Here is a 115343-nt window from a genome sequence, read left to right on the forward strand (position 1 = left end):
TATTCTAAGTAACTGTCGAGTTAAGGAATTCATAGCTAGCCTCAGTAATATGATGCCAGCATCTATAAGTGGATTTAGTGCTATGTCTAGTGTTATAAGTATGCCACTTAGTATAATAGGAGCGGAAAATAATACAAATAATAAAGCACTCGCTCGTACTGTTGTACCAATAACGGTAAATATTCATCTTGTTTGCGATTGTTTCGCTATACCGATTTTAGCTTATGCTATACTAAAAAGTTATGGATTAGCTGAACCTACTTTATTTAATTATCTTATTTTTGCTTTTTATTTTGTATTGGCAAAATTTTCAGTAGCCGCTATACTAGGTGGAGGAATTATTGTAATGCTTCCTATACTTGAACAATATCTAGGTTTTAATACTAATATGATGTCTCTGATTACAGCTCTTTATATCTTGTCTGATCCTGTAATCACTTGTGCTAATGTTTGAGGAAATGGTGCTTTTGTTAAACTGCTAGATAATATATATAGTGTAACTCAGAAAGCTTAGATTAGGTTTCTCAAAATATTCTAAGTTCTTGCGTGTGGAAAATTAAATTATTTGTATTTTTAGATATTTTTAAGCGGAAATTAATAAGAACGCAAGAACCTAATATCTCTTTTTCTTTTGAAGTAATTGTTGCATTATCTATATTTGATGAAATACATATTTGTATCCCTAGAATTGTTATTTTTTGTGAAGAATTAGTTAATTTTTGAACTGGAGCTCAAATATTAATTAGATAATTGATTTAAAAGAGAAAAAGCATATAATCTTTGTGTAGGAAATTATATATTGAGCAATAAATTATGATGTGGTTATTAATTGCGATTGGTTTAACCGTTTCGGTTCTTATTATAGGGGTAGTGTCGATGGCTATCGGTGGAAAGTGTGATAAGAAATTTAGTTCAAAGTTAATGACTTTAAGAGTTTTTTTTCAGGCAGTTGCTATATTTTTATTGATTATAATATATTTTTATAAAGTTAATTTATAAATTATAAATGCCTGAAAATAACTACTTAATTTATTTCTCCCATCTCTTCACGTATTTCTTCCCATTTGTCTAGAATTTCTTCTAATGTAACTTCTTCGACTTTTTTTTCTTCATCTTCAAAGTCCTTTAAATCTCTAATCAGTTTCTCTAGCTTTAATAATGAAATTTTTTTTTCATTATAGTGATCGCTACAATGTTCTTCGAGTTGTTCGGCAATTTCTTCAATATCACCCCAATGCATTGATATTCCTCCTTAATTTTATGCAAGCCTTATTTATTAACATGTTATCTGATATTTGCTATTATTTTCACTAAATATTATTAATTCGACAAATTATTGCAAATAGGTGAGATTATTATGCAACTATTGCCGGAATTAGGCAGGTTTGCTTTCTTTACATTTTGGTGGCTTTATGGTATATTAAAATAAAATATTAAGATTTAATTATGTCAATATTACCGATAGTAACGGCACCTGATGAAAGATTAAAGCAGAAATCTCAGCCGGTTTTAGAGTTTACAGATCAAACACGAAAATTTATGGATGATATGGTTAAAACTATGTACCATGAGGACGGGGGAGGGCTTGCTGCCGTGCAGGTGGGAGTATTAAAACGTATTATGGTAATTGATATAAAGGATCATGATCCGATAGAAAGACCAAAGGATTTTTATCCGCTTTTTATAGTGAATCCTGAAATAATAGAAAAATCAGAAGAGCTAATTACGGCTAATGAAGGTTGTATCTCAGTACCGGAGCAACGTATTGAGGTGGCAAGACCGGAATCTATAAAGATTCGGTATTTAGACTATCATGGTAAATCACAAGAGCTTAAAGCAAATGATTGGCTTGCAAGAGTTATACAGCATGAGTATGATCATTTAGAAGGTAAGCTTATGATTGATTATTTAAGTAATTTAAAACGCGATGTAGTACTTCGTAAACTCAAGAAACTTAAAAATAATATAGTGTGAAAGTAATCTTTATGGGAACGCCTGAATTTGCAGTTCCCGCCCTTAAAAAACTTATAACTCATCACGAAGTTAAAGCTGTTTTTACACAGCAACCTAAAGCTAAGGGTAGAGGACTTAACTTAGCTAAATCTCCAATACACCAATTAGCATTTGAGCATCAAATTCCTGTTTATACTCCTTCTACACTTCGTAATGATGAAACAATAAATCTAATTAATAAGATTAATGCGGATATTATAGTTGTTATTGCATATGGTTTTATTGTGCCGAAAGCTATATTAGAGGCTAAAAAATACGGCTGTCTTAATATCCATCCATCCGATTTGCCTCGTCACAGAGGAGCGGCTCCTCTGCAGCGTACTATTATAGAGGGTGATCGGAAAAGTGGTGTATGTATTATGCGTATGGATGCAGGGCTTGATACGGGTGATATATTGATGAAAGAAGATTTTGATTTAGAAGAAAGGACAACATTGGAGGAATTGCATAATAAATGTGCTAATTTAGGAGCTGAATTACTAATAAAAACACTTGCAAATATTGATAATATAGTACCGATAAAACAGTCAAGTGATGGCGTTACGTATGCTCATAAATTAACTAAAGAAGAAGGAAAAATTAATTGGCATGAATCCGCATATAAAATAGATTGTAAAATAAGAGGGATGAATCCCTGGCCCGGAGCATATTTTAGTTATAATGATAAAATAATTAAAATCCTTGAAGCAGAATATTTAAATGCGGAGCATCACTTTACTTCCGGCACCGTTATTAGTGATAAGCTGGAAATAGCTTGTGGAAGCGGTATATTACGAGTGAAAAAACTTCAGCAAGAGAGTAAAAAAGCTTTGAATATAGAAGAATTTTTACGTGGTACAAATATTTTAAAAGATACAATATTAAAATAATTAGGGACCACAAATCTAAACAAAAAGCCAACAAAGCCTACTTTAAAAAGAGGTTAAAATAACTTTAAGCCCTCTCATGAGAAATAAAATTAAAATTATTTGAAATTAGTGTTTGACAAGCTTTAAAAATGTAGATATAAAATCATCACGCAAGGTTTGAAACTTAAAACTTTGTAGCTGTTTGAAAAGTTGATAAAGCTAAAAAACTAAATACACCGCGATAATAAAAATTTATATCGTGAGTTGATACTGAAAATAATTGCGAAATTAATTCTGTATGCATCGTGTAATCTCAAGTTAAAAGCGTTAAGTAAATATAATAAGAGCATTTGGTGGATGCCTTGGCACTAGAAGGCGATGAAGGACGTAATACGCTGCGATAAGCTTCGGGGAGTTGCGAATAAACTTTGATCCGAAGATTTCCGAATGGGGAAACCTACCTAATTTATTAGGTATTGTATAGTGAATATATAGCTATATGAGGCAAACCCAGCGAACTGAAATATCTAAGTAGCTGGAGGAAAGGACATCAACCGAGACTCCGTTAGTAGTGACGAGCGAACGCGGACCAGGCCAGTGACTTCAAAAAAATAACTAAAACAACATGGAAAGGTTGACCATAGAAGGTGATAGTCCCGTATAGGTAAAAAGTTTGAAGTCCTTGAGTAAGGCGGGACACGTGAAATCCTGTTTGAACATAGGGGGACCACCCTCTAAGCCTAAGTACTCTCTAGTGACCGATAGTGAACAAGTACCGTGAGGGAAAGGTGAAAAGTACCCCGACAAGGGGAGTGAAATAGTACCTGAAACCAAATGCTTACAAGCAGTCGGAGCAAGCGTATTTATATGTCTTGTGACGGCGTACCTTTTGTATAATGGGTCAGCGACTTAGTTTATCTAGCAAGCTTAAGCCGTTAGGTGTAGGCGTAGCGAAAGCAAGTCTGAATAGGGCGTTTAGTTAGATGAATTAGACCCGAAACCGGGTGATCTAGCCATGGCCAGGTTGAAAGCGGAGTAAAATCCGCTGAAGGACCGAACCCACTACTGTTGAAAAAGTAGGGGATGAGCTGTGGTTAGGGGTGAAAGGCCAATCAAACTCGGATATAGCTGGTTCTCCGCGAAATCTATTTAGGTAGAGCGTTATAGCGATTACCGTCGAAGGTAGAGCACTGAATGAGCTAGGGGGTCCCACAGACTTACCAAACTCAATCAAACTCCGAATGTCGACGAGTACAGCATAGCAGACAGACTATGGGTGCTAAGGTCCATAGTCGAGAGGGAAAAAGCCCAGACCGCCATCTAAGGTCCCTAAATCATGACTAAGTGTTAAAGGATGTGAGAAGACCAAAACAACTAGGATGTTGGCTTAGAAGCAGCCATCATTTAAAGAAAGCGTAATAGCTCACTAGTCTAAATAAGTTTTCTTGCGCCAACAATGTAACGGGGCTCAAGTCATGTACCGAAGATGCGGATTTGCACTAAGTGCAAGTTGGTAGCGGAGCGTTCCGTAAGCCTGTGAAGGTAAACCGTAAGGCTTGCTGGAGGTATCGGAAGTGAGAATGCTGACATAAGTAGCGATAAAGAATGTGAGAAACATTCTCGCCGAAAGTCCAAGGGTTCTTGCGTAAAGTTAATCTGCGCAAGGTTAGTCGGCCCCTAAGATGAGGCTGAAAGGCGTAATCGATGGGAATCAGGTTAATATTCCTGAACCTGAAGGATGTGACGAAAATAGTAAATTGTACAGTCTTATTGGATTGATTGTGCAGTGAATATTTTCCAGGAAACAACACCTTCATTATAGACCGTACCCGAAACCGACACAGGTGGACAGGTAGAGTATACCAAGGCGCTTGAGAGAACGATGCTGAAGGAACTAGGCAAATTGCATCTGTAACTTCGGAAGAAAGATGACCTGTATATGGGCAACCATGTGCAGGTGGCACAAGCTAGGGGGTAGCGACTGTTTATTAAAAACACAGGGCTCTGCAAAGTCAATAGACGACGTATAGGGTCTGACGCCTGCCCAGTGCTGGAAGATTAAAAGGAGGGGTGCAAGCTCTGAATTGAAGTCCCAGTGAACGGCGGCCGTAACTATGACGGTCCTAAGGTAGCGAAATTCCTTGTCGGGTAAGTTCCGACCCGCACGAATGGCGTAACGATTTCCCCACTGTCTCCAGTATCGACTCAGCGAAATTGAATTCTCCGTGAAGATGCGGAGTTCCCGCGGTCAGACGGAAAGACCCCGTGAACCTTTACTATAGCTTTGCACTGGTGTTAGGAATCAGATGTGCAGGATAGGTGGGAGACTACGAAGCGAAGGCGTCAGCCTTTGTGGAGTCACCCTTGAGATACCACCCTTTTGGTTCTTGACATCTAACCGAGATCCTTGAATCAGGATCCGAGACAATGCATGGTGGGTAGTTTGACTGGGGCGGTCGCCTCCCAAAGAGTAACGGAGGCGCGCGATGGTTAGCTCAGGTTGGTCGGAAATCAACTTTTAGAGTGCAATGGCATAAGCTAGCCTGACTGCGAGTCTGACAAGACGAGCAGAGACGAAAGTCGGCCATAGTGATCCGGTGGTCCCGAGTGGAAGGGCCATCGCTCAACGAATAAAAGGTACTCCGGGGATAACAGGCTGATGATTTCCAAGCGTCCATAGCGACGAAATCGTTTGGCACCTCGATGTCGGCTCATCACATCCTGGGGCTGGAGAAGGTCCCAAGGGTTCGGCTGTTCGCCGATTAAAGTGGTACGTGAGCTGGGTTTAGAACGTCGTGAGACAGTTCGGTCCCTATCTGCCGTGGGTGTAGGAAGTTTGAGAGGATCTGCCTTTAGTACGAGAGGACCGAGGTGGACGTACCCCTGGTGGACCAGTTGTCGTGCCAACGGCACAGCTGGGTAGCTAAGTACGGAAGGGATAACCGCTGAATGCATCTAAGCAGGAAACCCACCTCAAAACTAGACTTCCCCATTAGAGCCGTGGAAGACCACCACGTTGATAGGTCAGGTGTGGAAGCACAGTAATGTGTGTAGCTAACTGATACTAATAGCTCGATTGATTTACTTTGCTGTGAGATTACATATGCATATAGTGTTAATTCTATAAAAATGTAGTGTCAACTCACAAAGTTATCAGGTTAAATTAGCTTTATCAATGAATAAGATGTTGTTGTATGACCAATGTCATACCGTGGCTTGACCACAGTATCCAGGAAACAACTTGTAATAGATATTAGTTATATATTTTTTTGGATTCCGTGAATAAATCACGAGATAATGTCTAGTGACTTCCATTAAGTTGATACTTGTGTGGAAAAGCAGAAATCTAGAAAAGGTCATGCAGCAACATTAACAGCAAACTATAATACAAATCTATCTTTTTAAAAGTTTGTATTGCTAGCTTGGTGGTTATAGCATGAGTGCAACACACGATCCCATCCCGAACTCGAACGTGAAACCTCATAGCGCTAATGGTACTATGTCATAAGGCATGGGAGAGTAAGTCGCTGCCAAGCTTGCAATGCAAATTTTTAATTATCTTCTTTTCTCTTTATGAGATATTTTATATTCATAATTCTCTTCCTCTTCTATATTAGTAATGCTTATGCATTAAAGAATTAAACATCAACTTATTTCCATAGAATCGCTAAAATCTAACATAGAAATTAAAAAGTTATTTAAAGAAAAAATACTGAACAATTTATTTTAGAGTTACCAAATGGCACAGTAATTAATAAAGGTGGAATTTTAACTCAAGAAGGTTATATTCTACAAGATACTCAAACAAGCTCAGGTGATCAACATCGTTTATTAAATAAGAAACGAGATATTAATACAGAAAATCCTTTATATTTTAATGGAAAATTAGCAGTAGTTTCATCTTCTGGTTCTGAAAATTGGTATCATTGGCTGCTACAAATTTTGCCTAGATTAATTATATTAAAAGAATCGGATCTTGAATATGACCGTATCTATATTAATAATTTAAAATATTCATGGCAAATTAAGTCATTAGAAATAGTATTAAATTATTTAAATATACCGGAAGATAAGCTTTTTGTAGTAAATAGCGATTGTATAATTCAAGCTACTAGACTAATTGTTCCATCTGTACCGTTTATTCCGGTAAAAGGTATAATTTTGCCTTTATGGTTAAAAAGAGATTTAAGAAATTTTTTTATTAAAGATAATAGTAAAGCATACGATAAAATATATATTTCTCGTAAATACACTTCTACCCGAAAAATAGTTAATGAAGAAGAATTAATAGAAAAAATTGAGAAACTTGGTTTTATGGCAATATATCTAGAGCTATCCTCCCCGTATAAACAGGCCCAGCTTTTTAATAAAGCAAAAATAATAGTTGGACCGCATGGATCAGGATTTGCTAACCTTATTTTTTCGACTCCAAAATGTAAACTAGTAGAGATTGATCATGGTACAACTCCTCCTAGAAGTTTTTATAAAAGAATGGCAAATTATATGTCATGTGATTATTATCCTTTTTACGTAGATCAGACAACAGAAGAGTATTTAGAAGACGATATAAAAACCAATATTGATGAATTTATTAAATTTCTTAGGCCTATCTGTAAATAAATTTTAATTAGTAATTAAAGAGCTTTTTTAGCGAAAATTGATAAGATTTTTGAAAGAATATATTCATATTTCAAGCTCTTAAGGAAGTTAATTCTTAAAGTCATTCTCTAGCAAATAAGATTCGCTATTCATTTCATTTAGTCTTGAAATAGTTCGTTTGAATTCTGCGGCTCGTGCTGAACCTTGATATATTTTACTCGGCTTATCTTCTAGGCTCATAAATAAAAGTATTTTATAGAAATAGGCATTATCGATAAAATTGATAAATCTAACGGCTGTATTTGTATCATCAGATGGAATGATTTGAACGTTCTTAACTATAATAACGTTGAAATTTTGACAAATATTAACATAATCGATATAGCTTAAGTTTCTTGCAAATAATTCGTTATAATCTGTGACTAATATTCTTTTATGCACTTTTTGAAACGATATTTCTCTACCTAGAACCTGTATATTTTGAGAAATAAGATTATTATCACTAATATCTGTAATAATTTTTTCAAGTTTGTTTTGGTTTTCTAAAGTTAAGGGATAAATTATCCTTGCCCCTTTAACTCCTAAAGCCTTATCAAACCTGTAATCATGGTGATTATCTAGACATTTGACATAAAAGCTATTGTTGATTACTTTTATAAAAGGCACAAAAGATTCTCGCTGTAACCCATCTTTATAAAGATTATTAGGTATTGTATTAGAGGTGATAAAAATAAAAATATTCTGCTTTATTAATTCATTAAATAATCTACCGATTATCATTGCATCGGTGATGTCTTTAATTTCAAACTCGTCTATTCCAAGTACTCTAGTTTTTTTAGCATAATCTTTGGCAATTTTAGGGATGATATCTTTTTGATTTTCTGTCTGTAATTTATGCATAGATTTATGTACTTCCTGCATAAAGTTCTGATAATGTATTATCATTTTAGGTGTGGTTAATTCTTCAAAAAAAGAATTCATCAGCACAGTTTTACCGCTGCCCACCGGACCGTATAAATAAATTCCGCTTTTTAAATTGTTTTGATTAAAGAATTTGAATAAACTGTTAGGCTTATTAAGTTCTGCTACAAGCTGTTTTAATTCTTCTAGTAAAGCAGCTTGTTTTGCATCTAATGTTAATGAAGTAGGGGATTTGCTCATCCAAAATATTTTTTATCTAATTTGTTATAGGTTTTTTCTAAAATCGGTAGGTATGTTTTAATATTTTCAAAAACTTGTTTTGCATCCTCATATTTATAAACATGAGAAGTATTATTGCGGTCATCAAGCATTCCAAGCCACATTTTTTCATCATCGATAAGACTAAACTGAAAAGCTTTACTTAGGACATCTTTTGGAGTATTACTTTCAATCTTTTCCTGTTTAAGTATTTTTTTTAAGGTTTTCCAAAATAATTCAATAACAAATTCAAATCTTTTTACAGAGGCATCTAACACATAATCATTTTTATCTACCTTAGAGCGCTCTATAACTTCATGTAAACGTTGTATAGCTTGCCCTAGTGCTAGGAAAGAGCCTTTCCAAAATATTTCTTCCATTAGTGTGAACCTTTTTTATAAAGAATTTTTTTAAAATTAATGATATTTTGTTTAAATTTATCATCATCGTTTAATGTATCGAATCGTACACAATCTATTTTTAAAAGTGTATCTGCATCATCTATTATTTCTAAAACTTGCCGCCAATCATCTTTACTTGCATTGGGGCAAAGAATGGCGATATCAATATCTGCTCTCTCATGATTATCGCCTCGCCCGCGTGAACCAAAAAGCCAAATCTCTTCGATAAAAGGTAATTTAGTAAGATTTGTTAAAAAAGAATATTCTGTGATACTATTCATATCTTCCTATACAAAACTGTTGCATCGCCATAGCTGAAAAAACGCATTTGTTCTTTTATAGCATATTTATATAATTCGTGCATCTCTTTAAATCCGGCAAAAGCACATATAAGCATAAATAAAGTAGATTTCGGAAAATGGAAATTAGTAAGCAGTATATCGGCTGTTTGGAATTTAAAGCCGGGAGTTATAAAAATATCGGTTTCAAAATCACCTGCTTTTATAATGCCGTTATTGCAAGAACTCTCAAGGGTTCTAAGCGTTGTAGTGCCGACTGCGATAATGCGTCTTCCCTCTTGCTTTGCTTTGTTGATGATTTCAGCAGTTTCAGGAGTAATAGAGCAATATTCGGTGTGCATTTTATGCTCATGAATATTTTCGGTTTTTACAGGTAAAAAAGTTCCGGCTCCTACATGTAAGGTTAAAAATGTAATTTGTACGCCTTTTGCTTCAAGCTTACCAAGTATATCCTTTGTAAAGTGCAACCCTGCCGTCGGTGTAGCAACCGAGCCTTCTATTTGACTATATATTGTTTGATAGCGTAGAGAGTCTAGCTTATCGTCATTGCGAGGCGTCCTTTTGGACGCCGTGGCAATCTCAGGATTTTGTGATGAGATTGCTTCTTCAGAACTCTGTTCTTCCTCGCAATGACGTTTAGAACGCCTAATATAAACCGGTAGCGGCATTTCACCGTATTTGTCCAAAAATTCAAATACCGAGATATTATCAAGCTCAAATTTCACCTTAATCTCACCCATCGCAAGTTTTTCGGTAATAATTACCTTATGATTATCAAAATAAAACTCATCGCCTATATTAAGTTTTCGAGCAGGCTTCGCAAAAGCCGACCAACTGTCATTCGATAATTTTTGATTCAAATTTATTGTAATATTTTTCCCTAAATGTAACTTAGCTTTAATAACTTTGCTGTTATTAAATACTAATAAATCCCCTTCTTTTAAGTAATCTATTATGTTGTAGAATTTAGTTTTAATAGGTTTTGTCCCGGCAATTAGTAAATCCGAGTGGTCACGTTCACTAGCCGGATATTGTGCGATAAGTTGGCTTGGTAAATCAAAGTCAAAATCAGATAATTTCATTGTTTAAATATTAGTAAATAAAAAAGCGATTATAACAGCATATTACAATATTTAATATAAGATTCTAGTTTATTGACTAATTATTAATAAATTAATATCTATTGACTAATTGTTTTTTCTGTATGATACAAAAACATTATTAATTGAATTAACAAAGGGGAAAATTATGAAGGAACAAGCAGAACAAATAGAAATAACCGATGATGTAATTAAGAATAAGTTTGATGAGATATTGTAGAAGTCAAGATTTAATCTCACAGACATTATAAAAATTATATCTGAATGTCTGATAAGTTATGACTGTCAGATGAGTATTCAAGATATAAGATTTCGTTATTCTTTTCAACAGCTAACTTTTTACTATCCATAAAAGTCTGCATAGGTGTTTTTCCATAGCAATATTTACCGGAATGCGGTCTTTCATTATTATAATATTCTAGCCAAATATCAAGATCTAGTTGTAGATCATCAAGATCAGTATAGATCTTTTTACGCATAGCAGTATCAAAGAATTCTTGTTTCATAGTTTTATTAAAACGTTCACACATACCATTTGTTTGAGGAGAATATGCTTTAGTAGTAGTATGCTCAATACCCTCAATGCTTAAGAACAATTCAAAAGCATGATGTTCTATATTACCTTTATACTCACCACCTCTATCAGTTAAAATACGAAGTACTGGTATTTGCTGACTCTCATACCATGGTAACACTCTATCATTAAGCATGTCAGCAGCGGTAAGTGCTGTTTTATCAGTATATAGTTTAGCCTCTGCAACCCGAGTGTAACTATCAATAAACACTTGAGAATATACCTTGCCTATGCCTTTAAAATTACCTACATAATATGTGTCTTGGCATCCTAGATAACCTGGATGCTGTGTATCAATCTCACCATGAGCTTCTTTCTCGCTACGCCGTTTCTCTAATACTTGTAACTGAGCTTCGGTAAGAACAATACCATCCTGAGCCATTTTGGCTTCTAATGCTTTAAGTCTTTTATTGATATTATTTAAATCATTACGTAGCCAAATAGATCTAACTCCTCCAGGTGATACAAGAATACCAGTCTTTTTAAGCTCATTTGATACTCGCAGCTGACCATAAGCGGGGTATTCTATTGCCATATCTAATACTGCTCTCTCTACGGCAGGATCAACTCTATTCGCTATAATTGGCTTCTTCCGACTAATCTCATATAATGCTTCTTCTCCTCCTGTTTCATATAACTCTTTAAACCTATAATAACTGTCTCTACTGTAACCCATAGCTTTATATGCTGACGATATACTACCAAGACTCCTAGCTAATTCTAGTAATCCTATTTTTGGCTTTATTATTTTTTGATTTAGATTCATCTCTAATCCTCCATTTAATATTATCTTAATTTTACTAAATGTAAGATTAAATCTCAACTATTACACATCAGATGAAAGAAAATCTGAAATATCTAAAGAACTACACCAAGAACTGCATGAAACGCTTGAAGAATCGCTAGATAGCTGACTCGAAGTAGATGAAATGCCATCTGAATCATTACTTGAGGTATCAGGAGGATTGATTTCTAGTTCAATGGTTTTAAATGCATCTTTATTAAATACACGAGTCTCATCCATTTTACTATATACACCACTTTTAGGAGCGAGCTTTAATCTTCCATAGCGACTCAGATCTGAAATAGTAATATGCTTATTTTTAGGCACATATAATATATTGTGATTATTGTAACATGTATCAATGAAGTCATTGTTATTCATTATGGAGCTATCCGTAATTTTATTGCAAAAAAGGGCATTATAAGTAAAACTATAGAAATAGCAAGACCACTGTAGATATTTTATATAATCTCAAGTCTTATAGTAAATATCCAATCAAGAAAAAACATATGACAGCAAACGTATTATTAGTATCAAAGGATCGAGAAAGAATTAGTCCGCTAGAGGCAAGATTATATGGTCATGCCTCCATATTGCAGTTATGCCTATTAAAAAGCTATACGTTCAATAAGAGTACCAATAACCTTATCATGAATATCCAATGACCTGGAAAAGCAGATTGTCTTACGTGCAAGCCTCTTGCATCTCGTTCTAAGGTTCAAGTTACTTCGTTCTATCCGTTGAGTGTATTTTTTACTGATAATATGCTTTTTAGGGTCTAATAACCTAGCATAACTCCCCCATCCATCTGTATAGTAAAAAGTCACCTTGAAATTCTCTAGTTTTTTCAGTAATGATTCTAATGTGCTATCACATCTTGTACCAAACGTATAAGCAACTACTTTTAACGAAATCTTATCCAAGGCATACCAAAGCCATCGTTGTCTGGATTTATTCTGTACATAAGACCATTGTTCATCTATCTCAGGAGCAATAATTACTTCTGTTGTACTGATAGAATGATTTATTGTTTTTTAATACTAGATTTTTTTAAAACACGGATAACTGTATTGATACCCACTTTTAATACTCTTACTGTATCTCTAACTCCAGAGCCGTTGATTGACATTTCTACTATTTGCTCCTTAACTCCAGGCTTAGATGCATTATTAATATACTCCAATTGAAAATATCGATTACACCGCTTGCATTGATATCTCTGTTGTTTTGAAATTGAATATCCTGACTTTATTACTTCTTCTGTGTTGTTACAATATCTACACTTAACATCTATTTTTGCCATAACTCCTTAACTATAATTCTCTCTTATTACTGTTTGAGGATTATAGACTATTTACTCTAAACTGCAATACGGAGGCACGACCTAGCAAATAATCCTGGAGATTTTACAGCTAAAGCAATTCAGCAAGGTGATTACGATTTAGTTAATACTTTGTTAACAGCTTTCAGTATTGCTCCAAATGAAGTAGTTTATATATTGAATGATAGCGGGTGTCTTTTATATTTTGTGTGCAAGAATAATCAGAAAGAGATAGCTGAGCTTTTAATTAAAAAAGGAGCGGATGTAAACTTTAGTGATAATATTATAGCCCGCCTTTATATAGTGCTATAGAAGCCGAGCGTCCCGATATGGTAGCATTTCTACTTGAAAATGGGGTCGATCCTAATTACATGGGAAACCAAATTCTCTCTTGTTTAGAAAAAGCTACTTTCAGAAACCAAGATATAGCTATGGTAACCAAGTTGCTTGCTTATGGTGCTAATATGGAATTTAAAAGCAGTGCAAAGACCATATTTGAAAAATTAACATGTTTAGGTAGCAGTTCTGAGGGTCAGGATAAGCAAAGTCAAATAGATATGATTAAAGTATTTTTACAATACGGAGCTAATCCGGATAGGCTCGATTCTGACTGTCAAATGTTCTATGACATGGAAATAATGTATAAACCTCTGAGAGCACTTTTAACGCTTGAATCGGCATTTCGTCGGAATGATTACACGGCAATTAAGGATATTGACAAGAAAGATTTAGCTGTATTTATTCAATGGAAATCAGAAATATGGCCGGTTATAAAACGCGGTTCTAAGGATAAGCTTGATTATATTAATAAGCTACAGGAACTAGATAAATTTTCAAAACAAGTGAGTTTAGATTCGGATGATTCTATAGAACAACCGCTAATAAAATTAAGAGCAAAGATAGATAAATTGGCACCGTCTTTGAAGTTTGCCTGCCTTGTAAAAATTGCAGATATTATGAAAGGTGACGTTGAAGGTCAGATAACATTTGATGATGAGTTAACGTATAATACTACACTGGATTTACTGAAAAAAAGCGGGTTTCAAGTTGACGTAACAGGGGAAACAGGGGAACTACTGACTTAGTTTAAAGGTTTTGTTGTTGTATGGATCAATTTTTCGTCATTGCGAGGAGCGAAGCGACGTTGCAATCTAGGAAAATAATTAAAAAAATCTGATTTACAGAATTTTTTACTGGATTGCTTCGTCGAAACTTTCAGTTTCTTCTCGCAATGACGGCTGGGGTATCCACGCAACAATACCTTCTCGCAATGACGGTAAGCAACCTATCCTCACACTATCAGCCCCTTCACTTGGGAGTTCCATAATTTTTGATATAGCTTACTATTTTTTAGTAATTCTGCGTGGCTGCCGTCATCGATTATACTACCTTTTTCAAAAACTAAAATTCTATCCATATTGAGTAAAGTAGATAATCTGTGGGCAATGACTATCACGGTTTTATTTTGCATTAAATAATCCATTGACTCTTGAATCAGGCTTTCCGTCTCGCTATCTAAGCTACTTGTTGCTTCATCGAGAATTAAAATAGGAGCATTTTTTAAGATGGCTCTTGCTATAATAATTCTTTGACGCTGACCGCCTGATAAATTATTTCCTCGCTCTCCACACATAGTATCGTAACCGTCCGGTAGATTATCGATAACATCATGAATATGTGCAGATTTTGCCGCTTCTATAACCTCCTCAAGAGTAGCTTCTTTTTTTCCATATCTGATATTATCTAAAATAGTACGATGAAAAAGTACCGGTTCTTGAGGTATAAGGCTAATGGCTTTTCTTAAAGAATCTTGAGTTACGTTTTTAATATTTTGATTATCGATTAAAATCATTCCTTCTTCTATATCATGTAATCTAGTGAGTAAACTAATAAAAGTGGTTTTCCCTGAACCGGAAAAACCAACTAGCCCCACTTTTTGCTTACTTGGAATTAATACCGATTTATTATAAAATAGATTATTATTATGGTGATAATTAAAGGTAACATTTCTAAATTCAATAATCCCTTCTTTGATATCTAAAGGAGTAGCGTTTTCAATATCCGTTATAATATGCGGTGCCATTAGGGATAAGCCTTGATTAAATGCCCCGATCTGCTCGAACATATCACCTATTTCTTGCGTTAAATCCCAAATATCGTCTGCTACATTTATACATAATGTTAGCACTAATACGCAATCACCTATGCTTATAGATAATTCGCTACGAAGCTTAGATAAATAATAAATCATTATAAAAATCATTATTGAACAAGAAGTTCCAAGAGCATAACGCAATTTGAACATGAAGATTTGCATAGTCTGCTCATCTGCTACGGCATTTTCTACTCTTGTTTCTAGATGTTGACGTTCAAATTTATGAGCCGTAAACATTCTAACCGCATTAATGTTGCTAATTGCATCTACGATACTACCGGCAACAAAAGATTGGCTTCTAGCATAATTTAATGAGTATTTATTGATTTTATCCGAGAAAAGAACACTCAGCCCTAAAAAAACTGTAATCCATAAAATAAATATCGTAGCAAAAACGTAATGTACGGAATATAAAGCAATTAATGCAAATACGATAATAGCTAGTTTACGAAGAATTTTTTCACCGAATATAGAAATAATCATCTCAAACGATCTTGCGGTTTCGGTAATACGATTGCTAATATGTCCGGCTAAATTATCCTGAAAGAATTTATGGCTATGATATTGAGTATAATTATAAAGTTCATTTAGTATTTTTCCTTTTATTACGGGCATAGTCTTTAGATACAAATAATCATATGAACGATATGCTATATTAATACTCTCCCACCAAAGAGCATAAAATACTGCCCAGTAAATCATGGAAGATAAAAGGTTATTTGCGTTCTCATCACTGAAAGATTCGATTAGATCAATGATTTTCTGAAGTAATATACTATCAATTGTCGGAATCATACCGAGTAAAATACAGATTACAGTCAATAAAGTAATTTTAACTTTATCGAATTTTAAAAAATAAATACCTAAGCTAAATGTTGATTTAGATAAAGTAGGGTATTTTATCACGATAATGTACCTCAATTTTAAAACAATATATTAATTCGTGTTATTTCAGAGCATATTTTAATTTAATTATTTTGCAAAAATATACCTAAAAATATTAAATCTATGGAAAAATAATAAACAAGCCTTGCTTCTTACCTTAAATAATGCTACAAAATTCAGAAAATAACTTCAAAATCATTAGAAATGCAAGAAAAAGAATTATCTAATCATTTTTTAGAAGCACAAGAAAAGTCTAAGGAAGACGATTCTCCGTTCTTTGATGTAAAATATATTTGTCAAGCAAGTTTATTAATTACGGATTCTATCCGAAAAGGGCATGATGTAACTCAATTGTCCAATGGTGATATTAATGTTACAGAAGTAAGAATAGTAAATGTTCATTATAATTGGAACTCCGAAAAAGGAAAATTTGTTAAAACTAATCAGATAGAATTTAATAATAGCAAAGGCCGCTGATTAAATCAAATACTGTATACTCGTTTAATTTGAAAAATTGGCTGCGTCGTCCTATAAGTACTGTGGCGCTCACGTATTTAAGTATACGCTCCGCTCCTCGTCTTATGGACTCTTGCTCTTTTCCAAATTAAACTTCGTCTACTTAATTCATTATACTTGGAGTATATTGTTATTGTCAAAAAGCATATTATCTTAAAACAGCAGCTTAAATATGGAATTTGATCAATTATTATTATCGAGGATTCAGTTTGCTTTTACCATAAGTTTTCATATAATATTTCCTGCTTTTACTATAGGGCTTGCAAGCTTTTTAGCGGTAATTGAAGGGTTATGGTTAAAAACAAAAAAGCCGGTTTATCAAGAAATATATAAATTTTGGGTGAAGATTTTTGCCGTTACTTTCGGTATGGGAGTAGTTTCGGGCGTTGTAATGTCTTATCAATTCGGTACTAATTGGTCTAATTTTTCAGATAAGGTTGGAAATGTCCTTGGTCCGCTTCTCGGTTTTGAAGTATTTACTGCCTTTTTCCTCGAATCTTCTTTTTTAGGTATAATGTTATTCGGCTTTAATAAAGTCAGTAAAAAAGTACATTTTATTTCTACGTTAATAGTTGCTGCTGGTACTGTAATCTCAGCTTTTTGGATACTTGCAGCTGGTAGCTGGATGCATACGCCTGCTGGTTTTGAACTGCGAGGCGATGGGTTCTTTTTCCCTTTAAATTGGCTAGAAATTATCTTTAACCCTTCTTTCCCATATCGTTTTTTCCATATGATTACGGCGGCTTATTTAACTACTTCTTTTGTTATCGGTGGTGTAGCTAGCTTTTATTTACTAAATAATCGTTATAAAGAGCACGCTAAAATTATGCTTTTTATGGCGGTGTTAATGGCGTTAATCGTTGCTCCTATTCAAATATTTATCGGCGATTTGCATGGTTTAAATACTCTTAAATATCAGCCGGTTAAAGTTTCGGCTATGGAAGGTATTTGGAATACGGAAAAAGGAGCGGCTTTTAATCTTATCGGCTTTCCTGATGGGGAAGAAGAAAAAACAAAATATGCTGTGGAAATACCTTATGCTAGTAGTTTAATTTTAACGCATAGCTTAGACGGTGAAGTGAAAGGGTTAAAAGAATGGACAAAAGAAGAGCGTCCGCCGGTGCTAGTCGTATTTTTCAGCTTCCGTATTATGATAGGAATCGGTTTCTTAATGGTATTTACAGGTATTGCGGGGTTATATCTTTACTTGAAGAAAAGATTATATGCTACGAAATGGTTTCAATATTGGTATATATTAATGTCACCTTCAGGTTTTATTGCAGTACTTGCTGGTTGGTTCGTAACCGAGGTAGGTAGACAACCTTATATAGTATATAATATTTTAAAAACCGCAGATACGGTATCACCGGTACTCGGCAAATATGTATTTATCTCTCTAATTGCTTTTGTAGTAGTATATGTGATCATTTTCGGAGCGGGTATATATTATATAATGCATTTAATAAAGAAAGGTATAGAAGCGATAGATAATAAAGAAACGTACGGAGAGATTGGATTAAGTAATCGGTTGTGATTTATGTCATTCCCATGTGGACCTGTAAAACCAACTGTGTCACCCCGTGGCTTGACCACGGGACCCATAAAAACAACAAAAAATACTAATAATTTTAGTATTTTAACTGGATCCCGTGGTCAAGCCACAGGATGACAGAGGTGAAATTGATCCACGCAACAATGTCATGCGGGGATGGCATAAAATATTTAAACACATAAAGATAATATATGTTAAACTTTGCACCTTATATAGATTTACCGCTTGTTTGGGGTGGTCTTATAGCTACCGCTATTTGTTTATATGTTTTATTGGACGGTTTTGATTTAGGAGTAGGAATCTTATTTCCGTTTGCACCTACTGATGATTGCCGTCATAAAATGATCAATTCTATTGCTCCTTTTTGGGACGGTAACGAAACTTGGTTAGTACTTGGCGGCGGCGGTTTATTTGCAGCTTTCCCGCTGGCATATTCGCTATTAATGCCGGCTTTATATATTCCTATTACATTGATGTTACTTGGCTTAATCTTTCGAGGCGTAGCTTTTGAATTCCGTTTTAAGGCTCATGTAGGTCATCGTTATATTTGGGATTACGCCTTTCATTTTGGCTCTATGCTTGCTGTTTTTTGTCAAGGTTTAATGCTTGGTACGTTTGTCCAAGGAATAGAGATAGAAGGACGAGAATTTGCAGGAGGGAGCTTTGATTTTCTTACTCCCTTCTCCGTTATGACGGGGATAGCATTAATATTCGGGTATGCACTCTTGGGTGCTACTTGGCTTATTCTGAAAACAGAAAAGAAAACACAAGATTGGGCTTATAAATCTGCTTTATATATTTTATTTTACGTTGCACTTTTTATGGGACTTGTGAGCTTATGGGTTCCTTTCTTAAATAACCACATAAATCATCGTTGGTTTAGTGTACCTAATATTTACTATTTATCGATTGTACCTATTGTAACTGCTTTAATATTTATTAAGTTAATTAAAGCCGTTAAGCAAAAAAAAGAAGTAAAGCCGTTTATTTATACGATCTTGTTATTTTTATTAGGATATTTAGGGCTTGCAATAAGTATATGGCCATATATCGTTCCTTATAAAGTTACGCTCGAAACCGCAGCAGCAGCACCGGAGTCACAGTCTTTACTGTTAATAGGGGCTGGGATATTCCTGCCTGTCATACTTGGATATACTTTCTATTGTTATTATATATTCCGTGGCAAATCATCTCATCATCCGATATATTAAAAAAATAACCTCTTGTCTAAAAGGGTGGCAATGGTTCATTATTCTATGGCTCAGCGGATTATTATCCACGCTACTTTTAACTTATATAGTTAAGCTGGTGTTTAGGGCGATAGGGTAAAATTATTGTTAGTACAGTGCAGTAATGTCGTTCCTAGCTAAAATAGGTCTTGTTGCATGGTTTGAGAAAAGTGTTCGATGTCATTCCTGTGAAAGCAGGAATCCATAATAAAGCGAGATAGAATGAACTTTTAATTTTAAAAAATTGCTGTATTTATATTTTTTTGGATTCCTGCTTTTGTAGGAATGACATCGGATATATGCAATGACATTTAAAGTATAGATATATGGAAAAAATCTCAGCATTTATTATTACCAAAAATGAAGCGGCAAGAATAGCACGAGCTATAAATAGCGTAAAAAATATTGTTGATGAAGTTATAGTAGTCGATAGCGAAAGCACAGATGATACGGTAGCAATCGCTGAACAATTAGGAGCAAAGGTAATAGTAAAACCGTGGCTTGGCTATGTAGGGCAGAAATCTTTTGCCGAAAGCCTTTGCGTAAATGATTGGATTCTTAATATTGATGCCGATGAGGAGTTGTCTAAAGAGTTACAAGACGAAATAGAGTATATTTTTGCCTCTCATAATCAAGATCGTTATTTGGCTTATCAAATAAAGCTGTTAATAATGCATCGTAATGACCAAAAGCCACGAATGTTTGCTCCGTTTAATAAATGTACTCGGTTGTATAATAAAAAATTTGCAAGCTTTGCAAATACATTAAATAGTACTACTCATGATTCGGTGGTATTTAACAAAGATGTTGATTTTGCAGGTAAAATTTATCTATTAAATGGAGCTACCTATCATTATTCCGGTACTTCAATTGAGCAGCTAGTGGCTAAAGCAAATTTTTACTCTAGCGAGCAAGCAAAAGATCTAGTTGGGCAAGGAAAAAAACTTTCAAATTTTCGTTTAACAACTGAAATGATATGGTGGTTTTTTAAAGCGTTTTTTATCAGGCGCTATTTTGTATTCGGTTTTGGCGGTTTTGTAGATTCAATGATTTTTACCTTTGCAAGATTTCTAAGGCTTGCAAAATTAAGAGAGTCGTCGCTTAAATCAAAAAACGTCATTGCGAGCGACTGTAAGGAGCGTGGTAATCTCATGAAATAATAAACAAACTTCTGAGATTGCTTCGTCGATGTTTTGCATCTCCTCGTAATGACGATTTAAAAAATAAAGTAACTTATGAAAGCAAATTTTAACGTTAGTAAATTAAAAAACGGCTTAACGGTTTTGACGTATAATATGCCTTATGTTAATTCGGCAGCAATAAATTTAATTGTTAAAGTCGGAAGCCGTTATGAAAATCCTGAAGAAGAGGGCATTTCTCATTTTCTTGAGCATATGGCTTTTAAAGGTACAACAACAAGAACGGCAAAACAAATAGCCGAAGAATTTGACGAGATAGGAGGTCATTTTAACGCTTATACAGGTCATGAAAAAACAATATATTATGCACGAGTATTATCCGAAAATTGTGATAAAGCACTTAATATACTTAGCGATATAATACACAATTCTATCTTTGCTGAAGAAGAGATAGCAAAAGAATATCAGGTAATATTACAGGAAATAGCCCAAGCCCATGATAATCCGGATGATTTAATATATGAGAAGTTTTATAGCAGTGTTTATAAGGACCAGCCGCTCGGTAAACCGATTCTTGGAACAAGCAAAACATTATCTAGTTTTACTAAAGAGCATTTTTTGAGTTTTATAGATAAACATTATAACGCTGGAAATTTGTATTTATCGGTTGCCGGTAATGTTGATCACGATAAAATAGTAAGTAGTGCAGAGCGATTGTTTTCCTCTTTAAAGCAAGGAGAAAAAAGTAATTTTCTTCCTGCAAAATATATAGGAGGTAATAGCTTTATCAATAAGGATTTGGAGCAGACTACTTTAATCCTTGGTTTTGAAGGAACGCCTTATATTAACTTAGAAAGGCTTTACCGAACTCAGTTACTTGCTATAATATTCGGAGGTGGTATGTCTTCACGTTTATTTCAGCATATTCGTGAAAAATTAGGTCTTGCATATGCGGTAGGTAGTTATAATAGTACATATTCTGATAGTGGGGTATTTACTATTTATGCAAGTACAGCACATGATAAATTAGAGTTATTATACAAAGAGCTTAAAACCGAAATAACCAAGATGACTGAGAAAGTTAATGAAGAAGAGATGATTAGAGCTAAAACGCAACTACGAAGTAATTTGTTGATGGCACAAGAAAAAGTAGCTTATAAATCAGAAGAAATTGGTAAAAACTATGCAGCTTTCGGTAAATATATTCCTCCTGAAGAGATTATGGAAATTATAATGAATATAAAAGCAGGTGACATTATTAATACGGCGAGTAAAATATTTAGTAGTATTACTACATCGGCAATTATCGGTCCGAATGATCTTCGAGGGTTTTGATGTTATGTTTGGATACCGTCATTGCGAGGAAAAATTGAAAATTTTGACGAAGCAATCTCAGGAGTTTGTTATTATCTCATGAGATTGCCACGTCGCTTCGCTCCTCGCAATGACGATTTGGCGTCCACGCGAGGAGACCTTGTTGCGTAGATATAAAAAAAGTAGCTGCGAACTAAGAAAAGTAGTAAATTGACAAAAAACTTAACCACAAGTGTGTATGTCAAAGCTACAAAAAGTTTGCAACTGGAAAGAATATAACAGAAGTTTAAAGAAAAGAGGAACAATAATTTTCACATTTTGTGAAGAATATTTAAAAGAGTTATATTATGGAGGGGAACAGAGGCAAGGAGGAGCGAGAAGATATAATAGCAAGATGTATGAATATTTGCTAACAATTAAGCTGTTATTAAGATTGCCATGGCGAGCAACAAGCGGATTTGCAGAAGGAATGTTTAGCAAAATATTTGCGGGTAAGGATTTAAGAATACCGGATTATATGTAATAGTTGAGATTTAATCTTACATTTAGTAAAATTAAGATAATATTAAATGGAGGATTAGAGATGAATCTAAATCAAAAAATAATAAAGCCAAAAATAGGATTACTAGAATTAGCTAGGAGTCTTGGTAGTATATCGTCAGCATATAAAGCTATGGGTTACAGTAGAGACAGTTATTATAGGTTTAAAGAGTTATATGAAACAGGAGGAGAAGAAGCATTATATGAGATTAGTCGGAAGAAGCCAATTATAGCGAATAGAGTTGATCCTGCCGTAGAGAGAGCAGTATTAGATATGGCAATAGAATACCCCGCTTATGGTCAGCTGCGAGTATCAAATGAGCTTAAAAAGACTGGTATTCTTGTATCACCTGGAGGAGTTAGATCTATTTGGCTACGTAATGATTTAAATAATATCAATAAAAGACTTAAAGCATTAGAAGCCAAAATGGCTCAGGATGGTATTGTTCTTACCGAAGCTCAGTTACAAGTATTAGAGAAACGGCGTAGCGAGAAAGAAGCTCATGGTGAGATTGATACACAGCATCCAGGTTATCTAGGATGCCAAGACACATATTATGTAGGTAATTTTAAAGGCATAGGCAAGGTATATTCTCAAGTGTTTATTGATAGTTACACTCGGGTTGCAGAGGCTAAACTATATACTGATAAAACAGCACTTACCGCTGCTGACATGCTTAATGATAGAGTGTTACCATGGTATGAGAGTCAGCAAATACCAGTACTTCGTATTTTAACTGATAGAGGTGGTGAGTATAAAGGTAATATAGAACATCATGCTTTTGAATTGTTCTTAAGCATTGAGGGTATTGAGCATACTACTACTAAAGCATATTCTCCTCAAACAAATGGTATGTGTGAACGTTTTAATAAAACTATGAAACAAGAATTCTTTGATACTGCTATGCGTAAAAAGATCTATACTGATCTTGATGATCTACAACTAGATCTTGATATTTGGCTAGAATATTATAATAATGAAAGACCGCATTCCGGTAAATATTGCTATGGAAAAACACCTATGCAGACTTTTATGGATAGTAAAAAGTTAGCTGTTGAAAAGAATAACGAAATCTTATATCTTGAATACTCATCTGACAGTCATAACTTATCAGACATTCAGATATAATTTTTATAATGTCTGTAAGATTAAATCTTGACTTCTACATCATCAAAGGTCAAGGGTTGAATCGTTTATGTTTAGGTTGAAGCGAACGTTTGGCTTTAACTTACAACAAAAAACAGAGAAAGGAAGAAAAAACGAAGTAATTACTAAGATAAATATATTAAATGAAATGATTGCCCTTGGGAAAGCTCAATATAGCTTTTAGAATTATATAAAATTTAATTATTTTTATACTCTAAGCGCTATATTGACTTTTTTTAATCTCCACGCAACAACGCCTTGCGAGGGAATGACGGAAAAATTGGTCCACGTCACAATGCCCGCTTGCAATGACGATGAAAATGAATTTTGAGAAAATAACAAATGAAAACACAACTTTACAAAGGTTCAAGTAAAATTTTATATTCCGCCGAAGAAGATTTTTTACTTATAATGGCCTTTTCCGATAATGTTACCTTAGAAAGCGGTGAAATTATTGAGGTCTCAGGCAAGGGGGTACTTAATAATAATATTTCTTCCTTTCTAATGGATAAACTGGAAATGAACGGCATTGAAAATCATTTTATTGAAAAAATAAATATGAGGGAGCAATTAATTCAATATGTTGAGATTTTTCCGGTACAAGTAATAATATCATCGGTAGCGTGCGGTAGATTTGTAAAAGAATTCGGTATGGACGAAGGGTATGTATTTGATAAACCGATCATTGATTTTAAGGTCCGAAGTCGTGAATTTAAATATCCGATAGTTAATGAGTATCAAATATTAAGTTTCGGCTGGTTAACTAGGGATGAAGTTAAAGCGGTAAAAGAGCAGGCTTTGCGTATATATGATTTTCTAAGCGGCTTATTTATCGGAATCGGGATTCGGCTTGTTGAATGTAAATTAGAATTTGGGCGTGTGTTTAACGGTGAAGAATCTATCATTATGTTAACTGATGAAATTAGTCCGGATAATTGTAGGTTATGGCATATTAACAGTAATGAAAAATTGGGATTTGAATTGCTTGAAAACGAGCCTCATAAAGCTTTTGAATCATATCAGCTAATAGCTGATCGTTTAAAAGAAAAATAAATATATTTTTAAAGCGATATATGCTATTTTGGATCTGAAAAACACTACGATGTCATACCGATTTTGTTGCACGGTTCGGTTTCATCGTCATTCCTGCAAGACCTTGTTGCGTAGATATAAAAAAAGTAGCTGCGAACTAAGAAAAGTAGTAAATTGACAAAAAACTTAACCACAAGTGTGTATGTCAAAGCTACAAAAAGTTTGCAACTGGAAAGAATATAACAGAAGTTTAAAGAAAAGAGGAACAATAATTTTCACATTTTGTGAAGAATATTTAAAAGAGTTATATTATGGAGGGGAACAGAGGCAAGGAGGAGCGGTAATCCTCCCATTTTTAATCGCAATAGAGAGTAGAGAGTTAAGTTGCGAGAGCTAATTTTTGTATTGGTGTTATACCGCCAATAGCCATATTAGGTCTTTCGTTATTATAAGACCAAAGCCATTGAGTTGAGTGTAGAAGTCAAGATTTAATCTTACAGACATTATAAAAATTATATCTGAATGTCTGATAAGTTATGACTGTCAGATGAGTATTCAAGATATAAGATTTCGTTATTCTTTTCAACAGCTAACTTTTTACTATCCATAAAAGTCTGCATAGGTGTTTTTCCATAGCAATATTTACCGGAATGCGGTCTTTCATTATTATAATATTCTAGCCAAATATCAAGATCTAGTTGTAGATCATCAAGATCAGTATAGATCTTTTTACGCATAGCAGTATCAAAGAATTCTTGTTTCATAGTTTTATTAAAACGTTCACACATACCATTTGTTTGAGGAGAATATGCTTTAGTAGTAGTATGCTCAATACCCTCAATGCTTAAGAACAATTCAAAAGCATGATGTTCTATATTACCTTTATACTCACCACCTCTATCAGTTAAAATACGAAGTACTGGTATTTGCTGACTCTCATACCATGGTAACACTCTATCATTAAGCATGTCAGCAGCGGTAAGTGCTGTTTTATCAGTATATAGTTTAGCCTCTGCAACCCGAGTGTAACTATCAATAAACACTTGAGAATATACCTTGCCTATGCCTTTAAAATTACCTACATAATATGTGTCTTGGCATCCTAGATAACCTGGATGCTGTGTATCAATCTCACCATGAGCTTCTTTCTCGCTACGCCGTTTCTCTAATACTTGTAACTGAGCTTCGGTAAGAACAATACCATCCTGAGCCATTTTGGCTTCTAATGCTTTAAGTCTTTTATTGATATTATTTAAATCATTACGTAGCCAAATAGATCTAACTCCTCCAGGTGATACAAGAATACCAGTCTTTTTAAGCTCATTTGATACTCGCAGCTGACCATAAGCGGGGTATTCTATTGCCATATCTAATACTGCTCTCTCTACGGCAGGATCAACTCTATTCGCTATAATTGGCTTCTTCCGACTAATCTCATATAATGCTTCTTCTCCTCCTGTTTCATATAACTCTTTAAACCTATAATAACTGTCTCTACTGTAACCCATAGCTTTACATGCTGACGATATACTACCAAGACTCCTAGCTAATTCTAGTAATCCTATTTTTGGCTTTATTATTTTTTGATTTAGATTCATCTCTAATCCTCCATTTAATATTATCTTAATTTTACTAAATGTAAGATTAAATCTCAACTATTACAAACCAAATAAATACTGATTTAACCAATCATATCTTACAGTTCTATTATATCTTTCAATATATGCATTTTGCTGAGGCATGTCTGGCTGAATGAATAATAACTTGATATTCTTTTCTTTTGCCCACTTGCTCAATAATTTACTGATATATTCAGGTCCATTATCACAACGTATAGATTTTGGCTTACCTCGCCATTCTATAATTTGATCTAGTGACCTGATAACTCTTCCTGCTGACAATAAAAAATCAGTCTCAGTACCAAGGCTCTCTCTATTAAAGTCATCAATCACATTAAATAAACGATATTTCCTACCATTCTCTAAACTATCGTGCATAAAATCCATGGACCAGCAATCATTTATTGTTTTAGACACTATAAGCTTTTTAGGCTTTGCTCTAAGTAATCTCTTCTTAGGCTTTATTCTCATATTAAGGGCTAGCTCCTTATATATCCTGTATACACGTTTATGATTCCAACCAAAACCTTTGATATTACGTAAATATAAAAAGCAGAGGCCAAGGCCTCAGTTCTTTTGATCACCTACTAAACGCATTAGCTGGCCTGCTATAATATCATCCTCAGATGATAGCTTCCTTTTATATCTATAGCATGTTTCGCTGACACCAAAGATCTTGCATGCACTCCTTATAGAAATATCTTTTTCTCCAGATATTATTTTAGCCATCTCCCGCCTTTGAGATGGCTTCCTAACTTTTTTTCAAGTACTTCCTTTAATATATCAGCTCTTAGCCTTTCCTCAGCATACATCTTTTTAAGCCGTGCATTTTCCGATTCTAACTCCTTTAATTTAGTAATCATCGGTAAAGCCATACCACCATACTTTGATCTCCATTTATAAAATGTCGCTGATGGTATTTTGTGCTCTCTCAGTATAGACGCTACAGGCATCCCACCGCTCGCTTGCTTTAAGATAGACATGATTTGGCTATCACTGTGCTTTGATATTGTCATTTATAGAATCTCCTCCTTTGTTTCTAGAAAATTCTACTCCTTTTGTCGATTGTTTTTGGGGGGTGCCCAAAGTCTTTTTTCTCTGAAAAATCATCAGAAAGTTTTTGCAGTTTTTTATACACTTGAAGTGAAAAAACTTTATTATGAAAAGGTAGAATCTTTTTCTCTATCTCAGTTTCTTCCAACTTAAGTTGTAGATATTCGGCAGGCTTAGCAACAGACGCTTTAAGGCCGTCTTGAAATTTTTCTTAACATTTTTAGTTGAAGAATATGTTTTATTAGTGGAATATTCACCCATAGCTATTTTATATTTAAGTTTAGCTGCTTTTAATCTTGCTTCTTCAACAGGTAAATCAGGAAAACGACCTAGTTTGACCCTTTTATATTCATCTTTTACCATTTGGGCTAGGTAAAAAGTTTTACTGCCGCCGTAAGATACTATAAGTACCAATCCTTTTTCTTTAGTATCTTTGTAAAGGGCTCTTTTTTCTCTAGCGGGTTCGATTTTTAAAAGATTATTTTTAGTAAAATTAAAACACAATGGTTGTTTTCTCATTTTTATGCTTCCTATATGCTGTCATTGATTTATAATTAATAACTTAAACCAGCATAATATGCAAGTGTAAAATTACACAAAAAGTTGAAATACTATAAATATAAAACTATTTACTCATAGTGCATATATTTTTTAAAAATTTTATAAATGTTAACGCTGATAATAACGTTATTTAAAGCAACATACTTTTCAATAGAAGCAAAAATATCACATCTATAAATTTTTAAAATTGCCTACCTTAATCCTTTTAAATAGATTATTATTATACTATAATCCTTAAAATTATGAGTTTTTAAAAAACAAGTTAGAATAAAAATGATAAATATTTCTTTTCCCGATGGGAGCGTAAAACAGTTTGAGTCGAATATTACGGCTTTTGAAGTAGCAAATGCAATTTCAATGTCGCTTGCTAAAGCAGCAATGGTTGCTGAAATAAACGGTGCGCTTAAAGACTTAAGTACCGTAATTGAAAGTGATTGCAAGCTCCGTATTTTAACCGCAAAAGATCCTGAATGTCTTGAGATAATAAGGCATGATGCAGCACATTTAACAGCAGAAGCAGTAAAGGAATTATTTCCTGAAACTCAAGTAACCATCGGTCCTGCAATTGAAAACGGTTATTACTACGATTTTGCTCGTGATAAGCCTTTTACCACTGTAGATTTAGCCGCTATAGAAGCTAAAATGCAAGAACTTTCAAAGAAGAACGAGAAAGTAACAAGAGAGCTATGGGATAGGGATAAAGCCGTTGAGTTTTTTAAATCGATAGAGGAGCGTTATAAAGCTGAAATTATTGCAGGGGTTCCGGCAGGTGAACCGATTACTTTATACAGGCAGGGTAGTTTTATTGATTTATGCCGAGGTCCGCATGCTCCCTCTACAGGTTTTGTTAAGCATTTTAAGTTGATGAAAGTTGCGGGAGCTTATTGGCGAGGTGATAGTCGTAATGAGATGTTGCAGCGTATATACGGCACTGCCTGGGCTACGAAAGAGCAGCTAGATAATTACCTCTTTATGCTTGAAGAAACCGAGAAACGTGATCATAGAAAGCTAGGGCGTGAGCTTGATTTATTCCACTTTCAAGAAGAAGCTCAAGGTATGGTATTTTGGCATGATAAAGGCTGGAGTATATATAATACTATTGAGCAGTATATAAGAAGAAAGATTCGTAAAAACGGTTATACAGAGGTTAAGACTCCTGTTTTAGTCGATAAAAGCCTTTGGGAGCTTTCCGGGCACTGGGAAAAGTTCCGCGAAGATATGTTTGCGTTAGAAACAGACGACAAGATTCTTGCTTTGAAGCCGATGAATTGTCCTTGCCACGTGCAGATTTTCAAGCAAGGTATCAAGAGCTATCGTGATTTGCCGCTTCGTATGTCGGAGTTTGGTTTATGTCATCGTAATGAGGCGTCCGGTGCTTTGCACGGTTTAATGAGAGTACGGAGTTTAGTGCAAGATGATGCCCATATATTTTGTGCGGAGGAGCAAATTACTGATGAAACGGTTAGTTTCTGTAAGCTACTTACTGAAGTTTATAAAGATTTCGGCTTCACCGATATAAAGGTAAAATTCTCTGATCGTCCCGAAATTAGAGCAGGTAGTGATGAAGTTTGGGATAAGGCTGAGAATGCTTTGAAAGAAGCAGTAGAAAAGGCCGGTTTTACTTATACTCTAAACCTAGGCGAAGGCGCTTTTTACGGTCCGAAGCTTGAGTTTATTTTAACCGATGCGATAGGGCGTCAATGGCAATGCGGTACGCTTCAGATGGATTTTGTTTTGCCGGAGCGACTCGATGCTAGCTATATTGCAGCAAGCGGTGAGAAAAAAAGACCGGTAATGCTCCATAGGGCAATACTCGGCTCGCTTGAGCGTTTTATCGGTATATTGATTGAAGAATATGCCGGGCGTTTTCCTATTTGGCTTGCTCCTATACAAGTCGCTATTGCAACAATCACAAGCGATTTAAACGATTACGCTTTAGAAGTGCAAAAAGCTTTAATTGATAATGGCGTAAGAACGGATATTAACATCTCACCTGATAAAATTAACTATAAAATTCATGAGTTTTCTAATCAAAAAATACCTATAATTGCCGTAATCGGTAAGCAGGAAAAAGAAAATAAACAAGTAACGATAAGAAGACTCGGAACTACCGAGCAGGAAGTATTATCGATAGAGCAGTTAATAGCGTTAATTAAGAAAGAGAATGAGAAGTATTTGTAGATTTTAAATCTAAAATGTGATATAAAATAATGATAATATGTATCATAGGGATATGATATCCCAGTTAGGAAAAATCCCAAGGAGCTTATATGAGAACTATTATTAATATAGCTGGTTCGCAAATTAAAATTCTAGATCAACTATCCAAGAAAAAAATATCAAGAGATAAAATTATTGGGCAAGCTTTAACTAGTTACATTGCTAGTAATGATCACAATAATAAAGCATTTGAAAACGCTTTTGGACTTTGGAAAGATAAAAATCTAGATAGCTTAGAATATCAGACTAAATTACGTAATGAGTGGAACGAAGTAATTGTTTACTGTAAATGAAGTGTAGAAGTCAAGATTTAATCTTACAGACATTATAAAAATTATATCTGAATGTCTGATAAGTTATGACTGTCAGATGAGTATTCAAGATATAAGATTTCGTTATTCTTTTCAACAGCTAACTTTTTACTATCCATAAAAGTCTGCATAGGTGTTTTTCCATAGCAATATTTACCGGAATGCGGTCTTTCATTATTATAATATTCTAGCCAAATATCAAGATCTAGTTGTAGATCATCAAGATCAGTATAGATCTTTTTACGCATAGCAGTATCAAAGAATTCTTGTTTCATAGTTTTATTAAAACGTTCACACATACCATTTGTTTGAGGAGAATATGCTTTAGTAGTAGTATGCTCAATACCCTCAATGCTTAAGAACAATTCAAAAGCATGATGTTCTATATTACCTTTATACCCACCACCTCTATCAGTTAAAATACGAAGTACTGGTATTTGCTGACTCTCATACCATGGTAACACTCTATCATTAAGCATGTCAGCAGCGGTAAGTGCTGTTTTATCAGTATATAGTTTAGCCTCTGCAACCCGAGTGTAACTATCAATAAACACTTGAGAATATACCTTGCCTATGCCTTTAAAATTACCTACATAATATGTGTCTTGGCATCCTAGATAACCTGGATGCTGTGTATCAATCTCACCATGAGCTTCTTTCTCGCTACGCCGTTTCTCTAATACTTGTAACTGAGCTTCGGTAAGAACAATACCATCCTGAGCCATTTTGGCTTCTAATGCTTTAAGTCTTTTATTGATATTATTTAAATCATTACGTAGCCAAATAGATCTAACTCCTCCAGGTGATACAAGAATACCAGTCTTTTTAAGCTCATTTGATACTCGCAGCTGACCATAAGCGGGGTATTCTATTGCCATATCTAATACTGCTCTCTCTACGGCAGGATCAACTCTATTCGCTATAATTGGCTTCTTCCGACTAATCTCATATAATGCTTCTTCTCCTCCTGTTTCATATAACTCTTTAAACCTATAATAACTGTCTCTACTGTAACCCATAGCTTTATATGCTGACGATATACTACCAAGACTCCTAGCTAATTCTAGTAATCCTATTTTTGGCTTTATTATTTTTTGATTTAGATTCATCTCTAATCCTCCATTTAATATTATCTTAATTTTACTAAATGTAAGATTAAATCTCAACTATTACAAATGAAGAGTACAATTATATCGCTGATTATATTTTCCTTCAAATATTTCGCAATTAAAACCTAAAGCACGATAAAAATTTACTGCACTATCATCAGTTTCAGCTGTTATTTTCTTTAAAGTAAAATGGCTAATTATATATAAATTAATTGTTTTCCGATTCCTTGAGATCGAAAAGTTTTTAATACGCTAATATGCCTAATTATAGCCTGTATAGATAATACTTCAATTCCAATTATACCAATTAAGTTTTCTTCTATAAAACATCCGATAAGATGCAGCTTAGTATTTTTATAACTTGTCTAATACTTGGCTAATTTTTTCAGTAGTAGGATTGCCTATGCTATCTGCTATAAGATTAGATAAATTTTTTTCGGTAAAATTTACCACTCTAAATGTAAATATTGGTTGCATAATAATATTGTAGAATTAAAGATTATTTGATATACCCCACTGCTTTTTGCTATAAGTATAATTTTCCTTTAAGTTTTTAACAAATTTATTTATGAAAACAACATCTCATCCCGTCTCTTTTTTATGGTCGGTTATATGTAATAGTTGAGATTTAATCTTACATTTAGTAAAATTAAGATAATATTAAATGGAGGATTAGAGATGAATCTAAATCAAAAAATAATAAAGCCAAAAATAGGATTACTAGAATTAGCTAGGAGTCTTGGTAGTATATCGTCAGCATGTAAAGCTATGGGTTACAGTAGAGACAGTTATTATAGGTTTAAAGAGTTATATGAAACAGGAGGAGAAGAAGCATTATATGAGATTAGTCGGAAGAAGCCAATTATAGCGAATAGAGTTGATCCTGCCGTAGAGAGAGCAGTATTAGATATGGCAATAGAATACCCCGCTTATGGTCAGCTGCGAGTATCAAATGAGCTTAAAAAGACTGGTATTCTTGTATCACCTGGAGGAGTTAGATCTATTTGGCTACGTAATGATTTAAATAATATCAATAAAAGACTTAAAGCATTAGAAGCCAAAATGGCTCAGGATGGTATTGTTCTTACCGAAGCTCAGTTACAAGTATTAGAGAAACGGCGTAGCGAGAAAGAAGCTCATGGTGAGATTGATACACAGCATCCAGGTTATCTAGGATGCCAAGACACATATTATGTAGGTAATTTTAAAGGCATAGGCAAGGTATATTCTCAAGTGTTTATTGATAGTTACACTCGGGTTGCAGAGGCTAAACTATATACTGATAAAACAGCACTTACCGCTGCTGACATGCTTAATGATAGAGTGTTACCATGGTATGAGAGTCAGCAAATACCAGTACTTCGTATTTTAACTGATAGAGGTGGTGAGTATAAAGGTAATATAGAACATCATGCTTTTGAATTGTTCTTAAGCATTGAGGGTATTGAGCATACTACTACTAAAGCATATTCTCCTCAAACAAATGGTATGTGTGAACGTTTTAATAAAACTATGAAACAAGAATTCTTTGATACTGCTATGCGTAAAAAGATCTATACTGATCTTGATGATCTACAACTAGATCTTGATATTTGGCTAGAATATTATAATAATGAAAGACCGCATTCCGGTAAATATTGCTATGGAAAAACACCTATGCAGACTTTTATGGATAGTAAAAAGTTAGCTGTTGAAAAGAATAACGAAATCTTATATCTTGAATACTCATCTGACAGTCATAACTTATCAGACATTCAGATATAATTTTTATAATGTCTGTAAGATTAAATCTTGACTTCTACAATTATAATCAAATATTCCATGAAATGTTGTTTTTAATTGCCAATCTTTTTTACAAGATGGGCAATTTGAATAATTAGAACGTGCATATGAGTTTCCTGATACCGGTTCTGCTATAGGATAAAAAACTTTCTTTTTTAAACATTTTTGTATTCGCTTACTAATTTTTCTTCCTTCTATAGAAATATCACTGTCTAATTCTGCTAATAGTCTTTCCATTAACGGTTCTAATTTTTTATAGCTTGAAAAAGCCATAATCTGCGAGCCGCCGCATAATCATTTTTCCAAGAGGTAATTGTTCCTCCGAGATATCGGTCTTTACCATTTATTATATATAAAGGTAGATATATCCCTTCATCTGTACGTAATACAAGCTGCTCTTCATAAGCTTTTGACTATGAAATAAGATATAAATAGAGAAATTTTGCATTTTCAATATTTTCTTCAATATCAATAGGGGTTGCACTAATATAGTCTGCTGTTATTTTATAACTAATTATTACGCCCAATTGCTCTAATTCATCTTTATCTTTCAATGCCTGATAGCTTAAATGTGAAGCATGAAAAGTATCTTTATTAGGAATTACTGCATAAAAAACCAGTTTATTTTTTGTGGGACTAGAAAATTCTCCATTATTTAATATATTACCGTTTTGATATAAAGAACCGATAAAACTACAAAGTAAATGCCAAGTCTTTCCATAATCCTTTAGTAAGAATTGCTTACTTTTATTAAACGATATAGTAACAAGATATATGCTAGACATGGTTTAAATAAAATTTACCTACTTAGCTAAGAATGCTGCCTTTTATAATCTAACTTAATCAAAGTTTATTCCTAAAAAAGCTTACTATTTAGGAATGAGTTCCTAAATAGTTATATTAGTATTGATTTTAAACCTGCTTTAAAAAGAAGCATAAAATACTACTTTTTAAAGCAAAGAGTTACACCCCTAAGGCTTTTTTACCTTTAGATTGTTCTTGTTCAACTGCTTGAGTATGAGATTTGACTTGAGGGATTGCAAGATCGACTACATGTTCATATCTAACGCCGTTTTCAAATAAAACTTGACCGCATTTATTCACTTGAATAACATCTTCTTTAGAGAATTTATTTAAAATAACTTCCGTGATGTCATAAAGGAATTTCCAAGATAATTCTATTCTTTCTTGTAATGTCAGCTTTTTATTTTCCGGTTTTTGACTATTAAGGGCAACATTTGGCGTATCACCAATATTACCTCCTTCAGTAGGTAATATATTTTTTTTACGTGCTGCTATTTTCTTATACATTAAAAATATTAATAATAATGCTAAGCAACCTATGGCAATTAAAATATGAGTATTAGAATTAGACACTATTTTGCTCTTCCTTGTTGTTGAGTTAAGTTTTGTGTTTTAGAAAGCATCGTAACCACTGCTTTATCTATATTAACTAAGTTAGTTATATCAGGAGCTAGCTTTGCAACTGTTAAGACCGGAGGCGGTAATAAGTTAGTTTTTATTGCTAGACTTATAACATTTCCGAGTTCTTTACTTCCTAGTATTACTCCTACTATTTTTTATGTCGCTTGCAATTTCCGTAGCTTTTTCTGCGGCTTTACATAAGGATTCTATCTTTTCGCCAAAAGAAGCTTCCGGATTTAATACTTTTAATAATTCTATTTTAGCTTCATTTAGATTATCCGAAATAGTATTCTTTACAGAGTTTAATTTGTCAATATTTATATCTTGCGGAATTGCATTTTCAATATTACTTTTTAGTTCTGCTATTTTTTCTTCTACTTCATCTTTGCTTTTTGGTATAGCTTTAGCAGCTTTTGCAACATTCTCTAGTGAAGCTCTGTTATTAGGGTTTTTATTTGCTATTTCAATAATTTTTCGAGGCGCTTCCTTTGAGATTTCTGAAATTGCGGCAACTTTCTTAGCTTGTTCATAAAGGTTTTCAATCTGGTCATTAGATTTAGTCTTTTGCCTCATTTCTTTTATATCATTGTGCAAGTTTGTTACTTTCGGTAATAATTTTTCCGAATCAATGAGGTTATTTACTTTTTCAAGTATACCGCTTGTTTGTATAGATATTCCAAGCATCGGTATTTGAGTCGATATAACTCCAGCTAGTATATTTTCTAATGATTCTATAATTTTTTTAGAAGCTCCAGGGTAGAGTTTATCTAATTCTTGCTGAAATTTTAAAACTTGTTCTAAAACGTTTAAACATTTTTCTACAATAATCCCGTCAAATAAAAAATATCTTTTGTTTTTAACTGTTCTTGATATGCTTTCTCAAGTGCTTCAGATAAAGTAGTTAGTGATTCTTGGATTGTTCTATTAAAAAGTTTTTCTATTTTCTCTACATCGATATTTTCAGTGTGAGATAATTCATTTAAAGAATTTTGTAAAATATAAAATAAATGATCTTCCAAATCTTTTACATTCATTTTCAAAGATTTTGTAAAACCTTTTAATTTTATTAACAGTCTTTGTAGTTCTTCTTGTTGTTCTTTGTTTAATCCGCTGAAACTAGAAAAATTAATTATAGACATAAAATTTATTATTTTGTTACCAAAATTAATTAATCTTAAAGCTTTATAACCGTAAAATAAAATGTAAAATAGTTATCATTGCCCTTGAGATTAATTTTTGTTATATTACGTGCTAACATTGCTACAATAGATTTATATTGTTTTATTAGGATATAGGTATATTCTTGAAAGATTAAACTAATCTAACTAACATATTATCAATTATTCAAAAAATTTATGCGTAAATTAACTACATTTATTATCACATTATTACTAACCGGTTCGGCTGCTGCTGTTGATTTGCAGGAAGCTTTAACTGAAGGATATAAGAATAATGAGGAGCTGAAAGCTGCTAGAATTAAGTTTTTGAATGCGATTGAGCAGTTCCCTCAAGCTTTCTCAGGATTTATGCCTAGTGCCGGATTGCAGATTAATAGACAAAATAGTAAGACTAAATATAATAAAAAATATACTGATAGGCTTGGTCTTGCTCCAAAAGAGACAGATAGCAATCAAGGTGCATTAACAATTGAGCAATCATTATTTAGCGGTGGTTCTAGTGTTGCGGCTCTTAAAGCTGCTCAATCAGGGTTTAGAGCATCACGAGGCGAATATTATGCTGGCGAACAAAAAATATTATTAAATTTAATAACTGCTTATCTTGATTGTTTTGAGAGCAAAGAAAAATATGATATTTCTGAAAGTAGAGTTCGTACTAACATACAACAAGTTAACACTGTTGAAGAGAAATTAAGACTAGGGGAAGCAACGATAATAGATATAGCAACTGCAAGAGCAGGGCTTGCAGCGGCAGAAACGAATAAACTAGCTGCCTATGCCGATTTTCAAGGAAAAAAAGCAAATTTTATTAGAGTATTCGGAATAGAGGCTACTGATATAACTATGCCTCATTTACCTGATAGATTACCTGCTTCATTGGATGAGTTAACAAAAAAAGCCGCTAAGTTAAATCCCGATATTGATTCGGCAAGGCATAATGTAACTTCGGCGAAAGCTTTGGAAATGATGCAGAAAGGAAAATTATTGCCGCAAGTAAGTGTAAAGTTGCAATCAGGTAGAACTAACTATAATCCACAAGATCCAGCTGTTCAAAATATAAACAATAAAAGCTATACTACTATTCTTTCGGTAAACATACCTATTTATCCAGATGGAGGAGCTCAATATTCAAGAATCAGATCGGCTAAAAACCAAACAAGAAGTAGTGCAGTTCAGCTTGATAGTGCGATAAAGCAGACACAAGCGGGTGTTGTAAGTGTGTGGGAAGGATTTGAAGCAGCAAAATCTCGTATTGTTGCAGCTAATCAAGGCGTGGAGGCTGCACAAATATCATATGACGGTACGGTGCAAGAGGAAATAGTCGGTTCCAAAACTATACTCGATGTTTTAGATGCTGAGCAGAAATTGTATGAAGCAAAAATAACTCGTGTGGATGCGTATAAGAATTCAGTACTTGCGGCATATCAAATGAAATTGTTAATCGGCGAGCTAACGGCTCAAAGTTTAAAACTTAAAGTAAAATATTTTAGCCCTGAAGAAGAGTTTAAGACTATTAAAAAGAAAATGCTTATAGGTTTCTAACGTGAGTAAGGAAAATAAAAAGAACCAAGATATGTCTGTAGAAGACATATTAAAATCGATTAAAGGAGTAATTAACGAGCGTAAAAATCCTATTTATGAAAATAATAGTGAAGATGAAGATATATTAGAACTAACGGAAATAGCAAATCAAGATGAGGAAGAAAAGTTAATATCCACTAAATCTGCTGAAGCGGTAGGTGATATTTTTAAAAATTTTACCGATACTATTAAAGATAAAAAGCTGGATAATAATATCTCATCTAAAAATGCACTTGAAGAATTAGTCATTGAGATGTTAAAACCGGAACTTAAAGCTTGGCTTGATAAAAATCTACCTGTACTTGTTAAAGAGTTAGTAGAAATTGAAATAAAGAAATTGGTGCAGAATAGTAAGAGGTAGAGTAACCTCAACGTCATTGCGAGGAAAAACTGTAAGTTTTGACGAAGCAATCTCAGGAGTTTGTTATTATTTCATGAGATTGCCACGCAGCCTACGGCTGCTCGCAATGACGTTTTAGGATAATTATTTAATAAGGAATTATATGTTAAATAAATTATGTAAGATATTATTTTTTATCAATCTGTTATTGGTTGCAGTGCAAAGTTATGCTTCCCCTCCGCCCTTACCGCCATCATTACCGGCTGCCGAAATAGATACTAAAGATAAGGATGTTAGTTCTAATTCTAATATTTCTTTTTTTGATAAATTTAAGCAATTTTTTAGTAAATCGAAAAAGAGAAATATCTCCCCTAAACAGCCAAATGAGCAAACTAAAGCGGCTCCTCAAGAAGAGCCAAAGCTAGCTTCACAAGAGCATACTGAAGCTGATGCATCTGAACCTTTTATAGATACCGGTAATACGTCGTTGCCTAGTGTCACCGCAAGTAATGAACATGAAAATAGTACAAATTTAGCTTCTCATGATAACACACCGGATACACAACAAGCACCTAATGAATCGGAAACATCTGGACCTTTTATAGATATTGGTAGTGCAAAGTTACCTAGTGCTATAAGTAATGAAATACATGAGGAAGAAGTTACTTCTAATGAGCATAAAGATACAAATTTAGCTTCTAATATTATAACTCCTAATGTACCGAGACCGATAGTATCTATGCCTCCGGCTCAAGCAGGAAGTTATGTAGTGCCTCCGCAGCGACCGGTGCAAATATATAAACCAACCAATTTGCCGCCTGTGCATAAGCCTATTCCGCTTAATCCACCTCCTGATGCTAATAAAGAGGAAGAAAGCGTAACACCGATAGCACCGCAATCTATACCTAATATGCCTGCTGTTTCTCCGCCTGTGGTCAGCCCGCCGGTAATCCAAGATACTACTACCCCTAGTACTACGCCGACAACGGCACCTCCTGCAGAAACTCCGGCAGTACCTAGTAACGTACCTGCACCTCCGATAATGCCTACAAATCAACCTTCTACACAGCCTATAACACCTCCTAGCCCAAATACACCCGTTACTACTCCGTCTAAAGTAGTTCCTACAACTGATTCTTCGGCGGAAATAAATAACTCTCAAGAGACATTTGTTGCTGTTTCAGATGTCCCAAAAAAACAAGATTGGAATACGCCGCTTATACCAGTTGTTGTAGTGAAGCCGAATCAACCTCAGACTTTAGAGAAGCAAGTCAATAATAATCAAACTACAAATAATCAAGAGAAATCACCTCCGGTAAGCTCTTCGAATGTCACGATTCAAAAACAGGATGATAAGGTGAATAATGAAACCTCGGAATCGACAACAAAATTCGTTAAAGATGAAACACAAATGTTACTTTTACCTGATGATGATATAGTTCTTGGTAAACTAACAGAGCAAGCGACCTTAGAGCAGATGGATATGTATGCCTATATAGAGCTGTTCCAAAAGAAAGAAGAATGGATAGCAAGTGCTGAAAGAAAAAAAGTTGTAGAGAGTTTTATTAAATATGATAATGATATAAATAAAAAGAAAGATATTTATGCCAATCTATCTTATTGTAAGGCAGTAGATAATGCTTTTAGAGCAGTTGATAGAAACAATCTTTTTGGGTTGCGTGCGTTACTTGACGTTTATCCAATATTGCAAGAAAAAAGTAGAAGCGGTGAAACATTACTAACTGCTGCTATTTATAACGATAATTACTATTTAGCAAAATTTTTGGTCATACGAGGTATTAAAATTTCTATTCTAAACGATGAATGCCAATATCCATTAGATATTGCATTAGCTCAAGGAAACGCTAACATAGCTTGTATGTTAATCAAAGCTAAGGGGTATAATTGATTTATTTTCTTATATTTTCCTGAAAGTAATCATATTTTGATGATGATTTATTTTGTAAGCATAAGGATAACCAAATGGATATAATGGCTTATTTGGTTGTAACAAAATAATTGTTCCTGAAAATTCAAAACCGATGTCCCTCATTAATTTGATAATATGTCCTTGAACACTTACTTCTTGCTTATCCACTGTAAAATCACTGATAACAATAGTACAATATTTTTTGTGATTTAGCTTCTCATAAGCTAATTGCATGATATCTTGTAAAGATTTTAAAAATCTTCATAGTTATTTTTATTCCCTAAATTCTTTTCTTCGTTTGAATAATATTCAACTCCAAGTCTACCGCCGTTTCTAAAATATTTATGACTTTTTGTCTGCTCTAATTCCCTTAGCATCATTTCTTAAAATATTATGATATGGTGGGGATGTTACGATATAATCAATATTATCAATATTTTTTAAAACAGATAAAGCATCACCAATCAAATAACTAAAATCTTTATGTTCTTTGTAACCTTTAGAATTTAATCTTTGTAATGCTAGATTTTTGTATTCTAAATTAATATCTATTCCTATACATTTTCTTTGTAAATTACATGAAGCTATTAATGTAGTTCGGCAACCCCCCCAAAAACAATCGACAAAAGGAGTAGAATTTTCTAGAAACAAAGGAGGAGATTCTATAAATGACAATATCAAAGCACAGTGATAGCCAAATCATGTCTATCTTAAAGCAAGCGAGCGGTGGGATGCCTGTAGCGTCTATACTGAGAGAGCACAAAATACCATCAGCGACATTTTATAAATGGAGATCAAAGTATGGTGGTATGGCTTTACCGATGATTACTAAATTAAAGGAGTTAGAATCGGAAAATGCACGGCTTAAAAAGATGTATGCTGAGGAAAGGCTAAGAGCTGATATATTAAAGGAAGTACTTGAAAAAAAGTTAGGAAGCCATCTCAAAGGCGGGAGATGGCTAAAATAATATCTGGAGAAAAAGATATTTCTATAAGGAGTGCATGCAAGATCTTTGGTGTCAGCGAAACATGCTATAGATATAAAAGGAAGCTATCATCTGAGGATGATATTATAGCAGGCCAGCTAATGCGTTTAGTAGGTGATCAAAAGAACTGAGGCCTTGGCCTCTGCTTTTTATATTTACGTAATATCAAAGGTTTTGGTTGGAATCATAAACGTGTATACAGGATATATAAGGAGCTAGCCCTTAATATGAGAATAAAGCCTAAGAAGAGATTACTTAGAGCAAAGCCTAAAAAGCTTATAGTGTCTAAAACAATAAATGATTGCTGGTCCATGGATTTTATGCACGATAGTTTAGAGAATGGTAGGAAATATCGTTTATTTAATGTGATTGATGACTTTAATAGAGAGAGCCTTGGTACTGAGACTGATTTTTTATTGTCAGCAGGAAGAGTTATCAGGTCACTAGATCAAATTATAGAATGGCGAGGTAAGCCAAAATCTATACGTTGTGATAATGGACCTGAATATATCAGTAAATTATTGAGCAAGTGGGCAAAAGAAAAGAATATCAAGTTATTATTCATTCAGCCAGACATGCCTCAGCAAAATGCATATATTGAAAGATATAATAGAACTGTAAGATATGATTGGTTAAATCAGTATTTATTTGTTAATATACAAGAAGCACAGGATCTTGCAACTCAATGGCTTTGGTCTTATAATAACGAAAGACTTAATATGGCTATTGGCGGTATAACACCAATACAAAAATTAGCTCTCGCAACTTAACTCTCTACTCTCTATTGCGATTAAAAATGGGAGGATTATCTGCTTTAGGGAAAATAAATCATTTAAAATTATAGCCATATGCACATAAAGCATAAGGTCAAAATATTCAAGAAATGTACCAACAGATAATAAACCTATAGCTTCTTTTTGTTGTCTTGTTAAGCTTCTTTGTTCTTTTACATAGCTTAGTATAAATTCTTTAATAAAAGTTAAATTGTAAAGAAATCTATACTGTTTTATATAAAAGTCAATAGGAAATTTCGCTTTACACAATAAATAAGAAAGTGAAGTGCAACTTATTATTAATTTATGTTATCAATTTTATCAATATAATTGAACTAGTTTAAAGTGGTATGTCCGTGTACTTGAGCATTCATCACAAGTCCAAAGCCTATTAGCATGGATGCGATCATTGTTCCGCCGTAAGAAATAAATGGTAGTGGTACGCCTACTACGGGAAGCAAGTCCATAACCATAGCTATATTAATAAATACGTGACTAAATAAAATCGAAGTAATACCTATTACCATTAATTTACTAAAAATCTCTCGGCAATTTGCGACAATTAATAAAGAAATAGTTATAAGTGCAAAATATAATATTAGTAAAAACATTCCTCCTATAAAGCCGAATTCTTCAGCGAAAGTAGCAAAGATAAAGTCTGTTTGATGTTCAGGAAGAAAATCTAAATGACTTTGGCTACCTTGATTTAAACCTCGTCCAAATAAGCTACCTGAACCTATAGCGATTTTAGACTGAATAATATTATAGCTAGCACCGAGCGGATCATGTTCGGAATCTAAAAAAACCATTACCCGTTTTTTTTGATAATCATACATCATATTCCAAGCAATAGGCAGACTAATAAGAGCAGCAAGACCTAGTATTATAAAATATTTTATTCTAAAACCCGTTGCAAAAAATATAATTGCCGAAACAATTAAAACAATCATTCCCGTACCTAAATCCGGTCCTCTAATTATTAGAAAAGTCGGTATTAAAACTCCAATAATCGGTACGATAACTTTGTGAAATTTTGTAAGATCATCGATTGTGAGTGAATGAAAATATCTAGCAAGCATTAATACAACGGCGATTTTTATCGGTTCGGAAGGCTGAAGCTTAACTATACCGATATCAATCCATCTTTTTCCGCCCATGGCAGTTAAACCGAAAAGCTCCACGGCTACTAGTAAAGCAAGTACACAAAAATAGAAGATATACGATAATCTGAAGATTATACGCAAATCAATCAACGCAACAACAATAGCTAACGGCAAGAATATACAAAAATTTATAATTTGTTTGTAAGCCCAAGGCTGCAAATTGCTATTCGCTGCAGAATAAAGCACAACAAAACCAATGCAGCAAATTAAGCTAATTAGTAAAATTAAAGTAATCGGTAATTTTTGTAATTGTTCTAGATAATTTTTGTGCATGTTTTTTTGTATTGGGCAATGTTACTATGTCATTCCCGGGTCATGCCTCCATATTGCAGTTATGCCTATTAAAAAGCTATACGTTCAATAAGAGTACCAATAACCTTATCATGAATATCCAATGACTTGGAAAAGCAGATTGTCTTACGTGCAAGCCTCTTGCATCTCGTTCTAAGGTTCAAGTTACTTCGTTCTATCCGTTGAGTGTATTTTTTACTGATAATATGCTTTTTAGGGTCTAATAACCTAGCATAACTCCCCCATCCATCTGTATAGTAAAAAGTCACCTTGAAATTCTCTAGTTTTTTCAGTAATGATTCTAATGTGCTATCACATCTTGTACCAAACGTATAAGCAACTACTTTTAACGAAATCTTATCCAAGGCATACCAAAGCCATCGTTGTCTGGATTTATTCTGTACATAAGACCATTGTTCATCTATCTCAGGAGCAATAATTACTTCTGTTGTACTGATAGAATGATTTATTGTTTTTTAATACTAGATTTTTTTAAAACACGGATAACTGTATTGATACCCACTTTTAATACTCTTACTGTATCTCTAACTCCAGAGCCGTTGATTGACATTTCTACTATTTGCTCCTTAACTCCAGGCTTAGATGCATTATTAATATACTCCAATTGAAAATATCGATTACACCGCTTGCATTGATATCTCTGTTGTTTTGAAATTGAATATCCTGACTTTATTACTTCTTCTGTGTTGTTACAATATCTACACTTAACATCTATTTTTGCCATAACTCCTTAACTATAATTCTCTCTTATTACTGTTTGAGGATTATAGACTATTTACTCTAAACTGCAATACGGAGGCACGACCGAAAAAAATCTCTTTTAGCATCTGTTCTTCGTGGGATGCACATCTTAGTTGTTAGATGTAGCATCTGTAGAAAGGCAAATAAAGCTTGTTTTTGAATAATTATATCTGTGATTTTGCGAATTTTGCTAAAAATTAAAGATATTACATATAGGTTACGTTTAGTTCAAAGATTTGCAAAATTGTTACCTCCTATGTTAGTAATAAAACTAGCAGAAAAACTTGGTGAGTCAGGAAATGGTTCATTTGGATATAAGAAATTAATTTCGATATCATTGATATATTTAATTATTTGTTTATCGTGTTCATTAATAGCAGAGAGATATTTTTCTTTAATAGTTCGTTTTTCATCTTCATTTGCTACAATACCTAATTCATATATTAAGCCGTGTTCCCATTTAAAATGTTGTACTACGCTATATCCATTACCATGCCGAGCTGTTGTAGTATAAATTTTTTTATAAATTTCATCTTGTGTAACAAAGTCAATAATATTTCTAACTTCAATCTCAAATTTTTTTATCAAAATTTGAGGTTAGTACTTCTGCTATAAAAGAACTTAATGGATTAAGATCAAAACCGATAACCTTTCTATTAAGTCTAATTGCTTCAAAAAAAAGCAATTCCACTTCCCATAAATGGATCAAGTCAAATCCCATTTTCTGGAGTATAAGTTTTAATGTATTCAGCCCAAATATTATGTGGTTTTTGCCCCAATATTTTAGTGCTGTATATATATGTGGTCTTTTTTCTTCCACCAAAGCATGATTAACACCTTTATTTATTGATATATCAATCATATATTTGAAAGCTGAAATAATTAATAATAAACATATTTATATAGCATATTAATTAATTTGATTCTATAAGTAATAGAACCTTATTAAGTAAATTATGTATACTTAGTTTAGAACTTCATATTAACTATTCTATTTTTTAAATTTTTAGATATCTTATCAACTGTTGCTATTAATACTAACAATTTCTTTAAAGCCTAATTGCTTTTCTATGTTAAATAGTTTAATTTAGGAAAGAAAATAATTAATTAAATCTTTAATATATGAGCGATTTATTCAGCTTTAACAAAGAAAAAAAAAGTAAGCTAGTCGATAATAATTACAGTGCAAAAGATATTGAAGTATTAGAGGGGCTTGAGCCTGTTCGTAAAAGACCGGGGATGTATATCGGGGGTACTGATTCAAATGCTATGCACCATTTAGTATCTGAAGTGCTAGATAATGCTATGGATGAAGCGGTCGCCGGCTTTGCAAGTATCATCACGATAAAAATGCATCTGGATCGCAGTATCACTATATTTGATAACGGTCGCGGTATTCCTATTGATAATCATCCTAAATTTCCTGACAAATCAGCTTTAGAAGTAATTTTAACTACTCTTCATTCAGGAGGCAAATTCTCAAATAATGTTTATCATACTGCAGGTGGGTTGCATGGTGTTGGAATATCGGTAGTAAATGCTTTATCTAAACATTTAGAAATAAAGGTTTATAAACAAGGTAAATTATATAGCCAAAGTTATTCTAAAGGAGAAAAATTAACTGATTTAATATGTGAAGAAGCATCTAAAAGGCTAAGAGGTACATCAATAAATTTTACTCCAGATCCGGAAATTTTTAGTGAAAAATTACATTTTAATCCTAAAAAGATTTATGAGCTTGCAAGATCAAAAGCCTATTTATATCGTGGTGTTACTATAGAATGGGAATGCGAAGTAGAAGTGCCGTCAGATATACCTAAAAAGGCATTAATAAATTTCCCGAACGGTTTAAAAGATTATTTAAGTTCAAAAATAACTTTAGATAATTTAATTATGCCGGAAATTTTTGCAGGTAATATAGAGTCTACGCCGGACGAGATAAAACTTGAATGGGCGATTTGTTGGCAAAATAATGATAACTCGGCATTTATTCAATCATATTGTAATACTGTTCCGACTCCTCAAGGAGGAACGCATGAGCAAGGTCTTAAGTCAGCTATTTTACGTGGGCTTAAAGCATACGGTGAAATGATAGGAAATAAAAAAGCTGCTAATCTAACTATTGAGGATATCTTAGAAACCGCAAGTGTCGTACTTTCTATTTTTATAGCTGAGCCGTCTTTTCAAGGACAAACTAAGGAAAAATTAGTATCAAATGGTGTAAGTAAACCGGTTGAGAATATAATAAAAGATCATTTTGACCACTTCCTTAGTAGCGATAAAGCTTTAGCTACTAATTTACTTGAGCATGTAATTGCTATTGCTGAGTTTAGAATAAGTAAGAAAAACGAAAAAAATATTTCCCGTAAAAATGCCACTCAAAAATTACGTTTACCTGGTAAACTTGCTGATTGCACACGAACTACGCCCGGAGGGACGGAATTATTTATTGTAGAGGGTGATTCGGCAGGAGGCTCTGCAAAACAAGCTCGTAATAGAGAAACGCAAGCAGTATTACCGCTATGGGGTAAAGTTCTAAATGTTGCGAGTTCTACGCTTGAGAAAATCGTTAATAATCAAGCAATACAAGATTTAGAAATAGCTCTTGCTTGCGGTAGTTTAAAGAATTATAAAGAAGAAAATTTGCGTTATGAAAAAATCATTATTATGACTGATGCAGATGTTGACGGTGCTCATATAGCTTCGTTATTAATGACTTTCTTTTTTTTACGAATGCCGAAATTGGTAGAAGAGGGGCATTTATATCTAGCTAAACCTCCGCTTTATCGTTTAACGCAGTCTAATAAAACTTATTATGCAGGCGATGAAGAGGAAAAAGCTAGGTTAACGGATAAATTATCGAAAGCTAGTAAAGCTAAAATTGAAGTAGGTAGGTTTAAAGGTCTCGGCGAAATGATGCCTGCACAATTAAAGGAAACTACTATGCATCCGGAAAAAAGATCTCTTTTAAAAGTGACTTTAGAAGATTTTCAAAATGTCGATAAAATAGTAGATGATTTAATGGGTAAAAAGCCGGAAAAAAGATTTCAATTTATTTATGAACAGGCTTTAGTTAAAATGGATAAGATTATTAACGAGTTGGATATTTGACAGCGTCATTCAGAAAGCTTGATACAAGCGAAATTTTCGAGACAAGCCTTTGTTCACGTACTATTTGTACGTTCCGCAGGCCTGCTCTTAAGTTCATCTTGTCTGAAGCTTTCTGAATTTAGCTGTAGGACGTCATTACAAGGAAAAATTCTAAACACATACGGAGTATTATGTTATTACGTTTAATTATAACACTATTTTTTATTATAAATTCTATTTGTGCATTTGCAGAAGAAGAAAAAGAGCTTGAAAATAAAATATCAAATCAGGAAGCTTATAAGCAATTTCAAGACGTATTTGAACGTATCGAAAAGGATTACGTACAAGTTCCGGATAGGCAAAAAATGATAGATGAAGCAATTAACGGTATGTTAAACTCTCTTGATCCTCATTCAAGCTATTACACCGATGAGGATTTAGAAGATATTTTTACTTTTACAAAAGGTGAATTCGGCGGAATCGGTGTTGAAATAATGTATGATAGCGGAGCAATTAAGATAATATCGCCTATTGATGATTTACCGGCTTTTAAAGCAGGGCTTAAAGGCGGGGATTATATAGTAGGCGTGAATGACGAGTTAGTCTCTACGTTTGGACCTAATAAAGCTATAAAAGAGATGCGTGGTACGCCTGGTACTAAGGTTAAATTGTTGATAATTAAGGAAGAAGAGGCAAAACCGCAAGAGCTAGAGCTTACTCGCGAAATAGTAAAAATCAAGCCGATAAAAGCACATTTAGAAAAAAATAATATTGCATATATACGTATAACTACTTTTAATGAGTCAACAATTTCTGAGTTGAAGGCAGCAGTAAAGAAGTTAAAAACTGAAAGTAAAGATGACCTAAAAGGTATAATTCTAGATTTACGTAATAATGTCGGAGGTATACTAGATCAAGCTATTGCCGTTAGTGATTATTTTATTGATTCCGGTGTAATTGTAACAACAAAAGGTAGAACTACATCAAGTAACAGCGAGACTAAAGCAAATGAGTTTTCGTTAAAAGCTCCCAAAGTACCTATGATAGTTTTAATAAACGGTAATTCTGCCTCTGCCTCGGAAATAGTTGCCGGAGCTTTGCAAGATCATAAAAGAGCAATAATACTTGGCACTAAGTCTTTTGGTAAAGGATCAGTTCAGGCTTTAACGCAAATCAATTCTAGGGCTGCCGTAAAACTCACTATATCTAAATATTACACCCCAAGCGGTCGTTCTATTCAGGCAGAAGGAATAGAGCCTGATATTTTAATTGAGCCGGCAAAAGTCGAATATCCTGAGGTGAAAAAAATAGATAAGCGTTTTTCAGAAAGTTCTTTAAAAAATTACTTAAAGAATGATAATGAAAAAAATAAAGATAATTCATCTAAAAATAAAGATAGCAAAAAAGAAACAAAAGCCAAAAATAATAAACAAGAAGAGAATGAATTATCAGAATTATACAAAAAAGATTATCAATTTGCTCGTGCTTATGATGTAATTACAGGGTTGATTATTAATAAGAAGCTGGAAACGAAAGAGAAAGTTAAACAAGAAGATAAGTAGAGAGGATAATGTCATTCTAGGTTTTGCTGCATGGATACCGAGTCGTCATTGCGAGGAGCCGTAGGCGGACGCGGCAATCCAGAAAAATAATAAAAAAATTCTGTAAATCAGAATTTTTAACTGGATTGCTTCGTCAATTACTTCGTAATTTCCTCGCAATGACGACTTTCAGTATCCATGCAACAATGCCTTTAGTTGAGTAGCTTATGACGATTTGGTATGTAAGTAAGCTTTCCACAGGAATGACATCCGCTGAGCTAAAAATAACTACTAGGTCTCGTAATGAACCATAATAAGTATATAGTAAGATTGTCATTTATTATATTATTTCTTAATATTGTCATAAATATGATGTTTTATCGTTATTTTATGATAAAAGAAATGATAGTAAAACAAGTGGCTTTGGAACATACTAAAATTGTAGAACTTTACACTGATAATATTTGGAATGCTCATCAGAACGTAATCAGTAAATTACATAAATTCGATTATTTAAAACTATTACAAGATCAAGATTTTATTAATTTTGCAAAGATTACCGCTCAATGGTTCACCAATCTTAATATTAATATTTCTCTCTACGATCTCAAAGGTAATAAATTCATCACTAGTAATATGTTACATATGTATAGTGTAGACAATTATAAAGATGATAGCTTGGTTGAGATATTTACCGCAAAAATCGATAATTTTTTTTTAAAATCCTTTACTTCAAAAGCTCCGCTTCGAGATGCTTTTGAGGGTATTACAAGTCATATATTATTACCAAGGGTAGTAATAGAAAATGAAAGTGATTTAACAATAGAAGAAGCTTCTGTTGTTACTAGCTATATCCCTGTTATAGATAATAATTTAGATTTTCCCGTAGATGCAGTATTTGAGATTAACACTAATATTACCAGCCAGTGGCAAAATATAACATCTCTTGAGCAAAAAGTTTTTATAACTTTTATCATTATTTTTATAATATTCTGCACTATAATTATTAGTAATACTAACTATGCTAGACAAATTATTGAGGAGCAGCTTGAAACAAATAGAAATTTAAAAGCTCAAATAGTAAAAGTAGAAAAAACCAGCTCTTCAAATACAAAGTTTTTTGCTAATATTAGTCATGAATTGCGTACTCCACTTAATGCTATAATAGGCTTTTCGGAGATTCTTATGTCGGAAAGAGATGCAGAAAAAAGTAAAAATTATATTAAAGATATAAATGATGCCGGTAAACATTTGCTTAGTATGATTAATGATATTTTAGATCTTTCTAAAGCTTCTGCCGATAAATTAAAAGTAGATAGTATAGATCTTGATTTAAATAAATTAATTAGTTCTTCGCTGATACTTGTTAAGTCTCGTGCCGATCAAGCCGAAGTAGCTTTAATTAGTAGATTACCGAAAGAGCATGTGGTTATAAAGGCTGATCCAAAGAGGCTAAAACAAGTATTCTTAAATCTTTTATCAAATGCCGTGAAATTTACAAATTCTGGAGGAAGTGTTACTATTGCACTTGAAAAAGATGAGTTAGCAAAATTAGTATATATAAAAGTTATAGATACCGGCATCGGTATTGAGGAAAAAGATATCCCGAAAACTTTATCGGCGTTCGGTCAAATTGATAGTGAGTTTAGTCGAAAATATGAAGGTACCGGGCTTGGGTTGCCGCTTACTAAAAAGCTTGTTGAACTTATGAACGGTGAATTTGATTTGCAAAGTAAGATAAATGAAGGTACAACCATAACAATAACTTTTACATATGACGGTAGTATTGAGATATAAGTATACTCGCTGAATTTGAAAAATTGGCTTCGTTATTTTTTTGCTTTTAATCCTCACGTACTAGTATGTACGCTGCGGTTAAAAGCTTCAAAACACCTTGCTCTTTTCCAAATTGAGCTTCGTATAACTGTTCTTCATTTACTCGTAAGTATATTGCCTAAAAAGAATTTTTTGAGATAGAATGACAATAAGGTCTTTATTAAGTGTTGTATAAAACAAAAGCACTTTTTTAGGTAATTCCGAAATATAAAAAATTGTGTGGAATATTAAAAATTTTTCGGTATTATAAAAAAATTATAAATTTTTAAAAAATATATGAAGCTTATTATCTTATTATTTACTTTTTTATTTTCTATGTTTTCTTTTGGAGAAAGCGAAACTATTAAAGGAAAGCCTTTAAAATATGCAGCAAATAATGATTTTGAAAATAGACTAGATGAACAGGAACAAGCAATCAGAAGGCTAATCGGTAAAGTTGAGGTTTTACAGCATAAAATTGATATGCTAACGCAGAACTCAAATATTCCCAATCAAGAAGAAAATACTGAAGTTTTAGAAGCCGGTGATTCAAAAAAACAAGATGTTTTTGATATAGCTTTGCTTAAAGATATGCCGGATAATGCTCCTAAAAAACCTATTGCGGTTAATAAGGATATAGCTCCTGATAAGCAAGCTTACGATTTGGCTCTTGCTGCTTATAAAGATAATAAACTTACTGAAGCAAAAGATAAATTTAAAAATTTTATCCAAAAATATCCTAACAGTTCGCTAATTAGTAATGCTTATTTCTGGTATGGGGAATGCTTTTTTAAACAAAAAGACTATAACGGAGCAGCGGTTAACTATTTAAAAGGCTATAAAGAGTCGCCGAAAGGGGCAAAGTCTTCTGATGGGTTATTGAAGTTAGCACTTTCCTTAGGCGAGCTAAAAAAGACGACAGAAGCCTGTAATATGCTTGCTAAGCTTGATAAGGAATTTCCAACCAATAGAACTGCCACATCCAAGAAAATGGCAGAAGATGCTAAGATTAAATTTGGCTGTAAAAATAAATAAAAATAATAAAATATGACTGATATTTTGGATGAAGTACTAAGTGATCAAAATGAAGAAAAAAGGTTAATTTTTTTCAAAAAGCTTTTACCTATAATAATAATCATTTCTATAATAGCTATTACTATAATGGTTATTATTATTAATAATAAAGATAAAAGAGTTAAAAATAACCAAAAAAACGGAGATATTCTTGTTAAGATCGTTGGTTTGGAAGCAACAAAAGATAATGAAGAATTAGCTTTTAATACTTTAGAGAATTTAGTTACTACTAGTAATACTAAAATAAAAGAAATAGCTGCATTAGAACAAGTAGCCATAAAGATTTCGGAAAAAAAATATTCAGAAGCGAAAGACCTGCTTAATAAAATTATTGAAAATAAAGAATATTCCGAAATTTCTACTTCTTATGCACGTATTTCATGGTGTGGTCTTGTTATTGATGATCAAAATCTAGATATTCAAGATAAAGAAAAATTGACAAAATATTTAAACTATTTTGATGACGAGAAAAAACCTTTTTGGGCTACGGCAACTATTATAAAAGCTATGTGGGATATTAAGAATAATATGAAACCGCAAGCAGAAAAAAACCTAAAAAATTTATTAATTTCAAATAATGTATCTGATCTAATAAAAGATCAGGCTAAAGCATTGCTTGTAAATTTAAATAAATAATAATTTGTACTTAAGGAAAAATATGACAAAAAAAATAGCACTTCTGTTATTACCTTTTATTTTAATTTCATGTAACGGGCTTGGACCAAAAACGGTAAAAAATATTGTTGAGTTGACTCCTAAATTAGCAATTCAGACTAATGAGCTTATATATTTAGATTCTAGTGCAAATATATATACATTTAATGCAAATATGCTTAAGAATAAACAGTATAGTTTTGCTAGACGCAAAACGATTACCGAGCCGGTTTTTATAGGCGATATGATTTATGCCTTGGATATTAGATCGAATATTTCTGCATTTTCTATAGAGAAAAATAAGATTATTTGGTCTTATAATTTAAGTAGACATAAAAAAGATCATTATATAGGCGGCGGAATTTTACACCATAACGGAAAATTATACGTAACATACGGCTCAAGGCTGTTAGTAGTACTAGATGCAAAATCAGGATATGAAATAATTAGAAAAGAACTTCCGGATATTATTAGAATTAAGCCTATTGTGCTAGATGATAATACTGTCCTAGTGCAAACTATCAGTAATCAAACTATTGCTTTAAATGCAGAAACTTTAAAAACCATATGGGAACATGAAGGTCTAGCGGAAGTTTTATCGGCTAGTTATTTTATGACGCCGATAGTACAGCATGATAATGTAATAGTAACTTATAATTCCGGTCAAGTGCTTGCCTTAAATATAAAAAACGGTGAAGTAAGATGGAATTTTGAGTTTGCAAATCTTAATGATCGTACAGCTATACCGAATTTTGACGAATCAAGTATTTTATGTACCCCTGTTCATGATAATATGAATCTGTATATAGCGACCGGTCTTGGTAAGCTTATTAAGCTTAATATAGCAACCGGTAGTGTGATTTGGCAGGTAAATGCCGAGGATATTCAATCAATGTCTTTAATCGGTAATAGCCTATTTGTAACAAATAATGCTAGACAAATAGCAGCATTTAATCCTGAAACAGGGAAAGTAAAGTTTGTAGCTGATTTAAATGATGGAAAAGATCCTAAGAAACTAAAATCTGCTACTTTTTTAGTTCCTTTTGTTGGAGTTGATAATAACAATAAGCGAAGTTTAAATGTTATTTCCGTTATCGGTGTTTTATATAGTTTTGATGTTGATAATAATGGATTAAACATGATGCCTCATATTGTCAAAATTATAAAAAATATTCGTCATTATGGGCTAATGGCAAATAATAATTTATATTTTTCTACCGATAGAAAAATAATATTCGGAAGTAAATAAATTATATTTAGCTTGACAGATAGCGGGTATTAATGCTATTAAATATGTTTCTTGATTCTTTAATTTTAAATGCTAATTAAAATAGATACTATTGTGAAAACTTACTCGGCAAAGCCATCGGAAATTGAAAAGAAATGGTGGGTCATAGACGCAAAAAATATTGTACTAGGACGACTCGCTAGCAGAGTTGCTAATATGCTACGCGGTAAGCATAAACCTAGCTTTACACCTCATTTAGATTGTGGTGATAATATAATCATAATAAATGCAGAGCATGTAAAATTAACAGGTAAAAAAGCGAATCCCAAAGACGGAAAAATATATTACAGACATACAGGATTTCCAGGTGGGATAAAAGATACTACGGCAGGTAAAATCTTAAGCGGTAAACACCCTGAGAGAGTTATTAAAATGGCCGTAAAAAGAATGATTACAAGAAATACTTTAGGTGCTAAGCAAATGAGTAATTTGTATGTTTATGCAAATGGTGATCATCCTCATATGGCACAGCAACCTACTGTTTATGATTTTGCAAGCCAAAATCCAAAAAATAAAAAGTAATAGAATATGACCGAGTTAAAAATTAAAACAGAAAAAGTAGAAAAGCAGTTAACTAAAGAGCTTTTAAAACAGGTATTAAAAACTCCTAAAGAAAAAATAGATAATTCAGACAAGTTTTATGCTACAGGTAAAAGAAAAAATGCTATAGCACGAGTATGGCTTAAAGTAGGAAAAGGAAAAATAGTTGTTAATAAAAAAACAATAGACCAGTATTTTCCTTCTGAAACTTATGTGAAAACTATCTTACAGCCGTTTGTCTTAACAAAAACTATTGATCAGTATGATGTAATTTGTACTGTTAGAGGTGGAGGAATTTCAGGACAAAAAGGTGCTATTTTACATGGAATTTCTAAAGCTTTAGATAAATCTGCTCCAGATTTTCATGCTATTTTACGTAAAGGCGGTCTTTTAACGCGTGATTCTAGGGTAGTAGAGCGTAAGAAATACGGACAACGTAAAGCACGTAAGAAAACACAATTCTCTAAACGTTAAGATAGAGAGAAGTTACTAGCCAATTGTAGACACCGAACCGTCATTGCGAGTAGCCGCAGGCTGCGTGGCAATCTAGCAAAAATAATAAAAAAATGTTAATTTAACATTTTTACTAGATTACTTCGTCAATTGCTATGCAATTTCCTCGCAATGACGGATAAACAAGTCCACGCAACAATCCCTTCCCACGTAGGCGGGAATGAGATAAACAAGCCTATACGACAACACCTACGATCTTAATAAATTATATAAACACTTCTCCCCTGGCGGGGTAGCTCAGCTGGTTAGAGCGACGGAATCATAATCCGTGTGTCGGGGGTTCAAATCCCTCCCTCGCTACCATTTATTATCCCTTTTACTATATAACGTTATTAATAATTTAAAGCCAATAGCAAGTTACGGCATTGCCTAGAAAAAGTTTATATCGTCATTGCGAGCGACTAAAGGTCTTGTTGCACGGCTCAAAAAATGCCCTCAGTGTCATTCCCGCATAGGCGGGAATCCAGCATAAAGCGAGCTTTTAATTTCAAAAACTTGCTGTATTTATACTTTTTTCTGGATTCCCGCCTACTCGGAAATGACATAAGCGAGCCATGCAACAAGGCTGCGACTAAAAGGAGCGTGGCAATCTAGGCTCTGTGAAGATCTCTAAAAAGATTTGATTTGCACTAAAAAATATCTCAAAATAACAAATCAATTAAAAACCTTTGCAAAGCCTAGCATTTTATGAAATTGATTTTAACAAGTTTAATTTTTATATTTATGAGCTCTCTTCCAATATATGCTAAATCCTTGCCTAAAGGGTTCGTGTATCTGAGAGATATCGACTTTACAATTATTCAAAATATGCGTTATTATTCATATGAAAATTTTGTTGGTAAAAAGGTAGATGGTTATAAAGCACCAGAAGCAATTTTAACCATAGAAGCTGCTAAGGCTCTTAAAGCAGTACAAGCTGAGATAAAAAAAGATGGTTATTCACTTATTATATATGACGCATATAGACCGCAAAAAGCTGTACAACATTTTTTAAGATGGAGCAAAGATAATATTGATCAAAAAAAATAAGGAAAGCTTTTACCCATATATAGATAAGTCTAAATGTTTTACACTAGGTTATATAGCTGAAAAATCCAGGCATAGTAGGGGTAGTACTGTAGATTTATCAATAATAAAGCTTCAGAAGGAAGTTAATAATAATTCAAAAGTCATTAAAAGAAAATTGAAAGATGAACGTGTTATATCCCATTTAGATGATAATACGGTAGATATGTATACTTCTTTTGATTTATTTGATGAAGCTTCACGTCATGACAGTAAATTAATTGATAAACAATATTGAGAAAACGTAATTATTTACGTTCTAAGATGCAAAAACATAATTTCAAAGCATGTCAGATTGCGCGGTGGCATTATACACTTGAAGATGAGCCTTATAAAGATCAATATTTTAACTTTGATATAGAATAGACTTCCTGCATAAGTCACTTCTAAAGGTAATTTGTACGTCGATCCGGTACTCGAATCCTCACGTACGCCTGTGTGCGCTGCGGTTCGAGGTGAAGTGTCTCTTTCAAATTCCTCTTTATAAGATGATTTATGCAGGTAGTCTAATAAAAAACTATGACAGTATTAAGCAAAAAAATGTATTGCGTGTGAGGGTGGTATTCCGCCGCTTGAGAAAAAAGAAATTGATAAGTTATTAGTTCAATTACAAAGTAAGTGGTAAGTGAATGAATTAGAGCATCTTTATAAAAAATATAAATTTCCTAATTTTGTATAGGCTATGGAGTTTGCCAATAAAATAGCAGAAATTGCAGAGCAGGAAGTGCATCATTCGGGTTTAACCATATCTTGGGGAGCATGTAGCGTGGAAATATGGACTCATAAAATCGACGGTCTTACTGAAAGTGACTTTATATTGGCTGCAAAGATAGAAAGTATTAATTCTTAAGTGAAAAGAATAATAGCAAAATCACGCAAGTATCAACAGCTAAACGATGATTTCTTATTAAATTAATTGAATTATAACAATATTCTTAATAATATTTAATAATAAGACATGTTTATAATAAACATAAGGTAACGTTATGCCAAATTATCATATTAAATTTTTACCAAATATAGTTAATTTAATCGGTTATTTTTGTAGACTTGTTTTATTACCAAATTTAATATCAGCTGATTCTAGTGAAAATAGTTATGACCAAAGCCTTGATAGAAATAAGGTATATTCTGTACATTTAAAACCTTTTTCTAATAGTTCTACATATTTTTTAGATGAGCATCCTGATCATACCTTTGTACATATTGCTGATAAAAATATATTTTATGTGGATTGGTTAGAGAACTAAAATTTGCGTTTGAAGATATAAATTCATAGTTTTTAATGCCGGAAGCTCAAATTGATATGGTTAATTGGGAAGCTGAAACAACAACAAATCACTGTCTAAGTAATTTTATTATAAACTTATTTCATATAAGAGAAGTAAAAGATTTTATTGCTAATATAACTATATCTAACCTAGCAAATGTATTTACTGCACATATAATCGGTGATAATAATTATAACTTAATAAAGAATGATAGTACATATTATATGATTGAATCTAGTTGCGATAAAGATATTAGTTTATTGTCTAGAGGAACAAATGAATATGCTGTATTTACTTTAGGCAATGATACGGATACTTCATTATTTAGTGCTATAAATGAATTAATTGAAGGTGATAGAGAGGTAAATAGCGCTGCTACAGGTACTATATTTGTCTGTATTACAACAGCAGTAACATTAAGTATATTAGGCGTAAGATACCTGGCTAATAAAATTAAGGTACATATAATTCTGATTACCATGATGGTAGTGATCAACATAATATATGTTTAGGTCAAATAGAGGATCAAGAGGCTCTAAATAATTAAGTATACTCGTTTAATTTGAAAAATTGGCTATGTTATCCTTTGCTGATAATCCTCACATACTAGTATGATGCTGCGTTATCAGCTTCAAGATGCCTTGCTCTTTACCAAATTAAACTTCGTCTACCAACTCTTCATTTATGAGATATATATAAAAAATTTTTACTGAATTAATGATTCAAATTCTTTTACGACGGCTTGATAAAGTTTCCGTTTGAAAGGAATTATAATAGATAATAGTTCGTCAAGTGATGCCCAACGCCATTGGTCAAATTCCGGATTAGAGGTATTTATATTAATATCTTCGTTATTTCCGGTAAATCTAATTAAAAACCAGCGTTGTTTTTGTCCACGAAAATTACCGTTCCACAATTTAGGTATTAAAAAGCTCGGTACATCATAACTATACCAGCATTTGCTTTCGGCAATAATATATCCTTTATCGCTTCCTATTTCTTCTAACATCTCACGCATTGCTGCAATACTTGGGGTTTCGCCGGGAACTATCCCACCTTGCGGCATTTGCCATGCAGATATTTTTGTATCTCTTCTTTTACCGACGAATATATGGTTATCGGCATTTAATATCATCATGCCGACTCCTGGTCTATATGGTAAATCAAGATGTTTTTTGGAAGAATTTCTCATTATTTTTTACTTTAAAAAATCAATTATAATTTTACTACTTTATTTTTACCCGTTGTTTTAGCTTCGTACATAGCTTTGTCAGCACGTTCAATGAAAGATTCTATTGATTCTTCTTTTTTATATTCCGTAACTCCGATTGAAATAGTTTTTTTTAAAGGTTTAATTTGATCTTCAATGTGAAAATCCATATATTCTATTTTAGCTCTAACTCTCTCCGCAGTTTCGATTGCTTTAGAAATGTCTATATCCGTTAAAAGTATAGTAAATTCCTCACCGCCGAATCTTGCTATTAAGTCTGTTACTCTAAGAGTATTCTTCAAAATACGGGATACAATCGTTAAAACCTTATCGCCTGCTTGATGACCGTAAGTATCGTTTACGTGTTTAAAATTGTCGATATCGCACATAAGTAAATATAATTTAATACTTTCTTTATTAGCTTTCTCAATCATTTGTTTGAGGTGTATACCGAAATAGCGACGATTAAATAAGCCGGTTAAGCCGTCTTTAGCTGCTAAATTAACACTTTGTTCAAGGTCATTACGTAGATTATCTTGATATTGCTTACGCCTTAATTGTGTTCTAATTCTAGCAAGTAATTCACTTTCCTCTATAGGATAAACGAAATAATCATTAATACCGAGTTCAATACCTTTCACAACTAAAGGCATCCCGTCTTCATCAATTTGTAAAATTATTACCACGCCGCTTATTTCTGCTTTACCTCTTAAAATAACACCGATTCTCAAAGGATCTTCATTTTCGAGCGTACTACTAATAATTACTAAATCGGGTGTATATTCATTTATAATATCTAATTCATCGGAATTACTTATTACCTTTACGTTTTGGGTGATCTTAAGTAACATTTGTTTTATATTTTTAGCTTGTACCACATCATCATTAATTAGTAATATTTTTTTATCTGCAAAAGTGTCATGCATTACGATATTTGTTACGCCTAATAATGCATTAGTACTATTACGAAGCTTTAACTCATCAATTAAACTTTTCATTCTAGATAGCGATTTAAGTCTTACAAATAGAGCAGTATCGTTAATCGGCTTTGTTAAAAACTCATCAGCTCCTGCCTCAAGACCTTTAACTCGATCATCAATATCAGAAAGTGCAGTTACCATTACGACCGGTATATGAGTAGTTTCCGGATCGGTTTTTATCGTTTTACATACCTCAAATCCATCCATTTCCGGCATCATAACATCAAGTAGTATAATATCAATTTTGCCTTTTTTAAGAATTGCTAGTGCTTCTTTGCCGCTATTTGCAGTAAGAACCGTATAATACTCTTTTAAAAGTTTGACTGTTAGTAACTTAATATTGGTTTCTATATCATCTACTACTAATATTGTGGTCATAAGATTAAATTCTTGTTTTTAAAGGAAATAATTTGTATATTTATACTTTAATTTTAAGTCTTAAATGTATAATATATGAAAATTTCAGCAAATTCAATTAGAACAGGTAACATATTAGTTTATAATAATGATTTATGGGTTGTAAGCAAAACACCGGAACATACTCAACCAGGGAAAGGTGGAGCTTATGTACAAGTTGAGATGAAAAATTTAAAAACAGGTACAAAGCGTAACGATAGATTCAGCTCTTCCGATTATTTAGAAAAAGCCGAACTTGAACAAAAAGACTATCAATTTTTATATTTTGAAGGTGATGATTTAGTATTGATGGATACCAAACATTTTGAACAAATAAATGTTTCCAGGGAAATTTTAGAAGAAAAATTACCTTTCTTAACTGAAAATATGATTGTTAAAGTCGAATTTTATAATGAGAAGCCTTTAAATATTGAGCTCCCTCCAACTGTTATACTTGAAATTAATGAAACTGATCCGGTAATAAAAGGAGCAACCGCTACCGCTTCTTATAAACCGGCAATTTTAGAAAACGGTATTAAAGTTAAGGTCCCGCAATATTTAGAAGTAGGAGAAAAAATTGTTGTGAAAACTGATGATATGACATATGTCGAAAGGGCAAAGTAAGTTTAATGTCATTCCTGCGAAAGCAGGAATCCAAAAAAAAGTATAAATATAACAAGTTTTTAAAACTAAAAGCTCGCTTTATAATGGATTCCTGCTTTCGCAGGAATGCCATCGAGTAGATTTTTCGATCCATGCAACAACGTCGATTTATCCACGGCATGACGCTGTAATAAATTAACTATTAAAATAAAATGCAACCTATAACTAATTTATTAATTAATGCCCTGCGTAAAGCAGTTAAGTTTTTGCATAGAGATTTTTTAGAACTCGAAATGCTGCAAAAAGATTCTGTAAGAAACGAAGAATTTTGTAAGCGATCCTATTTAAGATTAAAAACTTTATTATGTGAAGAATTACAAAAACATACGCAATATTTATTTTTTCCAGAGGATCAATTCGATTTAAATAATAATTATGAGAGTGTCTTTTTAATTAATCCTATAGATAGCCCAAATAATTTCGCCAGAAGCATACCTTTTTTTGCGATATCCGTAACTTATTTAAAAAGGAATCAAGAAGTTTTAACTCCTACTTCTACAGTAATATATTTTCCTGCTCTTACTGAAATTTATTATGCTGAAAAAGGTAAAGGAGCTTGGATAGAAAAAAATAATTTAAACTCTAATTATCAAGGATTAAGACTTAGAGTTTCCGATAATGCTGATTTAAAAAACTGTTTAGCAATTATTGAAGATGTAAATCATAATGATTTGGAAGAGATAGAAGTGGATAATATTAGGTCTTTTGGCTCTCCTTGCTACGGGGCTACGCTTGTAGCATCAGGTAAAGCGGATTTAATATGTTTATCATTATTAAATTTTACATTATATTATGCATTTGAGCTTCTTATTAAGGAAGCAGGCGGGATAATTATAGATTTTAACGATAAATTTATATATTCAAATCGTTATACTACTAAGAAACTTAAAAAATATTAGAGGTTATATGTATCAGTTATTTTAGTTGATAATTAAAGAGATTTTATAGCAAAAATTAATAAGATTTTAAAAGAAATAGTAGTTCCTATTTCAAGAAAATCTTATAATTTGTAGCAAAAAAGCATTTAATTAGCTTTAAAGTAACTGATACAGTAACCTCTTGCACAGAAATTATTTTAGATTTGCATTTTTATTGTTAGAATATAATAATATTAATATAATTATTAATTCATAAAGTTATGGCGCATTATAAAGAGTTTGAATTTGACTGCGATTTTGGTGGACAAAGAGCCAAGTTTAAGTTTTATATAGGCACGCCTCAAGAAGGGCATCATCCGCTACAATTTCAAGCAAAATGGTTATCTGACGAAAGAGGCGGTACTATTCCTGATGAGGTTATGAAAGCAATATCACAACTAAATGATCTTGCCAAAAAAAACGGTGTTCCACTTCCGGATTTATGCGTATATGCTCTTGGTTCTGCTCAAGAAGCCCAGACTACCCCTCAAGAAGAAGATGAGAGTGAGCATCAAGAGGATAAAGCAGAGCAGGTATAGTTAAAAATAATAAGGAGATTCATAGAGATTAAAATGAAACAATATAATGATTTATTTAAAATTATTCACCGCGAAGGATATATATTTATTGCTAGCTTTGTATTAGTAAGTTTTTTATTAGCATCATTTAATGAAAAACTTGGCTGTATTGGATTTATCGCTACTGCTTGGTGTATTTATTTTTTTCGTAATCCTGATCGCTTTGTGCCTATAAGTGATGATCTGGTAATAAGTCCTGCAGACGGGATAATTCAAGAAATTAAGGAAGCATTGCCGCCCCCGGAATTAGGTCTTGGTGATGTGGAAATGATTAGAGTTAGTATTTTTCTAAATATTTTTAATGTCCATGTTAATAGAATCCCGGCAAACGGAAAAATTTTAGCACTTCATTATAATCCCGGAAAGTTTTTTAATGCTTCACTTGATAAAGCTAGTATTTATAATGAGCGTCAATCAGTATTAATGGAAACTGAACAAGGGCAGAAAATTGTTTTTGTTCAAATAGCCGGACTTATAGCAAGGCGTATAGTTTGTGATTTAGAAGAGGGTAATGAAGTTAAAACGGGCGAGCGATACGGTATAATTCGTTTCGGTAGCAGAGTAGATGTTTATCTACCGTTAACAACAGCTTTATTAGTGAGTAAAGGGCAGACTGCTATAGGTGGTGAAACTATCATTGCTGATTTTGGACGTAAAAAGACGGCAGAATTTAAGTTTGAGAGAAGGTAGTTAAATATCATACCGTGGGCTTGACCAGCGTTGTTGTGTGGATCGATTCCACCATCTTGTCATTCCGCGAGCTTGTAGCGGGATCCAGTAAAAATACTAGTATTTTTTATTGTGTTTATGGATACCGTGGTCAAGCCACGGTATGACACTTGGGAGTATAAAAATTGTTAAAAATTCGTAAATCTATAATAACTAAGCCTGTACCTCTGATAAAATTAATTCCCAACTTTATTACGTTGCTTGGTTTAGTAACCGGTATGAGTTCTATAAAATTTGCTTTGGATAGCAGATGGGAGCTTGCGGTATATTGCATTATAGTAGCGGCAATTATTGACGGTATCGACGGTAGAATAGCAAGGATGCTAAATGCAGCTAGCCCATTTGGTGCAGAGCTTGATTCATTATGCGATTTTGCTAATTTCGGTATAGCTCCTGCTTATTTAATATATTTATGGTCTTTTCAGCAATATGAATATAAGGTATTTTCATCAGCAGTAATGCTATTATTTATAGTGTGTATGGCGCTACGTTTAGCTCGCTTTAACGTTGGTATTTATCAACCGAAACAAGATAAAAAAACTGAATATTTTTTTACCGGTGTACCTGCCCCATGCGGTGCTTTACTTGCTTTAACGCCTGTAATGATAGATTTTGAAATCGGTACGTTATTAAATATTAATACCCGTACTCACACTATAACAATTAATATATATTTAGCTATTATAGCTTTTCTACTTGCTAGTAGGCTTCCTACAATCTCAACAAAAAATTTGAGTATTAAACCTGAATATTTATCGCTTGCAATGATTTTAGTTGCTATTGTTATTATAAATCTTATCATATATCCATGGTATTCACTGCCGTTAATTGCAGTTATATATATTCTTTCTATACCAATTTGTTATTTTTTTAAACATAGAGGGTATTGGTAAAGTTAATTATGCCGAGTGTATTACAACAAGCTATCGACAAATATAAACATCATCCATTTACTAAATATGTAATTATTATAGCCTTAATAATATTTATTTATTTGGGATATAGAATTTATGTTTGGGCAAATACACAATCCACGGATAATGCTTACATAGATGCAGATATTTCAAATGTTAGTGCTGAAGTTAGCGGTGTTTTAACAAAGTTATTTGTTACCGATAATACTAAAGTTAATAAAGGCGATCTGATAGGAGAAATTGACGATAGAGATTATAAGGCAAAGCTTGCAGCACTTGAAGCATCTATTGAAGCTTGCATAAAAAATATAGAAATTATAGAGCAAAAAATCTCAATAGGGCAGATTAGCCTAGAGCAGGCGGCTGAAAAATTAAAGCTTACTAAAATAAGCTTTGATATTGTTTTAACAGATTTTACTAGAGTGCAGGAATTAAATAAGGTAAAATTTGCTAGCTCTAAAACGTTAGATGATTCTAAAAACGCATATCAAAAAGCCAAAACGGATTATAAACAAGCGCAGTTAGATTTAGATATATCTAAGCAAAATTTACAACTTCTTGAACTTGAAAAAGCAGCAGAACAGGAAAAACTTAAAGAGCTAACGGAAAACAAAAAAGTAACGTTAAGGAGCTTACAAAATACTAAACTTATTGCTATGGTACCCGGTATATTCGGTAATAGTAGTTTAGAAGTCGGAAATTATATAGTACCGGGTAGGACGTTGTTTTCTATAGTTCAAGATAATACTATGTATATTCAGGCCAATTTTAAAGAAACGCAAATTAAGAAATTTAAGTCCGGTATGAAAGTCAAAATTGAATTTGATGCTTTGCCTAAAAAGATAATTTACGGGAAGATTCGTAATATCGCTCCTGCTACCGGTTCTAAATTCAGTTTAATCCCACCCGATAATGCTACAGGTAATTTTACTAAAATCGTACAACGTGTCCCTGTTTTAATAGATTTTGAGACCCCAAATGCTAATCTAGTCCCCGGCATGTCAGCAATAGTATCAATCAGAACTGATCAAAGTGTGTAATTTTTGTTAAAAATAGCAATAATTATTCTATTATAAGTTGCATATTTACTTATTACTTAAAAAGCTATATAATATAAGTAATACTAAAAGTAATAGTTAATATGCAAAGATATTTAGATCCAACGAATGATAGTTTGTTTAAAAAAATCTTTCGAGACTTAGAGAGATTAAAAGAATTCATTAACGCAGTTCTTGTACTTCAGGAGGGTTTTAGAATCAAAGAAATAGAGTTTATACCTATAGAGCAAGCACCTATTATTGATAAAGGAAAAAAAGCATATTTGATTTAAAGGTTAAAGATGAAGCCGGCAGCTGGTATATAATCGAGATGCAAAAAAGAAATGAAAGCGATTATTTAAAAAGAGTGTAGAAGTCAAGATTTAATCTTACAGACATTATAAAAATTATATCTGAATGTCTGATAAGTTATGACTGTCAGATGAGTATTCAAGATATAAGATTTCGTTATTCTTTTCAACAGCTAACTTTTTACTATCCATAAAAGTCTGCATAGGTGTTTTTCCATAGCAATATTTACCGGAATGCGGTCTTTCATTATTATAATATTCTAGCCAAATATCAAGATCTAGTTGTAGATCATCAAGATCAGTATAGATCTTTTTACGCATAGCAGTATCAAAGAATTCTTGTTTCATAGTTTTATTAAAACGTTCACACATACCATTTGTTTGAGGAGAATATGCTTTAGTAGTAGTATGCTCAATACCCTCAATGCTTAAGAACAATTCAAAAGCATGATGTTCTATATTACCTTTATACTCACCACCTCTATCAGTTAAAATACGAAGTACTGGTATTTGCTGACTCTCATACCATGGTAACACTCTATCATTAAGCATGTCAGCAGCGGTAAGTGCTGTTTTATCAGTATATAGTTTAGCCTCTGCAACCCGAGTGTAACTATCAATAAACACTTGAGAATATACCTTGCCTATGCCTTTAAAATTACCTACATAATATGTGTCTTGGCATCCTAGATAACCTGGATGCTGTGTATCAATCTCACCATGAGCTTCTTTCTCGCTACGCCGTTTCTCTAATACTTGTAACTGAGCTTCGGTAAGAACAATACCATCCTGAGCCATTTTGGCTTCTAATGCTTTAAGTCTTTTATTGATATTATTTAAATCATTACGTAGCCAAATAGATCTAACTCCTCCAGGTGATACAAGAATACCAGTCTTTTTAAGCTCATTTGATACTCGCAGCTGACCATAAGCGGGGTATTCTATTGCCATATCTAATACTGCTCTCTCTACGGCAGGATCAACTCTATTCGCTATAATTGGCTTCTTCCGACTAATCTCATATAATGCTTCTTCTCCTCCTGTTTCATATAACTCTTTAAACCTATAATAACTGTCTCTACTGTAACCCATAGCTTTACATGCTGACGATATACTACCAAGACTCCTAGCTAATTCTAGTAATCCTATTTTTGGCTTTATTATTTTTTGATTTAGATTCATCTCTAATCCTCCATTTAATATTATCTTAATTTTACTAAATGTAAGATTAAATCTCAACTATTACATATTATTCGGCTCATTCATACGTACAGCAACTGACACAAGGAATAAGGCATAAAGATTTATTACAGGTAATAGTTATTTTGCTTATTAAGACCAAAATGTTTGACAACGAAGTACCTTGTATAAGTCTTCATAAAATGCTTGAAACTAAAACAAATAAGCAATATTTATTTGATTTTTCCTATGTATTTATAGAGCTTAAAAAGTTTGATAAAGATAAGTTTGATAATACTATAGATGAATGGCTACATTTATTTAAGTGTGCAGAAAACAAAACTAGCCCACCTGCAAATATAAAGAGCGAGAAAGTATCAGATGCGTATAATGTAATTGAAATGCACAACCTCACCCCCGAAGAATACGACGCCTATATAAGAGCAAAATTAATGGAAGATGCCGAGAAAATAGCTTTATCTGAAAATTTTGAAAAAGGTAAAGCAGAGGGTAAAGCAGAATTAATACAAATGATGCTAAAACAAGGTAAAACTGTTCAGCAAATAATAGAGTTCACAGGATTATCTAAAGAAGAAATAAAACAGCTAAAAGCAGAAATAGGAAATTCTAAAGTTAGTTGATTAATTATTTACCGCTTAACTCTGTTAATTCTTTTTTAGTTTTATTACTAAAGTTTGTAATTTTTCAAATTCTTCGCGAGTGGCATACTTACCTTTAATTATTTTATCCTCAATTATGCTACAGCTTTTATCCACTATACTATTTAAGGCTTTTTGTGTGACAACGCTAGCTCCAACGGCTACTTTTAAAATATTATTTGTTTTCATATTACCTCTATAGATAAAGCATGTAAGCCGCTATTAAATTCATCGGCAAGTAAGTTATTAATAGTGCGATGACTTACAATGAGGCTTTTTCCCTGTAATGTTTCTGCAGCAATTCTTATTTTTATATGGCCGTGAATTCCGTCATAATGACTAGCATGTTTATAGCTTTCATCTATTATTTCTTGAAAATGTGGTTTTAACACACTTAATTTTTCTTGTATCCTTTCTATACGGTTCATATTTTTATTTCATTTACAGTAAAAATGTCCTAATATCCTTAAGTATATAATTTTATGATAAAAATGGCAATGTCGGAATTAATAACGGATTATAAAGATTTACAAGATGAGATAGATAAATTGGAACAAGGCGTATGTTTTGCGTGTAGATTAGTTAATTATGATGAAATAGAATTTATAGAGCAGGATAAGTATTTTATAATTGAAGATTTAGATCAAATCATTGAAGATGTAAGCAAAGAACTTAATATTTTTTCAAAGTTTAAGAAAATAAAGAAAGATAGAATATTATTTATCCTAAATACTACTGATTCTGACTTAATCAAAAATTTTGCTAGAAAATTATATTTATTTTCACAGCTTTATATTAATGAACAGAAGCCGGCAATTTATATGAATTGTTATATTGCTAGTATTAAATTTCCAAAAGTAAGTAATGATGCTAAAGAAATTGAAAAAACATTAAATATGTTACTTTCACAAAATAATAATTATTATTACCGTGAATATAGCCCTGCAGAACATGATTTGGAAAATATAAGAAAATCTAATCTTCAGCTTCACTTATTACGACAAGCCTTAGCAAAAAAGACTATGCGATTTGCTTATCAGCCTATAATAGATCGCAATACCATGAAAGTTCATTATTATGAATGTCTGCTTCGTATACCTGACGAGAACGGCGTTTATATTTCCGTAGGTCCTATAATCCCTATTGCTGAAAATAAAGGATTAATTTTTATAATTGATCAAATTGTTTTAGAAATGACTGTTCACGAACTTGCCCGTAACCCAAACTTAATGTTAGCCGTTAATATTTCAAATATAGGAACAGGCGATGAAGCTTTATGGGAAATAGCAGAAAACTTATTAAAAGCTCATAATGTTCGGGATCGTTTAATTATTGAAATTACAGAAACTTCTTTCAATGAGAATTATGATAAAATAACTTTATTTATTAATAAACTACGTAAGTGCGGATGTAAATTTGCATTAGATGATTTTGGTTCGGGCTTTACTTCTTTTAAACAACTTCAAAGCTTACCAATTGATATTATCAAAATTGACGGTAAATATGTGCGTAGTATTACAAGTGATGTACAAAGTAGGTATTTTGTAGAAAGATTAATTAAAATTTCAGAAGATTTAGGTGTTGAAACAGTAGCTGAATTTGTAGAAAACGGAGAAATAGCGAAATTTTTAATTGATTTAAAAGTCGGTGGGCTACAAGGAAACTTCTATTCCGAAGCAAAATATGATAGGGCGGATGATGTTTAGAGATGTCATTGCGAGGATAAACGTAATTTCGACGCGGCAATCTTGTCAAGCATGCTGAGATTGCTTCGTCGAATTACTACGTAATTCTTCTCGCAATGACGTTTTATAACACTTGACAACCTACATAAAAACCTATATGCAGAACTCAACTTTAAATAATTAAACTTAGATGCTGTTACTTGAATTAAAAAAAACTAATCAAACTTTAGAAACTATACATTTTATAGGTATCGGCGGCGTTGGAATGAGCGGTATTGCTGAGATATTACATAATCTAGGTTATAAAGTACAAGGTTCCGATTTAGTAGAAAATTATAATACTAAAAGGCTTGAGTCGTACGGTATTAAGATATTTTTAGGACATGCCGAGCAGAACATTACCAATGTTTCGTATGTTGTTATTTCATCGGCAATTAATTCAAATAATCCTGAAATAAAAGAGGCATTAGAGCGTAAAATTCCTATCATTAGACGTGCGGAAATGCTCGCTGAGCTTATGAGGTTAAAATGTTCGGTAGCGGTTTCGGGATCGCACGGTAAAACTACTACTACCTCATTAGTTGCTTGTTTATTTGAGGCAGCCGGTTTATGTCCTACGGTTATTAACGGTGGGATCATAAATAATAAATCGACTAATGCATATCTTGGTTCAAGTAATTATTTAATTGCGGAGGCTGATGAATCCGATGCGACGTTTATTCATATTCCATTAACTATTGCGATAATAACTAATATTGATCCTGAACATTTAGATTATTATAAAGATTTTGAAACACTAATAGCTGCTTTTAGAAGTTTTATTACCAATCTGCCGTTTTACGGTTTTGCAGTTTGTTGTATAGATCATAAAATAGTTCGTAAGTTAGTAGATGATATTACTGAAAGGAAGATTGTTACTTATGGAATCGATTCGGAAGATGCTCATATTATAGCGTTTAATATTAATACTGATATTGCCTCCTCTACTTTTGACGTAAAAATTAGTCTACCAAATGTACTAGGTACAACGATTATTGAAAAAATTACTATTCCAACGCCCGGAAGACATAATATTTTAAATAGTCTTGCTGCAATTGCCGTTGGGATAGAATTAGATTTCGGTATTAAAGCTATTAAAAACGGTTTTAATAATTTTAAAGGAGTGAAGAGGAGATTTACTAAAGTAGCGGAATATAATAAGGCGGTGGTTATCGATGATTACGCTCATCATCCTGAGGAAATCAAAGCAACACTTGCGACGGCTAAAAATATAGCCGATAAGCAAAATGGTAAAGTTATTGCTATTTTTCAGCCTCATAGATATTCAAGAATGCAGCATTTATTTGATGATTTTATGCTTTGCTTCGATGATGCCGATATACTCTATATTACCGATATATATGCTGCAGGAGAAGAGCCTATAGAAGGGATTACAAGTCAAAATTTAGTTAATAAGATTACTAAAAATAAGCATCATGACCAAGCAAATTTTTTAGCTGAATTAGATGATGCGGTTGAAGTTATTATAGATAACGCATCTTCCGGCGATATGATAATTATGATGGGAGCAGGTAATATTTCAAGTTTTGCTAATGAATTAGATGGGAGATTATCATCCCACACTTGATGTCATTCCATGGAGACCAAGTCGTTATTGCGAGGAGGCATTGTTGCGTAGACCGATAAAATCCACTGTGTCACCCCCCGTGGCTTGCTAACTAAGCCCAAAAAACAATAAAAAATACTAATAATTTTAGTATTTTAACTGGATCCCGTGGTTAAGCCACGGGATGACAGAGGTGAAGTTGGTTCACGCGGGCAACGCCTTGCGAGGATAGGCAAAGCCTCGACGCGGCAATCTCATGAAGCAGTACAAAACTCTTGAGATTGCCGCGTCGCTTCGCTTCTCGCAATGACGACTTGATGTCCATGCAACAACGTCACAAAAGAAAAAAGATGACAGTAAAAATATGTTAATTTTACCGATAGTAAAAGGCGAGTATAAAAAAGATTATAATTTAAAACATCTGACATGGTTTAAAGTAGGCAGTAATGCCGAAATTTTCTTTAAACCTTTTGATAGCGAAGATTTAGCAAGTTTCTTAATACAAAATAAGCAAAAATTACCTATAACTACTTTTGGTGCAGGCTCAAATATTATTATAAGAGACGGGGGGATAGAAGGAGTTACAATAAAGCTCGGTCAGAATTTTAGTAATATTGAGTTTATAGATGATCATCTAATAGTAGGTAGTAGCTGCCTTAATTATAATTTAGCAAAATTTTGTCAAGCAAATGCTATTTCCGGTTTTGAGTTTTTAGTAGGTATTCCTGGTACTATCGGTGGCGGCGTTGTTATGAATGCCGGTGCTTATGGCTCTGAATTTAAAGATATTATAGTGAAGATTGAAGCGATTGATTTTGCAGGAAACTTTTTAACATTCACAAATGAAGAAATCGGTTTTAAATATCGCAGTAATAATTTACCAAAGGATTTAATTATTCTCAAAGCCGTTTTTAAAGTAAATAAAGGCGATAGTGAAAATATATTATTACGGACGAATGAAATAAATAACGCAAGATCAGCTACGCAGCCTATTAAAGAGCGTACAGGCGGTAGTACTTTTGCAAATCCTGAGGGGCTTAAATCTTGGGAACTTATTGACAAAGCAGGACTTAGAGGCTATAGAATAGGCGGTGCTTCGATGTCAGAACTTCATTGTAATTTTATGATAAATAATGGTGATGCTACCGCTAAGGATTTAGAAGATTTAGGTGATTTCGTCCGACAGAAAGTATTTGAAGATAGTGGGGTTAAGTTAGAGTGGGAAATAAAACGTTTGGGTAGGTATGTTTAAAAATCGTCATTGCGAGGAGATGCGTAGCATCGACGCGGCAATCTGGTCAAGTATGCTGAGATTGCTTCGTCGAAACTTGCAGTTTCTTCTCGCAATGACGTTACCCCTTAAAAAAAGTAAAAAACATGAATAAATATCAAACTCATTGGGTGGAACATTCTGAAGTCAAAATATTAAGTACGACCGGTAAAAAACATATAGCGTTAGTAGCGGGCGGTATGTCTGCCGAGCGCGAGGTATCTTTAGTGTCGGCTGAAGGGGTTAGTAAAGCCTTAATTGAACGAGGATATAAAGTAACCTTTGTTGATATGGGGGTGGATATTGCTACAAAATTACAGGAAATAAAACCTGATATTGTTTTTAACTGCCTACACGGTACATATGGTGAAGATGGCTGCTTACCTGGATTACTTAATATAATGCGGATTCCTTATACTCATAGCGGCGTGTTATCTTCAGCTTTAGCATTCGATAAAATACATTCTAGGAGCTGGTTTTTAACGAATAATATTAATATGGCTGAAAGTATCGTTGTAAATAAAAGCGATAATATAAAGAATGATCCTATGAAACGACCATATGTAATTAAGCCTCTTACGCAAGGTTCAAGTATTGGTGTTGAGGTGATATTTGAGGAAGATGATTTTAACTTTGTCGATTATAATTTCCCTTACGGTGATCAGGTGATAATAGAGCAATATATAAAAGGACGAGAGTTGCAAGTAGCGGTATTAAACGGCAAAGCTCTTGGGGCTTTAGAAATTAAATTACTAAAGAATCGTTTCTATGATTATGAAACTAAATATACCGAAGGATTTGCTGAGCATCTTTGTCCTGCTCCGCTACCTACTAATTTATATGAAAAATTACTTGTAGAATCAGAAAAAATTTATAAAACAATGAATTGTAATGGTCCTGCTAGAGCAGAATTTATTTTAGAAGAGCAGACAAACAAATTGTATGCTTTGGAGATAAACACTCACCCAGGTATGACGCCTTTATCAATAGTGCCGGAAATTGCAGTTTATGCAGGGATAAATTTTACTAACTTAATTGAAGAAATTATAAAGACTGCAAGCTTTGAATCATGAGAAAAAAAACAAGCTCAAATAAAAAAAAACAAACAAAAAAAACTAATAATATCTCATTACGCCGAAAATTAGGACTAATTTACAAAAAAGCAATATTAGGGCTTAAGATTGCTTTAATTATCTTTGTATGTCTATTTGTTTTTACAAAATATTTTGCCCGCATAAAAACCTACTTAACAACAAATATATATCAAACAACAACAAAACTTGGGTTTAAACTTGAGAATGTTATCATTGAAGGACAGCAAAATGTCGATGAGCCTACAATATTAAAGGTTTTAAATGCGAATAAGGGCAGTCCTATTTTTGCTCTTAAATTAGACGAAATTAGAAATAATTTAAAGAAAAATAAATGGATCAAAGAAGTATATGTCAGTAGAAGATTACCAAATACGGTATATATAAAATTATTTGAAAGAGAACCTATTGCTATTTGGCAAATTAATAAACAGCTTTTCTTAGTCGATGAAGAAGGTTATGAAATTAGTAAAAATATTCAGCCCTTTCCTCATTTATTACATGTTGTAGGGGAAGGGGCAAATATCTACGCAGGTAAATTAGTACTAGAGCTACAGAAATATCCGGCATTAATGAATAAAACTTCAGCTGCCGTAAGACTCGGAGATAGAAGGTGGGATTTAAATCTTAAAGGTAATATAATTATTAAGTTACCTGAAAAAGAGTTTGAAGAAGCATTAAAATATGTCGATGCACTAAATAAAGCAAACAAGCTATTTAACCAAAATTATAAGGCTTTGGATTTAAGGGATAAGAATAGGTATTATATTGAGAAGTATTGAGAATCGTCATTGCGAGGAGAAACGTAGTTCCGACGCGGCAATCTTGTCAAGCATCCTGAGATCGCTTCGTCGAATTACTTTGTAATTCTTCTCGCAATGAAGTTTTTGGAATAACAAACGTAAAAAAATGAAAGAGAAAATATCAAATTTTGTGACACTTGATTTCGGCAGTAGTAAGATTGCCGTAATTGCTGCCTATATTAGTAAAAAAGGTGAAATTAAAGTAGCTAGCCAAAATTTGCATCATTCTAAAGGTATTAAATCAGGAGTTATATCAGATTTAAAAAATGCTGAAACTAGCATTGTTTCGGCAATTTATGCACTTGAAAAAGATTGCGGTAAAAATATAAAAAAAGTTATATTATCGTTATCAGGTGCCGACACTAAATCTTATTATATTAATTATACCATTAAAGTTAACGGGCAAACCGTAACGCAGCAGGATATTAAAAAGTTACTACAAAAAGCATTACTTGAGTTTAAAGTTAAAAACCAAGAAATTATTCATTATTTTCCTCTTGAGTTTACTCTTGATAATAATTCAGTCGAGAATCCTATAGGTATGTATGGTAGAGAGCTTAGTTGTGAATTACATATTATTGCAGCTAGTTCAAATATGTTATCAAATATTGTACAATGCTTCGCTAAATGTCATGTTGAAGTCACAAATATCACTCTAGCAATTTATGCTTCTGCTATTAGCTGTCTTACGAATGATGAAAAAAATCTAGGCTCGCTTATTATAGATATGGGCGATAAAACTACCTCTTTCGGCATTTTTTTTGCCGGTAAATTAATATATACAGGGCATGTAAATATAGGTAGTTTTCATATTAGTTCGGATATTGCTAAAGTCTTTGGTATTGATCTTGTTACGGCAGAGAAATTAAAAATTTTATACGGTAATGCAATTATACCTTTATTTGAGAAAGATAGTATTATAAATATGGATGATTTTCATGTTGATACTCATCATAATTTAAATACTTCTGTAACAATTTATAAATTAGCCGAGGTAATAAGAGCAAGAGTCGAAGAAATATTATCAATGGTAAAAGCCGAATATGATAAAGCAACAAAAGGGCAGGTTGAAGTTTTTAGAGTTGTAATTACCGGCGGTGGGTCTCAGCTTAGAGGACTTACAGAGCTTTCAAATAAAATTTTTGAAAAACAGAGTAGAATCGGTAAACCGGAGATTATTGCCGGTTTTACAGAAGATTATAATCCGGCTATGTATTCAGCAACTATAGGAATGCTAAAAATTCATGCTCTAAAGCAGCAAAAAGAATTCGCTCATATTAGACTTGAGGAAAATAGCAGCTTCTTTAAAAAAGCTTTTGATTGGTTCAAAGAGAATGTTTAGAGAAGCTGCTTGCTTGGATCGAAAAACGCGTTTTATGTCATTCCCGCGAAAGCGGGAATCCAGTAATTTAAAGGTTCTACACAATACGTTTTTAAAATTAAAAGCTCGATTTATCTCGCTTTATGCTGGATTCCCGCCGTTGCTAAGAATGACATAAAATTATTCACGCAATAATGCCTGCTCGCAATGACGATCCAATATTACCCAGCAGGGTCGTGCCTCCGTATTGCAGTTTAGAGTAAATAGTCTATAATCCTCAAACAGTAATAAGAGAGAATTATAGTTAAGGAGTTATGGCAAAAATAGATGTTAAGTGTAGATATTGTAACAACACAGAAGAAGTAATAAAGTCAGGATATTCAATTTCAAAACAACAGAGATATCAATGCAAGCGGTGTAATCGATATTTTTAATTGGAGTATATTAATAATGCATCTAAGCCTGGAGTTAAGGAGCAAATAGTAGAAATGTCAATCAACGGCTCTGGAGTTAGAGATACAGTAAGAGTATTAAAAGTGGGTATCAATACAGTTATCCGTGTTTTAAAAAAATCTAGTATTAAAAAACAATAAATCATTCTATCAGTACAACAGAAGTAATTATTGCTCCTGAGATAGATGAACAATGGTCTTATGTACAGAATAAATCCAGACAACGATGGCTTTGGTATGCCTTGGATAAGATTTCGTTAAAAGTAGTTGCTTATACGTTTGGTACAAGATGTGATAGCACATTAGAATCATTACTGAAAAAACTAGAGAATTTCAAGGTGACTTTTTACTATACAGATGGATGGGGGAGTTATGCTAGGTTATTAGACCCTAAAAAGCATATTATCAGTAAAAAATCACTCAACGGATAGAACGAAGTAACTTGAACCTTAGAACGAGATGCAAGAGGCTTGCACGTAAGACAATCTGCTTTTCCAGGTCATTGGATATTCATGATAAGGTTATTGGTACTCTTATTGAACGTATAGCTTTTTAATAGGCATAACTGCAATATGGAGGCATGACCTAACTTCTGAGTTTTTTGTTTTAAGAGCTGATTCTAGCTCCTTATGTGCTATCTTTATTGCTATTAAGTACCATTTTAATAGCCGGTAAGTTACATGATTCAATTACTTTATTGCCCTTAAATCACTAATATTATCAATTTTTGAAGAGATTAATTCAATTATTTGATTCTTCTGTTGAATCTCAAACTGACGATTAAAAGCTATATCAAGGTTATTTTTTATCAATATTTTATCGACTATCATTTTAATTATATGCAAATAACCTGTTTCTATAGCTTTCCCTAGATATAGATTCAACTTTATATCCTCAATTTTTCCTGTTTTATTCAATAGTGTTTCAACTGCAAATGGAGTCTGAGATTTAATAGCATGAGATATATATCGACTAGGATCATCATTTATTTTATTAAGTATTGTTTCAGCAAGTAATATAATTTCACAACCGTTTTCACTAATAAGATCACAAAAAAGATATGTAAGATCGACCTTATTTATCATATTTAAAATAGTTAACATTTCTTGACCGCTTAAACTCTGATTATATAAATTAAGTATTGTGCCAAACGCCTCCTCTAACTCGTTACTTGTATATATCTTCTCCGAAAAATCATAATCTGGTAATAGCTCTGAATTTAGATGCTCCTGAGAAAAATGTTCCTTGAGTTCTTTATAAAATTCTTTTACTTTTTGATATTGTTCTTGCAAGAATTCTGAAAAACTATTCATGTCCATTGTTTTTATAGTTTTATGATCAAAAGCCAAACTATGCATATTATTATTTAATTTGTAACTAATAGAAAAGCCGACGACTGTTAATAACGGTAGATTTTTTACTATAAAATCAATTAAACTCTCTGAGTTACAGTTTTTATCAAACAACAGATTATCTATCCCTGCCTTTGTAGTATTTGTAGCCGGAATATAAGTACATAATACAACATTGCCCTCAATATCTTTTAAATTATGTGAGACGCACCAGAATGACAGGAAAATATATGCACAATATTAAGGTGATCTCCTATAGTATTTTTTACTATTTTTGTCAGAACGTTATGCGCTAGTTGTTCAGAGAGATTGCAAGTATTATTTTCTTGAAATAAATTTAACCTTAATTGTGATAATAAATTTTTTTCAAAATACTCCATTCCATGAGCATATATAAATATTTCTTGAGGATTATGAGAAGAAGCAAGATATGTTTTATCTGTAATAGTTGAGATTTAATCTTACATTTAGTAAAATTAAGATAATATTAAATGGAGGATTAGAGATGAATCTAAATCAAAAAATAATAAAGCCAAAAATAGGATTACTAGAATTAGCTAGGAGTCTTGGTAGTATATCGTCAGCATATAAAGCTATGGGTTACAGTAGAGACAGTTATTATAGGTTTAAAGAGTTATATGAAACAGGAGGAGAAGAAGCATTATATGAGATTAGTCGGAAGAAGCCAATTATAGCGAATAGAGTTGATCCTGCCGTAGAGAGAGCAGTATTAGATATGGCAATAGAATACCCCGCTTATGGTCAGCTGCGAGTATCAAATGAGCTTAAAAAGACTGGTATTCTTGTATCACCTGGAGGAGTTAGATCTATTTGGCTACGTAATGATTTAAATAATATCAATAAAAGACTTAAAGCATTAGAAGCCAAAATGGCTCAGGATGGTATTGTTCTTACCGAAGCTCAGTTACAAGTATTAGAGAAACGGCGTAGCGAGAAAGAAGCTCATGGTGAGATTGATACACAGCATCCAGGTTATCTAGGATGCCAAGACACATATTATGTAGGTAATTTTAAAGGCATAGGCAAGGTATATTCTCAAGTGTTTATTGATAGTTACACTCGGGTTGCAGAGGCTAAACTATATACTGATAAAACAGCACTTACCGCTGCTGACATGCTTAATGATAGAGTGTTACCATGGTATGAGAGTCAGCAAATACCAGTACTTCGTATTTTAACTGATAGAGGTGGTGAGTATAAAGGTAATATAGAACATCATGCTTTTGAATTGTTCTTAAGCATTGAGGGTATTGAGCATACTACTACTAAAGCATATTCTCCTCAAACAAATGGTATGTGTGAACGTTTTAATAAAACTATGAAACAAGAATTCTTTGATACTGCTATGCGTAAAAAGATCTATACTGATCTTGATGATCTACAACTAGATCTTGATATTTGGCTAGAATATTATAATAATGAAAGACCGCATTCCGGTAAATATTGCTATGGAAAAACACCTATGCAGACTTTTATGGATAGTAAAAAGTTAGCTGTTGAAAAGAATAACGAAATCTTATATCTTGAATACTCATCTGACAGTCATAACTTATCAGACATTCAGATATAATTTTTATAATGTCTGTAAGATTAAATCTTGACTTCTACATTTTATCTCATCTTCTTTATAAATTTTTGCTAAAGTTTCTTGGTTTGGTAAGTTTGTTATTTTCTGTCCTTGGAGAACAATTTTTTGCATATATTATTACCTTAAATAAATCATTAAAATTTTTAGCAAAAATTAAGCAATTGAAATAAGATAAAAATATATTTATGATAGTTATAAGGAGCACTAATTCATTATAACTAAAGAATTATATTCATTGCTTATATTGTAAATTATACACAAAAATTTTATTTTTGCAAGATAATAGTTAATCTTTTAAGTACTTATTAGTAAAATATTAATAGATAGGAAAATAAGAGTATATTTAGTGATGAGCAGGTCTATGTTTAGAGCAGATTAATATATTCCCTTTAACCTCGACAATAAAAAGTCGGTCGCCTGTTTTTGCATCGATTTCATTTGGAGCAAGGTAAGCATTCATAATAGCACCGGACCATCTTACTTGTCCTATACTATCAGAAGAGACGGCAGAACTATAAACCTCTACCGTTTTGCCTATCATATCCGAGTAGTTTTCTGTCTTATCAGTTTTATTATAAACATATTTTTTAAGAGGATAATATAATATGCAAAACCAAATAAGCGATAATATACCAAAAAATGTTATTTGGTTTGTTAAGCCAACTAGAGGATAGTTATATACTACAAGAGTATTTGATAATGCTCCAAGCCCAAAGAATAAGAATCCAATGTTTGGAACTGCAAAGAATTCAACGACTACACAAATTATGCCGATTATTAACCATATTTCGGTGAAGTAATTATTTATCATGAACATAAGTTTTTAAAAATAATATTACGTCAGCTATGTCTTGTGGTTTTGAGATACCAGCAAAGGACATTTTGGTTCTTGGTGCATAGCTACTTGGTTTATGTAAGAAAGCAAATAAACTATCATCATCCCATACGCCGCCGAGTTTTGATAGAGCAGGAGAATATTTATAGTCTGCTATGCTTGCTTTTGGTCTGCCTGCTACATCCCAAAGATGCGGTCCTAGTTTATTTGGGCCGTCTTTATCAAGAGAATGACACATTAAACATTTCTTGGCTATTTCACGACCGTTATCGGCGTTAGCAGTCTTCATTAATTCCGGTATATTTACCGGTGCCTGCTCTAATGCGGCAGTATTTTGATTTTCTGATGATTCTTGAACCACAACGCTGTAGCCGCGATGCTGTAACTCTAGAGTGGGTTTATATAATATATTTGCAACAAATCCAACCATCATAGCAATTAAACTAGCAAATAAGATGGCTGCAACAATTTTATTTAATTCTTTTCCAGACATTTATTTTGTTTTTTTTATTAGAATTTATACTATAATTTAAGTTGTAAGAGAAGTTAATTAAATAAATAAAAGAAAAATTTATACAAATATTTATTCTTTGGAGAGAAAAATAAATGTCTGATTCAAAAAAATCAAGGATTAGAAAAATATTTAATAAGTTAAAATCTTATTGGACTAGTTTTAGACAAAGTAAAATCGGTAAAATATTATTTAGCAATAGTTTAAGTTATGCAGTTTCCGTAGCTTCTATAGCAATTGCAGTTTCCGGACTTTTTACTCCTATATCACCGATAATTATAGCTGTAGCTGTTGTTTCAGGAATTAGCGTAGGAATTCAAGCTATAAACGAGACTTTGAACGTGCATGGTTTGCGTAAACTTCATAAAGAGAATAATTTATTAGTACATAACAGAAATGCTAAAAGTCAGCAAGATTATATATTATCATTAGAACCGAGTTTAAAAGATATTTTGAAAAATGAATTATATACGCCGCAAACGATAGGTAAGGATACTACTCAAGATAAGTATGAGTTAAATGTAAATAAATTGAAAAGTACAGGACGAATATTTGGAAATAATTTAGGTGGAGCCGCAAGTTTGGCTACCTCTATTATTAAAGGTGCTAACGGTAATGTGCTTGACATATTAAAAGCTACGGGTTACGGTGTAGTTACGACCGCATCATTAATTATCGACGGTCTTACTGAAAAGGAAAAAATAGAAATAAAAGCAATATTTAAATTAAATATAAATGAAGAATATAAAAAACAAGACACTCCTATATATGAAAATTTAGAACAATTAGAGAATTATACTAAGAATCAAGTATTACAAACATTGGCTTTAAAACAATTAATAACGGATAAGAATTATTGGAGTATGAATAAAGACCAAAAAATACAAAAATTTCGAGAAATAAGAGGTCATTTTAATTTTGAAATAAAAAGAAACGGTTTAGAAGAATTTTTTAAAGAAAATAAAATAACAATGGATAATAGAAAAGAGAGTTATGTTAAAGATATTAAAAATGTAATGAATCCATTTTATGAAAATCCTAGTAAAGCCGAAGGATATAGTCCGTTAACTAAAGCTATGGATAAAGATAAAGTTAATAATGCTGAAATAAAAAGGGCAAAAAGTGAAAATTTAAAAAGGATGCAAAAAAGAAAGCGAAATTTAACAATATGAAATGATTATTATAACTCACTACTAGTTACAAATGTGTAAGAGGTAGTATCGCTAAATATTCTATGCAATAATTCATTATTAAGAGCGTGGCTGGTTTTATATCCTTTAATTGAACTTACAACGCTAGTACCGCTGGTATATAAATCACCGAATAAATCTAATAATTTATGGCGAACAAATTCATCTTCATAACGTAAGCCGTTTGGGTTTAAGATTTTATCCTGCTCATCTATTCCTATAGCATTCTCAAATGAAGCACCTTGAGCAAGTCCTTTACTTTGTAAATAATCGAGCTCTTTCGTAAAGCCGAAAGTTCGGGCGTCTGCAATATTTTGATTGAAAGATTCTTGTTTGGAAAAGGTTAGATTTTGTCTTCCTATAGCTTTGCTAGCAAAATCTATAGTTAAATCCACCGTCATGTGGTCGTAAGGAGCGCAGTATAATTCACAATCTTTGTGAACTACTTTTATATCTTTTAAAATTTTTAGATATTTTTTAGGAGCATTTTGTACTTTTTTTCCTGCACACTCAATCATAAACACAAAAGGTTTACTACTGCCGTCCATAATTGGTACTTCAGGACCATCAATTTTAATAATTGCATTATCAATGCTGCATCCCCAAAGTGCTGCCATCAAATGTTCAATTGTTGAAATTTGAACTTTATATTCATTACTTATAGTGGTAGATAACAAGGTATCGGAAACATTGAAATAGCTAGCTTCAATATAATTCTTTTCAGAAGATATATCGGTTCTAATGAATATAATTCCGGTATTTTCTTTAGCAGGTTCTATAGTTAACTGAGTACGTTTCCCTGAGTGAACGCCGATTCCGTAACAACTAACCGGTTTTAATAATGTACTTTGCTGCATGCGAGGCTATAAAATATATTTAAATATTAGTATTTAATGCCGAATTGTACAAGCTATATTATGTTACAAAATATTACACATATACTCGATGAATTTCAAAAATTGGCTACCTCGTCCTACAAGAGCTTCGGTTCTCACGTATTAAGTATACACTGCGATCCTCGCCTTGTGGACTCCTTGCTCTTTTTGAAATTGATCTTCGTCTATGTAGTACAGCTAAATTTAGAATTTGTATAATTTATACTTAATAAAATACCAAAAATGATAAGCTACAAAACTACCGACTACGGCAAAAACGGAAAATAAGAAATCACTGCCGTTAATGGTGTCGTAAGGTGCATGAGATGATAAAGCTCCGGCATATATACCGATGCTGCACATTGAAAAATACGAAAATAAAGCTGTTCTAAGTTCGTAATCTCTAAATTTATCAATTAGTATTAAAATATTGCAAATATAAATAGATCCTAAACAACTACCGATTAGTATTATATATAATATATTAAGGTTTTTACTAGTTCCATGAAGCGATAGTAAAATAAAACAGACGAGTAGCATTATAGTTAGTGATAAATTAGCCAAATATTTATTTACTTTGCTTAATATGTAGCATATAGGAATTATAGAAAAACATATTGCTAGGAAAATATATTTTAGTATGAGTCTTAAATTAATTAATGCTAATTCTTTCTTTAATGCAAAAGCTTCATAATACCATAATATATCTAAGGTGACATAAGCAACTACGAAGCCTGTCAATAATTGTAATTCGACATTTTTTATTAAGGATGAGAATTTTGAATTTAGATTTAATTTATGAGATGTGGGATTATAATGCAGAAATTCGGTTAGTATATTGATACAATATAACAATGCACAAATTACTATAGTATTATTTGTCGGTTTTATAAATGGATTCAATAAATCTACCATTAAGTTTCCACCCGCCCATAACAACATTATACAAGCTAAAAAAAAATATTTCTTTTTTTTGCTACTCTCAATAATATCTAATGTTATAGAAGTGAAATATGAAAATGTTCCAAAATTAATTAAAATAAAATTAATTTTAATTAGAGTATAATTATTTAATAAAATGAGGTTTATTGTACAAATAATTAATAAAGATAAGCTAATTAAAATAATTTTTTTATTACTTAATCTATTAATTAATTGTGTTAAGGCAAAACCTGCGATTATCGAACCTATAAATTTAGTTTGATTTATATGATTTATTTGTTCTCCACCTAGATTTTTATTTATCAGTAAAAAGATTTTAAAATTATAAAAATTTATAGCATTAATACAGGAAAAAATAAATATTCCCAGAAGCGAGAAAAAAATAGTTTTGTAATCGTTTTTTAAAGTCATAAATTAAGTGTTTGCTAAACATAAATACATGGTATATAACTCATAATTATAATGATTAAGATTATTATCTTAAAAATTAAAGAGATTTGTAATTCCATTATTTAAGTATATATGGATAGTTATTAGATTATCAGCTTTTAATCAAGTATGGTAGTCTTATTTATAATTTGTATATAATTATTGTTTAATTTTAAAAAAATTAATGAATTAAATAATATGAAAATATTTTAATGTAAGAAAAATAATAATATATTTTTTAGTATTTTAAAGAGGTGTTATTTGAAGTTTATCCAGAATTTCATTTTTGCTCTTTAATCATAGATAAATTATCTATTTAAATAAATTAATACAAGATAAACAATGATTTTTCTTAAGATACAAGCATTATATTAATTATTTGTTCTTCAAGTTAGTGAGCAAGATAAATGAATAAAAAGATTATAATTGATGCTAATTTTCCAAGCGAAACAAGAGTAGTTTTATTAGGACAAAGCAACAATATAGAAGATATTGAATTTCAAACAACTGTAAGACAACAAAATAAAGGTAATATTTATTTAGCAAAAGTCACAAGAATAGAACCATCGCTACAAGCTGTTTTTATAGAATACGGAATGGATAAAAGTGGATTTTTACCGTTTAGTGAAATCCATCCTAACTATTACAATTTGCCTGTCTCAGAGAGAAATTTTCCGGTTAATGCTTTTCCTGAAATAGCTCTTTCAAATATTACGGTTGAGGATGATAAAGAGAAACCGGCTGCTATATATGATTCTTTGGTTGATAGTGAAGAAATTGACCTAAAAACTATAGAAGATTTAGTAGAGAGTAAATTCCAATCAGAACTTAATTTAGAAGCGGCTGACGATATTGAAATTATTCAAAGCGGTATTGAGCAGAACGTTCTGCAATATAAACAATATAAAGTTCAGGACGTAATAAGAAAAAACCAAATATTATTAGTACAGGTTACTAAAGAAGAACGAGGAAATAAATGTGCCGCTTTTACTACTTATATATCCTTGGCTGGTAAATATTGTGTTTTAATGCCTAATAAAGGATCGCAAAACGGCATATCACGTAAAATATCAAACGGGGAAGAAAGAAAAAGACTGAAAGATATTTTAAATAAAATAGTAAGCGGTGACAAAAATGCTTACAGCGTCATTGTTAGAACCGCTGGTAAAGGAAGTAGTGCCTTAGATTTGAAGAAGGACTATAATTATTTAGCAAGGTTATGGAATAAAATTCGTAAAAGTACTATTAAATTTCCGGCTCCGTGTTTTATTCATGAAGAAGATAGTATAATACGTAAAACCATACGTGATATGTGCGATCACAATGTTAAAGAGGTAGTAATTCAAGGACAAGAGGCTTATGAAGATGCTTCAAAATTTATGCAGGATTTATTACCTTCAGAGCTTTCAAAACTTAAAGAACATAAAAATAAAACTCCTATATTTACTAAGTTTCAAGTAGAAGAGCAATTAGTTAAATTATATCAGCCTGTCGTGACACTACCTTCAGGGGGATATATTGTTATTAATCCTACAGAAGCTCTTATTTCGATTGACGTAAATTCCGGTAAATCAACTTCTGAAAAAAATATCGAAGAAACAGCACTAAAAACTAATTTAGAAGCAGCCAAAGAAGTAGCGAAGCAAATAAAGCTTAGAGATCTATCAGGTTTGATAGTTGTTGATTTTATAGACATGAGCGAAGCTAAGAATCGTAAAATTATTGAACGATCCTTTAAAGAGTTTTTAAGTCGTGACCGTGCTCGTATACAAACCGGTAATATTAGTCAGTTTGGACTACTTGAATTCTCAAGGCAGAGATTACGCTCTTCTTTCTTAGAAACTAATTCAGCAATTTGTTCTCATTGCAACGGTAAAGGAGTCATTAGAGCGAGCGACGCTAATGCTATGTTAATTTTACGTACTATAGAGAATGAAATTTTTGAAGAAAGAATTGATGTAATAAATGTTTTTACCAATATCGTTTCAGTTATTTATCTACTTAATAATAAACGTGCTGAGATAAAATTTATTGAAGAAAAATATAATATAAAGCTTAATTTTTATTCCGATCCTAATGCTACATCAGATAGTTATTCGATTGAAAAAGTGAAGCTGTTGAAGAAAAATAATAATAATGTTAATCCTGTTAATCCGGTAATTCAGAATCATAGTGCCGATTATACTGAAGAAGAGCCGAAAAAAGAACAGTTACGCAAAAATAAACATAAATGGAAAACAGCTAATAATAGTAATAATATTGCTAATGAAGTAAAAGATGAGAGTTTAGAGGTAAAAGAATCGGTAGAGCAAACTGTAAGCGTTGTGGAAGAGGTGAAAGTTGCAGAAAGTAATGCCGGCTTAGAAGAAGCGCAAGCTGTTCCAAAAAAGACAAAACGTAGATATCGTAATAAAAAATCAAATATGAAACGTCCTGCTAATACTGCCGAAGATACGGAGAAGAATGTAGAGTCCTGATTTAGCCGGTGGTTCGTCATTGCGAGGAAATTACGAAGTAATTGACGAGCAATCTCATGCCAAAATCCTGAGATTGCCACGCAGCCTACGGCTGCTCGCAATGACGGGGTGGTGTCCACGCAGCAATGCCCGCTAACAATGCAACAAAATAAAAACATAAACTTAAAATAAAAGTGCAGAAGAGTTTAATTACAAAATGGTTGTTTATAAGTTGTATAATAGTCATAGCGATGATTGTTATAGGGGGGATAACAAGGCTTACAGGTTCTGGTTTATCTATAGTTGAGTGGCATCCGGTAACCGGTATTTTGCCGCCTTTTAGTTTTGAAAGCTGGCAAGCGGAATTTGCTAAATATAAAGCTTTTCCTGAATATAACTCCATTAATTATAGAATGACTTTATCGCAGTTTAAGTTTATTTATCTGTTAGAGTTTATACATCGGTTACTCGGTAGAATTACAGCTTTAATATATATTGTACCTTTAATATATTTTTATTTTAAAGATGTTATAAAAAATCGTGACATACTACTTTATATAATTGCTTTGCTATTATTTTGCGTACAAGGCTTTATGGGGTGGTATATGGTTAAAAGCGGGTTGTTGAGTAGCCCGTCCGTTAGTCATTTTCGGCTTGCTTTTCATTTAATTATTGCCGTAATTATTTATCACATACTTTTTTATCAATTAATAAAAAATCGTTGTGATATTTTGTTAATACCGTCACAAACAGATTTAAAATTACCATTAATATTTTCCGGTATTGCTATTACTGTAATATATGTGCAAATTTTTTTAGGGGCGATGGTTGCAGGGCTTGATGCAGGGCTGATATATAATAGTTTTCCGCTAATGGGTGATAGTTTTATCCCGATGGAGATAAAAGATAATTTCTTTAATCTTGCAAATTTGCATGATCCGGTTTTTATACAATTCATACATCGCTTAGGCGGCTATAGCGTATTTGTGATTGTTACGGTTTTGGCGGTTTGTTTGTTAAAAATAGAACATCCGAAATTAAATAAGATAGCGTATTTTCTAATGATTGCATTATTGATGCAGATATCTACCGGAATAATTACTCTTTTATATTCCGTACCTATAATAATTGCCTCTATACATCAGCTTTTTGCTATAATCCTTTTATCTATAATAATTTGGTGCTATTTTTTAATAAAAACTAGTTAAAATATTACTGTGGTTAAGTCGGCATTGCTACGTGGATTGTTTTATGTCATTCCCGCGTAGATATCTAGTCGTCATTGCGAGGAGTGAAGCGACGTGATAATCTAGAAAAAATAATAAAAAAATTCTGTAAATCAGAATTTTTAACTGGATTGCTTCGTTGAATTACTACGTAATTCTTCTCGCAATGACGGGAAACCAAGCCATGCAACAACATAATAAAAAGCTCTAAATGATCATCGATGTCAATACTCCTGTTTCTTCTAGATTAGATAAATATTTAAAACGTCTATATCCGTTATTGACTCAAGGAGTAATAGAGAAAGCATTACGTCAAAAACAAATTACCGTTAATTCTCAGAAAGCAGAAGCGAGTTTAAGAGTAAAGGGCGGCGATAAAATTTTTATTAACGATAAGTTTAATTTACCTGTTAAGCAACCCGAAAAATTAGTTTTTACCGATGCTGAAATTAAACTAGCGAAGAAAATTACTACCGATTATCTGATATATGAAGATGATAATTTAATAGCTATAAATAAACCTGCAGGTCTTGCTACTCAAGGTGGCAGTAAAATAAATTTATCTATTGACTCTGCATTAAAATATTTGAATTATAAAGGTGCTGATTTTAAGCTAGTACATAGGTTAGATAAAGAAACAAGCGGTTTGCTCTTAATAGCCAAAAATTATTTAAGTAGTGTAAAACTTCATGATGCTTTTAAAGAAAAATTGGTTGTAAAAACATATTTTGCCGTAACCTATGGAAAGCCAATTAAAAATGTAGGAGAAGTTAGAAGTAATATAGAGAAGAGTAAGAGAAGTACACCTAAAATTACTGATATTTATAGTGAAAATGGTAAACTTACCATTACTTATTATAAATTACTTAAATCACTTGATAATAACTTATTTTTAATTGAATTTACACCGGTTACAGGTAGAATGCATCAATTAAGGTTACATGCTAAATTATTAGGTTGCCCGATAGTTGGGGATGATAAATATGGTAATAACGAAATAATGCCGTATAGTAAATATATGTTCTTGCATGCTAATAATATATGTTTATCTGAAAAGATTTTTGGTAAAGAGATTAATTTAGAAGCAAAATTACCGTTTTATTTTACTAAACGTCTTACATAACTTGCTCCTAAAGGTAATTTGTACGCCGATCCGGTACTCGAATCCTCGCGTACCAAGTGTACGCTGCGGTTCTGCGTTCCGTGTCTCCTTCAAATTCCTCTTTATTAGCTGCGTTATGTAAGACGTTTACTGATAAGTTTGTGGAGTGTTGAAGTTATGATTCGTAGATATTTTTTATTGCTGCTTTTTTTAATTACTAATAGTATTGATTGTTTTGCAGATATACAGCAAAGAATCAATGAAGCAGAAAAAGGATATATAAGTAATAGATTTTTAAATGCTGTTTTTATGTTTGCCGATGATTATAAACCTTTATTAACCGGTGCTAAAGGAATCTTTGCTTTAAACGGTGAGCAATTAAAAGCTAATGAAATGATGCCTATTGCTTCTGCTACAAAGCCTTTTACAGCAGCAGGAATTTTAAAATTACAAGAACAGGAATTATTAAATATTCACGATAAAATCTATAAATATCTTGATCCGGAAATGTGGGGTAGAAAAGTACCGGATTGGGCGTATAAAATATCTATCCATAATTTATTAACGCATAGTAGTGGTATTGCTGAATATTTTAGTTTTGTTAAACATGATTTAAATACGCCTAAGAAAGAGATTCACAAGAAAATATTACAATTTGTTTCTTCTAAACCTTTAGAAATATCTATAGGGAAAAAATTTAAATATAGTAATACTAATTTTGTTATACTCGGTATGATTATCGAAAAGGTGGCTAAAAAAGATTTAGCTAACTTTTTTTATGATGAATTTTTTAAACCTCTTAACATGAAATCTACTAGTTTTGCTTCATATAGTGAAGCTGCTAGAATTCAGAAAAACGTTATTAGTTCTAATTATCCGGTAAGGTATTTTTTAACTCCTAATAATAGTAATAAACCTATATTTACTCCTGTAACTGCTGATTTTTTAGCAGTTCCTTTTGCTGACGGTGGTATAATATCAACACCAAACGATCTAGTTAAATGGTATAGGGCATTAAATGAGGGGAAAATTCTTTCTAAAAAGTCATATAAACTTATGACTACTAAATATTTTTTAGCAAAAGATATAGAAGGGCGTAAGTCTTATATGGGTTACGGTATTTTTCTTACGGATCTTGATTCTAAGCATTTAATGATTCATTATACTGGAAAAGCCCTTGGGATACAAAGTGAAGCAGGGTATGTTTTGCCTGATAATCTTTATTTTGCTATACTTAGTAATACTATGATTAAAATTCCTGAAGAAGAAAAAGATAAAATTGACATGAAAAATCCTTTAAATCAACTTGGAATAATTTATTTCAGAGATGCAATAATAGGGGCAGCTATAAAGAATTAAATAGACTTGTTGTATAACCTATCTTATAAAGAGAAATTTGAAGGAAACACGGAACGCAGCACCGCAGCGTACATTTAGTACGTGAGGATGCGAGTACCGGATTGACATACAAATTACCTTTAGAAGGAGGTTATACAACAAGTCTAATGAAGATAGTTACTTGGAATATTAATTCATTGCGTCTGCGGATCGATTTATTAAGAAAGTTAGCACATGAGCATCAACCGGATATTATTTTACTTCAAGAAACAAAAGTAGATGATTCGCTATTTCCTCTTGAAGTTATTAAAAATATAGGCTATGAACATGTAATATATTCAGGGCAGAAAACATATAACGGTGTTGCTGTTATTTCAAAATTTCCTTTGAATAATGTTTTTTCTTTGGAATTATATAATAGCGATAAAAGGCATATAGCAGCTATAGTTAATGATATAGAAATACATAATTTTTATGTTCCTGCCGGTGGTGATATACCTGATATAGAGGTAAACTTAAAATTTAAGCATAAGCTGGAATATATAAGATTAATGCAGGAATGGTTAACTACTAACCGTACTAAAAACGATAAAATTATCATTGTTGGGGACTTGAATATTGCACCGCTAGAACATGATGTATGGTCTAGTAAGCAGCTACGAAATGTTATCAGCCATACCGATATTGAACGCTCATTATTGGTAGAGCTACAAAACTCGTTAGGTTTTATTGACAGTAGTAGACATTTTGTTCCGTTTGATGAAAAATTCTATACTTGGTGGAGCTATAGAAATATAGATTGGAAAAAATCTAACAGAGGTAGAAGGCTTGATCATATTTGGGTTAGCGATAATTTAAAAGATACATTATTTGCTATGAATTTGCTATCGGAAGCACGAGATTGGCCGCCACCTTCGGATCATGTACCGTATTTTGTGACATTAAAAAGCGTCATTGCGAGCGAACGTTAGTGCGTGGATACTGAATCGTCATTGCGAGGATATGCGTAGCATCGACGCGGCAATCTCATGAAGTAAGATAAATGCCTGAGAGCGCCGCGTCGCTTCCGCCCCTCGCAATGACGACTTTGGTATTCATGCGGGCAACACTTTCTCGCAACGACGTTTAAGATTATAAGGAGTAATTAGTGGATATAAAACCAAAAAAATATAAGCCGACAAAGAAAGAATATATAAAAAGCTTTAAAGATGTGCTTCTACTGCGTCGTTTTGAAGAGAAATGCGGGCAGTTATACGGTATGGGAGAAATAGGCGGTTTTTGTCATTTATATATAGGACAAGAAGCAGTAATTTCTGCGGTAGATATGGTTAAACAAAAAGGCGATAGTACAATTACTAGCTATCGTGACCATGCTCATATTATTTTAGCGGGAACAGAGCCTAAACATGTTCTTGCCGAGCTTATGGGGCGAGCTACAGGCTGCTCGAAAGGTAAGGGTGGTTCGATGCATTTATTTGACATACCGAGCAAATTTTACGGTGGACACGGTATAGTCGGAGCTCAAGTGCCTATAGGCACAGGGCTTGCTTTTGCTGAGAAATATAATGGTACGAATAATATTTGTTTTACTTTTTTAGGTGATGGTGCGGTTAATCAAGGTCAAGTATATGAAGCCTTTAATATGGCTGCTTTATGGGGTTTACCTGTAGTTTATATTATTGAAAATAACGAATATTCGATGGGGACGTCTGTAGCACGTTCTACCTTTATGCGTGATTTATATAAGAAAGGGGAATCGTTTGGAATTAAAGGATTTCAGCTAGACGGTATGGGTTTTGAAGAAATGTATAATGGAGCTAAACAAGCAGCCGAGTATGTTAGAGAAAATAGCTTTCCGCTGATATTAGAGGTAAAGACTTATCGCTATCGTGGACACTCGATGTCCGATCCGGCAAAATATCGTAGTAAAGAAGAAGTTGAGCAATATAAAGAGCGCGATCCGCTAGTGATAATAAGAAAAACGATACTCGATAATAAATATGCAACTGAAGCGGATTTAAAAGAAATAGAGCAGTCGGTAAAAGAAATTGTAAAAGAAGCAGTAGAATTTTCAGAAAACTCACCACTGCCTGATGAGGGGGAGTTGTATACTGAGGTGTATTGTTAAGGCTTAAAAAAACGTCATTGCGAAGAGCAAAGTGACGTGGCAATCTCAGGATTTGTTATTATTTCATGAGATTGCCGCGCAGCCTACGGCTACTCGCAATGACGATTAATTTAATCAAAATAAAAAAGAAAAATGCAAATAACGGTACGTGAAGCATTGCGTGATGCGATGCAAGAAGAGATGGTAAGAGACGACAAGGTTTTTATCATAGGCGAGGAAGTTGCAGAATATCAAGGAGCTTATAAGGTAACTCAAGGATTACTAGAGCAGTTTGGTCCTAAGAGAGTCATTGATACGCCGATAACGGAATATGGGTTTGCAGGGCTTGCAGTCGGAGCAGCTTTTGCAGGACTTCGTCCGATTGTGGAGTTTATGACCTTTAACTTTGCTATGCAAGCCTTTGATCATATAGTAAATTCAGCTGCAAAAACGCATTACATGTCAGGTGGGCAGGTCAAATGTCCGATAGTATTTAGAGGACCAAACGGAGCGGCAAGTAGAGTAGCAGCACAACATAGCCAAAATTATACAGCTTGTTATTCTCATGTCCCAGGGTTAAAAGTAGTAGCCCCTTATAGTGCCGAAGATCATAAAGGACTTATGCTTACGGCTATTAGGGACGATAATCCCGTTATTTTTTTAGAAAATGAAATTTTATACGGTCATAGTTTTGACGTACCGGAAACAATTGAGCCTATACCTTTTGGTCAGGCAAAAATTTTAAGAGAAGGTAGTAGTGTCACTATAGTAACTTTCTCGATTCAAGTAAAACTTGCCCTAGATGCTGCAAATATTTTGCAGAACGATAATATTGATTGTGAGGTTATTGACCTGCGTACTATCAAGCCTCTTGATACTGAGACAATAATAGAATCGGTGAAAAAAACTAATCGTTTAGTTATAGTTGAAGAAGGGTGGTTTTTTGCCGGCGTTGGAGCAAGTATAGCCTCTATAGTTATGAAAGAAGCATTTGATTATTTAGATGCACCGATAGATATCGTCAGCGGTAAAGACGTACCGCTTCCTTATGCCGTTAATTTAGAAAAATTAGCTCTGCCGAGCGAGAGTGATGTAATAGAAGCTGTTAAAAAGGTTTGTTATACTTGGTGAATTTCAAAAATTGGCGTCGTCGTCTAGCAAGTTCTGTGGTACTCACGTATTAAGTATACGCTGCGTTCCTCGCCTTGCAGACTCCTTGCTCTTTTTGAAATTGACCTTCGTATACCGACTCTTCATTTACTCGGAGTATATTATAAACAAGATCTAAACACCGTTAGTTGACTTGCTGATTTATCAAAAGTAATAGTGTAGTTACAACAATTTTGTTAAATCGTCATTGCGAGAAGAATTACGAAGTAATTCGACGAAGCAATCCAGTTAAAAATTCTGATTTACAGAATTTTTTTATTATTTTTTCTAGATTGCCACGTCGCTTCGCGTCTCGCAATGACGATTTGGTAGCCATGCAACAACGCCGCGACTGAAAGGAGCGTGGCAATCTCGTCAAATATCCTGAGATTGCGGACGTATAAAACTTACAGTTTTTCCTCGCAATGACGGACAACAATTTTTCTAGTCAATGCCTACTTCGCAGCTCTTTTACGGTCGTTAGGGTCAAGTAGAGCCTTACGCAGACGAATAGATTTCGGTGTTACTTCAACCCTTTCATCATCCTGTATATAGCTAATTGCCTTCTCTAGAGTTAAAAGCATCGGCGGCGTTAGTCTTATAGCCTCATCTTTACCCGATGCTCTAACGTTGCTTAGTTGCTTCGCTTTTAGCGGGTTGACCTCTAAATCATTATCACGATTATGTTCGCCGATAATCATCCCTCTATATACTTTATCGCTAGGATTTATAAACATTTTTCCTCTTTCTTCTAGATTCCATAGAGCATATGCAACTGCTACCCCGTCACCGTTAGAGATAAGTACGCCGCTACGTCTTCCCTCGATAGCTCCTTTATAATCGGCATATCCGTGGAAAATACGATTCATAATCCCCGTGCCTCGTGTTTCGGTTAAAAACTGACTGTGATAGCCGATTAACCCTCTAGAAGGCCCAATAAACGTAACACGGCTTTTACCTCCGCCTGACGGTCTCATATCAGTCATTTCGGCTTTTCTAAGTGCTAAAGATTTTACGACTACTCCAACATAATCGTCATCAACGTCAACTTGGATTTCTTCCATAGGCTCTTGCTTATTACCTTTCCCATCGGTTTGGAATAATACTTCAGGTCTGCTAATAGATAACTCAAACCCTTCACGACGCATAGTTTCGATTAAGATCCCAAGCTGTAATTCTCCTCGTCCTGCAACTTGGAAAGCATTTTTTTCAGCAGCTTCGGTAACTTTTAGTGCGACGTTACTCTCAAGCTCACGCATTAACCTAGCTCCAATCAAGCTCGATGTAACTTTTGTCCCTTCACTTCCTGCAAGCGGTGAGTCATTAACGCTAAAGGTCATGGATAAAGTTGGGGGGTCAATAGGTAGAGATGATACAGCTTCGGTTACTTCAGGTGAACAAATAGTATCGGCAACGTTGGCGTTTTCAACGCCTGCTACGGCAATAATATCGCCGGCTGTAGCCTCATCTATAGCGATTCTCTCTAAACCTCTAAATGCTAATATTTTAGTGATACGTCCGGTTTCAAGTACTTTATTCTCACGATTTAATACTTTTACGTTTTGATTGATTTTAACAGTGCCGCTTTGTACACGCCCCGTTAAAACCCTACCGAAGAAAGAATTATATTCTCTAGTAGTAACAAGCATAGAAAACGGTGCTTTATCGCCAGCTGCGGGTTTTGGTACATGTTTTACTATTAGGTCGAAAAGTGGAGCTAAATCATCTGCTAAATTATCTAAAGGATTAATTTTATCATCAAAGTTTAAAGAAGCTCTACCTGCTCTACCTGATGCGTAAACTATAGGGAAATCAAGCTGATCGTTATTTGCTTCGAGTGCCACAAATAGCTCGAATACTTCGTCGATAACTTCTTTAATTCTTTGGTCGTCTCTATCGATTTTATTAATAACAACGATAGGTTTTAAGCCGAGATTTAAAGCTTTAGAAAGTACGAATTTTGTTTGTGGCATTGGTCCTTCAGAAGCGTCGACAAGTAACACAACACCGTCAACCATACTTAATATGCGTTCTACTTCACCGCCAAAATCAGCATGTCCAGGTGTATCAACGATATTAATACGGATATCGTTCCACATAAGAGCAGTGCATTTGGCTAGTATTGTTATTCCACGCTCACGTTCAAGATCGTTAGAATCCATAACACGCTCGGCTACTGCTTGGTTAGCTCTAAATGTCCCGCTTTGTTTAAGCATATTATCAACAAGCGTAGTTTTCCCATGATCAACGTGGGCAATAATTGCTATATTACGAATAGATGTCATCTTTAAAAATTCTCACAAGTTTACAATAGTTTTCCGTATTATACACTAAAATACCAAAAATTGGAATAAAGTTCTTGAAAAAGAAATTGGTTTAACTACAGAATAAAAATTACTAAGAATTTTCAAACTTTAAAATAAGAGAAATTAATGAACGATAATATAGCACTATTTATATTTGATTTTGACGACACTTTAGTTAAAAGGCATTCGCATAATTATATAGGGGAGAGGTTAGGAGGCTTAATAGCACGTAATATACGGAATCGCTTTTTTAGCTCATATGATGAGGAACGTGATCAAGAAATAGCTAGGCTTGAACAAAAATTCACTATAGAGCTGATGGAAAATTTTTTAGATAATGAAAACTTAGGTTGGAAAAATGAAGAGCAATTAGTACGTCTTTTTAAAAACATCATATCATCCGGTCATAAAATAGCTATAGCATCGTTTAATGATTATCCCAATGCCGTAAAATATGCATTAGAGCAATTATTAGACAAAGAAATAGGGTCGTGCCTCCGTATTGCAGTTTAGAGTAAATAGTCTATAATCCTCAAACAGTAATAAGAGAGAATTATAGTTAAGGAGTTATGGCAAAAATAGATGTTAAGTGTAGATATTGTAACAACACAGAAGAAGTAATAAAGTCAGGATATTCAATTTCAAAACAACAGAGATATCAATGCAAGCGGTGTAATCGATATTTTTAATTGGAGTATATTAATAATGCATCTAAGCCTGGAGTTAAGGAGCAAATAGTAGAAATGTCAATCAACGGCTCTGGAGTTAGAGATACAGTAAGAGTATTAAAAGTGGGTATCAATACAGTTATCCGTGTTTTAAAAAAATCTAGTATTAAAAAACAATAAATCATTCTATCAGTACAACAGAAGTAATTATTGCTCCTGAGATAGATGAACAATGGTCTTATGTACAGAATAAATCCAGACAACGATGGCTTTGGTATGCCTTGGATAAGATTTCGTTAAAAGTAGTTGCTTATACGTTTGGTACAAGATGTGATAGCACATTAGAATCATTACTGAAAAAACTAGAGAATTTCAAGGTGACTTTTTACTATACAGATGGATGGGGGAGTTATGCTAGGTTATTAGACCCTAAAAAGCATATTATCAGTAAAAAATACACTCAACGGATAGAACGAAGTAACTTGAACCTTAGAACGAGATGCAAGAGGCTTGCACGTAAGACAATCTGCTTTTCCAAGTCATTGGATATTCATGATAAGGTTATTGGTACTCTTATTGAACGTATAGCTTTTTAATAGGCATAACTGCAATATGGAGGCATGACCATTTTATAAATGGAGATCAAAGTATGGTGGTATGGCTTTACCGATGATTACTAAATTAAAGGAGTTAGAATCGGAAAATGCACGGCTTAAAAAGATGTATGCTGAGGAAAGGCTAAGAGCTGATATATTAAAGGAAGTACTTGAAAAAAAGTTAGGAAGCCATCTCAAAGGCGGGAGATGGCTAAAATAATATCTGGAGAAAAAGATATTTCTATAAGGAGTGCATGCAAGATCTTTGGTGTCAGCGAAACATGCTATAGATATAAAAGGAAGCTATCATCTGAGGATGATATTATAGCAGGCCAGCTAATGCGTTTAGTAGGTGATCAAAAGAACTGAGGCCTTGGCCTCTGCTTTTTATATTTACGTAATATCAAAGGTTTTGGTTGGAATCATAAACGTGTATACAGGATATATAAGGAGCTAGCCCTTAATATGAGAATAAAGCCTAAGAAGAGATTACTTAGAGCAAAGCCTAAAAAGCTTATAGTGTCTAAAACAATAAATGATTGCTGGTCCATGGATTTTATGCACGATAGTTTAGAGAATGGTAGGAAATATCGTTTATTTAATGTGATTGATGACTTTAATAGAGAGAGCCTTGGTACTGAGACTGATTTTTTATTGTCAGCAGGAAGAGTTATCAGGTCACTAGATCAAATTATAGAATGGCGAGGTAAGCCAAAATCTATACGTTGTGATAATGGACCTGAATATATCAGTAAATTATTGAGCAAGTGGGCAAAAGAAAAGAATATCAAGTTATTATTCATTCAGCCAGACATGCCTCAGCAAAATGCATATATTGAAAGATATAATAGAACTGTAAGATATGATTGGTTAAATCAGTATTTATTTGTTAATATACAAGAAGCACAGGATCTTGCAACTCAATGGCTTTGGTCTTATAATAACGAAAGACCTAATATGGCTATTGGCGGTATAACACCAATACAAAAATTAGCTCTCGCAACTTAACTCTCTACTCTCTATTGCGATTAAAAATGGGAGGATTATCTATACACCATCGGGAGAGGGGAATGTGCCGACGCTCGGTAACAGTTAAGTTTTTAATGATAGACAAATCACTTGATGTTATTTATTCTTGGATCAATAGAGGGTGTCATTGCGAGCGACTAATAAGGAGCGTGGCAATCTCGGGCAAAATTCCTGAGATTGCCACGTCGCTCCGCTCCTCGCAATGACGGGGTGGCATCCACGTAACAATATCTTCTCGCAATGACGAAGGTAGCCGACACCGTTTAATCTAAAAGGACCAAAGATGATATACCGAATATTATGTTTATGTATATTCATAAATTTCTCAGTAATAGCAAAAGCACAAAATATGCCGATTAAAGAAGATAATTTCAAAGTTAGAGTAGCTGTTGCTGATGTACAATCTATATTGGAAGGTTCGATTGCTATAAAAGATTTGCGTAATAAAATCGAAAAGCTTAACCATAGAATCCAAGAGGATATTGCTGCAAAAGAAGCAGAATTTAAACCGTTGGAAGAGAAATTATTAAATGAGCGTTCTAATTTAAGTGAAACCGAATTTGAGCATAAAGTAAACGAATTTAATGCAAAAGTTAGCCACGTTAGAAAAGAAATTCAGATTAAGAAAACGAAGCTTGAACAAGCACACGCTGAGGCTATGAGTAGAGTCCACGAAACAACTATTACAATAATTAGTGAACTTGCAGAGAAATATAACCTTAATTTGGTAATTCCAAGTGCTCAAGTCTTATATGCCAAAAATAATTTGAATATAACTTCCGAAGTGACTTTTATGTTGAATGAGAGATTAAAAGAAGTAACGATAAACTATTGATAGTATTATACTCACATCGTCATTGCGAGGAAAAACTGCAAGTTTTGACGAAGCAATCTCAGGAATATTATTTCATGAGATTGCCACGCTTCTTTTAGTTGCCCGCAATGACGGATAAATCGATCCATGAAAAAACAACACTATGTACTTAACAAGAGAGTATTTAATATGGCAGAATTTACACCGATTACAATTGCATACGGGGACGGTATAGGACCTGAAATAATGGAGGCAGTGCTTTATATATTACGTAAAGCTGAGGCTCGTATTCGTTTAGAAACCATTGAAGTAGGTGAAAAGCTTTACAAGAAGCATTATACTTCAGGCATAAGTGAAGAAAGCTGGGAGTCAATACAACGCACCGGTATTATACTTAAAGCTCCGATTACTACCCCGCAAGGCGGAGGGTATAAAAGTTTAAACGTCACGATTCGTAAAACATTACAGCTTTTTGCTAATATTCGTCCTTCCGTTTCATTTCATCCTTTTACTAGGACATTACATCCACATCTGAACCTCACTATCATACGTGAAAACGAGGAAGATTTATACGCAGGTATAGAATACCGCCAAACGCATAATATGTATGAATCAATGAAGTTGATAAGTCATACTGGTTGTGAAAAAATTATTAGATATGCTTTTGAATATGCGGTAAAAAATAACCACAAAAAAGTCACGTGCTTAAGCAAAGATAATATTATGAAATTTTCCGATGGGGTTTTTCATAAAGTATTTAATGAGATTGCAAAAGAATATCCGCAAATTAATAATGAGCATTATATTATCGATATCGGGACTGCAAGGCTTGCTACCAAACCGGAAATATTTGACGTTATCGTAACTTCTAATTTATACGGTGATATCATATCCGATGTAGCTGCCGAGATTTCAGGGTCGGTAGGACTCGCTGGTTCTGCAAATATCGGGCAGCATTATGCGATGTTTGAAGCGGTACATGGAAGTGCTCCTGATATTGCGGGCAAAGATATCGCAAATCCGTCAGGGCTTTTAAATGCTGCTATAATGATGCTTGTACATATAGGGCAGGGTGATATTGCTAGCTTAGTCGAGAATGCTTGGAAGAAAACTATAGAGGATGGAGTTCATACAGCCGACATATATAATGAGCAGAGTTCTAGTAAAAAAGTCGGTACAAAAGAATTTGTTGAAGAAGTAACGAAAAGATTAGGGCAGTTACCGACAAAGCTACCTAAAGCAGATTATCCGTTGATTGCCGAGAAACAAGAAAGTAATATAGACTATAAAATTGATACTAAAGAGGTTAAGAAATTGGTCGGTACGGATATATTTGTGAATATGAATGTATCTTCCGCTCATGACATAGCAGATAAAATTAATAAGCTTGATCTTGGTAATGTTGAGTTAAAAACAATCTCGTCAAAAGGGCTAAAATTATGGCCTCGTGATACAAGGTTTGAAACTATTTCCGATCATTGGTGTTGTCGTTTTATGAATAAAGAAAGTACGGAAATAAAGCATTTAGATATAACAAAATTACTTGAAGCTTTAAGCAAAGCAAATATCGATTTCATAAAAGTAGAGAATTTATTTGAATTTGACGGAGTTACAGGTTATAGCTTGGCTCAGGGTGAGTAAAGCGTCATTGCGAGAAGAATTACGTAGTAATTTGTACATCCACAATCTCAGGAGTTTGTTATTATTTCATGAGATTGCCACGTCGCTTCGCTCCTCGCAATGACGACTGGGAGTCTACGCAAGCAAGCCTTTCTCGCAAGGCGTTGTTGCGTGGAGATTAAAAAAAGTCAATATAGCGCTTAGAGTATAAAAATAATTAAATTTTATATAATTCTAAAAGCTATATTGAGCTTTCCCAAGGGCAATCATTTCATTTAATATATTTATCTTAGTTGTAATAGTTGAGATTTAATCTTACATTTAGTAAAATTAAGATAATATTAAATGGAGGATTAGAGATGAATCTAAATCAAAAAATAATAAAGCCAAAAATAGGATTACTAGAATTAGCTAGGAGTCTTGGTAGTATATCGTCAGCATGTAAAGCTATGGGTTACAGTAGAGACAGTTATTATAGGTTTAAAGAGTTATATGAAACAGGAGGAGAAGAAGCATTATATGAGATTAGTCGGAAGAAGCCAATTATAGCGAATAGAGTTGATCCTGCCGTAGAGAGAGCAGTATTAGATATGGCAATAGAATACCCCGCTTATGGTCAGCTGCGAGTATCAAATGAGCTTAAAAAGACTGGTATTCTTGTATCACCTGGAGGAGTTAGATCTATTTGGCTACGTAATGATTTAAATAATATCAATAAAAGACTTAAAGCATTAGAAGCCAAAATGGCTCAGGATGGTATTGTTCTTACCGAAGCTCAGTTACAAGTATTAGAGAAACGGCGTAGCGAGAAAGAAGCTCATGGTGAGATTGATACACAGCATCCAGGTTATCTAGGATGCCAAGACACATATTATGTAGGTAATTTTAAAGGCATAGGCAAGGTATATTCTCAAGTGTTTATTGATAGTTACACTCGGGTTGCAGAGGCTAAACTATATACTGATAAAACAGCACTTACCGCTGCTGACATGCTTAATGATAGAGTGTTACCATGGTATGAGAGTCAGCAAATACCAGTACTTCGTATTTTAACTGATAGAGGTGGTGAGTATAAAGGTAATATAGAACATCATGCTTTTGAATTGTTCTTAAGCATTGAGGGTATTGAGCATACTACTACTAAAGCATATTCTCCTCAAACAAATGGTATGTGTGAACGTTTTAATAAAACTATGAAACAAGAATTCTTTGATACTGCTATGCGTAAAAAGATCTATACTGATCTTGATGATCTACAACTAGATCTTGATATTTGGCTAGAATATTATAATAATGAAAGACCGCATTCCGGTAAATATTGCTATGGAAAAACACCTATGCAGACTTTTATGGATAGTAAAAAGTTAGCTGTTGAAAAGAATAACGAAATCTTATATCTTGAATACTCATCTGACAGTCATAACTTATCAGACATTCAGATATAATTTTTATAATGTCTGTAAGATTAAATCTTGACTTCTACATCTTATTGAACGTATAGCTTTTTAATAGGCGTAACTGCAATATGGAGGCATGACCATATTCAGGTCCATTATCACAACGTATAGATTTTGGCTTACCTCGCCATTCTATAATTTGATCTAGTGACCTGATAACTCTTCCTGCTGACAATAAAAAATCAGTCTCAGTACCAAGGCTCTCTCTATTAAAGTCATCAATCACATTAAATAAACGATATTTCCTACCATTCTCTAAACTATCGTGCATAAAATCCATGGACCAGCAATCATTTATTGTTTTAGACACTATAAGCTTTTTAGGCTTTGCTCTAAGTAATCTCTTCTTAGGCTTTATTCTCATATTAAGGGCTAGCTCCTTATATATCCTGTATACACGTTTATGATTCCAACCAAAACCTTTGATATTACGTAAATATAAAAAGCAGAGGCCAAGGCCTCAGTTCTTTTGATCACCTACTAAACGCATTAGCTGGCCTGCTATAATATCATCCTCAGATGATAGCTTCCTTTTATATCTATAGCATGTTTCGCTGACACCAAAGATCTTGCATGCACTCCTTATAGAAATATCTTTTTCTCCAGATATTATTTTAGCCATCTCCCGCCTTTGAGATGGCTTCCTAACTTTTTTTTCAAGTACTTCCTTTAATATATCAGCTCTTAGCCTTTCCTCAGCATACATCTTTTTAAGCCGTGCATTTTCCAATTCTAACTCCTTTAATTTAGTAATCATCGGTAAAGCCATACCACCATACTTTGATCTCCATTTATAAAATGTCGCTGATGGTATTTTGTGCTCTCTCAGTATAGACGCTACAGGCATCCCACCGCTCGCTTGCTTTAAGATAGACATGATTTGGCTATCACTGTGCTTTGATATTGTCATTTATAGAATCTCCTCCTTTGTTTCTAGAAAATTCTACTCCTTTTGTCGATTGTTTTTGGGGGGGGTGCCCTCCTTCCAGTCGCTCGTAATGATGTTAAAATCTATCCACATTCTTCATAATCTCAAGATAGTCTATCTTACCGCTTGCAAGCAGAGGTATTTCTGAATCGGTAATAATTACTTTCGGTAAATGTAGTAAAGAAATTTGAGCTTTAGATACAGTATCTACAAAATTTTCTCTATTTATATCGGAACCAGTAGTAAGTAAAATAATTTTTTCTCCATGTGTTTTATCGGCGATGGAAATGGCAGCGTGCAAGGAATCAGGAGCAATTTCGCTTGCAAGTTCTTCAATCTTTGTAAGAGATATCATTTCCCCCGCTATTTTAGCAAAGCGTTTTAAACGTCCTAAAATTGTTATATATCCTTCAGAATCGATTTTGACTATATCGCCTGTGTCGTACCATTCTTTATAAGTACGGTGACCTTCTAAGTCCAAGTAACCAAGCATGATGTTAGGACCCCTAATGAATAAACGTCCCCCTTCATTTATTCCCTCTACTTTCTCAAGCTTATAATCAATTTTCGGTAATAATCTTCCCACGGTGCCTGCTTTATTATGCATAGGGGTATTGCAAGCTATAATAGGTGAGGTTTCTGTAATCCCATATCCTTCAAAAATACGTATGCCGTACTTATTAAGCCAGAATTGTCTTGTAGATTCTTTTAATTTCTCGCTACCGGCAAATATATAGCGTAATGAGTAAAAATCATATGGATGAGCGTAATTAGCATAACCGTTTAAAAAAGTATCGGTAGAAATTAATATAGTTGCCCCGATATCGTATATAACTTCAGGAATGCTGCGATAATTTAGTGGAGAAGGATATAGAAACAGCTTAATACCGTTTAAAGTTGTAATAATTGCACCACCAAGACCAAAGCAATGAAATAAAGGTAATGAGTTAAATACTATATCTTCGGGGCTAAAAGGTACTTTAGCAGTTATTTGATATCTATTAGTTTGTAAATTTCTGTGAGATAGTAATACGGCTTTAGGTTCACCTTCAGTACCTGAAGTAAAAATTATCACTGCCGGTTTTTCGTCATCATGATTACGACAAAAATAATTGTAATAAGTTTGAACAAAATAACTCCCTATTTTTGCTTTTAGTTTTAGAACTGTACCAATTTGATTTTTAAAATCTTCTAAATATATTATTTTAATACCGAAATCTAATAAGTTAGTTATTAATTCATGTAAATTTGCTTTTTCGATAAATTGTTTTGAAGTGTAAACTACTTTAATTTGTGCAAGTTTACAGGAGTTAATAATAGTACTTATGCCGCTGCTCCAGTTAATTATAGCAGGAACATAACCGCTAGATTGCATGGCGTAAAAAGTAATTAATGTATTCGTGGTATTAGGCAACATTAAGCCTAAATTTCTGCCAAAGATATTATTCTTTTTGATTAAATCACCTAGGATAAAAGATTTTAATATTAAATCTCGATAAGTAACCGCATTATTTTCAAAATCATCAACTATTTTTTTCTTAAATCCATGAATTTTAGCAGCTTCTATAAGAGATGAGAATAAAGTATTTTTATAGTCTGAACTCTCAAACATCATGTCAGCCATGATATCATAAAGAGTCCTAGATATATAACTGCGTCGTTCTTGATTACTTGCAGCATCCATATTAGCGAATTTTACCGGCGGTAAAACGGTTATAGTAATTTTAGGAAATATTTTTCTTTTTAATATGTTTTTTAATTTTGATAAATGAGTAAATTGAGTACCGTCTATTCTAACAGGTAAAACGGTAGCACCGGCTTTATCGGCAATCATTCCCGGTCCTTCGTATATTTTCATTAAAGAGCCGGTAACGCTTATTCTACCTTCGGGGAAAATTGCTACTTTCTGATCCTTTTGTACTTCTTTTACTAAAGTCTTTATTGCCATTGGGTTACTTGGATCAACCGGCAAAGTTCTTGCCATACGTAAAAACGGTTTAATCCACCATATTTTTTGTATATCGGGACTAATTGCAAAAGTCATTTCTTCTCGTAAGTAAGTAGCAATTAGCGGTGGATCGAGATATGAAATATGATTAGCGACAACTACTACTTTTTTACCGGCTTTTTGGAAATTTTCAAATCCCTTAACTTCAACCTTATACATAAGATCAAAACAGATTTGGAATATTCTTCGCAATAGCTTAAACGGAATAATTTTAACTTCAGGTATTAAACGGTAAATATATATAGTGACGATTATATTAGCTAGGCTAATAAATAATATAATCCAGGGTATAGTGAAATTTAGGTAAAATAATAAAGATAAAATAATTGTTGATCCCACCATGAAAATGGAATTAATGAGGTTATTAACGGCAATAATTCGGCTACGATGAGCAGGGTTTGCATAATGCTGTAATATAGCAAAAAGGGGAACGATATATAAACCACCTATTGCTGCTAAGAAAAATAAATCTATAACTATTCGCCAATTATGTCTTTTCGATAAAAATACTAAAATACTTTTTAGCTGAGTAGGTTCGTAGCTAACTGAGCTAATTCTACTTGCAAAGAATAAATCAATACCGAAAATACTAATGCCCAGGGCTGAAATAAATAGATATTTAACGGTAATCTCATCTTCAAATATTTTGCTACATAAAAATGAACCAACCCCAACACCAAGCGAGAAAACTGCTAAAAATAAGTTAGCAACATTCTCATCAGCTTTAAAAGTTATCTTAGCAAGTAAAGGTATTTGTGAAATTATAGCAGCTCCGATAAACCAAAACCATGAAATACCAAGTATAGCTAAATATATATGTTTTTTTGCTTTGGCATATTTAATCATATTTATGCTTTCATCTATAATATTAAAATTTATTTTAATATCACGATTTGCATTTTTAGATTTTGGAGAGAAAAGGCTTGTAATGAAGCCGAGAAAAGCGATGGTAATTAAGGAATAAATTATAAAATTATTGCTGATTGTATAATAGCTGCCGATTATAGTACCGATAAAAATACCGATAAAAGTTCCGGCTTCAACAAAACCGTTAGCTCCAAGTAGTTCGTCTTTATTCAGGTGATCAGGTAATACGCTATATTTTATTGGACCGAAAAAAGTAGAATGTATACCCATTAAGCAAATAGAACAGAATAGAATTAGAAGATTATTATGATGAAATCCATAAATTGCAAAGGCAATTATACCGATTTCACAAATCTTAATAATCTTAATAAGGCTTGCGCGCTCGTATTTGTCGGCAATTTGTCCTGCTATGCTTGCGAATATTATGAAAGGTAGTACAAAAGTAGCATTAGCAATTAAAACGAGTAGATTATTATATTTACTTAAAGAACCAGTAATGCCGTAAGTTATAAGGATTACTAGAGCATTTTTTAATATATTATCATTAAGACAACCACATAACTGTACTATAAAATTCGGTAAAAATCGTCTATCTTTGAAAAGATATAATTTGTTTGTGTCCATATTATATTAAATATTTAAAATACCGATTTTGTTGGATTCAAATCGTCATGAGCTACGGAAAAATTGAAAATTTTGACGAAGCAATCTCAGGAGTTTGTTATTATTTCATGAGATTGCCACGTCGCTTCGCTCCTCGCAATGACGACTGGGAGTCTACGCAAGCAAGCCTTTCTCGCAAGGCGTTGTTGCGTGGAGATTAAAAAAAGTCAATATAGCGCTTAGAGTATAAAAATAATTAAATTTTATATAATTCTAAAAGCTATATTGAGCTTTCCCAAGGGCAATCATTTCATTTAATATATTTATCTTAGTAATTACTTCGTTTTTTCTTCCTTTCTCTGTTTTTTGTTGTAAGTTAAAGCCAAACGTTCGCTTCAACCTAAACATAAACGATTCTGTAGAAGTCAAGATTTAATCTTACAGACATTATAAAAATTATATCTGAATGTCTGATAAGTTATGACTGTCAGATGAGTATTCAAGATATAAGATTTCGTTATTCTTTTCAACAGCTAACTTTTTACTATCCATAAAAGTCTGCATAGGTGTTTTTCCATAGCAATATTTACCGGAATGCGGTCTTTCATTATTATAATATTCTAGCCAAATATCAAGATCTAGTTGTAGATCATCAAGATCAGTATAGATCTTTTTACGCATAGCAGTATCAAAGAATTCTTGTTTCATAGTTTTATTAAAACGTTCACACATACCATTTGTTTGAGGAGAATATGCTTTAGTAGTAGTATGCTCAATACCCTCAATGCTTAAGAACAATTCAAAAGCATGATGTTCTATATTACCTTTATACTCACCACCTCTATCAGTTAAAATACGAAGTACTGGTATTTGCTGACTCTCATACCATGGTAACACTCTATCATTAAGCATGTCAGCAGCGGTAAGTGCTGTTTTATCAGTATATAGTTTAGCCTCTGCAACCCGAGTGTAACTATCAATAAACACTTGAGAATATACCTTGCCTATGCCTTTAAAATTACCTACATAATATGTGTCTTGGCATCCTAGATAACCTGGATGCTGTGTATCAATCTCACCATGAGCTTCTTTCTCGCTACGCCGTTTCTCTAATACTTGTAACTGAGCTTCGGTAAGAACAATACCATCCTGAGCCATTTTGGCTTCTAATGCTTTAAGTCTTTTATTGATATTATTTAAATCATTACGTAGCCAAATAGATCTAACTCCTCCAGGTGATACAAGAATACCAGTCTTTTTAAGCTCATTTGATACTCGCAGCTGACCATAAGCGGGGTATTCTATTGCCATATCTAATACTGCTCTCTCTACGGCAGGATCAACTCTATTCGCTATAATTGGCTTCTTCCGACTAATCTCATATAATGCTTCTTCTCCTCCTGTTTCATATAACTCTTTAAACCTATAATAACTGTCTCTACTGTAACCCATAGCTTTATATGCTGACGATATACTACCAAGACTCCTAGCTAATTCTAGTAATCCTATTTTTGGCTTTATTATTTTTTGATTTAGATTCATCTCTAATCCTCCATTTAATATTATCTTAATTTTACTAAATGTAAGATTAAATCTCAACTATTACAATTAATTTTCCATGCTTTTAAACCTTCATCAAAATTTTTATATTCTCTAATTCCTTTTATTACTTTATCTCTGTAAGCTAAATGTTCTTTCTCTACCTTGCTTTTATTCTTTAATTCATCTTGTGACTTAGATGTTCGTGCTGGGGGCATTAAATCTTGTGCTCCCCAATCATATATTATCTTTCTAAACTCCTGCGTATCATAAGCTCCATCTGCTATAACGGTTTTAGCTTTGCCTGTTATCTCTTTGCTCATATCACCAACAACTTCACAGTCGTTTGTGTTACTATCCGTATAGGCTACAGATAGTACTTCCATACTATCTAAATCGACTGCTACATGTATCTTCTTCCACTGTTCTCTCTTACGATATAATCCATCCTTACCGTTATAATCCATCCTTACCGTATTTCCTTTGATGCCACCCACTGGTGCTATATACATTTACTCCGGTACTATCAAATACTATCTCTTTCCCTGAACCTTTCTCTTGTACTCCAATATTTTTTACTCGTAACTTTAGCTTACTAGCGATTCTTGATGCATGGGCATAATCCGGTATTCTTAAATCCTTACCCGCAAATATTTTGCTAAACATTCCTTCTGCAAATCCGCTTGTTGCTCGCCATGGCAATCTTAATAACAGCTTAATTGTTAGCAAATATTCATACATCTTGCTATTATATCTTCTCGCTCCTCCTTGCCTCTGTTCCCCTCCATAATATAACTCTTTTAAATATTCTTCACAAAATGTGAAAATTATTGTTCCTCTTTTCTTTAAACTTCTGTTATATTCTTTCCAGTTGCAAACTTTTTGTAGCTTTGACATACACACTTGTGGTTAAGTTTTTTGTCGATTTACTACTTTTCTTAGTTCGCAGCTACTTTTTTTATATCTACGCAACAAGGTCTTGCAGGAATGACGGAAAAATCGTTCCATGCAACAAAACCTAAACTCTCCAAATATTAGCAATTTATATTAATATGTCAAATTGCATATAGATAAATACTTTTTAATGAGGGTTATTTAAATCTTCATAATAATCGCGCATTGTTTCTCTATTAGCAGGAATATTATTATTAGATTCCTCTATATCCTGTTTGGGAATAAAAAGAGAAAAAATTTTACTGATTTTAATTATTACTTCATGTAAACTCATATTTATTCTCCTAAAAATTGTTTTCTATTCTATCACTCGTTAATCCTCCCATTTTTAATCGCAATAGAGAGTAGAGAGTTAAGTTGCGAGAGCTAATTTTTGTATTGGTGTTATACCGCCAATAGCCATATTAAGTCTTTCGTTATTATAAGACCAAAGCCATTGAGTTGCAAGATCCTGTGCTTCTTGTATATTAACAAATAAATACTGATTTAACCAATCATATCTTACAGTTCTATTATATCTTTCAATATATGCATTTTGCTGAGGCATGTCTGGCTGAATGAATAATAACTTGATATTCTTTTCTTTTGCCCACTTGCTCAATAATTTACTGATATATTCAGGTCCATTATCACAACGTATAGATTTTGGCTTACCTCGCCATTCTATAATTTGATCTAGTGACCTGATAACTCTTCCTGCTGACAATAAAAAATCAGTCTCAGTACCAAGGCTCTCTCTATTAAAGTCATCAATCACATTAAATAAACGATATTTCCTACCATTCTCTAAACTATCGTGCATAAAATCCATGGACCAGCAATCATTTATTGTTTTAGACACTATAAGCTTTTTAGGCTTTGCTCTAAGTAATCTCTTCTTAGGCTTTATTCTCATATTAAGGGCTAGCTCCTTATATATCCTGTATACACGTTTATGATTCCAACCAAAACCTTTGATATTACGTAAATATAAAAAGCAGAGGCCAAGGCCTCAGTTCTTTTGATCACCTACTAAACGCATTAGCTGGCCTGCTATAATATCATCCTCAGATGATAGCTTCCTTTTATATCTATAGCATGTTTCGCTGACACCAAAGATCTTGCATGCACTCCTTATAGAAATATCTTTTTCTCCAGATATTATTTTAGCCATCTCCCGCCTTTGAGATGGCTTCCTAACTTTTTTTCAAGTACTTCCTTTAATATATCAGCTCTTAGCCTTTCCTCAGCATACATCTTTTTAAGCCGTGCATTTTCCAATTCTAACTCCTTTAATTTAGTAATCATCGGTAAAGCCATACCACCATACTTTGATCTCCATTTATAAAATGTCGCTGATGGTATTTTGTGCTCTCTCAGTATAGACGCTACAGGCATCCCACCGCTCGCTTGCTTTAAGATAGACATGATTTGGCTATCACTGTGCTTTGATATTGTCATTTATAGAATCTCCTCCTTTGTTTCTAGAAAATTCTACTCCTTTTGTCGATTGTTTTTGGGGGGGTTACCACTCTTTATAGATATAAGGACCTAGTATCAATATTGTAATAGTTGAGATTTAATCTTACATTTAGTAAAATTAAGATAATATTAAATGGAGGATTAGAGATGAATCTAAATCAAAAAATAATAAAGCCAAAAATAGGATTACTAGAATTAGCTAGGAGTCTTGGTAGTATATCGTCAGCATATAAAGCTATGGGTTACAGTAGAGACAGTTATTATAGGTTTAAAGAGTTATATGAAACAGGAGGAGAAGAAGCATTATATGAGATTAGTCGGAAGAAGCCAATTATAGCGAATAGAGTTGATCCTGCCGTAGAGAGAGCAGTATTAGATATGGCAATAGAATACCCTGCTTATGGTCAGCTGCGAGTATCAAATGAGCTTAAAAAGACTGGTATTCTTGTATCACCTGGAGGAGTTAGATCTATTTGGCTACGTAATGATTTAAATAATATCAATAAAAGACTTAAAGCATTAGAAGCCAAAATGGCTCAGGATGGTATTGTTCTTACCGAAGCTCAGTTACAAGTATTAGAGAAACGGCGTAGCGAGAAAGAAGCTCATGGTGAGATTGATACACAGCATCCAGGTTATCTAGGATGCCAAGACACATATTATGTAGGTAATTTTAAAGGCATAGGCAAGGTATATTCTCAAGTGTTTATTGATAGTTACACTCGGGTTGCAGAGGCTAAACTATATACTGATAAAACAGCACTTACCGCTGCTGACATGCTTAATGATAGAGTGTTACCATGGTATGAGAGTCAGCAAATACCAGTACTTCGTATTTTAACTGATAGAGGTGGTGAGTATAAAGGTAATATAGAACATCATGCTTTTGAATTGTTCTTAAGCATTGAGGGTATTGAGCATACTACTACTAAAGCATATTCTCCTCAAACAAATGGTATGTGTGAACGTTTTAATAAAACTATGAAACAAGAATTCTTTGATACTGCTATGCGTAAAAAGATCTATACTGATCTTGATGATCTACAACTAGATCTTGATATTTGGCTAGAATATTATAATAATGAAAGACCGCATTCCGGTAAATATTGCTATGGAAAAACACCTATGCAGACTTTTATGGATAGTAAAAAGTTAGCTGTTGAAAAGAATAACGAAATCTTATATCTTGAATACTCATCTGACAGTCATAACTTATCAGACATTCAGATATAATTTTTATAATGTCTGTAAGATTAAATCTTGACTTCTACATATTATTCTTTTCTTTTTGTACTTTCTTTCTTCTTTGTAAATTCTTTTTTAAAGCAGTTGATAAATTATCAAATTTAGCTGGTGGTTTGGCTTTTTTCGGTGCTTCTTTGGTATCTTTGGTAGATGACATAAATAATTATCTTTTCACATTAGCATTATTATATTATATTATGGATATTTTGGAAATAAAACTATAAATAATCTATGAATCAAAGTAATATAATCTCTCCTGAGTTACTGGATGAGAGAAAAAATATTGCAAGGCAAGGGGGCGGTGAAGCTAGGATCAACGCACAACATCAAAAAGGTAAGTTAACTGCACGAGAACGCATAGAAGTATTATTAGATCCGAATAGCTTTACCGAAACAGGTATGTTTGTATCCCATAGATGCAATAATTTTGGGATGCAGGATAAAAAGTTTTTAGGTGACGGTGTTGTAACGGGACACGGTACGATAAACGGTAGGTTGGTATTTATTTATAGCCAAGATTTTACCGTACTTGGTGGCTCACTCGGTGAATATCATGCTAAGAAAATCTGCGATATTATCGATCAAGCTATAGCAACCGGTGCTCCTGTAATCGGTATTAACGACTCAGGGGGAGCAAGAATTCAAGAAGGAGTTGATGCTCTTGCCGGATACGGTGAATTATTTCAGCGTAATGTTTTAGCATCTGGTGTTATCCCTCAAATTACCTTAATTATGGGACCTTGTGCCGGTGGTGCGGTATATTCCCCCGCTTTAACCGATTTTATATTCATGGTTAAGAATAGTTCTTATATGTTCGTAACTGGTCCCGATGTAGTAAAAACCGTTACGGGTGAAGAAGTAAGCCAAGAAAAGCTCGGTGGTGCTAGAATGCATACCACTAAAAGCGGCGTTGCCGATCTTGCATTCAATAATGATATAGAAGCACTGCTCGAAATTCGTAAGTTCTTTAATTTCCTTCCGTCATCCAACCGTAGTCCTCTTCCTGTTCGCTCGACTATTGACCCCGCCGATAGAGTCGATATGTCTCTTAGCACGTTAATACCTAACACTCCTAATAAGCCTTATGACATGAAAGAGCTTGTTGAACGCATCGTTGATGAGGGAGAATTTTTTGAACTACAATCTGATTTTGCGAAGAATATCATTATCGGCTTTGGTTATATGGAAGGTTATCCGGTAGGATTTGTGGCTAATCAGCCTTTGCATTTAGCAGGATGTTTAGATATAAACGCCTCAAGAAAAGCAGCAAGGTTTATTAGATTTTGTGATGCTTTCAATATTCCTGTAGTAAGCCTTGTTGATGTACCTGGATTTCTGCCCGGTACATCTCAAGAGCATGACGGTATTATTAAACACGGGGCTAAGCTGTTATACGCGTATGCGGAAGCTACAGTGCCGAAGATTACCGTAATTACCCGTAAGGCTTATGGAGGTGCTTATATAGTTATGAACTCCAAGCATCTTAGAGGCGATATAAACTATGCTTGGTTTAATTCGGAAATCGCTGTTATGGGTGCAGAGGGAGCAGCCGAGATAATATTTAAGGAAGAATGTAAAGACCCTGAAGCTAAAAAACAAAAAATCGATGAATATAGAAAAGTAGTAACTTCGCCTTTTGTTGCAGCATCTAGGGGATATTTAGACGATATTATAAGACCGCAAAATACTAGATGGCGAATATGTAAGGCGTTAAATTTCCTGCGTACTAAAAAAGTAGAATTACCTTGGAAGAAGCATGATAATTTGCCGCTTTAGCCAAACGTCATTGCGAGGAAAATTACGAAGTAATTGACGAAGCAATCTCAGGATATTTGACGAGATTGCCGCGCTCCCTATGGTCGCTCGCAATGACGAAAAATACAAGAAAAATTATAACAAAAAACTATGAATAAACCATTATTTGATAAAATTTTAATTGCTAATCGTAGCGAGATCGCCGTTAGGATAATACGTACCTTAAAAAAGATGGGAATAAAGTCGGTTGCAGTATATTCTGAAGCAGATACAAACTCAATGTATGTGCAGCATGCAGATGAGGCTTATTATATAGGTGATTCCCCTGCAACGGAAAGTTATTTATCTATTAAAAATATTATCTCAGCAATTCGTGAAAGTGGAGCAAGTGCAGTACATCCAGGCTACGGTTTTTTATCGGAAAATCCAAATTTTGCCAATATTCTTAAAAGAGAAGGTGTTGTTTTAATAGGACCGAGTGCCGGAACTATTAAAAAAATGGGCGATAAAATCGAAGCAAAAAAGATAGCGATAGAAGCCGGAGTTAGCACAGTTCCGGGTTATATGGGAACTATAAACGATGTTAAGCAAGCGGTGGATATTGCTAAAGAGATTGGTTTTCCGGTAATAGTAAAAGCGGCTGCCGGCGGCGGTGGACGTGGTATGAGAGTAGTGAATAATCCTGCTGAAATGGCAAATGCTTTTGAGTCGGCAAAGCTTGAAGCAGCCAATAGTTTTAGTGACGATAGATTATTTATTGAGAAGTTAATTCAAACGCCCCGTCATATCGAAATTCAGCTAATTGCCGATCAATACGGCAATAGCGTATGTCTCGGAGAGCGTGAATGTTCAATACAGCGTCACCATCAAAAAGTAATCGAAGAAGCACCGAGTTCTTTTATTACTGAAGATATAAGGCAAGAAATGTATCGGCAGGTAATATCCTTATCTCAAAAAGTGGGATATTATTCGGCCGGTACCGTTGAGTTTATAGTAGATAGCAATAAAAATTTCTATTTTTTAGAGATGAATACTAGGTTGCAAGTCGAGCATCCCGTTACTGAGCTAATTACCGGTATAGATATCGTTGAAGAGATGATAAAAATCGCAGCCGGTGAGAAATTATCCTTTACACAAGATGACATAAAATTAAAAGGTTGGGCATTTGAATCACGAATTTGTGCCGAAAACCCAAGCAGAGGTTTCTTACCTTCTAGCGGTAGAATTATAGCTTATTCCGAACCTGCAAAGAGTCCTAATATCCGTATAGATACAGGAATTGGGCTTGGCGGTGAAGTAAGCATGTTTTATGATTCGATGATTGCAAAATTATGTACTTACGGTGAAACAAGAGAGCAGGCGATTGAGGTAATGCGTTCTGCTTTGAGTTCTTATATAATTAACGGCATTGCTCATAATATCAGTTTCTTAGAAGCTGTAATGCTACATCCACGCTTTGTTAGCGGCGATATTTCTACCGCCTTTATTCAAGAAGAATATCCTGACGGCTTTTCCGGAGCTAGTCTAACTTCAGAAGTAACTACCGTATTTTTAGCAACGGCTATTTTTATTTATATATCAGAGCAAAGACGCGCTTCTTTAATTTCCGGCAATATTGACAATCAAGCTAACAAAATAGGTACAAGATGGGTAGTAACTATCGATGATAAATTATTCCCCGTATTAATTACACCTGTTGAAAACGGCTATAATATACGTCACGAAAGCGATAGAATATATATTCGTAGTAACTGGAATTTAGGTAATGAACTTTTTACGGCTATAATTAACGGTAAAAAGACAAATGTAAAAATTGAGAATATCAGAACCGGTTATTTATTATCGCATGCCGGTATTAGCGTAAAAGCCTTTGTACGCTCTCCTCGTATATCAGAACTTGAAGCGTTAATGGTCTCAAAAGTAGTAGTAGAAGAAAGCTCCGAACTTGGGGCTCCTCTAAGCGGTCAGATTGCTGCGATAAAGGTGAAAGAAGGACAGGAAGTGACGGCAGGACAAGAAATTATGACTTTAATTGCTATGAAAATGGAAAACCTGATTCTTGCCGAAAGAGACGGAAAAATAGCTAAAATTTTTGTTAATGAAAAGGATAATGTTGTAAGAGGACAGATATTATTAGAATTTGCTTGATATACTCTGCTATCGCTATTGCGAGTGGCATTACCCGCGTGGATCGATTTCACCTCTGTGTGTCATCCCGTGGGCTTGACCAGCGTTGTTGCATGGCTCGAAAAACACGCTCGGTGTCATTCCTGCGAAAGCAGAAATCCATCACAAAGCGAGATAAATCGAGGGTCGTGCCTCCGTATTGCAGTTTAGAGTAAATAGTCTATAATCCTCAAACAGTAATAAGAGAGAATTATAGTTAAGGAGTTATGGCAAAAATAGATGTTAAGTGTAGATATTGTAACAACACAGAAGAAGTAATAAAGTCAGGATATTCAATTTCAAAACAACAGAGATATCAATGCAAGCGGTGTAATCGATATTTTTAATTGGAGTATATTAATAATGCATCTAAGCCTGGAGTTAAGGAGCAAATAGTAGAAATGTCAATCAACGGCTCTGGAGTTAGAGATACAGTAAGAGTATTAAAAGTGGGTATCAATACAGTTATCCGTGTTTTAAAAAAATCTAGTATTAAAAAACAATAAATCATTCTATCAGTACAACAGAAGTAATTATTGCTCCTGAGATAGATGAACAATGGTCTTATGTACAGAATAAATCCAGACAACGATGGCTTTGGTATGCCTTGGATAAGATTTCGTTAAAAGTAGTTGCTTATATGTAATAGTTGAGATTTAATCTTACATTTAGTAAAATTAAGATAATATTAAATGGAGGATTAGAGATGAATCTAAATCAAAAAATAATAAAGCCAAAAATAGGATTACTAGAATTAGCTAGGAGTCTTGGTAGTATATCGTCAGCATATAAAGCTATGGGTTACAGTAGAGACAGTTATTATAGGTTTAAAGAGTTATATGAAACAGGAGGAGAAGAAGCATTATATGAGATTAGTCGGAAGAAGCCAATTATAGCGAATAGAGTTGATCCTGCCGTAGAGAGAGCAGTATTAGATATGGCAGTAGAATACCCCGCTTATGGTCAGCTGCGAGTATCAAATGAGCTTAAAAAGACTGGTATTCTTGTATCACCTGGAGGAGTTAGATCTATTTGGCTACGTAATGATTTAAATAATATCAATAAAAGACTTAAAGCATTAGAAGCCAAAATGGCTCAGGATGGTATTGTTCTTACCGAAGCTCAGTTACAAGTATTAGAGAAACGGCGTAGCGAGAAAGAAGCTCATGGTGAGATTGATACACAGCATCCAGGTTATCTAGGATGCCAAGACACATATTATGTAGGTAATTTTAAAGGCATAGGCAAGGTATATTCTCAAGTGTTTATTGATAGTTACACTCGGGTTGCAGAGGCTAAACTATATACTGATAAAACAGCACTTACCGCTGCTGACATGCTTAATGATAGAGTGTTACCATGGTATGAGAGTCAGCAAATACCAGTACTTCGTATTTTAACTGATAGAGGTGGTGAGTATAAAGGTAATATAGAACATCATGCTTTTGAATTGTTCTTAAGCATTGAGGGTATTGAGCATACTACTACTAAAGCATATTCTCCTCAAACAAATGGTATGTGTGAACGTTTTAATAAAACTATGAAACAAGAATTCTTTGATACTGCTATGCGTAAAAAGATCTATACTGATCTTGATGATCTACAACTAGATCTTGATATTTGGCTAGAATATTATAATAATGAAAGACCGCATTCCGGTAAATATTGCTATGGAAAAACACCTATGCAGACTTTTATGGATAGTAAAAAGTTAGCTGTTGAAAAGAATAACGAAATCTTATATCTTGAATACTCATCTGACAGTCATAACTTATCAGACATTCAGATATAATTTTTATAATGTCTGTAAGATTAAATCTTGACTTCTACAGCTTACACGTTT

The 115343-nt window shown here is 33.3% G+C and carries 111 protein-coding genes, 1 tRNA gene, 2 rRNA genes and 18 pseudogenes (1 of these 132 running past the window's edge); 82 read left to right on the top strand and 50 right to left on the bottom strand.

Annotated elements, in window-relative coordinates; genetic code table 11:
• The first annotated feature begins 31 nt into the window (after positions 1-31).
• From AC0ODJ_RS03355 to AC0ODJ_RS03365, 3 genes are all read left to right on the top strand, one after another.
• Entirely contained in the window at positions 32-454 is a 423-nt protein-coding gene (locus AC0ODJ_RS03355) for a cation:dicarboxylate symporter family transporter (protein WP_371920421.1), read from the top strand.
• A 92-nt stretch (positions 455-546) separates the two neighbouring features.
• Positions 547-723: a peptide deformylase gene (locus AC0ODJ_RS03360; protein WP_218460848.1), complete on the top strand. Its 177-nt coding sequence runs from the start codon at positions 547-549 to the stop codon at positions 721-723.
• 90 nt (positions 724-813) lie between these two features.
• Entirely contained in the window at positions 814-999 is a 186-nt protein-coding gene (locus AC0ODJ_RS03365; RefSeq protein ID WP_218460849.1) for a twin transmembrane helix small protein, read from the top strand.
• Between the two features lie 25 nt (positions 1000-1024).
• On the opposite strand, the gene iscX is transcribed toward AC0ODJ_RS03365, so the two are convergent.
• Positions 1025-1240, bottom strand: coding sequence for a Fe-S cluster assembly protein IscX (gene iscX, locus AC0ODJ_RS03370; protein ID WP_218460850.1), 216 nt, complete (start codon positions 1238-1240; stop codon positions 1025-1027).
• Positions 1241-1446: 206 nt separating this feature from the next.
• On the opposite strand from iscX, the gene def reads away from it, so the two are divergent.
• The 5 genes from def to AC0ODJ_RS03395 all read left to right on the top strand — a co-directional run bounded on the left by def (position 1447) and on the right by AC0ODJ_RS03395 (position 7481).
• Positions 1447-1974: a peptide deformylase gene (gene def / locus AC0ODJ_RS03375; protein ID WP_218460851.1), complete on the top strand. Its 528-nt coding sequence runs from the start codon at positions 1447-1449 to the stop codon at positions 1972-1974.
• Positions 1971-2882 carry a methionyl-tRNA formyltransferase gene (fmt, locus tag AC0ODJ_RS03380; RefSeq protein ID WP_218460852.1) on the top strand — a complete coding sequence of 304 codons (912 nt, stop codon included), beginning with the start codon at positions 1971-1973 and terminating at the stop codon, positions 2880-2882. The genes def and fmt overlap by 4 nt, the downstream gene beginning before the upstream one ends.
• A 308-nt stretch (positions 2883-3190) precedes the next feature.
• Positions 3191-5950 (top strand): 23S ribosomal RNA (locus AC0ODJ_RS03385).
• Positions 5951-6282: 332 nt separating this feature from the next.
• A 5S ribosomal RNA gene (gene rrf, locus AC0ODJ_RS03390) occupies positions 6283-6397 on the top strand.
• Between the two features lie 406 nt (positions 6398-6803).
• On the top strand, positions 6804-7481 hold the full coding sequence (locus AC0ODJ_RS03395; protein ID WP_256621507.1) for a glycosyltransferase family 61 protein: 678 nt from the start codon (positions 6804-6806) through the stop codon (positions 7479-7481).
• Positions 7482-7568: 87 nt separating this feature from the next.
• Here the strand turns inward: AC0ODJ_RS03395 and zapE are convergent, their stop codons facing one another.
• The 7 genes from zapE to AC0ODJ_RS03430 all read right to left on the bottom strand — a co-directional run bounded on the left by zapE (position 7569) and on the right by AC0ODJ_RS03430 (position 13100).
• Positions 7569-8621 (bottom strand): cell division protein ZapE, encoded by a 1053-nt coding sequence (zapE, locus tag AC0ODJ_RS03400; RefSeq protein WP_218460853.1) that lies wholly within the window; start codon positions 8619-8621, stop codon positions 7569-7571.
• Complete coding sequence (locus AC0ODJ_RS03405) at positions 8618-9019, bottom strand: HI0074 family nucleotidyltransferase substrate-binding subunit (protein WP_218460854.1); 402 nt, start codon at positions 9017-9019, stop codon at positions 8618-8620. Before AC0ODJ_RS03405 ends, zapE begins: the two co-directional genes overlap by 4 nt.
• On the bottom strand, positions 9019-9321 hold the full coding sequence (locus AC0ODJ_RS03410) for a nucleotidyltransferase domain-containing protein (protein WP_218460855.1): 303 nt from the start codon (positions 9319-9321) through the stop codon (positions 9019-9021). The genes AC0ODJ_RS03405 and AC0ODJ_RS03410 overlap by 1 nt, the downstream gene beginning before the upstream one ends.
• Positions 9318-10421 carry a tRNA preQ1(34) S-adenosylmethionine ribosyltransferase-isomerase QueA gene (queA, locus tag AC0ODJ_RS03415; protein ID WP_474465033.1) on the bottom strand — a complete coding sequence of 368 codons (1104 nt, stop codon included), beginning with the start codon at positions 10419-10421 and terminating at the stop codon, positions 9318-9320. The genes AC0ODJ_RS03410 and queA overlap by 4 nt, the downstream gene beginning before the upstream one ends.
• A gap of 272 nt (positions 10422-10693) precedes the next feature.
• Positions 10694-11779, bottom strand: a complete 1086-nt coding sequence (locus tag AC0ODJ_RS03420; protein ID WP_121834048.1) for an IS481 family transposase — start codon at positions 11777-11779, stop codon at positions 10694-10696.
• A 60-nt stretch (positions 11780-11839) separates the two neighbouring features.
• Positions 11840-12124 (bottom strand): hypothetical protein, encoded by a 285-nt coding sequence (locus tag AC0ODJ_RS03425; protein ID WP_474465034.1) that lies wholly within the window; start codon positions 12122-12124, stop codon positions 11840-11842.
• A gap of 281 nt (positions 12125-12405) precedes the next feature.
• A protein-coding gene (locus AC0ODJ_RS03430) for an IS1 family transposase (protein WP_474465035.1) occupies positions 12406-13100 on the bottom strand; the annotation gives its coding sequence in 2 pieces (ribosomal slippage) (positions 12406-12827 and positions 12827-13100; 696 coding nt in all).
• A gap of 225 nt (positions 13101-13325) precedes the next feature.
• Between AC0ODJ_RS03430 and AC0ODJ_RS03435 the strand changes: the two genes are divergently transcribed.
• Both AC0ODJ_RS03435 and AC0ODJ_RS03440 read left to right on the top strand, forming a co-directional pair.
• The gene (locus AC0ODJ_RS03435; RefSeq protein WP_474465702.1) at positions 13326-13430 is read left to right on the top strand and encodes a hypothetical protein; all 105 of its coding nucleotides are present in this window, start codon (positions 13326-13328) and stop codon (positions 13428-13430) included.
• Between the two features lie 17 nt (positions 13431-13447).
• On the top strand, positions 13448-14203 hold the full coding sequence (locus tag AC0ODJ_RS03440; protein WP_256621193.1) for a hypothetical protein: 756 nt from the start codon (positions 13448-13450) through the stop codon (positions 14201-14203).
• Positions 14204-14409: 206 nt separating this feature from the next.
• Here the strand turns inward: AC0ODJ_RS03440 and AC0ODJ_RS03445 are convergent, their stop codons facing one another.
• Positions 14410-16179: an ABC transporter ATP-binding protein gene (locus tag AC0ODJ_RS03445; protein WP_218460182.1), complete on the bottom strand. Its 1770-nt coding sequence runs from the start codon at positions 16177-16179 to the stop codon at positions 14410-14412.
• Positions 16180-16362: 183 nt separating this feature from the next.
• On the opposite strand from AC0ODJ_RS03445, the gene AC0ODJ_RS03450 reads away from it, so the two are divergent.
• The 5 genes from AC0ODJ_RS03450 to AC0ODJ_RS03470 all read left to right on the top strand — a co-directional run bounded on the left by AC0ODJ_RS03450 (position 16363) and on the right by AC0ODJ_RS03470 (position 21929).
• The gene (locus tag AC0ODJ_RS03450; RefSeq protein ID WP_218460183.1) at positions 16363-16635 is read left to right on the top strand and encodes a DUF2671 domain-containing protein; all 273 of its coding nucleotides are present in this window, start codon (positions 16363-16365) and stop codon (positions 16633-16635) included.
• A gap of 211 nt (positions 16636-16846) precedes the next feature.
• On the top strand, positions 16847-18208 hold the full coding sequence (locus tag AC0ODJ_RS03455) for a cytochrome ubiquinol oxidase subunit I (RefSeq protein WP_218460184.1): 1362 nt from the start codon (positions 16847-16849) through the stop codon (positions 18206-18208).
• Between the two features lie 209 nt (positions 18209-18417).
• Positions 18418-19437, top strand: a complete 1020-nt coding sequence (gene cydB / locus AC0ODJ_RS03460; protein WP_218460185.1) for a cytochrome d ubiquinol oxidase subunit II — start codon at positions 18418-18420, stop codon at positions 19435-19437.
• Positions 19438-19781: 344 nt separating this feature from the next.
• Positions 19782-20615 carry a glycosyltransferase family 2 protein gene (locus tag AC0ODJ_RS03465; protein WP_218460186.1) on the top strand — a complete coding sequence of 278 codons (834 nt, stop codon included), beginning with the start codon at positions 19782-19784 and terminating at the stop codon, positions 20613-20615.
• Positions 20616-20690: 75 nt separating this feature from the next.
• A complete protein-coding gene (locus AC0ODJ_RS03470) occupies positions 20691-21929 on the top strand; it encodes a M16 family metallopeptidase (RefSeq protein ID WP_218460187.1) in 1239 nt (412 codons plus the stop codon).
• 13 nt (positions 21930-21942) lie between these two features.
• Here the strand turns inward: AC0ODJ_RS03470 and AC0ODJ_RS03475 are convergent.
• A pseudogene (locus AC0ODJ_RS03475) lies at positions 21943-22083 on the bottom strand (polysaccharide polymerase); the annotation flags it as partial.
• A 63-nt stretch (positions 22084-22146) separates the two neighbouring features.
• Between AC0ODJ_RS03475 and AC0ODJ_RS03480 the strand changes: the two are divergent.
• From AC0ODJ_RS03480 to AC0ODJ_RS03500, 5 genes are all read left to right on the top strand, one after another.
• Positions 22147-22431 carry a transposase gene (locus AC0ODJ_RS03480; protein ID WP_474465038.1) on the top strand — a complete coding sequence of 95 codons (285 nt, stop codon included), beginning with the start codon at positions 22147-22149 and terminating at the stop codon, positions 22429-22431.
• A 60-nt stretch (positions 22432-22491) separates the two neighbouring features.
• Positions 22492-23577, top strand: coding sequence for an IS481 family transposase (locus AC0ODJ_RS03485; protein ID WP_121834048.1), 1086 nt, complete (start codon positions 22492-22494; stop codon positions 23575-23577).
• A gap of 67 nt (positions 23578-23644) precedes the next feature.
• On the top strand, positions 23645-23779 hold the full coding sequence (locus AC0ODJ_RS03490; RefSeq protein ID WP_474465039.1) for a hypothetical protein: 135 nt from the start codon (positions 23645-23647) through the stop codon (positions 23777-23779).
• 158 nt (positions 23780-23937) lie between these two features.
• Positions 23938-24648, top strand: coding sequence for a phosphoribosylaminoimidazolesuccinocarboxamide synthase (locus AC0ODJ_RS03495; protein ID WP_218459858.1), 711 nt, complete (start codon positions 23938-23940; stop codon positions 24646-24648).
• Positions 24649-24829: 181 nt separating this feature from the next.
• Complete coding sequence (locus AC0ODJ_RS03500) at positions 24830-25024, top strand: hypothetical protein (RefSeq protein WP_474465040.1); 195 nt, start codon at positions 24830-24832, stop codon at positions 25022-25024.
• Between the two features lie 115 nt (positions 25025-25139).
• Here the strand turns inward: AC0ODJ_RS03500 and AC0ODJ_RS03505 are convergent, their stop codons facing one another.
• From AC0ODJ_RS03505 to AC0ODJ_RS03515, 3 genes and pseudogenes are all read right to left on the bottom strand, one after another.
• A complete protein-coding gene (locus AC0ODJ_RS03505) occupies positions 25140-26225 on the bottom strand; it encodes an IS481 family transposase (protein ID WP_127896995.1) in 1086 nt (361 codons plus the stop codon).
• 69 nt (positions 26226-26294) lie between these two features.
• A pseudogene (locus tag AC0ODJ_RS03510) lies at positions 26295-27262 on the bottom strand (IS3 family transposase); the annotation flags it as partial.
• Between the two features lie 166 nt (positions 27263-27428).
• The gene (locus tag AC0ODJ_RS03515; RefSeq protein WP_474465042.1) at positions 27429-27818 is read right to left on the bottom strand and encodes an Arm DNA-binding domain-containing protein; all 390 of its coding nucleotides are present in this window, start codon (positions 27816-27818) and stop codon (positions 27429-27431) included.
• A gap of 315 nt (positions 27819-28133) precedes the next feature.
• On the opposite strand from AC0ODJ_RS03515, the gene thrS reads away from it, so the two are divergent.
• Both thrS and AC0ODJ_RS03525 read left to right on the top strand, forming a co-directional pair.
• On the top strand, positions 28134-30041 hold the full coding sequence (gene thrS / locus AC0ODJ_RS03520) for a threonine--tRNA ligase (RefSeq protein ID WP_218460032.1): 1908 nt from the start codon (positions 28134-28136) through the stop codon (positions 30039-30041).
• Positions 30042-30130: 89 nt separating this feature from the next.
• On the top strand, positions 30131-30373 hold the full coding sequence (locus tag AC0ODJ_RS03525) for a hypothetical protein (RefSeq protein ID WP_474465043.1): 243 nt from the start codon (positions 30131-30133) through the stop codon (positions 30371-30373).
• 41 nt (positions 30374-30414) lie between these two features.
• On the opposite strand, the gene AC0ODJ_RS03530 is transcribed toward AC0ODJ_RS03525, so the two are convergent.
• The 3 genes from AC0ODJ_RS03530 to AC0ODJ_RS03540 all read right to left on the bottom strand — a co-directional run bounded on the left by AC0ODJ_RS03530 (position 30415) and on the right by AC0ODJ_RS03540 (position 31977).
• Positions 30415-31500 carry an IS481 family transposase gene (locus AC0ODJ_RS03530; RefSeq protein WP_474465612.1) on the bottom strand — a complete coding sequence of 362 codons (1086 nt, stop codon included), beginning with the start codon at positions 31498-31500 and terminating at the stop codon, positions 30415-30417.
• A 197-nt stretch (positions 31501-31697) separates the two neighbouring features.
• Entirely contained in the window at positions 31698-31844 is a 147-nt protein-coding gene (locus AC0ODJ_RS03535; RefSeq protein WP_371920396.1) for a GNAT family N-acetyltransferase, read from the bottom strand.
• Positions 31845-31854: 10 nt separating this feature from the next.
• Positions 31855-31977, bottom strand: a complete 123-nt coding sequence (locus AC0ODJ_RS03540) for a hypothetical protein (RefSeq protein WP_256621216.1) — start codon at positions 31975-31977, stop codon at positions 31855-31857.
• A 201-nt stretch (positions 31978-32178) separates the two neighbouring features.
• On the opposite strand from AC0ODJ_RS03540, the gene AC0ODJ_RS03545 reads away from it, so the two are divergent.
• Positions 32179-33264: an IS481 family transposase gene (locus tag AC0ODJ_RS03545; protein WP_127896995.1), complete on the top strand. Its 1086-nt coding sequence runs from the start codon at positions 32179-32181 to the stop codon at positions 33262-33264.
• Positions 33265-33267: 3 nt separating this feature from the next.
• On the opposite strand, the gene AC0ODJ_RS03550 is transcribed toward AC0ODJ_RS03545, so the two are convergent.
• From AC0ODJ_RS03550 to AC0ODJ_RS03565, 4 genes and pseudogenes are all read right to left on the bottom strand, one after another.
• Positions 33268-33555 carry a DUF2310 family Zn-ribbon-containing protein gene (locus tag AC0ODJ_RS03550; RefSeq protein ID WP_256621174.1) on the bottom strand — a complete coding sequence of 96 codons (288 nt, stop codon included), beginning with the start codon at positions 33553-33555 and terminating at the stop codon, positions 33268-33270.
• Positions 33556-33695: 140 nt separating this feature from the next.
• On the bottom strand, positions 33696-34067 hold the full coding sequence (locus tag AC0ODJ_RS03555) for a hypothetical protein (RefSeq protein WP_256621173.1): 372 nt from the start codon (positions 34065-34067) through the stop codon (positions 33696-33698).
• Positions 34068-34245: 178 nt separating this feature from the next.
• On the bottom strand, positions 34246-34659 hold the full coding sequence (locus tag AC0ODJ_RS03560; protein ID WP_218460000.1) for a DUF2660 domain-containing protein: 414 nt from the start codon (positions 34657-34659) through the stop codon (positions 34246-34248).
• Positions 34659-35846, bottom strand: a pseudogene (locus AC0ODJ_RS03565) (hypothetical protein). The gene AC0ODJ_RS03560 and the pseudogene AC0ODJ_RS03565 overlap by 1 nt, the downstream one beginning before the upstream one ends.
• Positions 35847-36062: 216 nt before the next feature.
• Here AC0ODJ_RS03565 and AC0ODJ_RS03570 point away from each other — a divergent pair.
• From AC0ODJ_RS03570 to AC0ODJ_RS03580, 3 genes are all read left to right on the top strand, one after another.
• Entirely contained in the window at positions 36063-37427 is a 1365-nt protein-coding gene (locus tag AC0ODJ_RS03570; RefSeq protein WP_474465044.1) for a TolC family protein, read from the top strand.
• A gap of 1 nt (position 37428) precedes the next feature.
• The gene (locus tag AC0ODJ_RS03575; protein WP_474465045.1) at positions 37429-37827 is read left to right on the top strand and encodes a DUF2497 domain-containing protein; all 399 of its coding nucleotides are present in this window, start codon (positions 37429-37431) and stop codon (positions 37825-37827) included.
• A 142-nt stretch (positions 37828-37969) separates the two neighbouring features.
• Positions 37970-39715 carry an ankyrin repeat domain-containing protein gene (locus AC0ODJ_RS03580; protein WP_474465046.1) on the top strand — a complete coding sequence of 582 codons (1746 nt, stop codon included), beginning with the start codon at positions 37970-37972 and terminating at the stop codon, positions 39713-39715.
• Positions 39716-39724: 9 nt separating this feature from the next.
• Here AC0ODJ_RS03580 and AC0ODJ_RS03585 read toward each other — a convergent pair whose 3' ends face one another.
• On the bottom strand, positions 39725-39970 hold the full coding sequence (locus tag AC0ODJ_RS03585; protein ID WP_474465047.1) for a hypothetical protein: 246 nt from the start codon (positions 39968-39970) through the stop codon (positions 39725-39727).
• A gap of 108 nt (positions 39971-40078) precedes the next feature.
• Positions 40079-40411 (bottom strand): TRM11 family methyltransferase, encoded by a 333-nt coding sequence (locus AC0ODJ_RS03590; protein ID WP_474465049.1) that lies wholly within the window; start codon positions 40409-40411, stop codon positions 40079-40081.
• Between AC0ODJ_RS03590 and AC0ODJ_RS03595 the strand changes: the two are divergent.
• Positions 40405-41492, top strand: a pseudogene (locus AC0ODJ_RS03595) (IS3 family transposase). The gene AC0ODJ_RS03590 and the pseudogene AC0ODJ_RS03595 sit on opposite strands and share 7 nt — an antisense overlap.
• A 51-nt stretch (positions 41493-41543) precedes the next feature.
• Here AC0ODJ_RS03595 and AC0ODJ_RS03600 read toward each other — a convergent pair.
• From AC0ODJ_RS03600 to AC0ODJ_RS03620, 5 genes and pseudogenes are all read right to left on the bottom strand, one after another.
• Positions 41544-41684, bottom strand: a pseudogene (locus tag AC0ODJ_RS03600) (MFS transporter); the annotation flags it as partial.
• 146 nt (positions 41685-41830) lie between these two features.
• Positions 41831-42931 carry a rod shape-determining protein RodA gene (rodA, locus tag AC0ODJ_RS03605; RefSeq protein WP_218459812.1) on the bottom strand — a complete coding sequence of 367 codons (1101 nt, stop codon included), beginning with the start codon at positions 42929-42931 and terminating at the stop codon, positions 41831-41833.
• Positions 42932-42999: 68 nt separating this feature from the next.
• Positions 43000-43694 (bottom strand): IS1 family transposase gene (locus tag AC0ODJ_RS03610; protein ID WP_240466735.1). Its coding sequence is split into 2 segments (ribosomal slippage): positions 43000-43421 and positions 43421-43694, totalling 696 coding nucleotides; the frame shifts between segments, so codons are not numbered across the junction.
• 245 nt (positions 43695-43939) lie between these two features.
• Positions 43940-44299, bottom strand: a complete 360-nt coding sequence (locus tag AC0ODJ_RS03615; protein ID WP_218460901.1) for a hypothetical protein — start codon at positions 44297-44299, stop codon at positions 43940-43942.
• Entirely contained in the window at positions 44283-44573 is a 291-nt protein-coding gene (locus AC0ODJ_RS03620) for a hypothetical protein (protein WP_218460902.1), read from the bottom strand. Before AC0ODJ_RS03620 ends, AC0ODJ_RS03615 begins: the two co-directional genes overlap by 17 nt.
• 260 nt (positions 44574-44833) lie before the next feature.
• On the opposite strand from AC0ODJ_RS03620, the gene parE reads away from it, so the two are divergent.
• From parE to AC0ODJ_RS03680, 12 genes and pseudogenes are all read left to right on the top strand, one after another.
• Complete coding sequence (gene parE, locus AC0ODJ_RS03625; RefSeq protein ID WP_218460903.1) at positions 44834-46822, top strand: DNA topoisomerase IV subunit B; 1989 nt, start codon at positions 44834-44836, stop codon at positions 46820-46822.
• 170 nt (positions 46823-46992) lie between these two features.
• Complete coding sequence (locus tag AC0ODJ_RS03630; RefSeq protein WP_218460904.1) at positions 46993-48363, top strand: S41 family peptidase; 1371 nt, start codon at positions 46993-46995, stop codon at positions 48361-48363.
• A gap of 23 nt (positions 48364-48386) precedes the next feature.
• A pseudogene (locus AC0ODJ_RS03635) lies at positions 48387-48515 on the top strand (zinc ABC transporter substrate-binding protein); the annotation flags it as partial.
• A 130-nt stretch (positions 48516-48645) separates the two neighbouring features.
• Positions 48646-50139: a sensor histidine kinase gene (locus AC0ODJ_RS03640; protein ID WP_218460905.1), complete on the top strand. Its 1494-nt coding sequence runs from the start codon at positions 48646-48648 to the stop codon at positions 50137-50139.
• Positions 50140-50454: 315 nt separating this feature from the next.
• Positions 50455-51192 (top strand): tol-pal system protein YbgF, encoded by a 738-nt coding sequence (ybgF, locus tag AC0ODJ_RS03645; protein ID WP_218460906.1) that lies wholly within the window; start codon positions 50455-50457, stop codon positions 51190-51192.
• Between the two features lie 12 nt (positions 51193-51204).
• Positions 51205-51867 (top strand): DUF2659 family protein, encoded by a 663-nt coding sequence (locus AC0ODJ_RS03650; protein WP_218460907.1) that lies wholly within the window; start codon positions 51205-51207, stop codon positions 51865-51867.
• Positions 51868-51889: 22 nt separating this feature from the next.
• The gene (locus AC0ODJ_RS03655) at positions 51890-53134 is read left to right on the top strand and encodes an outer membrane protein assembly factor BamB (protein WP_218460908.1); all 1245 of its coding nucleotides are present in this window, start codon (positions 51890-51892) and stop codon (positions 53132-53134) included.
• Positions 53135-53227: 93 nt separating this feature from the next.
• Positions 53228-53695, top strand: a complete 468-nt coding sequence (gene rplM / locus AC0ODJ_RS03660) for a 50S ribosomal protein L13 (RefSeq protein ID WP_041078837.1) — start codon at positions 53228-53230, stop codon at positions 53693-53695.
• A 6-nt stretch (positions 53696-53701) separates the two neighbouring features.
• Positions 53702-54187, top strand: a complete 486-nt coding sequence (gene rpsI / locus AC0ODJ_RS03665; protein WP_474465053.1) for a 30S ribosomal protein S9 — start codon at positions 53702-53704, stop codon at positions 54185-54187.
• 265 nt (positions 54188-54452) lie between these two features.
• A tRNA-Met gene (locus AC0ODJ_RS03670) sits at positions 54453-54529 on the top strand.
• Between the two features lie 384 nt (positions 54530-54913).
• A complete protein-coding gene (locus AC0ODJ_RS03675) occupies positions 54914-55255 on the top strand; it encodes a M15 family metallopeptidase (protein ID WP_218460910.1) in 342 nt (113 codons plus the stop codon).
• Between the two features lie 202 nt (positions 55256-55457).
• Positions 55458-55606: pseudogene (locus AC0ODJ_RS03680) on the top strand (M15 family metallopeptidase); the annotation flags it as partial.
• Between the two features lie 60 nt (positions 55607-55666).
• On the opposite strand, the pseudogene AC0ODJ_RS03685 reads toward AC0ODJ_RS03680, so the two are convergent.
• Positions 55667-55792 (bottom strand): annotated as a pseudogene (locus tag AC0ODJ_RS03685) (palindromic element RPE1 domain-containing protein); the annotation flags it as partial.
• Positions 55793-55810: 18 nt separating this feature from the next.
• Between AC0ODJ_RS03685 and AC0ODJ_RS03690 the strand changes: the two are divergent.
• The 3 genes and pseudogenes from AC0ODJ_RS03690 to AC0ODJ_RS03700 all read left to right on the top strand — a co-directional run bounded on the left by AC0ODJ_RS03690 (position 55811) and on the right by AC0ODJ_RS03700 (position 57074).
• A pseudogene (locus tag AC0ODJ_RS03690) lies at positions 55811-56141 on the top strand (4a-hydroxytetrahydrobiopterin dehydratase).
• Positions 56142-56277: 136 nt separating this feature from the next.
• A pseudogene (locus tag AC0ODJ_RS03695) lies at positions 56278-56570 on the top strand (hypothetical protein).
• Between the two features lie 6 nt (positions 56571-56576).
• Positions 56577-57074, top strand: a complete 498-nt coding sequence (locus AC0ODJ_RS03700; RefSeq protein ID WP_256621547.1) for a hypothetical protein — start codon at positions 56577-56579, stop codon at positions 57072-57074.
• A 194-nt stretch (positions 57075-57268) separates the two neighbouring features.
• On the opposite strand, the gene AC0ODJ_RS03705 is transcribed toward AC0ODJ_RS03700, so the two are convergent.
• Together AC0ODJ_RS03705 and AC0ODJ_RS03710 are read right to left on the bottom strand one after the other, a co-directional pair.
• Positions 57269-57754, bottom strand: coding sequence for an RNA pyrophosphohydrolase (locus tag AC0ODJ_RS03705; RefSeq protein ID WP_218460911.1), 486 nt, complete (start codon positions 57752-57754; stop codon positions 57269-57271).
• A 23-nt stretch (positions 57755-57777) separates the two neighbouring features.
• Positions 57778-59130, bottom strand: coding sequence for a PleD family two-component system response regulator (locus tag AC0ODJ_RS03710; RefSeq protein WP_218460912.1), 1353 nt, complete (start codon positions 59128-59130; stop codon positions 57778-57780).
• A 75-nt stretch (positions 59131-59205) separates the two neighbouring features.
• Here AC0ODJ_RS03710 and efp point away from each other — a divergent pair, with 75 nt between their 5' ends.
• The 8 genes from efp (at position 59206) to AC0ODJ_RS03750 (ending at position 64359) form a co-directional block, all read left to right on the top strand.
• Complete coding sequence (gene efp, locus AC0ODJ_RS03715; RefSeq protein ID WP_218460913.1) at positions 59206-59772, top strand: elongation factor P; 567 nt, start codon at positions 59206-59208, stop codon at positions 59770-59772.
• A gap of 191 nt (positions 59773-59963) precedes the next feature.
• The gene (locus AC0ODJ_RS03720) at positions 59964-60710 is read left to right on the top strand and encodes an inositol monophosphatase family protein (RefSeq protein ID WP_218460914.1); all 747 of its coding nucleotides are present in this window, start codon (positions 59964-59966) and stop codon (positions 60708-60710) included.
• 239 nt (positions 60711-60949) lie between these two features.
• Entirely contained in the window at positions 60950-61267 is a 318-nt protein-coding gene (locus AC0ODJ_RS03725; protein ID WP_218460915.1) for a DUF2610 domain-containing protein, read from the top strand.
• Between the two features lie 33 nt (positions 61268-61300).
• Positions 61301-61996, top strand: a complete 696-nt coding sequence (locus AC0ODJ_RS03730; protein ID WP_218460916.1) for a phosphatidylserine decarboxylase — start codon at positions 61301-61303, stop codon at positions 61994-61996.
• Positions 61997-62160: 164 nt separating this feature from the next.
• Positions 62161-62928, top strand: a complete 768-nt coding sequence (locus AC0ODJ_RS03735; RefSeq protein ID WP_008580317.1) for a CDP-alcohol phosphatidyltransferase family protein — start codon at positions 62161-62163, stop codon at positions 62926-62928.
• An 8-nt stretch (positions 62929-62936) separates the two neighbouring features.
• Positions 62937-63989 (top strand): HlyD family secretion protein, encoded by a 1053-nt coding sequence (locus AC0ODJ_RS03740; RefSeq protein WP_218460917.1) that lies wholly within the window; start codon positions 62937-62939, stop codon positions 63987-63989.
• A 101-nt stretch (positions 63990-64090) separates the two neighbouring features.
• Positions 64091-64279 carry a hypothetical protein gene (locus AC0ODJ_RS03745; RefSeq protein ID WP_256621554.1) on the top strand — a complete coding sequence of 63 codons (189 nt, stop codon included), beginning with the start codon at positions 64091-64093 and terminating at the stop codon, positions 64277-64279.
• On the top strand, positions 64267-64359 hold the full coding sequence (locus AC0ODJ_RS03750; protein WP_266263416.1) for a hypothetical protein: 93 nt from the start codon (positions 64267-64269) through the stop codon (positions 64357-64359). Before AC0ODJ_RS03745 ends, AC0ODJ_RS03750 begins: the two co-directional genes overlap by 13 nt.
• Before the next feature lie 34 nt (positions 64360-64393).
• On the opposite strand, the gene AC0ODJ_RS03755 is transcribed toward AC0ODJ_RS03750, so the two are convergent.
• On the bottom strand, positions 64394-65479 hold the full coding sequence (locus AC0ODJ_RS03755; RefSeq protein ID WP_127896995.1) for an IS481 family transposase: 1086 nt from the start codon (positions 65477-65479) through the stop codon (positions 64394-64396).
• 107 nt (positions 65480-65586) lie between these two features.
• Here AC0ODJ_RS03755 and AC0ODJ_RS03760 point away from each other — a divergent pair, with 107 nt between their 5' ends.
• Complete coding sequence (locus tag AC0ODJ_RS03760) at positions 65587-66117, top strand: PD-(D/E)XK nuclease family transposase (protein WP_474465709.1); 531 nt, start codon at positions 65587-65589, stop codon at positions 66115-66117.
• Positions 66118-66121: 4 nt separating this feature from the next.
• On the opposite strand, the pseudogene AC0ODJ_RS03765 reads toward AC0ODJ_RS03760, so the two are convergent.
• Positions 66122-66324, bottom strand: a pseudogene (locus AC0ODJ_RS03765) (hypothetical protein).
• Positions 66321-66563 carry a BolA family protein gene (locus AC0ODJ_RS03770; RefSeq protein ID WP_218460642.1) on the bottom strand — a complete coding sequence of 81 codons (243 nt, stop codon included), beginning with the start codon at positions 66561-66563 and terminating at the stop codon, positions 66321-66323. The pseudogene AC0ODJ_RS03765 and the gene AC0ODJ_RS03770 overlap by 4 nt, the downstream one beginning before the upstream one ends.
• A 54-nt stretch (positions 66564-66617) precedes the next feature.
• On the opposite strand from AC0ODJ_RS03770, the gene AC0ODJ_RS03775 reads away from it, so the two are divergent.
• From AC0ODJ_RS03775 to AC0ODJ_RS03805, 7 genes and pseudogenes are all read left to right on the top strand, one after another.
• Positions 66618-67841 (top strand): EAL domain-containing protein, encoded by a 1224-nt coding sequence (locus AC0ODJ_RS03775; protein WP_218460641.1) that lies wholly within the window; start codon positions 66618-66620, stop codon positions 67839-67841.
• 169 nt (positions 67842-68010) lie between these two features.
• Positions 68011-69447 (top strand): UDP-N-acetylmuramate--L-alanine ligase, encoded by a 1437-nt coding sequence (murC, locus tag AC0ODJ_RS03780; RefSeq protein WP_218460640.1) that lies wholly within the window; start codon positions 68011-68013, stop codon positions 69445-69447.
• A 343-nt stretch (positions 69448-69790) separates the two neighbouring features.
• The gene (gene murB / locus AC0ODJ_RS03785; protein ID WP_218460251.1) at positions 69791-70678 is read left to right on the top strand and encodes a UDP-N-acetylmuramate dehydrogenase; all 888 of its coding nucleotides are present in this window, start codon (positions 69791-69793) and stop codon (positions 70676-70678) included.
• Between the two features lie 125 nt (positions 70679-70803).
• Entirely contained in the window at positions 70804-71769 is a 966-nt protein-coding gene (locus AC0ODJ_RS03790) for a D-alanine--D-alanine ligase (RefSeq protein WP_474465055.1), read from the top strand.
• Positions 71766-72569, top strand: coding sequence for a cell division protein FtsQ/DivIB (locus tag AC0ODJ_RS03795; protein ID WP_218460249.1), 804 nt, complete (start codon positions 71766-71768; stop codon positions 72567-72569). The genes AC0ODJ_RS03790 and AC0ODJ_RS03795 overlap by 4 nt, the downstream gene beginning before the upstream one ends.
• A 127-nt stretch (positions 72570-72696) precedes the next feature.
• Positions 72697-73932 (top strand): cell division protein FtsA, encoded by a 1236-nt coding sequence (gene ftsA, locus AC0ODJ_RS03800; protein ID WP_218460248.1) that lies wholly within the window; start codon positions 72697-72699, stop codon positions 73930-73932.
• A gap of 293 nt (positions 73933-74225) precedes the next feature.
• A pseudogene (locus AC0ODJ_RS03805) lies at positions 74226-74919 on the top strand (IS1 family transposase).
• A gap of 133 nt (positions 74920-75052) precedes the next feature.
• On the opposite strand, the gene AC0ODJ_RS03810 reads toward AC0ODJ_RS03805, so the two are convergent.
• A complete protein-coding gene (locus AC0ODJ_RS03810) occupies positions 75053-75829 on the bottom strand; it encodes a hypothetical protein (protein ID WP_218460351.1) in 777 nt (258 codons plus the stop codon).
• Between the two features lie 391 nt (positions 75830-76220).
• Between AC0ODJ_RS03810 and AC0ODJ_RS03815 the strand changes: the two genes are divergently transcribed.
• A complete protein-coding gene (locus tag AC0ODJ_RS03815; RefSeq protein ID WP_121834048.1) occupies positions 76221-77306 on the top strand; it encodes an IS481 family transposase in 1086 nt (361 codons plus the stop codon).
• Between the two features lie 3 nt (positions 77307-77309).
• Here AC0ODJ_RS03815 and AC0ODJ_RS03820 read toward each other — a convergent pair whose 3' ends face one another.
• The 3 genes from AC0ODJ_RS03820 to AC0ODJ_RS03830 form a co-directional block, all read right to left on the bottom strand.
• A complete protein-coding gene (locus tag AC0ODJ_RS03820) occupies positions 77310-77435 on the bottom strand; it encodes a hypothetical protein (protein ID WP_256621443.1) in 126 nt (41 codons plus the stop codon).
• A gap of 232 nt (positions 77436-77667) precedes the next feature.
• On the bottom strand, positions 77668-78141 hold the full coding sequence (locus AC0ODJ_RS03825) for an NfeD family protein (RefSeq protein ID WP_218460774.1): 474 nt from the start codon (positions 78139-78141) through the stop codon (positions 77668-77670).
• Entirely contained in the window at positions 78125-78652 is a 528-nt protein-coding gene (locus AC0ODJ_RS03830) for a c-type cytochrome (RefSeq protein ID WP_218460773.1), read from the bottom strand. Before AC0ODJ_RS03830 ends, AC0ODJ_RS03825 begins: the two co-directional genes overlap by 17 nt.
• Before the next feature lie 113 nt (positions 78653-78765).
• On the opposite strand from AC0ODJ_RS03830, the gene AC0ODJ_RS03835 reads away from it, so the two are divergent.
• Complete coding sequence (locus tag AC0ODJ_RS03835; protein ID WP_474465056.1) at positions 78766-79842, top strand: hypothetical protein; 1077 nt, start codon at positions 78766-78768, stop codon at positions 79840-79842.
• Positions 79843-79850: 8 nt separating this feature from the next.
• Here AC0ODJ_RS03835 and lpxC read toward each other — a convergent pair whose 3' ends face one another.
• Together lpxC and AC0ODJ_RS03845 are read right to left on the bottom strand one after the other, a co-directional pair.
• The gene (gene lpxC / locus AC0ODJ_RS03840; RefSeq protein WP_218460771.1) at positions 79851-80717 is read right to left on the bottom strand and encodes a UDP-3-O-acyl-N-acetylglucosamine deacetylase; all 867 of its coding nucleotides are present in this window, start codon (positions 80715-80717) and stop codon (positions 79851-79853) included.
• 222 nt (positions 80718-80939) lie between these two features.
• A complete protein-coding gene (locus AC0ODJ_RS03845) occupies positions 80940-82088 on the bottom strand; it encodes an MFS transporter (protein WP_218460770.1) in 1149 nt (382 codons plus the stop codon).
• Between the two features lie 425 nt (positions 82089-82513).
• Here AC0ODJ_RS03845 and AC0ODJ_RS03850 point away from each other — a divergent pair, with 425 nt between their 5' ends.
• From AC0ODJ_RS03850 to AC0ODJ_RS03860, 3 genes are all read left to right on the top strand, one after another.
• Entirely contained in the window at positions 82514-84583 is a 2070-nt protein-coding gene (locus AC0ODJ_RS03850) for an Rne/Rng family ribonuclease (RefSeq protein ID WP_474465058.1), read from the top strand.
• Between the two features lie 173 nt (positions 84584-84756).
• A complete protein-coding gene (locus AC0ODJ_RS03855; RefSeq protein WP_218460768.1) occupies positions 84757-85770 on the top strand; it encodes a COX15/CtaA family protein in 1014 nt (337 codons plus the stop codon).
• A gap of 229 nt (positions 85771-85999) precedes the next feature.
• Complete coding sequence (locus AC0ODJ_RS03860) at positions 86000-86911, top strand: RluA family pseudouridine synthase (protein ID WP_218460767.1); 912 nt, start codon at positions 86000-86002, stop codon at positions 86909-86911.
• On the opposite strand, the pseudogene AC0ODJ_RS03865 reads toward AC0ODJ_RS03860, so the two are convergent.
• Positions 86899-87032: pseudogene (locus AC0ODJ_RS03865) on the bottom strand (palindromic element RPE1 domain-containing protein); the annotation flags it as partial. The gene AC0ODJ_RS03860 and the pseudogene AC0ODJ_RS03865 sit on opposite strands and share 13 nt — an antisense overlap.
• A gap of 35 nt (positions 87033-87067) precedes the next feature.
• Here AC0ODJ_RS03865 and AC0ODJ_RS03870 point away from each other — a divergent pair.
• The 5 genes and pseudogenes from AC0ODJ_RS03870 to AC0ODJ_RS03890 all read left to right on the top strand — a co-directional run bounded on the left by AC0ODJ_RS03870 (position 87068) and on the right by AC0ODJ_RS03890 (position 91466).
• On the top strand, positions 87068-88249 hold the full coding sequence (locus AC0ODJ_RS03870) for a serine hydrolase domain-containing protein (protein ID WP_218460766.1): 1182 nt from the start codon (positions 87068-87070) through the stop codon (positions 88247-88249).
• Positions 88250-88383: pseudogene (locus AC0ODJ_RS03875) on the top strand (palindromic element RPE1 domain-containing protein); the annotation flags it as partial.
• 12 nt (positions 88384-88395) lie between these two features.
• Positions 88396-89199 (top strand): exodeoxyribonuclease III, encoded by an 804-nt coding sequence (gene xth, locus AC0ODJ_RS03880; protein WP_256621445.1) that lies wholly within the window; start codon positions 88396-88398, stop codon positions 89197-89199.
• Positions 89200-89375: 176 nt separating this feature from the next.
• Complete coding sequence (gene pdhA / locus AC0ODJ_RS03885; RefSeq protein ID WP_474465060.1) at positions 89376-90356, top strand: pyruvate dehydrogenase (acetyl-transferring) E1 component subunit alpha; 981 nt, start codon at positions 89376-89378, stop codon at positions 90354-90356.
• 132 nt (positions 90357-90488) lie between these two features.
• On the top strand, positions 90489-91466 hold the full coding sequence (locus tag AC0ODJ_RS03890; RefSeq protein WP_218460764.1) for a pyruvate dehydrogenase complex E1 component subunit beta: 978 nt from the start codon (positions 90489-90491) through the stop codon (positions 91464-91466).
• Positions 91467-91939: 473 nt separating this feature from the next.
• Here the strand turns inward: AC0ODJ_RS03890 and typA are convergent, their stop codons facing one another.
• Positions 91940-93769, bottom strand: coding sequence for a translational GTPase TypA (gene typA / locus AC0ODJ_RS03895; RefSeq protein WP_474465061.1), 1830 nt, complete (start codon positions 93767-93769; stop codon positions 91940-91942).
• 147 nt (positions 93770-93916) lie between these two features.
• Here typA and AC0ODJ_RS03900 point away from each other — a divergent pair, with 147 nt between their 5' ends.
• The 6 genes and pseudogenes from AC0ODJ_RS03900 (at position 93917) to AC0ODJ_RS03925 (ending at position 99962) form a co-directional block, all read left to right on the top strand.
• On the top strand, positions 93917-94303 hold the full coding sequence (locus tag AC0ODJ_RS03900; protein WP_474465062.1) for an HAD family hydrolase: 387 nt from the start codon (positions 93917-93919) through the stop codon (positions 94301-94303).
• A gap of 56 nt (positions 94304-94359) precedes the next feature.
• Positions 94360-95054 (top strand): annotated as a pseudogene (locus tag AC0ODJ_RS03905) (IS1 family transposase).
• A gap of 31 nt (positions 95055-95085) precedes the next feature.
• Positions 95086-96062: pseudogene (locus AC0ODJ_RS03910) on the top strand (IS3 family transposase); the annotation flags it as partial.
• A gap of 304 nt (positions 96063-96366) precedes the next feature.
• Positions 96367-96918 carry an OmpH family outer membrane protein gene (locus AC0ODJ_RS03915; protein ID WP_218460728.1) on the top strand — a complete coding sequence of 184 codons (552 nt, stop codon included), beginning with the start codon at positions 96367-96369 and terminating at the stop codon, positions 96916-96918.
• Positions 96919-97086: 168 nt separating this feature from the next.
• Entirely contained in the window at positions 97087-98538 is a 1452-nt protein-coding gene (locus tag AC0ODJ_RS03920; RefSeq protein ID WP_218460730.1) for an NADP-dependent isocitrate dehydrogenase, read from the top strand.
• A gap of 338 nt (positions 98539-98876) precedes the next feature.
• The gene (locus AC0ODJ_RS03925; protein ID WP_127896995.1) at positions 98877-99962 is read left to right on the top strand and encodes an IS481 family transposase; all 1086 of its coding nucleotides are present in this window, start codon (positions 98877-98879) and stop codon (positions 99960-99962) included.
• A gap of 76 nt (positions 99963-100038) precedes the next feature.
• On the opposite strand, the pseudogene AC0ODJ_RS03930 reads toward AC0ODJ_RS03925, so the two are convergent.
• The 8 genes and pseudogenes from AC0ODJ_RS03930 to AC0ODJ_RS03965 all read right to left on the bottom strand — a co-directional run.
• Positions 100039-100884 (bottom strand): annotated as a pseudogene (locus AC0ODJ_RS03930) (IS3 family transposase); the annotation flags it as partial.
• A 94-nt stretch (positions 100885-100978) separates the two neighbouring features.
• The gene (locus tag AC0ODJ_RS03935) at positions 100979-104401 is read right to left on the bottom strand and encodes an acyl-[ACP]--phospholipid O-acyltransferase (protein ID WP_474465064.1); all 3423 of its coding nucleotides are present in this window, start codon (positions 104399-104401) and stop codon (positions 100979-100981) included.
• Between the two features lie 252 nt (positions 104402-104653).
• A complete protein-coding gene (locus AC0ODJ_RS03940; RefSeq protein ID WP_474465065.1) occupies positions 104654-104809 on the bottom strand; it encodes a hypothetical protein in 156 nt (51 codons plus the stop codon).
• Between the two features lie 27 nt (positions 104810-104836).
• Positions 104837-105922, bottom strand: a complete 1086-nt coding sequence (locus AC0ODJ_RS03945; RefSeq protein ID WP_121834048.1) for an IS481 family transposase — start codon at positions 105920-105922, stop codon at positions 104837-104839.
• 53 nt (positions 105923-105975) lie between these two features.
• A complete protein-coding gene (locus AC0ODJ_RS03950; protein WP_474465066.1) occupies positions 105976-106386 on the bottom strand; it encodes a transposase in 411 nt (136 codons plus the stop codon).
• Positions 106376-106816, bottom strand: a complete 441-nt coding sequence (locus AC0ODJ_RS03955; protein ID WP_121843865.1) for a transposase — start codon at positions 106814-106816, stop codon at positions 106376-106378. Before AC0ODJ_RS03955 ends, AC0ODJ_RS03950 begins: the two co-directional genes overlap by 11 nt.
• A gap of 184 nt (positions 106817-107000) precedes the next feature.
• Positions 107001-107147 carry a hypothetical protein gene (locus AC0ODJ_RS03960; protein ID WP_218460282.1) on the bottom strand — a complete coding sequence of 49 codons (147 nt, stop codon included), beginning with the start codon at positions 107145-107147 and terminating at the stop codon, positions 107001-107003.
• Between the two features lie 78 nt (positions 107148-107225).
• Positions 107226-108313: pseudogene (locus tag AC0ODJ_RS03965) on the bottom strand (IS3 family transposase).
• Positions 108314-108481: 168 nt separating this feature from the next.
• Here AC0ODJ_RS03965 and AC0ODJ_RS03970 point away from each other — a divergent pair.
• A complete protein-coding gene (locus tag AC0ODJ_RS03970) occupies positions 108482-109567 on the top strand; it encodes an IS481 family transposase (protein ID WP_121834048.1) in 1086 nt (361 codons plus the stop codon).
• A gap of 34 nt (positions 109568-109601) precedes the next feature.
• Here AC0ODJ_RS03970 and AC0ODJ_RS03975 read toward each other — a convergent pair whose 3' ends face one another.
• The gene (locus tag AC0ODJ_RS03975; RefSeq protein WP_256621206.1) at positions 109602-109736 is read right to left on the bottom strand and encodes a hypothetical protein; all 135 of its coding nucleotides are present in this window, start codon (positions 109734-109736) and stop codon (positions 109602-109604) included.
• A 74-nt stretch (positions 109737-109810) separates the two neighbouring features.
• Here AC0ODJ_RS03975 and AC0ODJ_RS03980 point away from each other — a divergent pair, with 74 nt between their 5' ends.
• The 7 genes from AC0ODJ_RS03980 to AC0ODJ_RS04010 form a co-directional block, all read left to right on the top strand.
• Positions 109811-111355, top strand: a complete 1545-nt coding sequence (locus tag AC0ODJ_RS03980; RefSeq protein ID WP_218460272.1) for an acyl-CoA carboxylase subunit beta — start codon at positions 109811-109813, stop codon at positions 111353-111355.
• A gap of 129 nt (positions 111356-111484) precedes the next feature.
• A complete protein-coding gene (locus AC0ODJ_RS03985; protein WP_218460273.1) occupies positions 111485-113482 on the top strand; it encodes an acetyl-CoA carboxylase biotin carboxylase subunit in 1998 nt (665 codons plus the stop codon).
• A gap of 245 nt (positions 113483-113727) precedes the next feature.
• Positions 113728-113847 (top strand): IS1 family transposase, encoded by a 120-nt coding sequence (locus tag AC0ODJ_RS03990; RefSeq protein WP_121834047.1) that lies wholly within the window; start codon positions 113728-113730, stop codon positions 113845-113847.
• Complete coding sequence (locus tag AC0ODJ_RS03995; RefSeq protein ID WP_474464717.1) at positions 113848-114006, top strand: IS1-like element transposase; 159 nt, start codon at positions 113848-113850, stop codon at positions 114004-114006.
• Between the two features lie 29 nt (positions 114007-114035).
• Positions 114036-114146, top strand: coding sequence for an IS1 family transposase (locus tag AC0ODJ_RS04000; RefSeq protein WP_474465714.1), 111 nt, complete (start codon positions 114036-114038; stop codon positions 114144-114146).
• A 60-nt stretch (positions 114147-114206) separates the two neighbouring features.
• Entirely contained in the window at positions 114207-115292 is a 1086-nt protein-coding gene (locus AC0ODJ_RS04005) for an IS481 family transposase (RefSeq protein ID WP_474465674.1), read from the top strand.
• A 27-nt stretch (positions 115293-115319) separates the two neighbouring features.
• A protein-coding gene (locus AC0ODJ_RS04010; protein ID WP_474465068.1) for an IS1 family transposase crosses the window boundary here: on the top strand, positions 115320-115343 show its beginning. It continues 276 nt past the right edge of the window; the window shows 24 of its 300 coding nt (coding positions 1-24); its start codon is at positions 115320-115322; its stop codon lies off the right edge, out of view.

Source organism: Rickettsia senegalensis, from assembly GCF_056135685.1.

What these genes read in the sequence shown, in the direction of transcription:
- AC0ODJ_RS03365 (WP_218460849.1), top strand. Translation starts at nt 814, where the DNA reads ATGATGTGGTTATTAATTGCGATTGGTTTAACCGTTTCGGTTCTTATT.
- iscX (WP_218460850.1), bottom strand. Translation starts at nt 1,240, where the DNA reads ATGCATTGGGGTGATATTGAAGAAATTGCCGAACAACTCGAAGAACAT.
- def (WP_218460851.1), top strand. Translation starts at nt 1,447, where the DNA reads ATGTCAATATTACCGATAGTAACGGCACCTGATGAAAGATTAAAGCAG.
- zapE (WP_218460853.1), bottom strand. Translation starts at nt 8,621, where the DNA reads ATGAGCAAATCCCCTACTTCATTAACATTAGATGCAAAACAAGCTGCT.
- AC0ODJ_RS03405 (WP_218460854.1), bottom strand. Translation starts at nt 9,019, where the DNA reads ATGGAAGAAATATTTTGGAAAGGCTCTTTCCTAGCACTAGGGCAAGCT.
- AC0ODJ_RS03410 (WP_218460855.1), bottom strand. Translation starts at nt 9,321, where the DNA reads ATGAATAGTATCACAGAATATTCTTTTTTAACAAATCTTACTAAATTA.
- queA (WP_474465033.1), bottom strand. Translation starts at nt 10,421, where the DNA reads ATGAAATTATCTGATTTTGACTTTGATTTACCAAGCCAACTTATCGCA.
- AC0ODJ_RS03420 (WP_121834048.1), bottom strand. Translation starts at nt 11,779, where the DNA reads ATGAATCTAAATCAAAAAATAATAAAGCCAAAAATAGGATTACTAGAA.
- AC0ODJ_RS03440 (WP_256621193.1), top strand. Translation starts at nt 13,448, where the DNA reads ATGGTAGCATTTCTACTTGAAAATGGGGTCGATCCTAATTACATGGGA.
- AC0ODJ_RS03450 (WP_218460183.1), top strand. Translation starts at nt 16,363, where the DNA reads ATGCAAGAAAAAGAATTATCTAATCATTTTTTAGAAGCACAAGAAAAG.
- AC0ODJ_RS03455 (WP_218460184.1), top strand. Translation starts at nt 16,847, where the DNA reads ATGGAATTTGATCAATTATTATTATCGAGGATTCAGTTTGCTTTTACC.
- cydB (WP_218460185.1), top strand. Translation starts at nt 18,418, where the DNA reads ATGTTAAACTTTGCACCTTATATAGATTTACCGCTTGTTTGGGGTGGT.
- AC0ODJ_RS03465 (WP_218460186.1), top strand. Translation starts at nt 19,782, where the DNA reads ATGGAAAAAATCTCAGCATTTATTATTACCAAAAATGAAGCGGCAAGA.
- AC0ODJ_RS03470 (WP_218460187.1), top strand. Translation starts at nt 20,691, where the DNA reads ATGAAAGCAAATTTTAACGTTAGTAAATTAAAAAACGGCTTAACGGTT.
- AC0ODJ_RS03480 (WP_474465038.1), top strand. Translation starts at nt 22,147, where the DNA reads ATGTCAAAGCTACAAAAAGTTTGCAACTGGAAAGAATATAACAGAAGT.
- AC0ODJ_RS03485 (WP_121834048.1), top strand. Translation starts at nt 22,492, where the DNA reads ATGAATCTAAATCAAAAAATAATAAAGCCAAAAATAGGATTACTAGAA.
- AC0ODJ_RS03490 (WP_474465039.1), top strand. Translation starts at nt 23,645, where the DNA reads ATGTTTAGGTTGAAGCGAACGTTTGGCTTTAACTTACAACAAAAAACA.
- AC0ODJ_RS03495 (WP_218459858.1), top strand. Translation starts at nt 23,938, where the DNA reads ATGAAAACACAACTTTACAAAGGTTCAAGTAAAATTTTATATTCCGCC.
- AC0ODJ_RS03500 (WP_474465040.1), top strand. Translation starts at nt 24,830, where the DNA reads ATGTCAAAGCTACAAAAAGTTTGCAACTGGAAAGAATATAACAGAAGT.
- AC0ODJ_RS03505 (WP_127896995.1), bottom strand. Translation starts at nt 26,225, where the DNA reads ATGAATCTAAATCAAAAAATAATAAAGCCAAAAATAGGATTACTAGAA.
- AC0ODJ_RS03515 (WP_474465042.1), bottom strand. Translation starts at nt 27,818, where the DNA reads ATGAGAAAACAACCATTGTGTTTTAATTTTACTAAAAATAATCTTTTA.
- thrS (WP_218460032.1), top strand. Translation starts at nt 28,134, where the DNA reads ATGATAAATATTTCTTTTCCCGATGGGAGCGTAAAACAGTTTGAGTCG.
- AC0ODJ_RS03525 (WP_474465043.1), top strand. Translation starts at nt 30,131, where the DNA reads ATGAGAACTATTATTAATATAGCTGGTTCGCAAATTAAAATTCTAGAT.
- AC0ODJ_RS03530 (WP_474465612.1), bottom strand. Translation starts at nt 31,500, where the DNA reads ATGAATCTAAATCAAAAAATAATAAAGCCAAAAATAGGATTACTAGAA.
- AC0ODJ_RS03540 (WP_256621216.1), bottom strand. Translation starts at nt 31,977, where the DNA reads ATGCAACCAATATTTACATTTAGAGTGGTAAATTTTACCGAAAAAAAT.
- AC0ODJ_RS03545 (WP_127896995.1), top strand. Translation starts at nt 32,179, where the DNA reads ATGAATCTAAATCAAAAAATAATAAAGCCAAAAATAGGATTACTAGAA.
- AC0ODJ_RS03550 (WP_256621174.1), bottom strand. Translation starts at nt 33,555, where the DNA reads ATGGCTTTTTCAAGCTATAAAAAATTAGAACCGTTAATGGAAAGACTA.
- AC0ODJ_RS03555 (WP_256621173.1), bottom strand. Translation starts at nt 34,067, where the DNA reads ATGTCTAGCATATATCTTGTTACTATATCGTTTAATAAAAGTAAGCAA.
- AC0ODJ_RS03570 (WP_474465044.1), top strand. Translation starts at nt 36,063, where the DNA reads ATGCGTAAATTAACTACATTTATTATCACATTATTACTAACCGGTTCG.
- AC0ODJ_RS03580 (WP_474465046.1), top strand. Translation starts at nt 37,970, where the DNA reads ATGTTAAATAAATTATGTAAGATATTATTTTTTATCAATCTGTTATTG.
- AC0ODJ_RS03585 (WP_474465047.1), bottom strand. Translation starts at nt 39,970, where the DNA reads ATGCAATTAGCTTATGAGAAGCTAAATCACAAAAAATATTGTACTATT.
- rodA (WP_218459812.1), bottom strand. Translation starts at nt 42,931, where the DNA reads ATGCACAAAAATTATCTAGAACAATTACAAAAATTACCGATTACTTTA.
- AC0ODJ_RS03620 (WP_218460902.1), bottom strand. Translation starts at nt 44,573, where the DNA reads ATGATTGATATATCAATAAATAAAGGTGTTAATCATGCTTTGGTGGAA.
- parE (WP_218460903.1), top strand. Translation starts at nt 44,834, where the DNA reads ATGAGCGATTTATTCAGCTTTAACAAAGAAAAAAAAAGTAAGCTAGTC.
- AC0ODJ_RS03630 (WP_218460904.1), top strand. Translation starts at nt 46,993, where the DNA reads ATGTTATTACGTTTAATTATAACACTATTTTTTATTATAAATTCTATT.
- AC0ODJ_RS03640 (WP_218460905.1), top strand. Translation starts at nt 48,646, where the DNA reads ATGAACCATAATAAGTATATAGTAAGATTGTCATTTATTATATTATTT.
- ybgF (WP_218460906.1), top strand. Translation starts at nt 50,455, where the DNA reads ATGAAGCTTATTATCTTATTATTTACTTTTTTATTTTCTATGTTTTCT.
- AC0ODJ_RS03650 (WP_218460907.1), top strand. Translation starts at nt 51,205, where the DNA reads ATGACTGATATTTTGGATGAAGTACTAAGTGATCAAAATGAAGAAAAA.
- AC0ODJ_RS03655 (WP_218460908.1), top strand. Translation starts at nt 51,890, where the DNA reads ATGACAAAAAAAATAGCACTTCTGTTATTACCTTTTATTTTAATTTCA.
- rpsI (WP_474465053.1), top strand. Translation starts at nt 53,702, where the DNA reads ATGACCGAGTTAAAAATTAAAACAGAAAAAGTAGAAAAGCAGTTAACT.
- AC0ODJ_RS03675 (WP_218460910.1), top strand. Translation starts at nt 54,914, where the DNA reads ATGAAATTGATTTTAACAAGTTTAATTTTTATATTTATGAGCTCTCTT.
- AC0ODJ_RS03700 (WP_256621547.1), top strand. Translation starts at nt 56,577, where the DNA reads ATGCCGGAAGCTCAAATTGATATGGTTAATTGGGAAGCTGAAACAACA.
- AC0ODJ_RS03705 (WP_218460911.1), bottom strand. Translation starts at nt 57,754, where the DNA reads ATGAGAAATTCTTCCAAAAAACATCTTGATTTACCATATAGACCAGGA.
- AC0ODJ_RS03710 (WP_218460912.1), bottom strand. Translation starts at nt 59,130, where the DNA reads ATGACCACAATATTAGTAGTAGATGATATAGAAACCAATATTAAGTTA.
- efp (WP_218460913.1), top strand. Translation starts at nt 59,206, where the DNA reads ATGAAAATTTCAGCAAATTCAATTAGAACAGGTAACATATTAGTTTAT.
- AC0ODJ_RS03720 (WP_218460914.1), top strand. Translation starts at nt 59,964, where the DNA reads ATGCAACCTATAACTAATTTATTAATTAATGCCCTGCGTAAAGCAGTT.
- AC0ODJ_RS03725 (WP_218460915.1), top strand. Translation starts at nt 60,950, where the DNA reads ATGGCGCATTATAAAGAGTTTGAATTTGACTGCGATTTTGGTGGACAA.
- AC0ODJ_RS03730 (WP_218460916.1), top strand. Translation starts at nt 61,301, where the DNA reads ATGAAACAATATAATGATTTATTTAAAATTATTCACCGCGAAGGATAT.
- AC0ODJ_RS03740 (WP_218460917.1), top strand. Translation starts at nt 62,937, where the DNA reads ATGCCGAGTGTATTACAACAAGCTATCGACAAATATAAACATCATCCA.
- AC0ODJ_RS03745 (WP_256621554.1), top strand. Translation starts at nt 64,091, where the DNA reads ATGCAAAGATATTTAGATCCAACGAATGATAGTTTGTTTAAAAAAATC.
- AC0ODJ_RS03755 (WP_127896995.1), bottom strand. Translation starts at nt 65,479, where the DNA reads ATGAATCTAAATCAAAAAATAATAAAGCCAAAAATAGGATTACTAGAA.
- AC0ODJ_RS03770 (WP_218460642.1), bottom strand. Translation starts at nt 66,563, where the DNA reads ATGAACCGTATAGAAAGGATACAAGAAAAATTAAGTGTGTTAAAACCA.
- AC0ODJ_RS03775 (WP_218460641.1), top strand. Translation starts at nt 66,618, where the DNA reads ATGATAAAAATGGCAATGTCGGAATTAATAACGGATTATAAAGATTTA.
- murC (WP_218460640.1), top strand. Translation starts at nt 68,011, where the DNA reads ATGCTGTTACTTGAATTAAAAAAAACTAATCAAACTTTAGAAACTATA.
- murB (WP_218460251.1), top strand. Translation starts at nt 69,791, where the DNA reads ATGTTAATTTTACCGATAGTAAAAGGCGAGTATAAAAAAGATTATAAT.
- AC0ODJ_RS03790 (WP_474465055.1), top strand. Translation starts at nt 70,804, where the DNA reads ATGAATAAATATCAAACTCATTGGGTGGAACATTCTGAAGTCAAAATA.
- AC0ODJ_RS03795 (WP_218460249.1), top strand. Translation starts at nt 71,766, where the DNA reads ATGAGAAAAAAAACAAGCTCAAATAAAAAAAAACAAACAAAAAAAACT.
- ftsA (WP_218460248.1), top strand. Translation starts at nt 72,697, where the DNA reads ATGAAAGAGAAAATATCAAATTTTGTGACACTTGATTTCGGCAGTAGT.
- AC0ODJ_RS03815 (WP_121834048.1), top strand. Translation starts at nt 76,221, where the DNA reads ATGAATCTAAATCAAAAAATAATAAAGCCAAAAATAGGATTACTAGAA.
- AC0ODJ_RS03820 (WP_256621443.1), bottom strand. Translation starts at nt 77,435, where the DNA reads ATGCAAAAAATTGTTCTCCAAGGACAGAAAATAACAAACTTACCAAAC.
- AC0ODJ_RS03825 (WP_218460774.1), bottom strand. Translation starts at nt 78,141, where the DNA reads ATGTTCATGATAAATAATTACTTCACCGAAATATGGTTAATAATCGGC.
- AC0ODJ_RS03830 (WP_218460773.1), bottom strand. Translation starts at nt 78,652, where the DNA reads ATGTCTGGAAAAGAATTAAATAAAATTGTTGCAGCCATCTTATTTGCT.
- AC0ODJ_RS03835 (WP_474465056.1), top strand. Translation starts at nt 78,766, where the DNA reads ATGTCTGATTCAAAAAAATCAAGGATTAGAAAAATATTTAATAAGTTA.
- lpxC (WP_218460771.1), bottom strand. Translation starts at nt 80,717, where the DNA reads ATGCAGCAAAGTACATTATTAAAACCGGTTAGTTGTTACGGAATCGGC.
- AC0ODJ_RS03845 (WP_218460770.1), bottom strand. Translation starts at nt 82,088, where the DNA reads ATGACTTTAAAAAACGATTACAAAACTATTTTTTTCTCGCTTCTGGGA.
- AC0ODJ_RS03850 (WP_474465058.1), top strand. Translation starts at nt 82,514, where the DNA reads ATGAATAAAAAGATTATAATTGATGCTAATTTTCCAAGCGAAACAAGA.
- AC0ODJ_RS03860 (WP_218460767.1), top strand. Translation starts at nt 86,000, where the DNA reads ATGATCATCGATGTCAATACTCCTGTTTCTTCTAGATTAGATAAATAT.
- AC0ODJ_RS03870 (WP_218460766.1), top strand. Translation starts at nt 87,068, where the DNA reads ATGATTCGTAGATATTTTTTATTGCTGCTTTTTTTAATTACTAATAGT.
- xth (WP_256621445.1), top strand. Translation starts at nt 88,396, where the DNA reads ATGAAGATAGTTACTTGGAATATTAATTCATTGCGTCTGCGGATCGAT.
- AC0ODJ_RS03890 (WP_218460764.1), top strand. Translation starts at nt 90,489, where the DNA reads ATGCAAATAACGGTACGTGAAGCATTGCGTGATGCGATGCAAGAAGAG.
- typA (WP_474465061.1), bottom strand. Translation starts at nt 93,769, where the DNA reads ATGACATCTATTCGTAATATAGCAATTATTGCCCACGTTGATCATGGG.
- AC0ODJ_RS03900 (WP_474465062.1), top strand. Translation starts at nt 93,917, where the DNA reads ATGAACGATAATATAGCACTATTTATATTTGATTTTGACGACACTTTA.
- AC0ODJ_RS03915 (WP_218460728.1), top strand. Translation starts at nt 96,367, where the DNA reads ATGATATACCGAATATTATGTTTATGTATATTCATAAATTTCTCAGTA.
- AC0ODJ_RS03920 (WP_218460730.1), top strand. Translation starts at nt 97,087, where the DNA reads ATGGCAGAATTTACACCGATTACAATTGCATACGGGGACGGTATAGGA.
- AC0ODJ_RS03925 (WP_127896995.1), top strand. Translation starts at nt 98,877, where the DNA reads ATGAATCTAAATCAAAAAATAATAAAGCCAAAAATAGGATTACTAGAA.
- AC0ODJ_RS03935 (WP_474465064.1), bottom strand. Translation starts at nt 104,401, where the DNA reads ATGGACACAAACAAATTATATCTTTTCAAAGATAGACGATTTTTACCG.
- AC0ODJ_RS03945 (WP_121834048.1), bottom strand. Translation starts at nt 105,922, where the DNA reads ATGAATCTAAATCAAAAAATAATAAAGCCAAAAATAGGATTACTAGAA.
- AC0ODJ_RS03950 (WP_474465066.1), bottom strand. Translation starts at nt 106,386, where the DNA reads ATGGATTATAACGGTAAGGATGGATTATATCGTAAGAGAGAACAGTGG.
- AC0ODJ_RS03955 (WP_121843865.1), bottom strand. Translation starts at nt 106,816, where the DNA reads ATGTCAAAGCTACAAAAAGTTTGCAACTGGAAAGAATATAACAGAAGT.
- AC0ODJ_RS03960 (WP_218460282.1), bottom strand. Translation starts at nt 107,147, where the DNA reads ATGAGTTTACATGAAGTAATAATTAAAATCAGTAAAATTTTTTCTCTT.
- AC0ODJ_RS03970 (WP_121834048.1), top strand. Translation starts at nt 108,482, where the DNA reads ATGAATCTAAATCAAAAAATAATAAAGCCAAAAATAGGATTACTAGAA.
- AC0ODJ_RS03975 (WP_256621206.1), bottom strand. Translation starts at nt 109,736, where the DNA reads ATGTCATCTACCAAAGATACCAAAGAAGCACCGAAAAAAGCCAAACCA.
- AC0ODJ_RS03980 (WP_218460272.1), top strand. Translation starts at nt 109,811, where the DNA reads ATGAATCAAAGTAATATAATCTCTCCTGAGTTACTGGATGAGAGAAAA.
- AC0ODJ_RS03985 (WP_218460273.1), top strand. Translation starts at nt 111,485, where the DNA reads ATGAATAAACCATTATTTGATAAAATTTTAATTGCTAATCGTAGCGAG.
- AC0ODJ_RS03990 (WP_121834047.1), top strand. Translation starts at nt 113,728, where the DNA reads ATGGCAAAAATAGATGTTAAGTGTAGATATTGTAACAACACAGAAGAA.
- AC0ODJ_RS04005 (WP_474465674.1), top strand. Translation starts at nt 114,207, where the DNA reads ATGAATCTAAATCAAAAAATAATAAAGCCAAAAATAGGATTACTAGAA.